This window comes from Limnobaculum parvum (assembly GCF_003096015.2).
In the GTDB taxonomy this organism is placed as follows: domain Bacteria; phylum Pseudomonadota; class Gammaproteobacteria; order Enterobacterales; family Enterobacteriaceae; genus Limnobaculum; species Limnobaculum parvum.
The window spans coordinates 115,344-230,686 of sequence record NZ_CP029185.2; the positions used below are offsets into that span (position 1 = coordinate 115,344).

General features: G+C 46.9%; 80 protein-coding genes (1 of these 80 only partly in view). 33 read left to right on the forward strand and 47 right to left on the reverse strand.

The features are described from left to right. Positions 1 to 158 precede the first annotated feature (158 nt). On the forward strand, positions 159 to 1,361 hold the full coding sequence (locus HYN51_RS00140; protein ID WP_108900989.1) for an Ig-like domain-containing protein: 1,203 nt from the start codon (positions 159 to 161) through the stop codon (positions 1,359 to 1,361). Between the two features lie 348 nt (positions 1,362 to 1,709). Then, positions 1,710 to 10,028: an Ig-like domain-containing protein gene (locus tag HYN51_RS00145; protein ID WP_108900990.1), complete on the forward strand. Its 8,319-nt coding sequence runs from the start codon at positions 1,710 to 1,712 to the stop codon at positions 10,026 to 10,028. A gap of 266 nt (positions 10,029 to 10,294) precedes the next feature. On the opposite strand, the gene maeB is transcribed toward HYN51_RS00145, so the two are convergent. After that, on the reverse strand, positions 10,295 to 12,574 hold the full coding sequence (gene maeB, locus HYN51_RS00150; protein ID WP_108900991.1) for an NADP-dependent oxaloacetate-decarboxylating malate dehydrogenase: 2,280 nt from the start codon (positions 12,572 to 12,574) through the stop codon (positions 10,295 to 10,297). A 521-nt stretch (positions 12,575 to 13,095) separates the two neighbouring features. Between maeB and HYN51_RS00155 the strand changes: the two genes are divergently transcribed. Next, positions 13,096 to 13,437 carry a YegP family protein gene (locus tag HYN51_RS00155; RefSeq protein ID WP_108900992.1) on the forward strand — a complete coding sequence of 114 codons (342 nt, stop codon included), beginning with the start codon at positions 13,096 to 13,098 and terminating at the stop codon, positions 13,435 to 13,437. A gap of 122 nt (positions 13,438 to 13,559) precedes the next feature. Here HYN51_RS00155 and HYN51_RS00160 read toward each other — a convergent pair whose 3' ends face one another. Next, on the reverse strand, positions 13,560 to 14,105 hold the full coding sequence (locus tag HYN51_RS00160; protein ID WP_108900993.1) for a GNAT family N-acetyltransferase: 546 nt from the start codon (positions 14,103 to 14,105) through the stop codon (positions 13,560 to 13,562). Positions 14,106 to 14,132: 27 nt separating this feature from the next. After that, positions 14,133 to 15,575: an MFS transporter gene (locus tag HYN51_RS00165; protein ID WP_108902105.1), complete on the reverse strand. Its 1,443-nt coding sequence runs from the start codon at positions 15,573 to 15,575 to the stop codon at positions 14,133 to 14,135. 265 nt (positions 15,576 to 15,840) lie between these two features. Between HYN51_RS00165 and HYN51_RS00170 the strand changes: the two genes are divergently transcribed. Further along, the gene (locus tag HYN51_RS00170) at positions 15,841 to 17,526 is read left to right on the forward strand and encodes a molecular chaperone HscC (RefSeq protein WP_108900994.1); all 1,686 of its coding nucleotides are present in this window, start codon (positions 15,841 to 15,843) and stop codon (positions 17,524 to 17,526) included. Positions 17,527 to 17,823: 297 nt separating this feature from the next. Here the strand turns inward: HYN51_RS00170 and HYN51_RS00175 are convergent, their stop codons facing one another. The 3 genes from HYN51_RS00175 to HYN51_RS00185 all read right to left on the reverse strand — a co-directional run bounded on the left by HYN51_RS00175 (position 17,824) and on the right by HYN51_RS00185 (position 22,863). Beyond that, positions 17,824 to 19,275 carry an NAD-dependent succinate-semialdehyde dehydrogenase gene (locus HYN51_RS00175; protein WP_108900995.1) on the reverse strand — a complete coding sequence of 484 codons (1,452 nt, stop codon included), beginning with the start codon at positions 19,273 to 19,275 and terminating at the stop codon, positions 17,824 to 17,826. A 178-nt stretch (positions 19,276 to 19,453) separates the two neighbouring features. Then, positions 19,454 to 22,153 (reverse strand): J domain-containing protein, encoded by a 2,700-nt coding sequence (locus tag HYN51_RS00180; RefSeq protein ID WP_108900996.1) that lies wholly within the window; start codon positions 22,151 to 22,153, stop codon positions 19,454 to 19,456. After that, on the reverse strand, positions 22,150 to 22,863 hold the full coding sequence (locus HYN51_RS00185; protein ID WP_108900997.1) for a DUF1266 domain-containing protein: 714 nt from the start codon (positions 22,861 to 22,863) through the stop codon (positions 22,150 to 22,152). The genes HYN51_RS00180 and HYN51_RS00185 overlap by 4 nt, the downstream gene beginning before the upstream one ends. 352 nt (positions 22,864 to 23,215) lie before the next feature. On the opposite strand from HYN51_RS00185, the gene HYN51_RS00190 reads away from it, so the two are divergent. Then, positions 23,216 to 24,388, forward strand: coding sequence for an MFS transporter (locus HYN51_RS00190; protein ID WP_407936361.1), 1,173 nt, complete (start codon positions 23,216 to 23,218; stop codon positions 24,386 to 24,388). Between the two features lie 140 nt (positions 24,389 to 24,528). On the opposite strand, the gene dctP is transcribed toward HYN51_RS00190, so the two are convergent. After that, the gene (gene dctP / locus HYN51_RS00195; protein ID WP_108900999.1) at positions 24,529 to 25,575 is read right to left on the reverse strand and encodes a TRAP transporter substrate-binding protein DctP; all 1,047 of its coding nucleotides are present in this window, start codon (positions 25,573 to 25,575) and stop codon (positions 24,529 to 24,531) included. Positions 25,576 to 26,069: 494 nt separating this feature from the next. On the opposite strand from dctP, the gene HYN51_RS00200 reads away from it, so the two are divergent. From HYN51_RS00200 to HYN51_RS00235, 8 genes are all read left to right on the forward strand, one after another. Further along, a complete protein-coding gene (locus tag HYN51_RS00200; RefSeq protein WP_108901000.1) occupies positions 26,070 to 26,768 on the forward strand; it encodes a FadR/GntR family transcriptional regulator in 699 nt (232 codons plus the stop codon). Then, positions 26,765 to 27,670 carry a 2-dehydro-3-deoxygalactonokinase gene (locus HYN51_RS00205; protein WP_108901001.1) on the forward strand — a complete coding sequence of 302 codons (906 nt, stop codon included), beginning with the start codon at positions 26,765 to 26,767 and terminating at the stop codon, positions 27,668 to 27,670. Before HYN51_RS00200 ends, HYN51_RS00205 begins: the two co-directional genes overlap by 4 nt. Continuing rightward, positions 27,654 to 28,271 carry a 2-dehydro-3-deoxy-6-phosphogalactonate aldolase gene (locus HYN51_RS00210; RefSeq protein WP_108901002.1) on the forward strand — a complete coding sequence of 206 codons (618 nt, stop codon included), beginning with the start codon at positions 27,654 to 27,656 and terminating at the stop codon, positions 28,269 to 28,271. The genes HYN51_RS00205 and HYN51_RS00210 overlap by 17 nt, the downstream gene beginning before the upstream one ends. Further along, the gene (gene dgoD / locus HYN51_RS00215) at positions 28,268 to 29,416 is read left to right on the forward strand and encodes a galactonate dehydratase (protein ID WP_108901003.1); all 1,149 of its coding nucleotides are present in this window, start codon (positions 28,268 to 28,270) and stop codon (positions 29,414 to 29,416) included. The genes HYN51_RS00210 and dgoD overlap by 4 nt, the downstream gene beginning before the upstream one ends. A gap of 210 nt (positions 29,417 to 29,626) precedes the next feature. Further along, entirely contained in the window at positions 29,627 to 30,928 is a 1,302-nt protein-coding gene (locus HYN51_RS00220) for an MFS transporter (RefSeq protein WP_108901004.1), read from the forward strand. Positions 30,929 to 31,271: 343 nt separating this feature from the next. Beyond that, a complete protein-coding gene (locus HYN51_RS00225) occupies positions 31,272 to 32,561 on the forward strand; it encodes a DUF3748 domain-containing protein (protein WP_108901005.1) in 1,290 nt (429 codons plus the stop codon). Between the two features lie 134 nt (positions 32,562 to 32,695). Beyond that, positions 32,696 to 33,142, forward strand: a complete 447-nt coding sequence (gene lysM / locus HYN51_RS00230) for a peptidoglycan-binding protein LysM (RefSeq protein WP_108901006.1) — start codon at positions 32,696 to 32,698, stop codon at positions 33,140 to 33,142. 469 nt (positions 33,143 to 33,611) lie between these two features. After that, on the forward strand, positions 33,612 to 34,334 hold the full coding sequence (locus tag HYN51_RS00235) for a carbonic anhydrase (protein ID WP_230513996.1): 723 nt from the start codon (positions 33,612 to 33,614) through the stop codon (positions 34,332 to 34,334). Between the two features lie 294 nt (positions 34,335 to 34,628). Here HYN51_RS00235 and HYN51_RS00240 read toward each other — a convergent pair whose 3' ends face one another. Then, entirely contained in the window at positions 34,629 to 35,006 is a 378-nt protein-coding gene (locus HYN51_RS00240) for a YceK/YidQ family lipoprotein (RefSeq protein WP_108901008.1), read from the reverse strand. Between the two features lie 301 nt (positions 35,007 to 35,307). On the opposite strand from HYN51_RS00240, the gene ibpA reads away from it, so the two are divergent. Further along, entirely contained in the window at positions 35,308 to 35,721 is a 414-nt protein-coding gene (ibpA, locus tag HYN51_RS00245) for a small heat shock chaperone IbpA (RefSeq protein ID WP_108901009.1), read from the forward strand. 88 nt (positions 35,722 to 35,809) lie between these two features. Then, positions 35,810 to 36,238 carry a small heat shock chaperone IbpB gene (gene ibpB, locus HYN51_RS00250; protein WP_108901010.1) on the forward strand — a complete coding sequence of 143 codons (429 nt, stop codon included), beginning with the start codon at positions 35,810 to 35,812 and terminating at the stop codon, positions 36,236 to 36,238. Between the two features lie 343 nt (positions 36,239 to 36,581). On the opposite strand, the gene HYN51_RS00255 is transcribed toward ibpB, so the two are convergent. From HYN51_RS00255 to HYN51_RS00285, 7 genes are all read right to left on the reverse strand, one after another. Next, positions 36,582 to 37,862, reverse strand: coding sequence for a valine--pyruvate transaminase (locus HYN51_RS00255; protein WP_108901011.1), 1,281 nt, complete (start codon positions 37,860 to 37,862; stop codon positions 36,582 to 36,584). A 288-nt stretch (positions 37,863 to 38,150) separates the two neighbouring features. Beyond that, positions 38,151 to 39,125, reverse strand: a complete 975-nt coding sequence (gene ghrB, locus HYN51_RS00260) for a glyoxylate/hydroxypyruvate reductase GhrB (protein ID WP_108901012.1) — start codon at positions 39,123 to 39,125, stop codon at positions 38,151 to 38,153. Positions 39,126 to 39,205: 80 nt separating this feature from the next. Then, positions 39,206 to 40,195, reverse strand: coding sequence for a GlxA family transcriptional regulator (locus HYN51_RS00265; protein WP_108901013.1), 990 nt, complete (start codon positions 40,193 to 40,195; stop codon positions 39,206 to 39,208). A 180-nt stretch (positions 40,196 to 40,375) separates the two neighbouring features. Further along, complete coding sequence (locus tag HYN51_RS00270) at positions 40,376 to 41,035, reverse strand: OmpA family lipoprotein (protein WP_108901014.1); 660 nt, start codon at positions 41,033 to 41,035, stop codon at positions 40,376 to 40,378. A 19-nt stretch (positions 41,036 to 41,054) separates the two neighbouring features. After that, positions 41,055 to 41,324, reverse strand: a complete 270-nt coding sequence (locus tag HYN51_RS00275; protein WP_108901015.1) for a YMGG-like glycine zipper-containing protein — start codon at positions 41,322 to 41,324, stop codon at positions 41,055 to 41,057. 287 nt (positions 41,325 to 41,611) lie between these two features. Beyond that, on the reverse strand, positions 41,612 to 42,055 hold the full coding sequence (locus HYN51_RS00280; protein WP_108901016.1) for an N-acetyltransferase: 444 nt from the start codon (positions 42,053 to 42,055) through the stop codon (positions 41,612 to 41,614). Beyond that, entirely contained in the window at positions 42,052 to 42,621 is a 570-nt protein-coding gene (locus HYN51_RS00285; protein ID WP_108901017.1) for a DNA-3-methyladenine glycosylase I, read from the reverse strand. The genes HYN51_RS00280 and HYN51_RS00285 overlap by 4 nt, the downstream gene beginning before the upstream one ends. Positions 42,622 to 42,745: 124 nt before the next feature. Between HYN51_RS00285 and glyQ the strand changes: the two genes are divergently transcribed. The 3 genes from glyQ to HYN51_RS00300 all read left to right on the forward strand — a co-directional run bounded on the left by glyQ (position 42,746) and on the right by HYN51_RS00300 (position 47,552). After that, positions 42,746 to 43,660 (forward strand): glycine--tRNA ligase subunit alpha, encoded by a 915-nt coding sequence (glyQ, locus tag HYN51_RS00290; protein ID WP_108901018.1) that lies wholly within the window; start codon positions 42,746 to 42,748, stop codon positions 43,658 to 43,660. 9 nt (positions 43,661 to 43,669) lie between these two features. Continuing rightward, entirely contained in the window at positions 43,670 to 45,742 is a 2,073-nt protein-coding gene (gene glyS / locus HYN51_RS00295) for a glycine--tRNA ligase subunit beta (RefSeq protein WP_108901019.1), read from the forward strand. 337 nt (positions 45,743 to 46,079) lie between these two features. Next, positions 46,080 to 47,552 (forward strand): DASS family sodium-coupled anion symporter, encoded by a 1,473-nt coding sequence (locus HYN51_RS00300; protein WP_108901020.1) that lies wholly within the window; start codon positions 46,080 to 46,082, stop codon positions 47,550 to 47,552. 88 nt (positions 47,553 to 47,640) lie between these two features. Here the strand turns inward: HYN51_RS00300 and HYN51_RS00305 are convergent, their stop codons facing one another. Further along, positions 47,641 to 48,549, reverse strand: coding sequence for an acyltransferase (locus HYN51_RS00305; protein WP_108901021.1), 909 nt, complete (start codon positions 48,547 to 48,549; stop codon positions 47,641 to 47,643). Between the two features lie 703 nt (positions 48,550 to 49,252). On the opposite strand from HYN51_RS00305, the gene polA reads away from it, so the two are divergent. After that, a complete protein-coding gene (gene polA, locus HYN51_RS00310; protein ID WP_108901022.1) occupies positions 49,253 to 52,048 on the forward strand; it encodes a DNA polymerase I in 2,796 nt (931 codons plus the stop codon). Between the two features lie 852 nt (positions 52,049 to 52,900). Here the strand turns inward: polA and yihA are convergent. Beyond that, positions 52,901 to 53,551 carry a ribosome biogenesis GTP-binding protein YihA/YsxC gene (gene yihA / locus HYN51_RS00315; protein WP_108901023.1) on the reverse strand — a complete coding sequence of 217 codons (651 nt, stop codon included), beginning with the start codon at positions 53,549 to 53,551 and terminating at the stop codon, positions 52,901 to 52,903. A gap of 696 nt (positions 53,552 to 54,247) precedes the next feature. Between yihA and yihI the strand changes: the two genes are divergently transcribed. Next, positions 54,248 to 54,796 (forward strand): Der GTPase-activating protein YihI, encoded by a 549-nt coding sequence (gene yihI / locus HYN51_RS00320; protein WP_108901024.1) that lies wholly within the window; start codon positions 54,248 to 54,250, stop codon positions 54,794 to 54,796. A 203-nt stretch (positions 54,797 to 54,999) separates the two neighbouring features. Then, on the forward strand, positions 55,000 to 56,373 hold the full coding sequence (hemN, locus tag HYN51_RS00330; protein WP_108901026.1) for an oxygen-independent coproporphyrinogen III oxidase: 1,374 nt from the start codon (positions 55,000 to 55,002) through the stop codon (positions 56,371 to 56,373). 200 nt (positions 56,374 to 56,573) lie between these two features. Here hemN and HYN51_RS00335 read toward each other — a convergent pair whose 3' ends face one another. The 5 genes from HYN51_RS00335 to glnA form a co-directional block, all read right to left on the reverse strand. Beyond that, on the reverse strand, positions 56,574 to 57,008 hold the full coding sequence (locus tag HYN51_RS00335; RefSeq protein WP_108901027.1) for a GFA family protein: 435 nt from the start codon (positions 57,006 to 57,008) through the stop codon (positions 56,574 to 56,576). A 51-nt stretch (positions 57,009 to 57,059) separates the two neighbouring features. Further along, a complete protein-coding gene (locus HYN51_RS16215; RefSeq protein WP_329958623.1) occupies positions 57,060 to 57,188 on the reverse strand; it encodes a YshB family small membrane protein in 129 nt (42 codons plus the stop codon). Between the two features lie 197 nt (positions 57,189 to 57,385). Beyond that, positions 57,386 to 58,810, reverse strand: a complete 1,425-nt coding sequence (gene glnG, locus HYN51_RS00340) for a nitrogen regulation protein NR(I) (protein ID WP_108901028.1) — start codon at positions 58,808 to 58,810, stop codon at positions 57,386 to 57,388. Positions 58,811 to 58,817: 7 nt separating this feature from the next. Continuing rightward, the gene (gene glnL / locus HYN51_RS00345; protein ID WP_108901029.1) at positions 58,818 to 59,867 is read right to left on the reverse strand and encodes a nitrogen regulation protein NR(II); all 1,050 of its coding nucleotides are present in this window, start codon (positions 59,865 to 59,867) and stop codon (positions 58,818 to 58,820) included. Positions 59,868 to 60,029: 162 nt separating this feature from the next. Then, on the reverse strand, positions 60,030 to 61,439 hold the full coding sequence (gene glnA / locus HYN51_RS00350; RefSeq protein WP_108901030.1) for a glutamate--ammonia ligase: 1,410 nt from the start codon (positions 61,437 to 61,439) through the stop codon (positions 60,030 to 60,032). A 365-nt stretch (positions 61,440 to 61,804) separates the two neighbouring features. On the opposite strand from glnA, the gene typA reads away from it, so the two are divergent. After that, entirely contained in the window at positions 61,805 to 63,631 is a 1,827-nt protein-coding gene (gene typA, locus HYN51_RS00355) for a ribosome-dependent GTPase TypA (RefSeq protein ID WP_108901031.1), read from the forward strand. A gap of 285 nt (positions 63,632 to 63,916) precedes the next feature. Continuing rightward, positions 63,917 to 65,068 carry an L-threonine dehydrogenase gene (yiaY, locus tag HYN51_RS00360; protein WP_108901032.1) on the forward strand — a complete coding sequence of 384 codons (1,152 nt, stop codon included), beginning with the start codon at positions 63,917 to 63,919 and terminating at the stop codon, positions 65,066 to 65,068. A gap of 61 nt (positions 65,069 to 65,129) precedes the next feature. Here the strand turns inward: yiaY and HYN51_RS00365 are convergent, their stop codons facing one another. Continuing rightward, a complete protein-coding gene (locus tag HYN51_RS00365; RefSeq protein WP_108901033.1) occupies positions 65,130 to 65,534 on the reverse strand; it encodes a YidB family protein in 405 nt (134 codons plus the stop codon). Between the two features lie 325 nt (positions 65,535 to 65,859). Between HYN51_RS00365 and yihX the strand changes: the two genes are divergently transcribed. The 4 genes from yihX (at position 65,860) to fabY (ending at position 68,878) form a co-directional block, all read left to right on the forward strand. Continuing rightward, complete coding sequence (gene yihX, locus HYN51_RS00370; protein WP_108901034.1) at positions 65,860 to 66,453, forward strand: glucose-1-phosphatase; 594 nt, start codon at positions 65,860 to 65,862, stop codon at positions 66,451 to 66,453. A gap of 121 nt (positions 66,454 to 66,574) precedes the next feature. Continuing rightward, positions 66,575 to 67,474: a virulence factor BrkB family protein gene (locus HYN51_RS00375; RefSeq protein ID WP_108901035.1), complete on the forward strand. Its 900-nt coding sequence runs from the start codon at positions 66,575 to 66,577 to the stop codon at positions 67,472 to 67,474. Further along, complete coding sequence (gene dtd, locus HYN51_RS00380; RefSeq protein ID WP_108901036.1) at positions 67,471 to 67,905, forward strand: D-aminoacyl-tRNA deacylase; 435 nt, start codon at positions 67,471 to 67,473, stop codon at positions 67,903 to 67,905. Before HYN51_RS00375 ends, dtd begins: the two co-directional genes overlap by 4 nt. Before the next feature lie 64 nt (positions 67,906 to 67,969). Then, on the forward strand, positions 67,970 to 68,878 hold the full coding sequence (gene fabY, locus HYN51_RS00385) for a fatty acid biosynthesis protein FabY (RefSeq protein ID WP_108901037.1): 909 nt from the start codon (positions 67,970 to 67,972) through the stop codon (positions 68,876 to 68,878). Positions 68,879 to 68,961: 83 nt separating this feature from the next. On the opposite strand, the gene HYN51_RS00390 is transcribed toward fabY, so the two are convergent. From HYN51_RS00390 to gmk, 7 genes are all read right to left on the reverse strand, one after another. Continuing rightward, positions 68,962 to 70,737, reverse strand: a complete 1,776-nt coding sequence (locus HYN51_RS00390) for an AsmA family protein (protein WP_108901038.1) — start codon at positions 70,735 to 70,737, stop codon at positions 68,962 to 68,964. A 168-nt stretch (positions 70,738 to 70,905) separates the two neighbouring features. Continuing rightward, complete coding sequence (locus HYN51_RS00395) at positions 70,906 to 72,315, reverse strand: uracil-xanthine permease family protein (RefSeq protein ID WP_108901039.1); 1,410 nt, start codon at positions 72,313 to 72,315, stop codon at positions 70,906 to 70,908. 170 nt (positions 72,316 to 72,485) lie between these two features. Continuing rightward, entirely contained in the window at positions 72,486 to 74,567 is a 2,082-nt protein-coding gene (gene recG / locus HYN51_RS00400; protein WP_108901040.1) for an ATP-dependent DNA helicase RecG, read from the reverse strand. A gap of 1 nt (position 74,568) precedes the next feature. Further along, positions 74,569 to 75,276: a tRNA (guanosine(18)-2'-O)-methyltransferase TrmH gene (gene trmH / locus HYN51_RS00405; RefSeq protein WP_108901041.1), complete on the reverse strand. Its 708-nt coding sequence runs from the start codon at positions 75,274 to 75,276 to the stop codon at positions 74,569 to 74,571. A 5-nt stretch (positions 75,277 to 75,281) separates the two neighbouring features. Next, positions 75,282 to 77,393, reverse strand: a complete 2,112-nt coding sequence (spoT, locus tag HYN51_RS00410) for a bifunctional GTP diphosphokinase/guanosine-3',5'-bis pyrophosphate 3'-pyrophosphohydrolase (protein WP_108901042.1) — start codon at positions 77,391 to 77,393, stop codon at positions 75,282 to 75,284. Between the two features lie 15 nt (positions 77,394 to 77,408). After that, on the reverse strand, positions 77,409 to 77,684 hold the full coding sequence (rpoZ, locus tag HYN51_RS00415) for a DNA-directed RNA polymerase subunit omega (RefSeq protein ID WP_108901043.1): 276 nt from the start codon (positions 77,682 to 77,684) through the stop codon (positions 77,409 to 77,411). Positions 77,685 to 77,738: 54 nt separating this feature from the next. Further along, positions 77,739 to 78,362, reverse strand: a complete 624-nt coding sequence (gmk, locus tag HYN51_RS00420; protein ID WP_108901044.1) for a guanylate kinase — start codon at positions 78,360 to 78,362, stop codon at positions 77,739 to 77,741. A 284-nt stretch (positions 78,363 to 78,646) separates the two neighbouring features. Between gmk and ligB the strand changes: the two genes are divergently transcribed. After that, the gene (gene ligB / locus HYN51_RS00425; protein WP_108901045.1) at positions 78,647 to 80,353 is read left to right on the forward strand and encodes an NAD-dependent DNA ligase LigB; all 1,707 of its coding nucleotides are present in this window, start codon (positions 78,647 to 78,649) and stop codon (positions 80,351 to 80,353) included. Here ligB and HYN51_RS00430 read toward each other — a convergent pair. Together HYN51_RS00430 and acrD are read right to left on the reverse strand one after the other, a co-directional pair. After that, positions 80,350 to 80,877 carry a GNAT family N-acetyltransferase gene (locus tag HYN51_RS00430; protein WP_230513997.1) on the reverse strand — a complete coding sequence of 176 codons (528 nt, stop codon included), beginning with the start codon at positions 80,875 to 80,877 and terminating at the stop codon, positions 80,350 to 80,352. The genes ligB and HYN51_RS00430 overlap by 4 nt on opposite strands. A 138-nt stretch (positions 80,878 to 81,015) precedes the next feature. Next, on the reverse strand, positions 81,016 to 84,144 hold the full coding sequence (acrD, locus tag HYN51_RS00435) for a multidrug efflux RND transporter permease AcrD (RefSeq protein WP_108901046.1): 3,129 nt from the start codon (positions 84,142 to 84,144) through the stop codon (positions 81,016 to 81,018). A 245-nt stretch (positions 84,145 to 84,389) separates the two neighbouring features. Here acrD and HYN51_RS00440 point away from each other — a divergent pair, with 245 nt between their 5' ends. Further along, positions 84,390 to 85,415 carry a LacI family DNA-binding transcriptional regulator gene (locus HYN51_RS00440; RefSeq protein ID WP_108901047.1) on the forward strand — a complete coding sequence of 342 codons (1,026 nt, stop codon included), beginning with the start codon at positions 84,390 to 84,392 and terminating at the stop codon, positions 85,413 to 85,415. Positions 85,416 to 85,473: 58 nt separating this feature from the next. Here the strand turns inward: HYN51_RS00440 and HYN51_RS00445 are convergent, their stop codons facing one another. From HYN51_RS00445 to HYN51_RS00505, 13 genes are all read right to left on the reverse strand, one after another. Beyond that, positions 85,474 to 86,469, reverse strand: a complete 996-nt coding sequence (locus HYN51_RS00445) for an OmpG family monomeric porin (RefSeq protein WP_108901048.1) — start codon at positions 86,467 to 86,469, stop codon at positions 85,474 to 85,476. A gap of 133 nt (positions 86,470 to 86,602) precedes the next feature. Further along, the gene (locus HYN51_RS00450; protein WP_108901049.1) at positions 86,603 to 87,688 is read right to left on the reverse strand and encodes an ABC transporter ATP-binding protein; all 1,086 of its coding nucleotides are present in this window, start codon (positions 87,686 to 87,688) and stop codon (positions 86,603 to 86,605) included. Positions 87,689 to 87,699: 11 nt separating this feature from the next. Further along, positions 87,700 to 88,383 carry a beta-phosphoglucomutase gene (gene pgmB, locus HYN51_RS00455; RefSeq protein WP_108901050.1) on the reverse strand — a complete coding sequence of 228 codons (684 nt, stop codon included), beginning with the start codon at positions 88,381 to 88,383 and terminating at the stop codon, positions 87,700 to 87,702. Next, on the reverse strand, positions 88,383 to 89,513 hold the full coding sequence (locus HYN51_RS00460) for a glycerate kinase (RefSeq protein WP_108901051.1): 1,131 nt from the start codon (positions 89,511 to 89,513) through the stop codon (positions 88,383 to 88,385). The genes pgmB and HYN51_RS00460 overlap by 1 nt, the downstream gene beginning before the upstream one ends. Continuing rightward, a complete protein-coding gene (locus HYN51_RS00465; RefSeq protein WP_108901052.1) occupies positions 89,491 to 91,749 on the reverse strand; it encodes a glycoside hydrolase family 65 protein in 2,259 nt (752 codons plus the stop codon). Before HYN51_RS00465 ends, HYN51_RS00460 begins: the two co-directional genes overlap by 23 nt. Continuing rightward, positions 91,746 to 92,786 (reverse strand): Gfo/Idh/MocA family protein, encoded by a 1,041-nt coding sequence (locus HYN51_RS00470; RefSeq protein WP_108901053.1) that lies wholly within the window; start codon positions 92,784 to 92,786, stop codon positions 91,746 to 91,748. The genes HYN51_RS00465 and HYN51_RS00470 overlap by 4 nt, the downstream gene beginning before the upstream one ends. 33 nt (positions 92,787 to 92,819) lie before the next feature. Beyond that, positions 92,820 to 93,608: a sugar phosphate isomerase/epimerase family protein gene (locus HYN51_RS00475; protein WP_108901054.1), complete on the reverse strand. Its 789-nt coding sequence runs from the start codon at positions 93,606 to 93,608 to the stop codon at positions 92,820 to 92,822. Between the two features lie 37 nt (positions 93,609 to 93,645). Further along, on the reverse strand, positions 93,646 to 94,698 hold the full coding sequence (locus HYN51_RS00480; RefSeq protein ID WP_108901055.1) for a zinc-dependent alcohol dehydrogenase: 1,053 nt from the start codon (positions 94,696 to 94,698) through the stop codon (positions 93,646 to 93,648). Between the two features lie 32 nt (positions 94,699 to 94,730). Further along, positions 94,731 to 95,573, reverse strand: a complete 843-nt coding sequence (locus tag HYN51_RS00485; RefSeq protein ID WP_108901056.1) for a carbohydrate ABC transporter permease — start codon at positions 95,571 to 95,573, stop codon at positions 94,731 to 94,733. After that, a complete protein-coding gene (locus tag HYN51_RS00490; protein ID WP_108901057.1) occupies positions 95,563 to 96,441 on the reverse strand; it encodes a carbohydrate ABC transporter permease in 879 nt (292 codons plus the stop codon). Before HYN51_RS00490 ends, HYN51_RS00485 begins: the two co-directional genes overlap by 11 nt. A 27-nt stretch (positions 96,442 to 96,468) precedes the next feature. Next, a complete protein-coding gene (locus tag HYN51_RS00495) occupies positions 96,469 to 97,761 on the reverse strand; it encodes an ABC transporter substrate-binding protein (RefSeq protein ID WP_108901058.1) in 1,293 nt (430 codons plus the stop codon). 15 nt (positions 97,762 to 97,776) lie between these two features. Beyond that, on the reverse strand, positions 97,777 to 99,459 hold the full coding sequence (locus HYN51_RS00500; protein WP_108901059.1) for an alpha-amylase family glycosyl hydrolase: 1,683 nt from the start codon (positions 99,457 to 99,459) through the stop codon (positions 97,777 to 97,779). A 615-nt stretch (positions 99,460 to 100,074) separates the two neighbouring features. Further along, on the reverse strand, positions 100,075 to 103,311 hold the full coding sequence (locus tag HYN51_RS00505) for an autotransporter outer membrane beta-barrel domain-containing protein (RefSeq protein WP_157952940.1): 3,237 nt from the start codon (positions 103,309 to 103,311) through the stop codon (positions 100,075 to 100,077). Positions 103,312 to 103,920: 609 nt separating this feature from the next. Here HYN51_RS00505 and HYN51_RS00510 point away from each other — a divergent pair. Further along, positions 103,921 to 107,346 (forward strand): FKBP-type peptidyl-prolyl cis-trans isomerase N-terminal domain-containing protein, encoded by a 3,426-nt coding sequence (locus HYN51_RS00510; protein WP_108901061.1) that lies wholly within the window; start codon positions 103,921 to 103,923, stop codon positions 107,344 to 107,346. 110 nt (positions 107,347 to 107,456) lie between these two features. Here the strand turns inward: HYN51_RS00510 and HYN51_RS00515 are convergent, their stop codons facing one another. Together HYN51_RS00515 and HYN51_RS00520 are read right to left on the reverse strand one after the other, a co-directional pair. Further along, positions 107,457 to 107,924: a hypothetical protein gene (locus tag HYN51_RS00515; RefSeq protein WP_108901062.1), complete on the reverse strand. Its 468-nt coding sequence runs from the start codon at positions 107,922 to 107,924 to the stop codon at positions 107,457 to 107,459. Next, positions 107,914 to 108,723, reverse strand: coding sequence for a winged helix-turn-helix domain-containing protein (locus HYN51_RS00520; RefSeq protein ID WP_108901063.1), 810 nt, complete (start codon positions 108,721 to 108,723; stop codon positions 107,914 to 107,916). Before HYN51_RS00520 ends, HYN51_RS00515 begins: the two co-directional genes overlap by 11 nt. A gap of 701 nt (positions 108,724 to 109,424) precedes the next feature. On the opposite strand from HYN51_RS00520, the gene HYN51_RS00525 reads away from it, so the two are divergent. The 3 genes from HYN51_RS00525 to HYN51_RS00535 form a co-directional block, all read left to right on the forward strand. Continuing rightward, positions 109,425 to 109,835, forward strand: a complete 411-nt coding sequence (locus HYN51_RS00525) for a winged helix-turn-helix domain-containing protein (RefSeq protein ID WP_230513998.1) — start codon at positions 109,425 to 109,427, stop codon at positions 109,833 to 109,835. Between the two features lie 261 nt (positions 109,836 to 110,096). Continuing rightward, the gene (locus HYN51_RS00530; RefSeq protein WP_157952941.1) at positions 110,097 to 110,855 is read left to right on the forward strand and encodes a hypothetical protein; all 759 of its coding nucleotides are present in this window, start codon (positions 110,097 to 110,099) and stop codon (positions 110,853 to 110,855) included. 36 nt (positions 110,856 to 110,891) lie between these two features. Then, on the forward strand, positions 110,892 to 115,343 hold the 5' portion of the coding sequence (locus tag HYN51_RS00535; protein ID WP_108901065.1) for a YadA-like family protein. It continues 1,710 nt past the right edge of the window; only the first 4,452 of its 6,162 coding nucleotides appear in the window; it begins with the start codon at positions 110,892 to 110,894; the stop codon falls past the right edge of the window.

Here is a 115,343-nt window from a genome sequence, read left to right on the forward strand (position 1 = left end):
AAAAGTTAGCCTGTTTTATTCAGGTTGTTTTTACTGTTTAGAGCGAGGAAATAGTGCTGGTAGGGCATTTGTTTGTCGCTATCAAAATGCTTAGTTAAGCATTACGTCTTTAGTGGAATGCCTATTTCCCCACATGGAATATAAGGAATTGTTTTAGAATGAATATTAATTTTATTGATAACAGCTATGATTCTACCCCTGCTTTTTCTGGTGAGGGTGTACCAGGCAGCATGATTACGCTATTTGATAATGGTAGAATGATCGGTGAAACTCTGGTGGGTGAAGATGGATTGTGGAACCTGTCTGCCAATGCTCTGCCAGAAGGTATACACAATCTTTCTATTCATGGAATGGATAGTTTTGGTAACAATAACTTTATGTTTGGATCAACAGTTATTGAAGTAGGCACAACTTCACAGCCTCAGCCTGAAGTACAGCCGCAACCGCAACCTCAACCGCACCCACAGCCACAACCGGAGCCAAGCCGCGCTTTGGTAACGCCAATCATTACTGGCGTGTATGACCATATGGGTGCTGATGTGGGTAACGTTGCCTCTGGCGCTAGTACTGATGATGCTCGCCCGGTTATTAGCGGTACAGGTACTGCGGGTGACGTGGTTATTGTGTACACCAACGATAGCAATGGTAAGCACGAAATTGGTCAGGCAGTCGTTGATGCCGAAGGTAACTGGAACGTGCGTCCTTATGGGTTTGCAGCGCTGGAAGTGGGTGAAAACCAACTGACTGTTGTCGCGGTAGATCCTGCCGTAGGCGTGCTGAGCGAAGCCAGTGCACCGTATACCTTGGTTCTTGAAGCGTTTAATCCAGCACCGGTACATGGTGAAGTGATGCAGGGTACTGCTGGTGATGACCTTTTTGCCCATGTGGGTGAAGGGGATCAGGTACTGGCTGGTGCGGGTAATGATGTGATCAATCTGCAGTCATTGGACTTTGCTCTGGTAGACGGTGGTGAAGGTACTGATACTGTGGCTCTGTCAACTCAGTATGCCAACTTATACCTGAGCGCAGTACAGGAAAAATTAACATCAGTAGAAATCTTCGATCTGGGTGCTGGTCATAACACCATTACCGTATCTATGCATGATGTTCTGCGTATGGGTTCTGAAGAGCTGTCAGTTCACGGTGATAAGAAGGCGCTGGTTATCAATGGCGAAGACGGTTCTACCGTAGCGATCGAAAATGTTCGCGAACAGTGGCAACAGTCCGGTGGTCAGGACAGTCAGTGGACAGTGTCACAACATGATTATCAGTATGCGGGTAATACCTATAACGTCTGGACTATTGGCAACTCAAGCGTTGAATTACTGGTCGAGAATACGGTTAACACCATCATTATGTAATTAAACAGAAAACAGCCACCGTTAGGTGGCTGTTTTTACATCTAAATTGTACTGCAATAAAAAATAAGGAGGAAAATACAGGTCATCTACTCAGGCATAAAGGAAGAGCAGCAGGATGATAAAGGGTGGCTTAACGGAAGAAAACCCACTTACGATCTTTGCGCTAATCTCTGAGCAGATGCATTAAGTTGAATAACGAATGGTAAGGATTACTTTGTTAGATATATCAGCTAATAACAATAAAAGGGAAGTCCAGTTTCAGAACATGAAATTGAGTAGCGTTCTGTTAAGAGCGAAGTTCTCAACTGGCGATAAAAAATGAGTAATGGATAAGGAGTCTATTCTCGTATGAGTAAAAATATTAGTTTACTGGTTAATTCTGGGGGTTCTAGCTCTCAGGTTATAACTCTTGATTCAAACAACCCCGCTAAGATTAAAATCCAAGATGGGCACAAGTACATCTTAAAAAATCAAGATAACAACCATTCCCCTGAGCATGTGACGTTAAAACGACATGGTAACGATTTGCACGTTATTTTAGAAGACGATACAAATCCTGCCATTGTTATTGATGATTACTATGTTTCGGGTAATCAGCAACCATTACTGGGCATCGCTGAAGATGGGCAGCTATATTCTTACATTACTACTGATGCCTTGAGTGACGGTTATGCATTGGCTAACGAAGGCTCTACTTCGGCAGCGTTGGGTGGCTCTTCACTGGGTGATAGTAGCTACTTGTTTGATAGCGTCGAATATAGCGATGGCCTAATGTCGTCATGGCCATGGTTTTTAGGTGCGGCGGTGATTGGTGGAATGGGCTATGCCATTTACGATAATAATGAAGATAATGAGGATGATGATAGTTCCTTTTCTTCATCACCATTGCAGCTAGCCATTCAGCCTGAATCTCAACCGGTTCCGCAATCAGAACAGGTCTCTCAAACAGGATCTGAACCAGTCTCTCAATCAGAACCTGAGCCGGTACCTTTGCCGACCCCAACAGAAGTTACCGATGCTGCTAATGACACTACTGCTCCAGCTCAGCCAGTAGCCAGTAGTCTTGTGGTTGATAGCCAGTCAGGTTCTATTCTGACAGGAACAAAGCTTGCCAGTAGTTTGCCGACGTTCTCTGGAGAAGGTGAGCCGGGTAGTGTTATTACCTTTATGGATGACACTACGGTAAGTCAACAAATCGTTATGAGTAAAAGCGGCAAGCATTTACTTATGGCCGATAATGCTACAGCGATGTCCGACGGTAGTCATGTCATTGGACAAGTCGTGGTCGGAGCAGACGGTAAGTGGAGTTTCACGCCGGATCAACCTTTAGCCGAAGGCCAGCATCATATCACTATGGTTGCTGTTGATAAGCTTGGTAATCAAAGTGCTGTAGCAGAGTTGATGGTGTTTGAAGTGGATATCACAGCACCAGAAACGCCAATAATTAATGCCGTACTGGGTTCTGTTAGCGACTTGAACAGTGAGATCTTGCTGGGCGGTAATACTAATGATGCCAAACCGACACTCAACGGTCAGAGTGAGCCAGGAAGCACCGTTACTATCACCGATCATGGTGAAGTTATAGGTCGCGTGATTGCGGATCAATCCGGTCACTGGACATTTACACCTGAAGTGGCATTGAGCGAAGGCGAGCATAGTATTTGCGTTGCCGCAGTAGATGAGGCCGGTAACGGCAGTCAACTGTCTAATATTTTTGTGTTTAAGGTAGATACCATCGCACCTGAACAGCCGACTATTAGCGGTATCACTGACAGTCAAAATCCATCTTTTCTGGGTGAAGGTGAACCGAATAGCACGGTAACTATTTTTGATAATGGTGTGCTGATTGGTCAGGTACCTGTTAGTGATGAAGGTCATTGGGTATTCACACCGAGTGAATCTTTGGGTAACGGTGCTCATAGTATTACGGTGAGTGTAACTGACTTTGCTGGTAATGTGAGTGAGTTGTCAAATTCATTTATGTTCACTATTGATATAGCTGGTGAGCCAGTAACACCAGACGAGCCGATTTTACTTGTACCCGCTATTGAATCCGTTGTTGCGGACTTCCGTGGCGAACTGAATAACGGTACGGCGGTTAATAACCCTACACCAACGCTGAAAGGCGCGGCAGAGCAGGGCAGTGTGGTGACCATTTTCGATAATGGCATCCTGTTAGGCTCAACGGTAGCGGACAGCGACGGTAAGTGGAGCTTTACCCCGGCAGCAGAGTTGCCAGCCGGTGAGCACGTCTTTACGGCGGCAGGCAATGCTGGCATTCCGTCAACCGCGTTTACGGTTATCGTGGATCCTGAGCTGCATATCCATCCACCAATGCCGGAAGAGCCGGTTGTACCCGCTATTGAATCCGTTGTTGCGGACTTCCGTGGCGAGCTGAATAACGGTACGGCGGTTAATAACCCTACACCAACGCTGAAGGGCGCGGCAGAGCAGGGCAGTGTGGTGACCATTTTCGATAATGGCATCCTGTTGGGTTCAACGGTAGCGGACAGCGACGGTAAGTGGAGCTTTACCCCGGCAGCAGAGTTGCCAGCCGGTGAACACGTCTTTACGGCGGCAGGCAATGTTGGCATTCCATCAACCGCGTTTACGGTTATCGTGGATCCTGAGCTGCATATCCATCCACCAATGCCGGAAGAGCCGGTTGTACCAACCATTGAATCCGTATCAGATGATGTGGGTTCAGTGCAGGGTATCCTGAGCAATGGCAGCCTCACTGATGACTCCACTCCAACGCTGACCGGTAAATCCGATTCAGGCAGTGTGGTGAGAGTGTATGGAAATGACGTATTACTGGGTTCAGTAGTCACTGACAGTAGTGGTCATTGGAGCTTTACGCCAACGTCAGCGCTGCAAGATGGTCAATATGCATTCACCATTAAGGCAACGGATATTGCTGGTAACGTCAATGAGTCACTAGAAGCATTCAATATCACTATTGATACTATGCCTATTATCTTAGTATCGATTAATCAACTGATTGATAACGTTGGCTATATCATGGGTGCCATCGTGCCATACGGTGTAACGGATGATGCTCGTCCGGAAATCGTTGGTACGGCTAAAGCCGGTAGTACGGTTAAGGTTTACGATGGTGCTGTATTGCTGGGTTCAACCATCGCGGGTTCTGATGGTCAGTGGGATTTCAGACCGGTCATGGAGTTAGCCGATGGTACGCACCGCATTACTGCAATAGCGACCGATTCAAACGGCAATATCAGTCAACCAACCTCAGAGTATGAGTTTACTGTTGATACTGTTCCTCCATCTGCACCAACCATTGAATCCGTACTGGATGATGTGGGTTCAGTGCAGGGTATCCTGAGCAGCGGTGACTTCACTGATGATTCCACTCCGACTCTGACCGGTAAATCCGATTCAGGCAGTGTGGTGGAAGTGTATGGAAATGGCGTATTACTGGGTTCAGTAGTCACTGACAGTAGTGGTCAGTGGAACTTTACGCCAACTGCACCACTAACCGATGGCGAGCATCAGTTCCATGTTGTGTCAATCGATGCTGCCGGTAACTTAAGTGTGCCGTCGGGTGATTTTGTATTGACAGTGGATACGATTGCGCCGGAAAAACCTCTGCTTAGTATTAATGTTCGCGTTTATGTAGATGGATTCAATGTAGAAGATGGGCCGCGTAGTCTGGATGATGAGGACTATAATCCGTGGTTCTTCGGTACAGGCGAGTCAGGAAGTACCATTACCATTATTGATAACGGTAAGGTAATCGGTCAGACGGTTGCTGATGCGTCAGGAAAGTGGGAATTTATTCCACAACCAGTATTGAGTAATGGTGACCATGATGTTTATGCCACTTCGATGGACAAAGCGGGTAATATCAGCCAACCATCCGAGATTGTAACATTCCAACTGATGCTCAATGGCTCTGATCCTGTTGTACCCGCTATTGAATCCGTTGTTGCGGACTTCCGTGGTGAACTGAATAACGGTACGGCGGTTAATAACCCTACACCAACGCTGAAAGGTGCGGCAGAGCATGGCAGTGTGGTGACCATTTTCGATAATGGCATCCTGTTGGGCTCAACGGTAGCGGACAGCGACGGTAAGTGGAGCTTTACCCCGGCAGCAGAGTTGCCAACTGGTGAGCACGTCTTTACGGCGGCAGGCAATGCTGGCATTCCATCAACCGCGTTTACGGTTATCGTGGATCCTGAGCTGCATATCCATCCACCAATGCCGGAAGAGCCGGTTGTACCCGCTATTGAATCCGTTGTTGCGGACTTCCGTGGTGAACTGAATAACGGTACGGCGGTTAATAACCCTACACCAACGCTGAAAGGCGCGGCAGAGCATGGCAGTGTGGTGACCATTTTCGATAATGGCATCCTGTTAGGCTCAACGGTAGCGGACAGCGACGGTAAGTGGAGCTTTACCCCGGCAGCAGAGTTGCCAGCTGGTGAGCACGTCTTTACGGCGGCAGGCAATGTTGGCATTCCATCAACCGCGTTTACGGTTATCGTGGATCCTGAGCTGCATATCCATCCACCAATGCCGGAAGAGCCGGTTGTACCAACCATCGAATCCGTATTGGATGATGTGGGTTCAGTGCCGCGTATTCTGGGCAACGGTAGCATTACCCTTGACGCTACACCAACCCTGACAGGCAAAGCCGAAAAAGCCAGCATAGTAAAAATCTATGCCGAAGCTAATCTCTATGGCTCAGTCGTTGCTGACGCTGAAACGGGCGAATGGAGCTTTACTTTCGATTATTCGTTACCTGATGGAGTGTATCATTTTACAGTTACTTCAACCGATGCGGCCGGTAATGTTAGCCTGCCATCAACAGCGTTTGATTTGATTGTAGATATTCCTGCTCCTGGCCCTGGAGTTATAACGATTCTTGGCGTAGAAGATCAGGTAGGAGCCGTTACTGGTAATGTAAAATCAGGTGATAACTCTGATGATTCTCGTCCAATTATTAGTGGTATTGCAGGTTCAGCGGGTAGCATCATTGTTCTTTACACCAAAGACCATTCTGGTAACTATGAGATTGGCAGTACAACCGTGAATACCGATGGTACATGGAGCCTACAGCCAGCGACACCGCTACTGCCTGGTAGTAATGAACTGACGATAGTAGCAGTTGATGCAGGTGGTAATTCTTCAATTCCAAGCGCTGCGTACCTAATTTATATTGTAGGTGGCGGAATAAGGCCACCAGTAATTGACATGGTGCTGGACGATGTTGGGATGATCACCGGATCTTTATCTAAAGGTGATGTAATTGATGATAATTTACCAACCATCACTGGTTCAGCATTTGTTGATGGTGTGGTTACTATCTACGACCATGATGTGGTAATCGGTTCTGCTATTATTGGTGTTGATGGTAAGTGGTCATTCACTCCGACTACGGCATTGGCTGACGGAGAGCATAATATCTCGGTAACGGTTACCAGCACCATTGGTCAGATCACCTCGAGTAGCAATAGCTTCAACTTCGTGATAGATACTACCGCACCTGTATTAGTTAATCTGGTGATTACCGATCATACAGGCGCAGTGACCGGTCCGTTGACAAATGGTGATACTACTGATGATAACAAGCCAATCTTTAGCGGTAAGGCGGAAGCCAGCAGTATAGTGACGATCTACAACGGTATTGAGATTATTGGTAGCACAACGGTGGATAGCGATGGTAACTGGATATTTATTCCGGCCACAGGTCTGCCTGAAGGTGAATATCAGTTCAATGTTACTGCTACTGATAAGGCTGGGAATATCTCAGGGGCCAGCGAAACGGTTAATCTGGATATTGGCGGCTGCTGTACTGGGATGGTCAGTATTACCCGCTTAATTGATAATGCCGGAGAGTTTACTGGTAACATCGTACCTAATGGTGTCACTGATGAGACCCGTCCGGAAATGATGGGTTTTGCTAGACCGGCTGCTCTTGTTAAAGTTTATGACTATGGCTACCTGTTAGGCTCAACACAGGCGGACTCTAATGGTAATTGGAGCTTTACGCCAGCTAGAGGTATGACTCAGGGCGAACACAACATCACTGCAGTGTCGATCGATTTGAGCGGTAATGTCAGCGCGCCTACCTCAGTATATGCTTTTGTTATTGATACTACCCCACCAGTCGCACCAACCATCGAATCAGTCTCTGCAGATTTCCGCAGCGATCTGAGTAGCGGCACTGCTACTAATGACGTTACACCAACGCTAAATGGTGTAGCCGAGAAGGGCAGTACCGTGGCTATTTTCGATCGTGACGTCATCTTGGGTTCTGCTGTGGCAGATAGCACCACGGGCAAATGGAGTTTCACACCATCATTTGAACTGGGTTTTGGCGATCATGCTTTTACCGCGGTATCTAATGATAAAGCAGGTAACGAAAGTAGCCCATCATCTGAGTTTGTTGTGATAATTGATGCTGATATTTGCATTATGCCACCGCCAGTGGAGCCACCAGTTCTGCCAACTATCGAATTCGCCCGGAATAGTACGGGAGTGAATATAGGGTCGGTGGATAATGGTGGTGCACTTGATAACAACACTCCACCAACCTTGATGGGTAAAGCTGCTCAAGGCAGTGTTGTGGCTATCTATGATGGTGGCATTTTGTTAGGTTCAACCCTGACAGACAGTAGCGGCGAGTGGAGCTTTACGCCATCAGCGTCATTACCTGACGGTCAGCATACCTTTACAATAACTGCTACCGATGTGAGTGGATATGTCAGAGAGTCGTCAAACGATTTTGTTCTGAATCTGCTATTTGTCTGTATTATGCCACCGCCTCCGGAACTGCCGGAAGAAACAGATATTGTAGGCTCTACGATACCAAATTCTGTCGTTGATATGACTATCACGGCTAAATATGGTGATTACGGGGATCTCCGTGAGTATTCAGACAAACCTATTTTTATGGATGAATACAATTCATTGGTGTTTAAGGGTAAAGCTGAAGCTGGCAGTATCGTCACCGTGTATGATGGTGCAACGAAGCTGGGTGATACTAAAGTCGGTGTTGATGGAAGCTGGATATTTGTTCCATCAGAAGCGCCAACGGCGGGCTCTCATCAGTTCACCACGACGGTAACGGATAGCGCAGGTAATACTAGCGTAACGAGTGATGCGGCGGTTCTGGATCTGAGTGTTATTAACTATATTGAGCCGGACCTTGTTGGTTGGAAGTTCAATATTGTTGCTGTCAACGATATCAATAGCGAGCTTCTGTCATCTGATTATTTAGTGAATGATGCGCGTCCGACATTCTTTGGTATTACGTCTTTCTCTAGCAATGTTATTACTATTTATGATGGTGAAACGTTGTTGGGTGAGGCCTATGTACAATCTAGTGGTAAATGGAACTTCACGCCAGATTTTGATCTTGGCGAGGGTGTTCATAGCATAGTGGCTTACCTAAAAGACCCTGTGCATAATGTAGAGATAAAGAGTTCGGTATTTGAGTTCGTAGTGGATACCGTTACGCCTGTTACTCCAACTATTGAGTTTGCACTGGATGATGTTGGCTTAGTTCAAAATGCACTAACCAGCGGTAGCTCTACTGATGATTCAACGCCAACCCTAACCGGTAAGGCTGAGAAAAGCAGTACGGTTAAAGTTTACGATGGCGGTGAATTACTGGGTCTTGCTACTGCTGATGCAGAAACCGGCCAATGGAGCTTTACACCACGTCTGCATAATGAGAGCCATCAGTTTACTGTGGTTTCAGTCGATAAAGCAGGCAATATCAGTGCCCCATCAGAGGCTTTTGTCCTGATGACTGATTTCCCTTCTTCTTACGTCAATAATTTGGTCATCACTAGTGTGGATGACCAGAAAGGTGACGTTACTGGCCGTGTTATTAATGGTGATACTTCTGACGACAGTCGCCCAATGATTAGCGGTACGGGGACGGCGGGAGATAATGTCATTGTCTACTCTAATGACGGAACGGGTAATCATGAGATTGGTCGTACGGCAGTAGAAGCAGATGGTACATGGAGCCTGCAATCTGCACAGTTGATGGATGGTAAAAATCAGCTTACGGCTGTTGCGGTTGATTCTACAGGTTATGTCTCAGCACCAAGCGCACCATACACTATCGTGTTGGATACTGACTTTGATTACACATACAGAGTGGGTAGTCCGAGTGACGATGTTTTCCTCTATGTTGGCCCAGGCGATCAAGTTATTGCTGGTGCAGGTAACGATGTTATTAACCTGCTGTCAGCGAAATTTGGCTATATTTCTGGTGGCGAGGGGATTGATACGTTAGTTGTAGGTGGCCATAACAATCTGTTGGATTTGGGAGCGTTAGATACGAAACTGAGTTCAGTAGAGATCTTCGATCTGAGGGATGGCGGTCATAACACCATGGTCGTTCATTGGGAAGATGTCTTACGTCTGGGGTCTGAAGAGTTATCAATCACTGGTGGAAACAAGGCGATTGTTGTTAACGGCGATGATAGTAGTACGTTGGATCTTGGTGTAAGAGGTCAGTGGACTGCTTATGACGATGCGGGAGATTCGATAGAAAAATCAGACGAACCTTGGGTTATGTCACAAAGCGAACATCAGTACGCTGGCAATACCTATAACGTCTGGACTAACTCTGCTTCAAACGTTGAAATCTTGGTAGAAAACACCGTGCATGTCATGATGTAATGCACTAACCAAACAGAACGATTGCTATTTAGGGTCGTTCTAATAATCAAACCGGTCTGTTGTTTAGACCGGTTTTTTTATGGATTACCCTTAACCATCCGCTCATCTCACCTTGGTAGAAATAAGACAACGGTAAAAGAAGTGATAAGTGTAGTAATGGTCGATAAGGTCAAGTGATGAGACGAATCAGTAACAGTCCGAAAATAAGACTATTTTCGGACTTTCAGTTTAAGGTAAATGCAGTCAGAACAACCACATTATATTGGCTACAGTAGCTGAGTCTGTGCCTCAGCCGCCGCCAGCGCCACCATATTTACGATACGTCTGACGGAGGCGATCGGCGTCAGAATATGTACCGGCTTGGAAATCCCCATCAGCACCGGACCCACGGTCACCCCTTCCGAAGAGGAAACCCGCAGCAGGTTATAGCTGATACGAGCCGATTCCATATTGGGCATAATCAGAATATTTGCTGCACCTTTCAATGGGCTGTCGGGCATCACGTCGTTGCGGATGCTTTCTACCAGAGCAGCATCACCGTGCATTTCACCATCAATTTCCAGCTCCGGCGCGGCCAGTTTCACCAGCTCCAGTACCCGGCGCATTTTACGGGCACTTGGGCTGTCAGAGGTGCCAAAACTGGAGTGCGACAGTAGTGCGACTTTAGGCTCGATACCAAAGCGGCGCACGGTTTCCGCAGCCATTAGCGTGATTTCTGCCAACTGCTCCGGCGTTGGGTCATCGTTAACATAGGTATCGGCAATAAAGGTATTTCCGCTTGGCAGAATAATGGCGTTCATAGCACAAGCGGTATTCACCCCATCACGATAGCCAAACACCCCTTTAAGCACCTCATAATGTTCATGATAGCTGCCGATGGTGCCGCAAATGAGCCCATCAGCCTCACCGCGTTGGACCATAATGGTGCCAATCAGGGTTGGATTGCCAATAACCGTGCGCTGAGCCTGTTCGCGAGAAACGCCTTTGCGCTTCATCAACTGATAGTACTCATTCCAGTACTCATTGAAGCGCGGGTCGGATTCATTGTTCACAATCTCAAAATCTTTACCCGCAACGATTTGCAGACCCAATTTTTTGACGCGCATTTCAATCACGCTTGGGCGACCAATTAGAATTGGGTATGCGAGCCCCTGAGAAACAATGTCCTGCGTGGCATGCAGTACGCGCTCCTCTTCTCCTTCAGCCATCACAATCCGCTTCAGTGTTTTCTTTGCCTGAGAGAAGATTGGCTTCATAAATAGATTGGTTTTATAAATAAACTGAGTCAGATGTTCAACATAGGCATCCATATCGGCAATTGGACGCTCAGCCACCCCAGAATCCATCGCCGCTTGCGCCACCGCGGGCGCAATTTTTACAATCAGACGCGGGTCGAAGGGCTTTGGTATCAGGTATTCCGGCCCAAAAGAGAGTTCCTGATCGCCATAGGCAGAAGAAACCACATCGCTCTGTTCTGCCAGTGCCAGATCGGCAATAGCCCGTACCGCAGCCAGCTTCATCTCTTCATTGATTACGGTAGCCCCCACATCCAGCGCACCCCGGAACAGGAATGGGAAACACAGAACGTTGTTTACCTGATTCGGATAATCCGAACGACCAGTACAGACGATAGCATCAGGACGTACTGCTTTAGCCAACGGCGGCAGAATTTCTGGTTCCGGGTTAGCTAGGGCCAGAATCAATGGATTCTTCGCCATGCCTTTCACCATGTCTTGCGTTAACACGCCAGGACCTGAACAGCCAAGGAAGATATCCGCACCGTCAATCACGTCAGCCAAACTGCGTTTACCGCTATCGACCACTGCGTAAAGCGCTTTATTTTCTTCCATATTCTCATCGCGGCCTTGATAGATAACACCGCGTGAGTCACAAACCGTGATGTTCTCTTTGGTCATGCCCAATGCAACCAGCAGGTTCAAACAGGCGATAGCCGCCGCTCCGGCACCGGACACTACCAGCGTGACATCGCTGATTTTTTTTTCTACCACCCGCAGACCGTTTAAGACCGCCGAGGCACAGATAATGGCCGTGCCGTGCTGGTCGTCATGAAACACCGGAATTTTCATGCGCTTGCGCAGTTCTTTTTCGATATGGAAACACTCCGGTGCCTTAATATCTTCCAGATTGATACCGCCAAAGGTTGGCTCCAGAGACGCGATAATATCAATCAGCTTATCCGGATCAGATTCATCAACTTCGATATCGAATACGTCGATACCGGCGAACTTTTTGAACAGTACGCCTTTGCCTTCCATGACGGGTTTTCCAGCCAGAGCCCCAATATTACCCAAGCCCAGTACGGCGGTGCCGTTAGAAATTACCGCGACTAAATTGCCGCGGGCAGTATATTTGTAAGATGCCTGAGGGTCGGCGGCAATTTCTAAGCATGGTGCAGCAACGCCTGGGGAATAGGCCAGCGCTAAATCACGCTGGGTAGCGAGTGGTTTGGTTGGCGTTATTTTAATTTTTCCTGGTACAGGAAACTGATGAAAATCAAGAGCGCTTTGTTTGAATTGTTCGTCCATTATCGTGTCCTTTTCTGGGGGTACAGGGTGAGGCCGTGATACCCCGGAATAGATAGAGGGTAATTATTAAAGACTGATGAGATGCAGCATCGTTATGATTTGTCTTTTACTATAACTGTTTCTTTACCTATTTATTCATTATAAAGCACAGTTAGACACCAATCTTAACATTAATTTAATAATTGACCATGCAAACATCCGTGGTGTTGCTGCGTATTGTGACGAGGAATAGTGATTGAGCTTTACACCCACACGTTAGCGTTATTTATTCTGTCCTAATCGGCGAAATTGTCATCATCGATTTATAATTTTATATAAATATTAATTAGTTAAAAAAATTAATTATTTTTCTTTTCGTATTGCCCACCAGAGCTAATACCATCAACTATGCTTACTGTGTATCGGTTAGAAAAAGCGTTTTTTCAGTTTGTGTTTGCTCTTTCTAAGGAACTTATCCGATCGCAGCATGAGGGTATGTAGTCGCTATCAATAAGATGGATTAATTAAAAGGTGAGTCGACAATGAGTGCAAAATTTGAAATTTTTCTGAGTAAGAACAACGAATTCTATTTCCGCTTAAAAGCAGGTAATGGACAGATCATTCTGGGTAGTGAAGGCTATACCGCCAAAGCTAACTGCCAGAATGGTATCAAGTCGGTGAAAACCCACTCTCAGGACAGTAAATACTTTGAGAAGAAAGTGACGTCTAATGACAAGTTCTCTTTCAATTTAAAAGCCTCTAATGGTCAGGTGATCGGTACCAGTCAGACTTATACGTCTGAACAGTCACGGGATGCTGGCATTGTTTCTGTCGTTAATAATGCACCAGATGCAACCGTAGTTGATTTAACTGTAGAAGCATAATTGCATGTACCCGCAGGATTTTTACACCCTGTAGCGCTTCGTCCGTTAGTGCCTGACATGGCTAACGGATTTTTTTCTTTATTGCGCTGGCCTCAACGATCCGTTGATCGCCAGCGTCATGTTTATGGTTTTGATGCTATCCGATACAGGCAGTGTTTCCGTAGCGGGTGGCCTTCAGCGAGTGCCGGGTGTTCGAAATCGTCGGGTGTTCGTGTCATTCCCAGCTTTTCCATCACCGCTCTGGAACGCTGATTGGCTATGGTCGTGAAAGCGACAATCTCTGGTAGTTCAAGTTGTTCAAAACCGACTTGTAGTACGTGTTTTGCCGCTTCCGTGGCGTATCCTTGTCCCCAAAAAGCGTTTGCCAGCCGCCAGCTAATTTCCACACAGGGAGAAAAGGGAAGCTCATTCGTTGGAATGTTTAGCCCGACAAAGCCAATAAATTGCCCGTCAGATTTCAGCTCAACGGCCCATAGCCCCCACCCTCGCTCAGCAATTAACGACTGACAGCGATCGGCCATCGCATCGCTGGTGGCCCGGTCTAAAGTAGTGGGAAAATATTTCATCACTTCTGGATCGGCGTTCAGTTCGGCAAAAGGGGCGCGATCCTTAGGCTGCCATTGACGCAGCCGCAGGCGTTGAGTGTCGAGTTCGATCGGTTTGGGCATGGTGTTTCTCATTTATCAGTCAATTAGTTATACCCGCGAGTAGGCTTTTTCCAGCCCATCAGCGTTGTCGCCCTGATTTTGCTTATCTTCCTGTTCATGATGCTCGCGAATGATAGTCACAGGAGGGTCGACATTCTTATCAATAACAGAGACGCTCTTTGTTGACTCGCCGTCAGAACCGTCAGCCTCTTGCAGGCTAATAATTTCCGGTGCTGGCATGCTGTCCTGAATCATCTGTTCATCAAAACTGGGGTTCAGGGCGGGTGACAACGGAGAACTCATCAGACTGTCCGGCATGGCAATATGGGGTAATGGGGCATCTTCCACATAGTGCACTTCCTGTTTTTTTGCCGTACGGCTAAGCAACACCAACACTAAACTACAGAGTGCAAAGAAAGCATACAGAATATTACCCCCTAGCGGTTGCATCAAGGCGCCGACAATGAGAGGGCCGATACTGGCACCTACACCAAATGACATCAGTAAACAGGCCGCCAGCGAGACCCGGCGTTCTGACTCAATCAGGTCATTCGCCAGCGCCACCACCAGAGGATAGAGCGTAAATTGTAGCGTACCTACTACAAATCCAATCCCCAGTAGAAGCGCAAAAGAGATATGGGGCAATATGGCTAATGGTAATGCGGCTAATGCTAGCAACAGGGCAATAATCCGTAATAAGACTAGCCGGTTATAACGATCGGAAAGCCAGCTAAAAGGCAGTTGGGCAATCAGACCGGCACAAATAGAGACCGACATAAACATCCCTGTCTGTTCAGTAGAAAGGGATTGCTGGCTGGTGTAAACCGGTGCCAAGCCATAAAAGGAACCCACCACCATGCCGATCACCACAATAGAGGCCAGCACCTTGGGAATCGAGCCAATAAAATAACGCAGCTCCATGGGGGCCGGTGAAATCTGCTGTACGTGGCTGCGGGTGGTCAGGGCAATAGGAACCAGACAAAGTGAGAAACACAGGGCGATAATCAGCAGGGTTTGAATGCCTAAGTCTGGTTGCAGGATTAAAACAATCTGCCCCAGTGCCGTTCCTAAATAAGAGGCTGCCATATAAAATCCAAATACGACCCCCCGTTGATTAGGTTCCGCCTGATCGTTAAACCAGCTTTCCAACACCATATACTGACACATCAGGCACAGGCCAATAATCAGCCGCAGAACCGCCCATGTCATCAGAATTTCGGTGATACCGTACATTAACACCGCGGCTGTAACTATACCGGCACAGGAAACGTAGGTACGGATATGCCCTACTCGGATAATCAATGAATAGCCGATCTTCCCCCCAATCACCAGACCAATATAGTTGGCGGCAATAATGGCGCCAATAAAGGCACCGCTGACGCTGGTTGATGCGAGCCGTAGAGAGATATAGGTCGTCAGCAGTCCGGAGCCTAGTAGCATGATCATGGTCGTGGTATACAGGGGGAAAAAGACGCTAAGGGCTTTTCGCACGGATCCTCCGGTGGAGTTTTTTAACCAACGTTCAGATGGTAACAACATCTATCCAGAAGAAATAGTGACGGACGGTTTTAGTGTTACCCGAATCATACAAACATTACAAACATTACAAACATTACAAACATTACAAACATTACAAACATTACAAATAACAAAAATAACATAAACAACACAAAGCCTTATCTACATTATTTGAATTTGATTGATCGCTTGTCCCCCGATATGATGCTGTACTAAGAAATTAAACAAGGTGAGAGTCATGAACGGAGAGCAGGCATTAATACCGGCAATCGGTATTGATTTAGGGACAACCAATAGTCTTATTAGCGTTTGGCAAGATGGCAAAGCCCATCTGATCCCTAACGCGCTGGGGGAATACCTAACCCCTTCCGCCGTCAGTGTTGATGAGGATGACTCTATCCTGATTGGCCGGGCGGCATTGTCTCGTCTGACAACTCACCCGACTAAAACAGCATCGTTGTTTAAACGCTATATGGGAAGCAATCGCCAGTACAAACTAGGGGATAAGACTTTCACTGCACCTGAACTTTCAGCGCTAGTACTAAAATCGCTTAAAGCTGATGCCGAGGCTTGGTTAGGTCAACTGATTACCGATGTCGTGATTTCGGTTCCTGCCTATTTTAGCGATGAACAGCGCAAACAAACGCGGTTTGCTGCTGAACTGGCTGGGCTAAATGCGGTTCGTCTAATCAACGAGCCGACCGCTGCCGCAATGGCCTATGGCCTACACACCCAAGAGTTTGGGCGCACGCTGGTGTTTGATCTGGGTGGTGGAACTTTTGATGTTACCGTACTGGAATACGCACTGCCTCTGATTGAAGTCCATTCTTCTGCCGGTGATAACTACCTAGGCGGGGAGGATTTTACTCACGCGCTGGTAAAAGCCTGCCTGAAAGAGTGGAAGCTGGATGAAAGCACCATTACACCGGAAGCGATGGCTCGCCTGAATGACAGTGCCGAAGCGCTCAAATGCGGCCTGAATAATCAGGAAAGCGTACTGAGCTGGCACTGGCAGGATAAGGAATGGAACTATAGCTTTGACGATCAACAGGCTGAAAAACTGTGGTTACCGCTGCTGAATCGCCTCCGAGCCCCCATTGAACAAGCCTTGAATGATGCTCGCCTACAGCCGAGCCAATTGGATAATCTGGTGCTGGTCGGTGGCGCTTCTCGCCTGAACCTCGTCCAGCGCATGGTGGTGCGTTTATTTGGCAAAATGCCCCATCAGCATCTGGATGCCAGTACCATTGTTGCGTTAGGGGCAGCAGTACAAGCCGCCAGCCGCCTACGTAATGAAGATATTGACGAAGTTATTCTGACGGATGTCTGTCCTTATTCGCTGGGTATTGCAACCAGTAACGATAAAACCTCGGGTATCTTCTCACCGATTATTGAACGTAATACCGTGGTACCCACCTCCCGGGTGGAAACCTTTTATACCAACCACCCTGAACAACAATTCATTCGCGTGGCGGTTTATCAGGGAGAAAGCCCTCGGGTAGATAACAATATTCTGGTGGAATCGTTTGAAGTTCCGGTAGAACCCAATGGTCGTATTCAATCATTGGATATCCGCTTTAGCTACGATATCAACGGACTGCTGGAGGTGGATGTCAACATGCTGGAAACCGGCAGCAGCTACTCTAAAGTCATCGACCACAGCCCGATAGGTTTAAGCGACAGCCAAAAGCAGGCCAGTCATGACCGACTCAAAGCGCTGAAAATTCACCAACGAGAAGCCATCCCAAACCGTGTGCTACTGGCCCGCCTAGAGCGCGCTTGGTCTCAGTCACTCGGCGAACAGCGTATTCAAATTGGCATCTGGCTACAAGAATTCGACCAAACTCTGGTCGAACACAAAGAAGAACAGATCACCCAAGTACGAGACAGACTCATCGGCTACCTGAACTCGATGAAGTTGTAATATATATTTAGTTTTATTCGTTAAAGATATATTGAGTTGATGACTTTGTTCTCGTTAACAAAGCCAATCTTCGCGAGGGGCGGGCGTGGGGGCGGCTTGGCGCAAGCGCTGGCCCGAAGGATGAAGACACCTTAAGGTGTTTCATCACTGCCCGTCGCCCGGCTAGGCGCAATGCACTCCAGACTCAAGTACAGATGGTCTCCCGGCCGAGCACAATATAAATATAAGCACCTTATAATTACAGCCGACATTACAGCCGGAGTTACCTCAAATTCCAATTTAAAAATCTCAACAGAGCTATAATCCCCCTTGGCACATATACTTCAACTCCAAATAATCATCAATCCCATACTCGGAGCCTTCGCGGCCCAAGCCCGATTGTTTTACACCGCCAAACGGTGCCACTTCGTTAGACAGCAAACCGGTATTAATGCCGACCATACCGTATTCCAGAGCTTCGCTAACGCGCCAGATACGGGCAGCGTCTTTACTGTAGAAGTAGGCTGCCAGCCCATAAATAGTGTTATTAGCCAAATGAATCACTTGTTTTTCATCATCAAAAATCACCAACGGGGCAACTGGACCAAAGATCTCTTCATCCAATAGCTTTGCCCCCTCAGGAACATTACCCAATACCATCGGATTAACGAAGTTGCCGCCTAGTGGATGGGCCTTATCACCGGTTAACATTTTGGCCCCGTGGGAAAGCGCGTCATCCACCAATGATTGTACTTTTTCCACCGCTTTCTGATTAATCATCGGGCCGATATTCACCCCTTCATCCAGCCCGTTTCCCACTTTCAGCGCACTCACCCGACGAGTGAACTGTTCAGCAAAGGGAGAATAGACATCACGGTGGATATAGAAGCGGTTAGCACAAACGCAAGTTTGCCCGGCATTACGGTATTTGGCTGCAATCGCCCCCTCAACGGCGGCGGGAATATCCGCATCATCAAACACGATAAAAGGCGCATTGCCGCCCAATTCCAGTGATACTTTCTTAATGGTCTCGGCACTCTGCCGCATCAACAGACGACCCACTTCGGTCGAACCGGTGAAGGTGAGTTTGCGGACGTCAGGATGGGCGGTGAGTACGCCACCAATCGGGCCGGAGCGCCCTGTTATTACATTAAATACGCCGGGAGGAATACCCGCCCGTTGGGCTAATTCTGCCATAGCGAAAGCGGAATAAGGTGTTTCACTGGCGGGTCTTAATACCATAGTGCAGCCCGCAGCCAGTGCTGGCGCTGCTTTACGCGCGATCATTGCGGCCGGAAAATTCCACGGCGTAATCGCAGCGCAAACGCCGATGGGTTGTTTTATCACCATCAGGCGTTTGTCCGCTGTAGGTGATGGGATCACGTCACCATTGGTCCGTTTACACTGCTCGGCAAACCATTCGATAAAGGAAGCGGCGTAACGAATTTCACCTTCGGCTTCTGCCAGCGGTTTGCCCTGTTCGCGGGTCATGATCATCGCTAAGTCTTTGCGGTTCTCAATCATTAAATCGAACCATTTACGCAGCAGTATTGAACGTTGCTGTGCAGGTAACGCTTTCCAGCCGCTCAGTGCTAAACGAGCGGACTCCACGGCAACCAGCGTATCGTTTTCATTCATATCGGGCACCAAGCCCAAGCGTTCACCGGTGGCGGGGTCGAACACCTCAAGGTGGTTTTTACTGCTGGCATCCAGCCAGATACCGTTGATAAATGCCTGCTGTTTAAACAACGTTGGATCGTTAAGTTTCATCAGATTGACCTCCAGAAATAAGTTTCAGGGTAGCTGATTAAGAATAGATCATCGAATGTGGACAATGAGTGGCGGGCTATCGGCATCCGGTTAAGGAAAGATGCCGATAAAATATAACTATCAGATTTAATTAAAGTAATTTAGAGTTCACTTTATTGCTGCCGAAGGACAACCGTGATCATAGGTTAAACCACTTTGTTGATGGTGGGCCGTTTTCAGTTGTTTTCGGTGTACTCTGAGTGACAAGTAAAATAATGAGTACTACAGGAATAAATGAAATCAAAGCGACGCCTATAGTGGAAAATAAATTGAGTCCCAGATCGTTTCCTCGTCGCATTGAAGCACTGAATAGGTTGAGGCCAAGTAGTGCAATGAAGAATAGATTGTCAGTGGCGACAATAAATGTGTGGGAGGTTACGTCAAAAAGCCTAAACGCCATTATAGTGCCAAATAGCAACTGCGCTATATATCCAGAGGCATTAAGACGCGTGTTGAGACGCCAGAATTGCCAAAATTTACTGGGATTTTTTGCATATTTGCCCAGGTTTTTGGCGCGATAGCGAGATTCCTGCTGCAATAATTTAGCCGCCAAACGCAGCGTCATATCTTCATTGGTGTTTTGCTGGCAGTCCAGTAACATTTTTTGATTGTTTTCAGAGAGCGAGTGGTTAGGATTACGGCGCATATTCAGCATTTCGCTAATCAGCGCTTTCAGTCGCAGGTTACTTATTTCATTGATTTTATTATAAGGCTTTGCGTTGAGCAATGCGCTTTGTAATGCCTGTTCTGCCTCATTGCTGAGTTGCATTTCCTCAATCAGCGTGATGAAACGTTTTTCCCGACTATTGATACCGAACCAGCCACAGGTGGCATAGAATACCATTTGATTGATATTTGAGGATGTCTCAATAAGCTTTCGCCATTCTGGGTTGCTGATATAAAAATGGTCGATAGAGTAGGTTCGAGTGGTCTGCGGATTTTCCAGATAATTTTCTGGTGTAATTGGCAGTCGGGTCCATGAGTGATGTTGGAGAATATGGCTCAACGTCAGCTTATCCCGATATTGATCGACGATATCATCCTGCTGTGGATCGAGGTCGTTAATTAACTGACAGAATTCATAAAGCGGATGTCGCTCCTCTGGTGCTATATTTTTTGCCTGTATCAGCATAGGTAGTGATTCTGCCGGTTTTTCCAATAGCAGAACCAGCGCATAGCACTCACGACACCATTGCCAGTAATCCTGATTATTGTCAGGCTCCGGCAGTGATGCGCTGTTATTCAGGGCAATAAAGCTAATCCAGTCAGTGATGGTTTCTAGGTTGTTGCCAAAAGTTTCACTGTTGGTCAAACGTTCTAACTGTTCATTGGGCATCCATCGCCGTTGCAACAACCAATGCAGACACTGTAAATGAGCCTCGGAATCGCGCTGTGCCAGTTCTGCCGGTAGCGCCTCTGGCTGAGGGGCATATAGCCAATGCGTGAATGCCTGAATGACCGTGGATGTTTTCAACCAGGCTAAACGTTGCTGGGCTTGGTGCTTGAATCGGCTCAGAATCAGGTCATCTAACAAATCGCCACTTTCCGGTTCATCGATGATTTGCTGTAACAGGGTTTCATTGCCTAACCTGAGCATGCTGGCATGGCGATAGAGATGTACCACCGGATCGCTGCCATCATCCAGAATCAGATGGCGAATCATGGTGATTGACGTCTCTTTATGTAGCCGCCAGTTAGTGTAATCCAGGGCTATCTGCGGCATAGGGCTTTGTAACACGTCTCCCCAGCGCAGCAAGGTTTTAGTGGTTTGGGTCGGGGTGATATAACGCTGTTCCGGTGCGTCAATGGCGACACCATCGGCTGGGAGATATTGGGCATTGTCCAGCGCCTGAATCAGTAGCGGGGTACGCTCAGGTGCATGATTAACGCACCAGGTTAATATCCAGGCCTCGGCTGTGGCATGGCGTTCGGCGTTATACAAGCGGATCCAAAACGGCAGCGCTATATCATCATGGCCGGACAGGGAACATTGGGAAGCATACAAATAAAGCCAGTCACTATTATCCGGATCTTTGGTCAACTGTTGCAGGCAATAGTCGCTGAGCTGCTCAGAACCTATACTGGCAACGGTGTACCAACGGCAACGTAGCTCCATGACCTCCGGGGAATCAGGCCAGTAGATGACCATCGGTTGCAGCAGGTAGTCTCGCAACATCCAGGCTGGCCTTTCCCAAAACAGGAAATTAATCGAGTTGATATATTCTACGCTGGCATTTTGTACCGCTAGCGGCAAATCAGAAAGCAGCGTCATATCAAAGATATCGCCTTTGGCAATATAGTCGAGATAATCGTCCAGATGTTCGGTGTTTTCGCCTCTTAGCTCCGTAATCCGCTGTTTCCAGCGCATACGTTCCGCCAGAATTTGAACGCAGTCTCTGGAGACATAGCTGGTGTTGTACAACATCATCAGCAATTGCCAGCGTAGCTGATTAGCCACCTCGATAGAGTGGCTATCAATTTTCTGAATGTATTGATGCCATGCATCCGATTGATAGCGCTGATTAGGATCGTTTAGTAGCGCTTCGAGATCCGTAATCAGTCGATTAATGGCCTGCTGCTCAGGGTGTGGTTCCGGTGTTTCTCGTTCTTGCGCCGTCTCAGCCATTGGCTGGGTTGGGGTATCATTCAGGGCCGAGATAGGAATGAAGTCTGACAGAGTCCCTTTTTTGGCCTGTTCATAAGCCTGACGCAGGTTTTGGAAACCCTGAGGATCGCTCTCCGGATGATATTCAGGTAATTTTTTACGGTAAGCGTTACGGATGATTTCCTGATCGTCCGTGGGCTCTATGCCTAATATATCCCAACAGCTTTGATTCATGACCAGTCAACCTTCTGTAGCGACTGAGGCTTTTCCATTTCCAACTCTGCAGGATCCATGTCCCATATGAGATGCTGATAGGGGCTATTTGGCTCAGTAAACAGATATCGTACCATAGTCATATTTGAGTCCAGCGCACCTTTACTGTGCAGAGCGTAATGTTGGAGTTCTGGCTGCTCTTCACTGATGGATAGCCAGAAAGTTCTGCCAATCAAAAAACCAGAAGCATACTCTTGCCAATTGGCGTAATAGTGGCGAGCACGCTGGGCGATACGGCAGTGAAACCACAGGCTCTCTTGTTCGGTTATCCACTGATTTAACACACCAATACGGCACAGAAAGCTCATTCGGCACAGATCCCAAGCTCGGATCCCGCCTGAGCTGCACATTAGCGCGGTATCGGCTACAAACATCAATAATACCTGACGTGACGCTTCCTGTTGGGATGCATATTCCCGCCAACGATTTGGTGTTAGCTGGTGCCATAAATAGTAAGGATAGGACAGTTCTTCAGCATGACCGTGGTCGATCATGTGGGTAATGGTATCGAATAATGTTTCTCTGGAATCGATACCCCAGCTTTCTTTTAAATCCAGAGAAGAATCGTTTGGATAGAAGTTTGGCGCAATGTAAGACGCCCCGTGCTCAATGTTGAGTGCGACCATCGGGGCCGACAGGGCGAATAACCAGTGTTGATATTGTTGGTCCATCAATAAGCTCAACGGAAATAAAAACAGTTGCGAAGGATACTACTACAGAACGAAATTACCTTCAAAGATGGAAAATGGGTGGTTAGATAGCTCAGATGTTGTCATCACTTTTTTTATTTCTAGAAAACTGTAACGGCACAATGTGATATACCAAAAGGGATATCCGGAGGTGTGCCTTTGTTTATCAATCTGCGGATTGATAAAAATTGTTCTATGCTCAATCCGCGCCGATATTTTCTGCCTGTCAGAACAGGTGTTGAAACTCTACTTTATGAGGATAACTCAGGTGTCACAAGCGACGACTTCACAAAAGACGCGGGTTCAAAAAAACGTGTCTAAACATAAGCTGTTGATGATTGCCGGTCTGGGGTGGATGTTTGATGCATTGGACGTCGGGCTGTTGTCATTTTTGTTGGCAGCGCTGAAACAAGACTGGGGGCTAACGGCTCAACAAATGGGCTGGATTGGCAGTATTAACTCTATCGGTATGGCGGTAGGGGCGTTTGTATTTGGCGTTATGGCGGATCGTACCGGGCGCAAATCTGCATTTATTGTCACACTGCTGCTGTTTAGCATCGGCAGTGGGCTAACGGCTTTGGTATCGACGCTGGCCGCTTTGTTGGTGCTGCGTTTTATTATTGGTATGGGGTTGGGTGGGGAACTGCCGGTCGCCTCGACATTGGTATCAGAGAGCGTTGAATCACACGAGCGCGGGCGCATTGTGGTTCTGCTGGAAAGCTTCTGGGCGTTTGGCTGGTTGGCGGCGGCGCTGATCGCTTACTTTATCATTCCAAACTATGGCTGGCGTGTTGCGATGCTAATCAGCGCGCTACCTGCCTTCTATGCCATCTATTTGCGCTGGAATTTGCCGGACTCACCGCGTTTTAAACGGGCAGAAACCGGAGAGGCTAAACCTTCAATTATCAGTAATATTACCGCTGTTTGGTCCCGTGACTATCGTAAAGCAACGCTGATGTTGTGGGTTCTGTGGTTCTGCGTGGTGTTTTCTTATTATGGCATGTTCCTTTGGTTACCCAGTGTTGTGATGCTGAAGGGCTTTAGTCTGGTGAAAAGTTTCCAGTACGTGTTGATCATGACGCTGGCGCAACTTCCGGGTTATTTCACCGCCGCATGGTTGATTGATCGTTACGGGCGTAAGTTTGTGCTGGCGACTTATCTGACGGGAACTGCGGCTTCAGCCTATTTCTTTGGCGTTTCCGATACCGTTGCTCAACTGTTGATTTTTGGCATGCTGTTGTCATTCTTCAATCTGGGCGCATGGGGGGCGTTATACGTCTATACCCCGGAGCAATACCCAACCGCGATTCGCGGTACGGGTGCGGGGATGGCTGCTTCTATTGGTCGTATTGGCGGTATTTTAGGGCCGCTAATGGTGGGGTATTTGGTGGCAATGAATAGCTCGATAACGCTGATTTTTAGTCTGTTTTGCGTATCGATTATGGTGGCGGTAGTCGCGGTGATCGGGTTGGGGGGAGAGACTAAGCGGATGGATTTGATACCGTGATAGTGATTAAGTCAGATGTTAGTTTCGGTTATCGACTTTCATTTTGGTCCACGTACCAGCACCTTTACTCTCGATAAGCATAGGCAGGGCGCGCCCTGCCTGCTTCTTTTTCTTGCGTTGCAGCCTTCTTCAAGCAGCCTCTATTTTATAAAATCATCCATAATCACGCTGACGCTTTTTAATATGGGGCCGATATTTTTGATTCCTGTACTTTCACGTTCCGTTACCCAAGTGGCCTGTACTTCTTGGTATTTGGTCGCATTTTCCCATTGCTTCAGCTCCATGGGTTCCAGAATCCGGACGTTCACGCCGTTTTTTTTCATCTCATCTACCAACGTGTTGAAACTGTTGTTCATCACCGCCCCTAAGGTCTGGTATGCGATTTCAGCGGCGCGATGAATGGCGTCCTTATCCTGTTTTTCCAGCTTATCCCAAGTGTTCTTATTCATAACCAGAAGATAGAGGTGCCCCAACCATAGGTCAGTAGACACTAATACATTGGATGCGACATTTTGTGCGCCAATTTGATAGCCGCTGTCCACATTAACCATTAGCCCGTCTAGCGTTTTGGCTTTCAGGGCGCTGGCGATCTGATCTCCCCACGGCATTGAAACTGGGATCGCGCCAGCGTTTCGCAGAAAGTCCTGATGCCAGAAGCTGGCGGTCCGCCACTTGCTACCCTTAATATCTTCCAGAGTATTCAGCTTGTTGGTACTGAAGAAGGCCACGGGAAATCCTGTGCCGAAAAGGATATTAACGACATTCTTATTCTTCAGCTCTGCTGGAAAAGCCGGAATTTCTGCGTACACGCGGCGGTAGAACTCAAGTTGCTTATCTCCGCTGGGGCCAATGGGAAAGCTTTTGAAAATCTGGTGTAGGGGTAAATCGTTGGATGCATACTCGGGTACAACGATGGCCATATCCGCCGTACTACCTTCTCCTGCCACACGTAATGCATCATAGCCGCTGGCAAGTTCGCCTCCCCAATGCGCCTCTATTTTCAAACGACCGTTTGATTCCTTTTCAATAGCGGAGAAAAAAGCTTCCTTGATGAACCGGGTACGCATTCCTCCCAACGGTTCGTGATCGGTATATTTAAGCGTTTGTGTCGCTAATGCCGCCGTGGGCAAGAGCAACATCGCCAGTAGTATTAGCAGAAGTTTCTTGGCTAGATGTCGGGGTTGCATGGCGTTTCCTTTGCACTTTGGAGATAAATAGGGATGTATCAGAAAGAGGTTAACAGTTTATCTTGTTTGATTTATTGCTAGTTTTTTGCCTGAAGGCCTATCGTTGATGCATAACAGGCTAAGCGTTCGGAAAGGGTAAGGCTATGCATTCTTTGAAGAAAAGTCTATAGGATGGCTCTTTGCAATCTCATTCCCGTTTTGCTTTGCTTTTGTTTCAAACATGATCTGCCGTTTTTTCCAGCGCTGAATACCGTCTACTGGCTATGCATATAATCCCCTTTCAATATCAAATTGTACGTTTTGCGATCCAGATCGTAGTACAATTTAATTGGATTGAATTACAATTCACACATCACAGTAGAGATGCTCGCTATTTTTAACATCGTGTACAAGACAGGTGAGAGTCAGACAGATAAAGTTGGTAAAACTGAAACTGATGCCGCAATCGCACAGTTCCCAGTACAACAATGACACTTATAACTTCGGAGTTATTGATGCCACAGTCTGAAATGAGCAAAACCGACCGTTTAATTATCGAACTGGGTAAGCAGATCGTACACGGTAAATATATTCCCGGCTCCGCACTACCTGCGGAAACCGACCTTTGTGAAGAATTTAATACCTCGCGCAATATTATTCGTGAGGTGCTGCGTGCGTTGGCGGCGAAGCGTTTAGTGGAAGTTCAGCGTTACCGGGGGGCATTTGTCACTTTCCGCAATCAGTGGAGCTATCTCGACAGTGATGTTTTGCAGTGGATTCTTGAGTATGACTATGACCCTCGGTTAATCGCCTCAATGAATGAGGTGCGCCATTTAGTTGAGCCGAGCATGGCTCGTTGGGCGGCAGAGCGCGCAACCCCAACAGAACTGGTGCAGATTGAACGTGCGCTGAATGACATGGTCATTCACAGTCAGGATCGCGAGGCGTTTAATCAGGCGGATATTCGTTTTCACCAAGCTATTCTGGTCGCAACCCATAATCCGATATTGCAGCAACTCGGGGTTGCGATTAGTTCGTTACAACATGCGGTGTTTGAACGTACTTATATGCCAGATGAAGACAATATGCCGCGTACACTGCGGGAGCATAAAGACTTATATGATGCAGTTCGCCATCAAGATATCTCTGCTGCAGAGAAGGCCGCTCTGGCGATGATTGCCAGTTCCACCCAGCGTTTAAAGGAGTCTATATGATCGAGCAATTTATCGGCGTTGATTGGGGTTCAACTAATCTGAGAGCATGGCTATTTGACGGCGATCTTTGCGTTGATTCGCTGCGTTCAGAGCAAGGGGTAACCCGCTTTAACGGACAGCAGCCGGAAGCTATTTTTCATCAACTGTTTGATAACTGGCTGGCTCAGTACCCTGACGGAATCCCTGTGGTTATGGCAGGTATGATCGGCAGCAACGCCGGGTGGATCCCTACCCCGTATCAAATGTGTCCTGCTAATGTAAGCCAGATCTCCCGCCATCTCATGCCGGTGACTCAGTTGGCCCCAATGCGTGCCTTGATTGTGCCAGGAATTGCCATTAATCATGATGGTAACTGCAACGTCATGCGGGGTGAAGAGACCCAGTTAGTGGGTGCTCATGCACAAAAGCCAGCGGCTTATTACGTGATGCCCGGCACCCATTGCAAGTGGGTACAAATGGATGGTGATACGGTGGCGGATTTCCGCACGGTCATGACTGGCGAATTGCATCATTTATTGATTAATCATTCTTTGGTGGGCGCAGGTATTGGTGTGCAGCGGGAGTCGCAGCAGGCATTTAGGCAGGGAATGGAAGTCGGTTTTAATGAAACCCATATTATTCGTCGTCTGTTTGAAACTCGGGCGTCTCATGTTCTTGGTCAGTTAGATCCTTCAGTGGTTCAGGAGTGGCTGTCTGGGCTGCTTATTGGTAATGAAGTGGCGCAAATGCAGCAGCAATATGCAGGTGTGAATCAGCGTGGCGTGACAATTATCGGTAACCAGAGCTTGACGGCTCGCTATCGTGAGGCGTTGACTTTAGCTGGTATACCACATCAGGCCATTGATGGAGATGATGCCTTTAAATCCGGTATAAGGAGTCTGGTTTATGATCTGGAAAACTAATTTTCCGCTAATTGCTATTTTGCGTGGTATCAAGCCTCAGGAGGTGGAATCTCACGTTTCTGCCCTGATTGAGACAGGTTTTGACGCCATTGAAATTCCACTGAATTCCCCGCAGTGGGAACTCAGTATTCCCAAGATGGTAGAACAATTTGGCTCTAAGGCGCTGATTGGTGCTGGTACGGTATTAACGGTTGCCAACGTGGAGCATTTAGCCTCAATGGGGTGCCGAATGATCGTAACGCCGAATACCAATCCGGCCGTTATTCGACGCTCTGTGGAGTTTGGGATGACGGTATGTGCGGGCTGTGCTACGGCAACCGAAGCCTTTACCGCGCTGGAGGCGGGTGCTCAAACGCTAAAAATATTCCCTTCCTCATCCTTTGGCCCTGATTACATAAAAGCGCTTAAAGCGGTTTTACCGCCAGAAATTCCAGTATTTGCCGTGGGTGGCGTGACGCCAGAAAACCTCCACCAGTATATGCGGGCGGGCTGTGTTGGTGCCGGGCTGGGAAGCGACCTGTATCGTGCAGGTCAGCCACCGGAACAGACGCGTCAACAAGCGCAACGTTTTGTTAAAGCCTATAAGGAAGTGCAGTTATGAAAATTACTAAGCTCACCACTTACCGTTTAGCTCCACGCTGGATGTTTCTTAAAGTAGAAACCGATGAAGGTGTAACTGGCTGGGGAGAACCGGTGATAGAAGGCCGTGCTCGCAGCGTTGAAGCAGCAGTACATGAATTGTCCGAGATGATCATTGGTCAAGATCCGGCCCGTATTAACGATATCTGGCAAACTCTGTATCGCGGTGGGTTTTATCGAGGTGGTCCTATTCTGATGAGTGCTATTTCCGGCATCGATCAGGCTCTGTGGGATATCAAAGGCAAAGTATTAGGGGTTCCGGTTTACCAACTGTTGGGTGGACTGGTGCGCGATAAAATTAAAGCCTATAGCTGGGTAGGGGGCGATCGCCCATCTGATGTAATTTCTGGCATTAAGACACTGAAAAATATTGGTTTCGATACTTTCAAGCTTAATGGCTGTGAAGAGATGGGGATCATCGACAACTCACGTAAAGTGGATGAAGCCGTAGCCGTAGTGGCAGAAATTCGTGAAGCATTTGGCAATAGCATCGAGTTTGGTCTGGATTTCCACGGACGTGTTGATGCACCAATGGCAAAAATTCTGATTAAAGAGCTGGAACCTTATCGTCCACTGTTTATTGAGGAACCCGTGTTGGCGGAGCAGGCGGAATATTATGTTCGTCTGGCAGCGCAGACCCATATCCCTATTGCAGCCGGTGAACGTATGTTCTCCCGTTTTGAGTTTAAACGCGTGTTGGCGGATGGCGGTTTGGGCATCGTTCAACCCGATCTTTCCCATGCGGGTGGTATAACCGAGTGCTATAAGATTGCAGCGATGGCAGAGTCTTATGATGTCGCGTTTGCACCGCATTGCCCACTGGGGCCGATTGCGCTGGCTTCTTGTCTGCATATTGATTTTGTGGCGCGTAATGCGGTACTTCAGGAGCAGAGCATGGGTATTCACTATAATCAGGGCGCGGAGCTACTGGATTATGTGTTGAATAAAGAAGACTTCGCTATGGACGATGGATATTTCTATCCACCAACTAAACCAGGGTTAGGGGTAGAAGTGAATGAAGAGTTAGTGATTGAACGCAGCAAGCACGCACCCGACTGGCGTAACCCGATTTGGCGTTATCCCGATGGCGCTGTTGCCGAGTGGTAATAATGACATGGTGAAAGCATAGCGTTTATTTAAAACGCCATTAATCAGTCAATTAAATTATTAAAGTAATAAACCGGCGTAAATGCTCGTCTAGGGTTCCCTTACGCCTAAACTTGATCTAATGAGTTTTATTACATTGATAAATATGACTATATTTTGGTTTGTATTATTTTCCGGAAGTATAAAAACAATTAAACAGGATACTCTACAATGGATAAAACAATCGATTCGGCAGAGGTAATAAAGCCTACCAAGCGTCGCTATATTACCTTATTGATGATTTTTATTACGGTGGTGATTTGCTATGTCGACAGGGCAAATCTGGCCGTGGCATCCGCTAAAATTCAACAGGAGTTTGGCATTACGAAAACGGAAATGGGGTATATTTTTTCCGCCTTCGCTTGGACTTATACCGCCTGTCAAATCCCGGGAGGTTGGTTTTTAGATCGGGTTGGTTCCAAACTTACCTACTTTATCGCCATCATGGGCTGGTCAGTCGCCACGCTATGTCAGGGCTTTGCCGGCAGCTTAGCTTCTCTGATTGGTTTGCGTGCAGTGACCGGTTTGTTTGAAGCGCCAGCTTTCCCGGTTAATAACCGGGTTGTCACCAGTTGGTTCCCTGAGCAGGAACGTGCGGGTGCGGTTGGTTTTTATACTTCAGGGCAGTTTGTTGGTCTGGCATTTTTAACGCCAATGCTGATTTGGGTTCAGGAAATCCTGAGCTGGCATTGGGTGTTCTTTATGACCGGTGCTATCGGTATTGTCTGGGCGCTGATTTGGCATTTTAATTATCAAAACCCGAGAAAAAGCAAAAAGATAAATCGTGCTGAGCTTGAGTATATCGAGCAAGGTGGCGGTATGGTTGATGGTGATGCGCTTATTGAGAAAAAAGAGAAAGTGCCATTTACCCGTGCGGATTGGAAACTCATTTTCCATCGTAAGCTGGTTGGGGTTTATTTAGGCCAGTTTGCTATTGCTTCTATGCTATGGTTCTTCCTGACTTGGTTCCCTAACTATTTGACACAGGAAAAAGGAATTGCCGCGTTAACCGCTGGTTTTATGACGACAGTGCCTTTTCTAGCGGCTTTTTTAGGGGTTCTGCTTTCTGGCCAACTGGCCGATAAGTTAACCCGCAGTGGTAAGTCCATTGGTTTTGCCCGTAAAACGCCGATTATCTGTGGCTTGTTGCTTTCTTCTTGCATTATGGGAGCCAACTACACTAACGATCCGATTTGGATCATGGTGCTGATGGCGGTAGCGTTTTTTGGTAATGGCTTTGCCTCGATTACTTGGTCGCTGGTCTCTTCACTGGCCCCGGTTCGTCTGATTGGTTTAACCGGTGGCGTATTTAATTTTATCGGTGGTTTGGGTGGCATCACGGTGCCGTTAGTGGTGGGTTATCTGGCTCAAAATTACGGTTTTGCTCCTTCTCTTATTTATATCTCTGTTGTGGCGGTGATTGGAGCGCTGTCGTATATTTTGTTAGTTGGGGAAGTGAAGCGGATAGCCTAGCTTGCCAAGGGCTATGACCGATCGGCCATAGCCCTTGAGTTTTGTGTAAATTATTTTTATTAGCCATTGTGTATATTCCGGTCGTAAAGGGGATGTGCTCATATCACCTTCGTGCTCGGCCGAAAGAGCATTTGTATCTAGTATCGACGCGTGTTTTATATCATATCTCCTTGCCGTAACCCCGATTCCCGCCTATATCTATTTAACATCATTATGTTATTCATTTTCTTAACGAGTGAGGAAATAGCCATAGCGGTGGAATTTTTTATAACCTTTCAGTGACAGTTGAAAATTTATCTTGCAACATAAAGATTCGTACAGGCGACAAGGTAGGAGCACATCGATGCGTGAAACAGAAAAACAAATTACCTATACGCCCTGCAACCACCAGTTAACTAACGTTAACGTATGGACACCGGACAGTCAGTGGTTGGTTTATGATGTCCGGCCCAATGGTTCGTCGTTTACCGGCGAGACTATCGAACGGGTGAATATTGATAGCTGCGAAGTTGAAATTGTTTATCAGGCGGAACCGCAAAGCTATGTTGGCGTGGTCACCGCTAGCCCGGTTGAACCAGTACGCTATGTCTTTATCCACAGCCCGGAAAAACCGGATGAACAGTGGCACTATGACTTTCATCACCGTCGCGGTGTGATTGTGAGTGAACCAGATAGAAAACACGCCGTTACGCTAGATGCATTCGATATTACTCCCCCGTTTACCCGCGGTGCATTACGCGGCGGTTCCCATGTCCATGTTTTTAGCCCGGACGGAAGTCGGCTGAGTTTTACCTATAATGATCATGTCATGCATGAGAAAGGTTCACAGTTCGATCAGCGTAATATTGGTGTCGCGGTGCCATTACATGCGGTTCAGGTGGACAAGCAACATGTTCGAGAATATGACGGCAGCCATTTCTGTGTTCTGGTGAGTTCAACGGTATTGGTTCCGGAAGCTGGCAGTGATGAAATCAGCCGGGCTTATGAAGAGGGATGGGTGGGTAATGAAGGCTATATTACCGCACAGGGAGCGACCCAGCGTTGGGCGCTGGCATTTATTGGCGATACTCGAGCAGAAGATGGCAGTAAGCTTTCGGAAGTTTTTATTGTTGATCTACCTGAATATTTGGATGATTACGCCAAGCCCGGTGAGTACCCACTCACTGGAACAGCGGAGCAGATGCCGGCACCACCGGCTGGCGTGAGCCAGCGCCGTTTGACAGATACCGGCGATCGTCGTTTTCCAGGGGTAGTCTCTTCACCACGTCACTGGATTCGTGGTTCACCAGACGGCAGTAAAATTGCATTCCTGATGAAAGATGATTTTGATGTGGTTCAGGTTTGGCTGGTTTCTCCACTGGGTGGTGAATTAAAGCAAGTGACTGACGGAGGCTATGGTGTGGATTCTGCATTTAGCTGGAGCCCTGATGGTCGCAGTTTAGCTTTCGTAATGGACAGTAGTATTGTGTTGTGTGATGTTAACAGTGGGGTAGTCAAACGATTAACCGAGAAGAGTGTAAACCACCTTTGTGCGGATGCGGTGGTGTTTTCACCAAATGGGCAATATATTGCTTACATGCGAAAAGTAGACGGTTTCTCTCAATTGTTTATTACCGCCACTGAACTGGATTAACACAAAATTAGTGTGTGAGCAGTTCGTGGGATATACTATGAAGAGCGCTTATCTCTCACTGACGGGGTGGTTCACCACGGTTTTAGTCAGAAATAAGTGGTGTTTAAACATTTTAACTGTTGTTGGAGAATATAATGGGAATGTTATTCAATTTTGTTAAGGAAGCAGGCGAAAAGCTTTGGGATAGTGTCTCTAGCAAACCAGAAGATAAAGCAGCAAAACTGAAGGCGCACTTAGATAAAATGGGTCTGCCAGGTTCAGATAAAGTTGATATTAAAGTAGAAAACGACACCGTTATCGTTGGTGGCGAAGCTGCAGATCAGGAATTGAAAGAGAAGCTGATGGTTATTCTGGGTAACGTTGCATCTATCGGTAACGTTCAGGATCAAGTTTCTGTTATTCAGCCGTCAGAAGAAGGTAACTTCTATACCGTTCAGAAAGGCGATACTCTGGGTGCGATTGCTAAGTCTCAGTATGGTGATTCCAACAAATACCAGAAGATTTTTGAAGCTAACAAACCAATGTTAAGTCATCCGGATAAAATCTATCCAGGACAAGTTCTGCGTATTCCAAAATTATAATCAGTTATTAATTAATTGATTTTAAAAGCCTCCGAATTTTAATGAGTTCGGAGGCTTTTTTATTTCTATTTTTCTGCCCTGCGCATTTTTATATTTATTATTGCAATTAATTCTTATTTGTTTTTGGTACGAAATAGAATAAATAGGCTCCATTTTAGATTCATATTTCATTTTCCTTTGCTTTATTGAGCATTCATAACAGCTATTTGAGAAGGTTATATTATTTTTCATTGGGTTACCAAAATGGTACCTGTGTGTTATTTAAGCCATATCAATAAGTTACATATTATTACACTTTGCATCAGGTTAATTACAGCTCCGTTGATTCCTGCCGTTTTAATCGAATATATAATCAATGAACACAGGAATTAATTTTCCACTGTATCCAGGGATGATAGCAATATTGAATTCGATTGATGCCTGCCATCTCCCTCTAATATTGTTCCGGCTAATTTTGAAAGGAAATAATGTGAAAACGTTTATCGCTGTTTGTGGTCTGGCATTGTCTTTTAGTGCGCTTGCATCTCCTCATTGGGAATACAGCGGTGAAGCCGGGCCAGAGCATTGGGCTGAATTAGCACCAGAATTTGCAGCCTGCCACGCTCAAAACCAGTCGCCGGTTAACCTGACCGGTACTGTTAAATCCGATCTGAAACCTTTCCATATTACTTACGCCGCAGGCGCTGAAAATATGGTGAACAATGGTCATACATTACAGGTTAATTATGCACCGGGTAGCAAAGTTGAGGTTGATGGTATTTCATTTGAACTGAAACAGTTCCATTTCCATACCCCAAGTGAGAACCAAATTGATGGTAAAACTTTCCCAATGGAAATTCACTTTGTTCATGCCAATAGTAAGGGTGAACTGACCGTGTTGGCCGTTATGGTGAAAGAAGGCAAAGCGAATCCAACATTGGCTAAACTGTGGAAAGAGATGCCTAAGACCGGTGAAACAGTGACCTATGATCAAAAGATCAATGCTAAAGGTTTATTACCAACTAACCTGCATTACTATCGTTTTAGCGGTTCTTTGACCACGCCTCCTTGTACTGAAGGCGTCCGTTGGTTAGTGCTGAAGAATCAAATCACTGCTAGCCATGAACAAATTCAGGCGTTTACCGCGCTGATGGGCCATCCAAATAACCGCCCTATTCAGCCAATCAATGCCCGTGAAGTTCTGAAAGACTAAGTAAACTGCGTCCTGCCGGCGTTAATAATGTTTGATTAACGCTGGCTGGATTATTTCGTTTTCCCCCGCCAACTCGCTCATAACATTATCTATTTTCAATTCAGTTGATGATCTCTTTTATTATCGGATCCAGACGTCTGGTGGAATGATATGGCTACATTCCTAGCATATCTGGTCGATGAGGCAGGATGAGGAAGACGCTAATGAATCCAGCCAGTGAAATGATGCGAAAGAAGAACAATGGTTTCACTGATAGCCAGCGTTGTGTCGCTAATGCAGAACCGATTGCCCGTATTACTTCTTATCGCCAGCTTTTTCCCTTGGGGGAGGCGTATAGCCGGAACCTTTCATCAGCCCCTTATTTTGCTTTTCTTTATCTGAATCTGAAATAGTTTTTCGTGGGGAAGATCGACCTTCGGTATCGCTGGCACGATAGAGGTCATAAGGTAGCAAGACGGTATCTAACATCGCAGAGAAGGGCAAATCGATAATCAGCAGGCTACGCATCAGCCACCCATGATTGTCGTCACCGATCATATCAATATCATTAGCCGTGCCGGGATAATACCTTTCATAAGGTGCCACGTGAGCCATCAGGCTGGAGCAACCAGAAAGTGCAAACATTGTTGTACTGACACAAATAGGCAGTAAAAAACGTTTAACCGTAGTCATGATTGTTTGCTATCCACAAAACGCATAATACGCTCTGACAGTTAATAATATTGAGTTGAAGAGCAACGTTATAGCACTCAACTCCCTAAATTTGAACAGGGAACTCCAGATAATCGCGTGTCGATATAAAATTTAGCTTAGAAATAGATTTTTGCCGTTGAAAAATGAATTTATGCCTCCATTTTATTAAGTGCGATCGATAAAGCAATGCCAATAGGGTTGCTGATCGCAGAAAGTTCATCTGTCCTGTAAGGAAGGTGATGTTGTTTAACCTCGCTGATTTATTTAGGAGGCGTTTTATATGCGTAATTTTGATCTTTCCCCACTGTATCGTTCAGCCATTGGTTTTGACCGGATGCTGAATACCCTTGAGTCAGGCCAGAGTCAGAGCAATGGCGGCTACCCTCCCTATAACGTTGAGCTGGTTGATGAACACCACTACCGTATTGCTATCGCGGTTGCCGGGTTTGCTGAAACTGAACTGGAGATTACCTCTCAGCCAAATCTGTTAGTGGTACGTGGTGCCAAACAGAGTCAGGAATCGGCAAAAACCTACCTTTATCAAGGTATTGCCGAGCGTAATTTTGAACGCAAATTCCAACTGGCTGAACATATTCAGGTTGAAGGCGCTCATTTAGAAAACGGTTTGCTGTATATCGAGTTGGCTCGGGTTATTCCTGAGGCATCAAAGCCACGCCGTATCGAAATCAAGTAATAAAATGTCGAGGCGCTAAGCGCTAGAACAGTTAGTTGCCTGCCGTAATGGGGGCGGACCTCGCTCGCTTCAAAGAAGGAGTTATATTATGCGTAATTATGATTTATCACCGTTATTTCGTCAGTGGATCGGATTCGACAAACTGGCCAGTAGCATGCAGGGGAATACGGATTCTGGTTTCCCTCCTTACAATATCGAAAAAAGTGACGATAACCACTATCGCATCACATTAGCCTTAGCCGGGTTTAAACAGGAAAATCTGGAAATCGAATCAGAAGGCCAGCGCCTGACGGTAAAAGGCAATCCAACCCAACTAGAAAAAGAGGTGCAGTATTTGCACCAGGGCTTGTCCTGTAAGGCGTTTGAGCTGAGTTTTACGCTTGCTGACCATATGGTGGTCACCGAAGCCAAATTCGAGCTGGGACTGCTGCATATTGATATTGAACGCAGAGTGCCGGAGGCGCTGCAGGTGCAGCGGATTACGATTGGTAAGCAAGGTGTGATTGAGCATCAGTAGTCAGTAATGGTTGTGGATAGTGGATGAGCAAGTTTCGTCCACTGTGAATAAGAGCAAAGGGCAGCACTTTAATGGGTGTTGCCCTTGACCTTTTTGAGTACTGGAATTCAGCTGACGGCTGAGGGGGCCAGCACGAGCAGCATGGACGCTGCTAGAGGCACAGTGACGCCGGGAGCGGCTCTGTGCCGGTGCGTTAAGGTCGAATGAAGGCGGAAGGTAGTCGCCGTAGGCGACCTGGATTCGTGTGCGAAGGTGCGGGATTGTTAAGGGCGCGCGCGACCCCCCTTAACTCGGCCACAGGCAATGAAATTAATTTAAACACAGGGCTATTAGTGGACGAAATTTACACAAATCTTGATTGGTTTTTTCCAATACAATTCTCTCTATGTGCTTTCTCAATTTCTTCCGCCAAAACAATAATTCCCTTTTCTATTAACTCTGGCTCCGGTACATAGTTCATCCGCATACATTGTTGGGTGTGAGGCCACGCCTGTTCCAGTCCGGGGAAGAAATAATGCCCTGGCACCATCAGTACGCCACGGGCTTTCAGGCGTAGATACAGGGTTTGGCTGCTGATGGGTAAATCTTTGAACCACAACCACAGGAAGATGGCACCTTCAGGCTTGTGGATCAGACAGCGTTCTGCCGGAATGTAGCGGCGAATAATCGCCAGTGTTTGTGCCACGCGCTGTTGATAGAAGGGGCGGATCACCTGCTCTGACAGACGAAGTAAATCGCCGCGCTCAATCATCTCTAAAGCCAGTGCCGGGCCAATACTGCCGGGAGCCAGACTGATGATGCCATTCATATTGCTTATCGCCTGAATCGTCTCTTCATTGGCGATGACAATTCCACAGCGAGTACCCGGTAAACCTAATTTAGACAGACTCATGCACAAAATGGTATTGAAATTCCATAGTGGTGTGGCCTGACTAAAGATAATACCGGGGAAGGGAACACCGTAGGCGTTATCGATAATCAGCGGGATCCCTTTCTGGTGGGCAATGGCATCCAGACGCATTACCTCTTCATCGGTCAATACGTTGCCCGTTGGGTTGGTTGGACGGGAGACACAGATCGCGCCAATATCATCGCCAATATTTAGGTGGTCAAAGTCGATGTGATATTTAAACATGCCTTCAGGCAACAGCTCGATGGTTGGTTTATAAGAGATCAAAAGATCTTCTTCCAGACCGACATCAGCGTAGCCGATATATTCTGGTGCCAGTGGAAACAGAATTTTCTTCACCTGACCATTCGGCTGATGACCGGCGAACAGATTAAACAGATAGAAAAATGCACTTTGGCTGCCGTTGGTTAGGGCGATATTTTTCGCTTCAATCGGCCAGCCTAGCTCTTTGCTCAACATCTCTGCCAGCGCCGTCAGAAAGGTATTTTTCCCCTGAGGGCCATCATAGTTACAGATTGATTCGGTGAGCTTGCCTTCTGCCAGCAGATCGGTACAAAGCTGAGTAAAGTAGTCTTGCATCTCCGGGATTTTTGCAGGATTACCGCCTCCCAGCATAATGGCGCCAGGAGTGCGTAAACCCTCATTCAAATCACTCATTAACTGGGTGATGCCGGAGAAACGAGTAAATTTTTTACCAAAAGATGAAAATACCATGTTAACTCATTGATGTTATAGGCTGAGGAGGATAACTATTCACCATACCGACAGACCTCAGCGGGTGCAACGGGTGAATATACGGTCAGTTTTTATCTGAAGCTCTGTGATTTTCATCATATCTGGTTAAATGTGTTGTTTTTTGAGCTTTCAAATAAGGCATTCGATAGGTTTATCTCACCAATTACGAGGGATTGTGCTGGTAAATAAAATGCATTTTTACCGTGGCTACATCAAAAATATGTGTGATTTGATACAGACACGGTAAAAGAAGGACTCATTTTTGTATTAGCGGATAACCTGAGGGTTAACGCAGTTGCCTTCAATACTGTCCGTCATGGCGGCAATCAAGTTATCAACGGCGCTAGCGGCCATGGCGTAGCGTGCCTCAAAGGTCGCAGAACCAATATGCGGTATGGCAACCACATTAGGCATCGACAACAGCGGGGAGTCTGCTGGCAATGGCTCTTTTTCAAATACGTCCAGGCCAGCACCTGCAATGGTGCCTTGCTGTAGTGCTTCGATTAATGCCGCTTCATCCACTACCGGACCGCGCCCGGCATTAATAAAGAAAGCTGATGGTTTCATTAGTGCTAATCGTCCTGCATTAATCAGATGGCGAGTTTGTGGATTTAACGGCAAAATCAGGCAGACATAATCGGCGACGGACAGCAGTTTATCCAATTCCATATGAATAGCATTGAAGCGGTTTTCTGCCTCTGGATTACGGTTGCGAGTGTTATAGACAATTTTCATATCGAAACCAAAATGTGCCCGTTGGGCCAGTGCGGTACCAATACGGCCCATCCCAATGATCCCCATAGTTTTATGGTGAACATCGGTGCCAAACCAACTTTCGCCAACGTTTCCCTTCCACTCACCGGCTTTTACCCGTTCAGCCACGTTAACAATGCGGCGACCACAGGCCAGCACCAACGCCATAATGGTATCTGCCACCGTATCCGTCAGGGCTCCCGGCGTATGCATCAAAGGAATTTTTCTTTCGGTCAGGGCATCAACATCAAAGTTGTCATAACCGGCTGAAATGGTGGAAACGGCTCTGAGTATCGGAGCTTGCTCTAAAAGCTTACGGTCAATATTTTCACTGGCACCGATAATGCCTTCGGCTTGACCAAGGGCGTTAATAAAGTTGGCACGATTTTCATGGGTAATGGAATCAAAAGCGGTAACGGAAAAGCGTTGTTCAAGTTTGGCCTGTAAATCTGCGGGCAGTTTCTTATAGGAGACGATAGATGGCTTCATGTCCTGTCCTCTGCGATAGAATAGATTGTCAGAGACAAAACATTACCATAACTGATGAATAACCATGACCGGTTTTTGGTTTATTTACTGGGTGATTGGTCTGCCTTTATTTTGAACTGTTTTCGGTAGGATGAAGGGGAAATATTCAATGCTTTGGTAAAGTGCTGACGCAGTGACGCCACTGTATTAAAACCGGATTCTGTTGCAATCTTCTCCATCGAATGATGACCGGATTCCAGCATGCGCTGTGCCTTGGCAATGCGTTGATTCAACAGCCATTGCATGACTGTCGTGCCGGTGGTTTGTCGCACATGTCGGGTAAAGGTACGGCGGCTTAATGCCCCTTTTTGCGCCAGTGAATCGATAGAGTGCGGTAGTTCAGGATGTTGAGCTGCCCAGTTAAGCACTTGGGATATACGGTCATCCTGTCGTGATACCGGCAGTGGAATTTCAATAAATTGTGCCTGCCCTCCCTGACGATGAGGTGCAACAACCATTTGACGGGCAACCTGATTGGCGATTTCTGCCCCGCAAATTTGCCGTAGCATATGTAAGCAGCAATCAATCGCTGCGGCCATACCGGCGGAGGTCAGAATATTCCCTTCATCAATATAGAGTTCCGCTGCGCGCAGTTCTACTTCCGGATAACGCAGGCTAAAAGCATTGGCCCATTTCCAGTGGGTAGTTGCGGCCTTACCATTTAATAGCCCGGCTTTAGCCAGTACAAAAGCTCCCAGACATAAGCCGACAATTTTTACACCCTGTCGGTTAGCCTGTTTCAGCACATCAATAAACTCTTCGGGAGGGGCAATATCAATGCGGTGCCAGGATGGTACCATGATGATATCTGCCTGCTGGAAGCCTTCAATACCGTATTGGGTGGTGATGCTAAATCCCATAGCGCTTTCTATCTGGTTTTCTTCCAGAGCACAGGTAATTACCCGAAAACGGGGAGAACCATTCTGATTCAGCACATTACTGAATACCGTATGGGGAATAGAGAGATGAAACGGGTTAATGCCCTGATAAGCGGCAACGGCAATGGTGATCGGGTTGGTCAGCGGTTCCATGCATATTCCCTAGGCTTCAGGCAAAGATAATTGGCCTGATTCTATCGATATCTGTCATTCAGGTCACTATCTGATAAATGCGGAATGCCGAAAAATAACCGAAGTGTTAACTGAATTATCAGCAATAAAAAACCGGCGCAATTTATAGCGCCGGTTTCCTACAACACACTTAAACATTCATCACAAAGGACTTAGCGTAATCGTCACACGACGGTTCTGAGCTTTGCCTTCTTCTGTACTGTTAGAAGCGATAGGTTGGTCTGGACCCACACCCTGAGTGTGAATGCGGTTAGCGGCCACGCCCTGAGTAATTAACGCGCTGGCTACGCTGTCAGCGCGTTGCTGAGACAGGTTCATGTTTAACTGACGCGAACCCGTGCTGTCAGTATGACCTAGAATGTTTACAGCCGTTTTGTTGTACTCTTTTAATACCATCGCAACACCGGTCAGGGTGTTAGCACCCGCAGGCTTCAGCGTACTGCTGCTGGTATCAAAAGTAACATTGTTTGGCATATTCAGAATAATCTGATCGCCCGATCGGGTAACGCTCACGCCAGTACCTGCCATTTTTTCACGCAGTTTAGCTTCTTGAACGTCCATATAGTAACCCACGCTACCACCAAGAGCCGCACCGGCAGCAGCACCAATCAGGACACCTTTACCACGGTCTTTCTTGGACGATGACAGTGCACCTACACCCGCGCCAACAACAGCACCAATACCTGCACCAATGCCAGAATCGCCAACTTGTGATTCACCGGTATAAGGGTTAGTGGTACAACCCGAAACGGCTAATGTTCCGCTAAGTGCAATAACCGTGGCAATCATAAATTTTTTCATACATATACCTTAAACAGAATTACTGACCTGAGCTATTGCCCAGAATGGCCCCGGAAGCAGCACCAACCGCAGCGCCTGCGGCAGCACCAATCAGGGCTCCCTTAGAATTATCTTTGTGCGAGGAAGATAACGCACCGATGCCAGCTCCGACAACGGCCCCAACGCCAGCACCAACACCTACGTTTGCTGCTTGGTTGTTATTGGGATTACTTCCACCATATGGATTTGCACAACCTGCCAATGACAGCATAGATGTAACCACGACAACTGCTGTAATAAATTTTTTCATGATTTGTACCTCGTTGAATCAACATCCTGATACAGGAGATTAAAGCCTAATTTTTGTGGAAAGGAAGCTTCTTTACGCAAATTTTTCAATTGCAGGACACTTCTTTAACAACCGTAAAAGGCCGTTATACGGCATCATGGCGTCATCTTTATCACTGGCATCAGGATTGTACCTTTATGATTATAGCAGGCTGATAATAGGTGAAAGGGTAATTAAGTGCGGTCGCTAGGACGCGTAATAACGCTTGCGGTGGTAGCGTTGACCTCGGGTGAGATTAAAGGGTGTTATCAGGTAGTGATTAGCGGGGCTTGCCATTGCATGATTAAGGTTATCTGTTCTGTTTCTGGATGGGGTTGTTCACTGACAATATGAAAACCCATCGCCAGATAAAATTGAAGTGCGTGGGTGTTTTCCCGATAGACCTCAAGTAGCAGCCTAGGATAATGAATTTTAACTTGCTCAATCAGCGCCTTGCCAATTCCTTTTCTCTGTTGGTTAACATCAACAAATAGTGCCCCGATAAACTGCTGCTCCATCACACTGATAAAACCGATGATTTTATCGTTTTCACAACAGACCCAAGTGGTGGCATCAGGAAGATAGACATCGCGAACTAATGGTTCACTTTCTTGCCAATATGATTGCTCAATAAAGGGGTGCGCATGGATTGTGGTGGTTAGCCACAAGGCCATTAGCATATCCAGATCCTGTGCCTGATAGCGACGAATCACGACGGGTTATCCGGATGGCAGAAGCACTCAATCATATGATCGTTAACCAGCCCCATGGATTGCATAAAGGCATAGCAAGTCGTGGTGCCGAAAAATTTAAAACCACGTTTTTTCAGCGCCTTTGCCATGGCATCAGAAATTGGGGTGGACGCGAGAAATTCCGCAGGTTTTTTCATCGAAAGATGATTGAGGATCGGCTGATTTCCCACAAATGACCAGATAAAGGTAGCGAAATCTTCTCCAGCAGCCTGCATCGCCAGATAAGCTTTAGCATTATGCACGATGGCTTCTAGCTTGCCACGATGGCGAATTAGTCCTGCATTTTCCATCAGTTTATCGATGTCTTTTTCCGTCATGGCGGCGATCTTTACCGGATCAAAGTGGTGGAAACATTGACGATACGTTTCACGTTTTTTCAATACGGTAATCCATGAAAGTCCGGCTTGTTGTCCTTCCAGACAAATTTTCTCGAACAATTTTTGATTGTCGTGAACGGGTTTACCCCACTCGTTATCATGATACTCAATGTAAAGCGGATCCTGATTAACCCAACTACAACGTTGCATATATTTCTCCTGATTTTTGACAAAATCCTGTGTCTGGTATGGATTAGAGCTGCACATCTGGTCGTCTATAGGTATACTTATCAGCTACATTAATTAAATCTACTCTATCGCGCGCGGATCCAACATGCAGAAGTTCGATAATAAAACCTTTCAGGGATTAATCCTAACATTACAGGATTATTGGTCGCGTCAGGGCTGCACCATTGTCCAACCATTGGATATGGAAGTCGGTGCTGGTACGTCGCATCCAATAACCTGCCTGCGGGCTTTAGGGCCTGAGCCAATAGCCGCTGCTTATGTGCAGCCTTCCCGTCGTCCGACGGATGGTCGCTATGGTGAAAACCCTAACCGCTTACAGCACTACTACCAGTTTCAGGTCATTATCAAACCCTCTCCGGATAATATTCAGGAGCTGTATCTTGGCTCACTGAAAGAGCTGGGCTTGGATCCGACTGTGCACGATATCCGTTTTGTTGAAGATAACTGGGAAAACCCAACGCTGGGTGCCTGGGGTCTTGGCTGGGAAATTTGGTTAAACGGGATGGAAGTGACTCAGTTTACCTATTTCCAACAGGTAGGTGGTCTGGAGTGTAAGCCAGTAACAGGCGAAATTACTTACGGGCTTGAGCGTCTGGCCATGTATATTCAGGGCGTGGACAGCGTTTACGATTTAGTCTGGAGTGACGGTCCTTTCGGTAAGACGACTTATGGTGATATCTATCATCAAAACGAAGTGGAGCAGTCTACCTATAACTTTGAATATGCCGATACTGACTTCCTGTTCAGCTGCTTTGAGCAGTATGAAAAAGAAGCACAGAAGTTACTGGCACTAGAAACGCCGCTGCCGTTACCGGCTTACGAGCGTATTCTAAAAGCGGCCCATAGCTTTAACCTGCTGGATGCCCGCAAAGCGATCTCCGTGACCGAGCGCCAACGCTATATTCTGCGTATTCGTACGCTGACCAAAGCGGTTGCTGAGGCTTATTATGCTTCTCGCGAGGCATTAGGTTTCCCTATGTGTGATAAGAAAAAGGTTTAAGAGAACGCCATGACTCAACAAACTTTCCTTGTGGAAATCGGCACGGAAGAGTTGCCACCAAAGGCGCTTCGCTCTCTTGCTGAATCTTTTGCTGCAAATTTTAAAGCGGAACTGGACAACGCTAATTTGTCCTACAGTGCGGTTGAGTGGTTCGCTGCTCCGCGTCGTCTGGCGCTGAAAGTCACTGAATTGCAAGGCTCACAGCCCGATCGTGAAGTTGAAAAGCGCGGTCCGGCAATTGCTCAGGCGTTTGATGCTGAAGGTAAACCAAGCAAAGCCGCAGACGGTTGGGCGCGTGGTTGCGGTATCACCGTTGAGCAGGCTGAACGTCTGGCGACGGACAAAGGCGAATGGCTGATGTATCGCGCTCAGGTTAAAGGCCAACCGGTGCAGGCGCTGTTGTCGGATCTGGTCGCTCAGTCATTGGCTAAATTGCCAATCCCTAAGCCAATGCGCTGGGGTGATAAAGAGACTCAGTTTATCCGCCCGGTTCACACCGTAACGATGCTGTACGGCAGCGAACTGATTGACGGAACGATTTTGGGCATTCAATCCGATCGCATTATTCGCGGCCACCGCTTTATGGGCGAACCTGAGTTCACCATCGGTAGCGCCGATCAGTATCCGAAAATTCTGATCGAACGCGGCAAAGTAATCGCCGATTATGATACCCGTAAGCTGCTGATTAAGCGTGATGCGGAAGCCGCTGCTAATAAATTAGGTGGTGTTGCTGATATCAGTGAAAGCCTGCTGGAAGAGGTGACCTCGCTGGTGGAATGGCCGGTAGTGTTAACCGCTAAATTTGAAGAGAAGTTCTTGGCCGTTCCGTCTGAAGCCTTAGTGCACACCATGAAGGGCGACCAAAAGTACTTCCCTGTGTACGACCCTCAGGGTCGATTAATGCCGAACTTTATCTTCGTTACCAATATTGAATCTAAAGATCCGCAACAGATTATTTCCGGTAATGAGAAAGTGGTTCGCCCACGTCTGGCGGATGCGGAGTTCTTCTTTAATACTGACCGTAAGCACCGTCTAGAAGATCGCCTGCCACGTCTGGAAACCGTTCTGTTCCAGCAACAGCTCGGTACTGTACGTGATAAATCCGATCGCATTCAGGCACTATCCGGGTGGATTGCCAGCCAGATTGGCGCTGACGTTAACAAAGCGGCCCGTGCAGGCTTACTGTCGAAATGCGACCTGATGACCAATATGGTGTTTGAATTTACCGACACGCAGGGCGTGATGGGAATGCACTATGCGCGTTTTGATGGTGAAGACGAGGAAGTCGCCGTTGCGTTGAATGAGCAGTATATGCCTCGCTTCGCCGGTGACAATCTGCCTAATTCGCTGGTGGCCTGTGCAGTCGCGATTGCCGATAAGATGGATACTTTAGCGGGTATTTTTGGTATCGGTCAAAACCCAAAAGGGGATAAAGACCCCTTTGCACTGCGTCGCGCAGCGTTGGGCGTATTGCGTATTATCGTTGAGAAGAATTTACCGTTAGATCTGGCTATGTTAACCGAAGAAGCCGTGCGTTTGTACGGGGATAAGTTAACTAACACTAACGTTACTGATGATGTAGTTGAGTTTATGCTGGGCCGCTTCCGTGCCTGGTATCTGGACGTTGGCTACAGCATTGACGTGATTCTGGCGGTATTGGCTCGTCGCCCAACTAAACCGGCCGATTTTGATGCACGGGTTAAAGCGGTGTCACATTTCCGTTCGTTGGATGCTGCGGTTTCATTGGCGGAAGCCAACAAACGGGTATCGAATATTCTGTCCAAGGCAACGGATACGCTGCATGACAGAACCAACGTGGCAATACTCAAAGAGCCGGAAGAGATTCATCTGGCAACGCATCTTGCCGTATTGCGCGATAAGCTGGAACCACTGTTTGAAGAAGGACGCTATCAGGAAGCGTTGGTCGAACTGGCGGATCTGCGTGAATATGTCGATGCTTTCTTTGATAAAGTGATGGTGATGGTTGATGATGACGCTATCCGAGTTAACCGACTGACATTACTGAGTAAATTACGCGAGCAGTTCCTGAAAGTCGCGGATATCTCTCTGTTACACAGTTAGTTTGCCCTACCGATGACCAATAGGCTGTTTCGGCTGATATTGCTGAAACAGCCTGCTGGAAAATCAAATATCCTGCCGTTGTTAAAATTTTGTAGCCACCCGACTTTTTTAAACAATATGTCTGTTCTGGCTGTATAAAACCAGTATGATGAGTTTTGTTGAAAATATGTGAAATGAAATGATTTTATATGACAAGGGGCCGCGCGTTTTTATCAAACATGCGCGATTCCTCTATCCCGAAATCAATTTGTTTATGGTGTAACAAAGGCGCTATTTAGCCTGAATTTATCTCTGTTTTTCTGAGATCCCTATTCTGTTTGGATAAGTGGACAATATTATGGACAAAATGACTCCGCTAAGACCTGTTCCTTCTCTTATCGCCATCGCGATTACGCTGCTCGTCTGGTTCGTTATTCCAGTTCCTCAGGGGGTAACACCGAATGCTTGGCATCTGCTGGCGCTGTTTGTAGGAACCATTGCCGCCATTATCGGCAAGGCGATGCCTATTGGCGCCATCTCGATAGTGGCCATTGCGCTGGTAGCGCTGACGGGTGTTACTAACCCCGGTAAGCCCGGTGCTGCGCTAAATGATGCGTTAAGTGGTTTTTCTAATCAGCTTATTTGGCTGATTGGTATTTCCATTATGGTTTCGCAAAGTTTGAATAAAACGGGTTTGGGCGCACGTATTGGTTATTACTTTATTTCTCTGTTTGGTAAAAAAACGCTCGGTATCGCCTACGCTCTGGCAATCGCTGAAACCACCTTGGCACCCGTTACGCCAAGTAATACAGCCCGGGGTGGCGGCATCATTCACCCGATTATGCGCTCTATTGCCGACAGCTTTAACTCTAAACCAGAAGCCGGTTCGACAGAGAAGATAGGTCGTTACCTTGCTCTGGTGAACTACAATATTAACCCTATTACCTCGGCGATGTTTATTACGGCAACGGCACCTAACCCGCTGATTGTCGCGCTGATTATTAAGGGAACAGACCCCAGTATTGAATTCACTTGGGGGATGTGGGCCATTGCAGCACTGATTCCGGCCATTGTTTCATTGATTGTTGTTCCGTTGGTGATTTACTGGCTATATCCACCAGAAATTAAGAGCACGCCGGATGCGCCACTGTTTGCTAAGGCAAAACTGCGGGAATTGGGCGCGGTATCGCTGTCTGAGAAGATAACCTTGGCGGTATTTGGGTTACTGTTGGTGATGTGGGCGGGGATTCCGGCATTCTTTCTGGGAGAGGGCTGGGCAGTAAATCCTACCACCGTGGCGTTTATTGGCCTTTCTATCTTGCTGATGACCGGCGTTTTGAGCTGGGAAGATCTGCTAAAAAATAAAGGTGCTTGGGATACGGTGGTATGGTTCTCCGCGCTGGTGATGATGGCGACCTTCCTTGGTAAGTTGGGCCTAATTGACTGGCTTTCGCAGACGGTAGGTGGTGCCATTGATAATCTGGGTATTGGCTGGATTGGCGGTACCATTTTGTTGACGCTGGTTTACGTCTATTCCCATTACTTCTTTGCCAGCACAACGGCCCACATTACTGCGATGTTTGCCGCTTTCTTCGCCGCCGGTTTGGCGCTTGGCGCACCTCCGGCACTGCTGGGCTTAATTCTTGCCTTTGCATCTTCATTGATGATGTCGCTGACCCATTACGGTACAGGTACAGCCCCCATTATCTTTGGCTCCGGCTATGTGACGTTAACCGAATGGTGGAAAACGGGGTTTATTCTGAGTGTGGTCAACCTGATCATATGGATAACCGTCGGTGGCGCATGGTGGAAGTGGTTAGGATATTGGTAATTATCAGCTCTTCTTAACGGAGACTGAAAGATAAAGGCCTGCAAAAATGCAGGCCTTTATGATTTTTAATCATTGATTAAAAGATAGGTTATTGCTGCGGCTTACTAAACTGTTCTTTTAACTGGCTAAGCAGCAAATCTTTTCTCTGCCAAACCTCATGCAGCCATTGCTGGAACTGGCGTTTAAACGCCTTATCATTCATATAGTCACCGCGAATACTGTCATCGACCGGCAGGGTTTCGATACGAATCACAATACGCTTCATTTGACCGCTCAGCAGATCAATAAAGGGCTTAGCTTCGTTTTCAGGGTAATAGAGGGTGACGTTGAGAATTCGGTCAAACTGCGCGCCCAGCACGTTGAGTGCCAGTGCAATACCTGCTGATTTTGGTGGCAAAAGGTTTTGATAAGGGGAGTTGAGCTGCTCTCTCTTTTGTTCGGTAAAACGCGAACCTTCCACAAAGTTAACAATGGTGGTGGGATGATTGCGAAACTTTTCACAGGAGTGGCGGGTCGTTTCAATATCTTTACCGCGCTTTTCTGGGTGTTTGATCAGATAAGCTCGTGAGTAGCGGCGCATAAACGGCATGTCCAATGCCCAACAGGCGATACCAATAAAGGGAACCCAAGCTAGCTGCTGCTTGAGAAAGTATTTATTCATTGGAATGCGGTTACGCATAACGACACAAAGGGAGACGATATCGGTCCAGCTTTTATGATTACTAATCAGCAGGTACCAGGTCTGTTTACTGAGATCTTCTGCACCCTCAATATCCCATTCAATGCGATTGGTTATTTTCAAAATCAGGGCCAGAGAAACACACCAGCACCACATCATAAAATTACAGAATGCAGATACGCCACGGCTGACTACTTTAAACGGTAGCAACAGTTTAAATACGCCAGCGATTACCATCGGTACAGAACAAAACATGGTAAAAACGAGGGTTAATATTGTCGTGATGACAAAGATAATTGGGGCAAACAGTTTTGGCATATCTATTTTTCGTTACGGGTCTACTGGCATCCAATACAACGAATACTCATCATTATTCAAATTTTGGCTAATTCTAACAGAAAGCTAAAAACTAAAATAAATTATTGCAATAAGTTAGGGGGAAACAATCGCGTAATGAAGGCTAACATATTAATAAATGGGTCAATGAACAAAATCTGCGAAGAGTTGGAAGGCTCACCCGAAAGTATTGGTGATGGTTCTATTTCAATCTTTTAGCCGGTGGGTGGAATTGACTGCGGAGATATTGCCAGAATGAATGTATTGCTTTAACCGGTTTTATAACGCGATCTTTTGATGTGCCAGATGAACTCTCTTTCATCTCCTTTTTTACTAAAATTATTCGGTTAATTATCAGAAAAGGGAACCATAGCTATTGACAGATATGAATCACTGATAAATCAAATATCCACAGTTGAAGATCGTGCTATATTGAAAGTGTAAACTTGCCTTTTATATATATCTCTTTGATTTGTTGATGTTTATTTTTTGATTTTGGATGTATATCCTATTGTTGTATAGCATGAACTAACTTTTACCCACCGAGTTATCCACAGATTTTATGGGTAAATTCATGGATTTTTTTCCTGCCTGTATCGCTAAAGTTAAATAAGCTATTCGTCTCTTGGCCTCAGCTATGGCATGCTTACCATTATTGATGAATCAAACAGCAAAGAATCATTTTATGGCTAAGATTGCAGAAAACCCACTGGTGCTTGTTGACGGCTCCTCTTACCTTTATCGCGCGTTCCACGCATTTCCACCGCTAACCAACCGTGAAGGGATCCCTACAGGGGCGATGTATGGCGTACTGAACATGTTACGCAGCCTGATAGCCCAATGTCAGCCAAGCCATATTGTGGTGGTATTTGATGCCAAGGGAAAAACCTTTCGTGATGAACTGTTTGCTGAGTATAAATCTCATCGCCCGCCTATGCCGGACGATCTGCGAGCCCAAATAGAGCCATTACATCAAATGGTGAAAGCGATGGGGATCCCGCTATTGGTTATTCCCGGTGTAGAAGCGGATGATGTTATCGGGACTTTAGCACTGAGCGCCGCAGCAAAAGGGCGTGATGTACTCATTAGCACCGGCGATAAAGATATGGCGCAGCTGGTAACGCCACAGGTTACGCTGATTAACACCATGAACAACACCATTCTTGGTCCAGAAGAGGTGTGCGAAAAATATGGCGTTCCCCCTGAGTTGATTATCGATTTCCTCGCATTGATGGGCGATTCTTCCGATAACATTCCTGGTGTTCCCGGCGTAGGAGAAAAAACGGCTCAGGCCCTACTACAAGGGCTGGGTGGATTAGATACCTTATATAGCCAACTGGATAAAATTGCTGATTTGAGTTTTCGTGGTGCGAAAACCATCGCAGCAAAGTTGGAACAGCATAAAGAGGCGGCATATCTCTCTTATAAACTGGCTACCATCAAAACCGATGTGGAGCTGGAAGTTAATGAGCAGGACTTAGCGCTACGCGAACCTGAAGTTGATGAATTACGCGAGCTGTTTGCCCGCTATGAGTTTAAGCGTTGGCTGGCTGAGCTGGAAAGTACCGGCACGCTGAAAGCCGGTAGTAAGAGCAGCGCCGTAGGTAAATCGGCTCCGGTTGCCTATCAGGCCGTCGCTGCCGCACCGGAAGTTTCTGCTACGTTATCTCAGGAAGGTTATGAAGTTATCCTTGACTGGGACAGTTTTAACCGTTGGTTAAAGCAGTTGGAGCAGGCCGAACTGTTCGCTTTTGATACTGAGACTGATGGTTTGGACTATATGAGTTCCAATCTGGTGGGGGTCTCTTTTGCTATTGAGGCAGGTAAGGCAGCCTATGTGCCTTTCGGCCATGACTATATTGGTGCACCGGATCAACTGAATGCTGAAGCGGTGTTGAAAGCCCTGAAGCCGCTGTTAGAAAGCGAAAAAGCGCTGATCGTTGGTCAGAACCTGAAATTTGACCAAAGTATGCTGACGCGTTATGACATTCATTTACGCGGAATAGAGTTTGATACCATGCTGGAGTCCTACGTGCTAGACAGTGTAGCGGGGCGCCACGATATGGATAGCCTAGCAGGCCGCTATCTGAATCATAAAACCATCAGTTTTGATGAACTGGCAGGCAAAGGCAAAAACCAACTGACATTTAATCAGTTAGCCATCGAACAGGCTGGGCCTTATGCCGCAGAAGATGCAGATGTGACATTACAGTTGCATCAGGCGATGTGGCCGAAGTTGCAGCAAGAACAGAACCTAGAGCGCGTTTTTCGTAACATTGAGATGCCGCTGGTTCCGGTTCTGTCACGCATTGAGCGCACTGGCGTACTGATTGACGCTCAGATTTTAAATCAGCACTCGACGGAATTAGCCCAGCGCTTAAAAGAGCTGGAAGATCAGGCCCATGAGCTGGCTGGCGAGCCGTTTAATCTCTCTTCTACCAAGCAGCTACAGGCGATTTTCTATGAAAAACAAAAATTGCCAGTACTGAAAAAAACACCGGGCGGCGCACCGTCGACCAACGAAGAAGTGCTGGCTGAACTGGCGCTGGATTACCCTCTGCCAAAAGTGATTTTAGAACATCGTGGGTTGGCTAAGCTGAAAACCACCTATACGGATAAGCTGCCGCTAATGGTGAATGCGGTTTCTGGTCGAGTTCATACTTCTTACCATCAGGCAGTGACGGCAACCGGTCGCCTCTCTTCCAGCGATCCTAACCTGCAGAATATTCCGGTGCGTAACGACGAAGGGCGTCGTATTCGTCAGGCGTTTATTGCCCCTCAAGGTTACCGGATTATGGCGGCCGACTATTCTCAAATTGAATTGAGAATCATGGCGGACCTGTCTGGAGATAAAGGATTGCTGGATGCTTTCGCTCAGGGCAAAGACATCCACCGAGCAACGGCAGCAGAAGTATTCGGGATGCCGCTTGAGCAGGTTACCGGTGAGCAGCGCCGAAGTGCGAAAGCCATTAACTTTGGTTTGATCTACGGAATGAGTGCATTTGGCCTAGCGCGTCAGTTGGGGATCCAACGCGGTGAAGCCCAGCGCTATATGGACCTCTATTTTGATCGTTACCCGGGCGTACTAGAGTATATGGAACGCACTCGCGTACAGGCTTCTGAGCAAGGCTATGTCGAGACGCTGTTTGGCCGTCGCTTATACCTGCCGGATATTAAAGCCAGCAACGGTATGCGCCGTAAAGGCGCTGAACGGGCAGCAATTAACGCACCTATGCAGGGCACGGCGGCGGATATCATTAAAACCGCCATGATCGCAGTGGATAGCTGGTTGCAACAGCAGGACGCGCCATTAGTGAAAATGATTATGCAGGTACACGATGAACTGGTGTTTGAAGTTCATGAGACGGTGCTGGATGCTTCAGAAAAAACTATCCGCCAACTTATGGAGCAGTGTGTAAAACTCGCAGTGCCAATGAAAGTGGATGTTGGGGTTGGGATGAACTGGGACGAAGCGCACTAAATTATTTCAGATTTAGCTGATTCAGAAGACCCGACGTAATAAACGTTGGGTTTCTTAATACCTGAATATTCATTCTATTAATAACTTACTTTTATTATCAATAGATTCCCATGTAGCTTAATCCGGCAAACAAGAATTCACCGCCCGGTATAAGTAGTACTATTGCCACAATGAATGAAAGAATAAGTTACTTCTTTCTAGGCATATACCTTTCTTCAGGATTAAACCTTCTGCTAAGAATTACTCCAACTTTTTTCGAAGTAACCCACTCTACGATTATGGAAATACCAACATAAAGCCCTAGTAGCACTAGATAACTACCGCCAATAAGTAAAGCGGTATATATAATTTGATATTTATTTTCTGTGGTTGTTATAAAATTTATTATGATGTGATTCCGAACTAGGTAAGGAAGTCGTCAAATTTTATTACTTCTGCTTATGATAGCTGTTTAGATATTTTTTTACGTTTGAATATAAGCAAAAACCACTCAGGTTGTAATAGCCTCATCATTCACATCACCAGCGGCATAATAGTCTGGCGCTGTAGTTTCTATGCCTTCATTGACAATAAGATAGCCTTAATTATCTCTGCCGATAGGTCTGTAATTAAACTACATAAACTGATTTTTTTTGTGATAAAAATCCCAATATGTAACAGACTGGTTTGTAATTTTATTACAAAAATTGCTTTGCCCTGTGGGAGAAATGGGGTAGAGTTAGCGGCGTAGGGTACAGAGGTAAGATGTTCTATTTTTCAACCCTGTAATAGGATTGGCTTTATATTAGCCGCCCCGTTCGTTTGAATGGGGCGTTTTTTTATCTGAAATTCAGGAAAGAAATAGGGCGGGACTTACTCGGCAGGCTGATCGTCAATCTCTTCATCACTATGATTAAAATCCAGATTAAACCATTCATCCAGTTTAAAACGCAGTGTATCAACCCCCAATTTCTTCAGGGATGAGAACATCTCAACCTGAATATCACCCTGAAACGGTAAAATCGCTTCGCGTACCATATTAAGTTGAGCTTTACGGGCACCAGAGGCCAGTTTATCGGCCTTGGTGAGTAAAATCATGACCGGCAGCTCTACGTCCACCGCCCATTGAATCATTTGTTGGTCCAGATCTTTTAGCGGATGACGGATGTCCATCAAAACCACCAGACCTCTGAGGCATTCACGCTTTTGCAGATATTCTCCCAGTGCGCGTTGCCATTTACGTTTCATCTCTTCTGGAACTTCGGCGTAGCCGTATCCCGGTAAATCCACCAGATGAAGATGTTCTTCAACCTTAAACAGGTTAATCAACTGAGTTCGCCCCGGTGTTTTACTGGTGCGGGCTAGGTTCTTTTGGTTGGTTAGCGTATTCAGGGCGCTGGACTTTCCTGCATTAGAGCGGCCCGCAAAGGCGATCTCAATACCAAAATCAGCAGGCAGATGGGTAATGTCCGGAGCGCTGGTGACGAAATGTGTCTTATGATAGTTAAAGTTTTTCAGTGTCAAAACGTTCGTCTCCGCGAATAGCAAATTTGGCTGGCAATTATACTGTCTTCCGTAAGAAAGGGTGAGTTTATTGTCAATTTTCCCTATAGGTAGCAGATATTGTGGTAATAGCCAGCTAACCCTTGTGAGACATTTGCCATAAGAAAGTAGGGCAATGTCCTCTTTTTTTATTATCCCTACGGTTTAACGCGTTTATTATCAGGCGGTTATTTTGTAGGACAGAAAAAACTAGTATTAATACTAGTTAGTGACTTGTTTAGCCGGAGCAGCAGAGTAAAGTACGCATCAAGCAAAGGGATGCACCAGGATAGACATTCACAGGATGTGAATCTCACGGAAACATCAGGATGATGTTTATAGAGTCAGAAGGAAATACCTAAAGGAATTAGGTAGCGTGTTACAGGATGGTAGCACGGATAAGGAAGTCAGGATACGCAGAAGCGTAGTTCAGGAAGAACTAGAGCTAAGGATAGCACCAGGGATGAGCATGTTTCTCTAGGAAGAGATCAAGGGCGATTACCAGGGACTGGAAGTATAACAAAAGGATAGACCGGGACGTTGTTTGTTCACAGGGATGAGATTAGGAAATAATTTTTCCTCTAATGGTTCGAGATTAAGGCGACAGATAACTCTGTCGCCTTTTTTCTTGGTTTCTGCTAGATTCCGACCCAATATCTCCACTTTAGAGAATTCGCTATGAAGCAGCCGCAAAATACCGCTAAAGGCAACAATAAAGTCGCCAAAGTAAAGCGTAAAAGTCGTGAAGAAGTTGATGCCGAAGCCCGGGCGCGTAAGCGTGCGAAAAAACGTCGGGGAAATTCAGCCGGTGCGCGTACTAATGTAGATTCCCAGTCCGGGAAAAACCAGAAATCTACCGGTGCCTTTAAAGATCCGCGTATTGGCAGTAAAACGCCGGTTCCGTTGATTGTAGAAGGTAATCAATCCGTAGTGGCAAAGCCTAAGGCACCGAAACCGCCAAAAGTCGCCAGCATACCGCCAGAGCAAGAATTAGCCCTGTTAGAAAACGACGATCGCCTGAATGAATTGTTGGATGCCGTTGATGATGGCAAGAAATTGTCGGCGGAAGAGCAACGTTACGTGGACAATACCCTCGATCGCATTGATGAATTGATGTCTATTCTGGGCATTGATTTAGGGGATGACGAAGACGACTTGCTGGATAACGAGCAAGAACAGAAAGAAGATATTGTAAAATTACTCAAAAGAAACAGTCCTCAAGAGTAAATAATCGACTATGCAGTTCGTATTCCTGCTACCAGGCCTGATACTGGCATGTTATCTGGTCTGGTTATTAGGTAAACTATTATGGCTGAACCAACTGAAGCTCGGTTGGCGCTCAGCCAAAACCCCCGGTATTAGAACAGGCAGCGCCATAAAAAACGTGAATAGACCATCGGGGAGACAAAAAAATAAGACGGAGTGAGCAAATGTCGACGCAGATGATTGATTGGGATCTGGCCCTTATTCAGAAATATAACTATTCAGGGCCTCGGTATACTTCTTATCCAACGGCGCTTGAGTTTAGCGAGCAGTATGGTGAAAGCGATTTTCTGTCGGCGGTAGCGCGATATCCTGAGCGCCCCCTCTCCCTCTATATTCACATTCCTTTCTGCCACAAGCTCTGCTATTTCTGTGGTTGCAACAAAATAGTCACTCGTCAGGGGCATAAAGTTGAGCAGTATCTTGACGTGTTGGAACAAGAGATCCGTCATCGTGCTCCGCTGTTTACCCATCGTCAGGTCTCACAAATGCACTGGGGCGGCGGGACGCCAACCTACCTGAATAAGCAACAAATCAGCCGATTAGTGGGAATACTGCGCCAGCATTTCAACTTCCAACCGGATGCTGAAATTTCTATTGAAATCGATCCACGAGAGATTGAGTTGGATATTTTGGATCACCTGTATTCAGAAGGTTTTAACCGTATGAGTATGGGGGTGCAAGATTTCAATAAGGAAGTGCAGCGTTTGGTGAACCGCGAGCAGGATGAAGCGTTTATATTCGCCCTGATCAAGCGAGCTAAAGCACTGGGGTTCCGCTCCACGAATATTGATCTGATTTATGGCTTACCAAAGCAGACAGCAGAAAGCTTTGCCTTTACGCTACAGCGCGTGGCTGAACTGAGTCCGGATCGCCTGAGTGTATTTAACTATGCACATTTACCCAGCCGTTTTGCTGCCCAGATTAAAATTAAAGATCATGATTTACCTTCCGCTAATGAAAAGCTGGAAATCTTGCAGGAAACCATCAGTTCATTAACCAATAATGGCTATCAGTTTATTGGAATGGACCACTTTGCTCGTCCAGATGACGAACTGGCCATTGCTCAACGTGAAGGGCATTTGCACCGTAACTTTCAGGGATATACCACCCACGGCGACAGCGATTTGCTGGGTATGGGCGTCTCTTCCATCAGCATGATTGGCGATACTTACGCCCAGAATCAGAAAGATTTAAAGGCTTACTACGCCAGCGTTGAAGAGAAAGGCAATGGGTTGTGGAAAGGGCTGGCGATGACGGAAGATGACTGCATCCGCCGTGACGTGATTAAAACCCTGATTTGTAATTTCCACCTAGACTTTGGCCCTATCGAAAAAGCCCACGGTATCCGTTTTGCCGAATACTTTGCGGAAGACCTGAAACTGCTGGCCCCGCTGGAAAAAGATGGATTAGTCACCATTAATGACAAAGGTATCGATGTAACCGGCAAAGGCCGTCTGCTGATCCGCAACATCTGTATGTGTTTTGACGTTTATTTGCGGCAGCAAGCACGGCGGCAACAGTTCTCGAGGGTTATTTAAGTAGTTAAAGCCTACTTAATTAAGCCGAACGGAGGGAGAGATTTCCGTTGGGGTCGACTTGGCGTAAGCCAACGAAGCGCCCCTAGGGAATCTAGGCCCGACGCACTCTGATGCTAAGTGCAGATGCCCTCCCGGCCGAGCACAAAAATGAGATAAGCAGCATCGTTTTTACGGCCGGAATATCCTCAGAAGCTGACCTGTTATATCTCCCCACTTTCCCGCAACAACCGCATCACGTCCTCCCCCGTTAACCGCTCCGTCTTATTCCCAAAACAATAAAACTTCGGTTGATTATCAACAAAGATCTCGGCGGTCAGTTTTAGCTTATCCAGTTCCGACTCACTCAGTTCCAGAGAAGAGTAAGTGACGTAGGTTTGTTCGCCGTTTGCGGTTTGCCAGAACAGAGAGGTTCCGCAGTGTTCACAAAAACCGCGTTGCCCCCACTCTGAGGATTTATAGTGTTTTAAACCCGATGGATCACGAATAACAAGAGAGTTTTTAACATCAAGAGAGAGAAAAATCCCCCCAGCCCAGCGACGACACATCGAACACTGGCAGGCGGATACCTGATAATCTTCCAGAGAAACTTCAAATTTTACGCTGCCGCACAGGCATGTTCCGTTGACCTTTTCCATTATTTTTATCTGCTGTTAGTCCTGATTACCCTCCAGTATAAAAGGAGAAAATCAGGAGAATAGAACAAACATAATCACACACAAGAGCGCTGCAAAAGCAGTTTGAGGTGACTGGCCTGTCACTGCACCGACTTCGGTGCTGAAGTTAAATAAATGCGCTAAGTATTCCAGCATGAGCATGCTCCGTACTGACTTGGGGAATGATTATTGACGTCATAATACGCAGGTGATGAAATCTGTAAAGTACAAATTTTCACCAGAAGTATCTAACGTTTAGGTTTGATGATTTGCGCCAAGAATATTAACGTTTGATGGGAAAATGCGGGCTGAAGGACATTAGAACTTTTTAATCCGGCATCCATGCCGGTCAGAACCGGTTATTCAATATCCAGCTCTTTCAATTTGCGGGTCAGGGTGTTTCTGCCCCAGCCAAGTAATTGTGCCGCTTCTTGCTTGTGCCCGTGGGTATGACGTAAAGCCACCGATAATAGCACACGTTCCATATCCGGCAGGGCTTCAGACAACAGGTCTTCTTTGCCAGAAGACAGCGCTTGTTCGGCCCATTTTTCCAGCGACAGTGTCCAATGACCGTCGAATGTGGCGGCTGCGGCGTGGGATTCCGGTGTTTGTTCATCATAAACAAACAACTCTTCCGGCAAGTCCTGCGGCAATACCTCTTTGCCAGCCGCCATGACGGTGAGCCAACGACAGGTATTTTCCAATTGGCGAACGTTACCTGACCAGGTCATTTGGCTCAGTGCCAGTTCAGTATCCGGATGTAGGATTTTGGCTTCAACCCCCAGTTCCTGAGCAGTGATCAGCAGGAAGTGGCGTGCTAAACGGGGAATATCCTCCCTGCGTTCACGCAGCGGTGGCAGATGAATACGGATAACATTCAGACGGTGAAACAGATCTTCACGGAACTTGTGATCCTTTACCAGCAGTTCCAGATTCTGGTGGGTCGCAGCAATAATACGCACATCGACTTTGATAGGTTCATAGCCACCTACGCGATAAAACTGGCCGTCCGCCAGAACTCGTAACAGACGGGTCTGAACTTCCAGTGGCATATCGCCAATTTCATCTAAAAATAGTGTGCCGCCATCGGCTTGTTCAAAGCGCCCCTGACGTACCTGACCTGCACCGGTAAACGCGCCTTTCTCATGGCCGAACAGCTCTGATTCAATCAGATCCTTGGGAATCGCCGCCATATTCAGGGCAATAAATTTACCGTTGGCGCGCGGACTATGGCGGTGCAAAGCATGGGCCACCAGCTCTTTACCGGTACCTGACTCGCCGTTGATCAATACACTAATGGATGACAAAGAAAGGCGGCCGATAATGCGATACACATCCTGCATAGCAGGGGCTTCGCCGATAATATCGGTGGTTGGCCGGCTGTTTTGGATTGTCCGTTCCGGTTGGCGAGTCTCCCGATAGTGACTGATTGCTCGCTCGGTTAGAGCAACGGCTTCATCAATATCAAAAGGCTTAGGTAAATAGTCGAAGGCACCAAACTGATAGGCGCTGACAGCCGCGTCTAAATCCGAATGAGCGGTCATAATGATAACCGGTAACAGAGGGTACTTCTGTTTGATGGTTTGCAGCAGCGCCAAGCCATCAATACCCGGCATGCGGATATCGGATATCAATACGTCTGGCGCACGTTTTTCCAGCGCGATTAAAACCTCGTCAGCAGAATCAAAGCTGGTGCACTGCATATTGGCGCCGGTCAGTGCCCGCTCCAATACCCAGCGAATAGCGCTGTCGTCATCAACAATCCAGGCTGTGCCTTGACTCATAGTAACCTCACTGACGAATGGGCAGGAACACCGAAAATTCGGTGTGGCCTGGCCAACTGTTAAACTCAATTTTTCCCCGATGCTGGTCAATCAGACTACGGGCAATGGATAGGCCAAGCCCGGTGCCTCCTTCTCGTCCGCTAACCATAGGATAAAAGAGGGTATCCTGTAGCTGTGGGGGAATTCCGGGGCCGTTATCTTCAATATCAATTCGGGCGCATAAGCGATAACGTATGCCGTGAAGTGTCGTTTGGGAGGCGGTGCGGGTTCTTAATGTAATAGACCCCCCCGATTGCCCCAGCGACTGCATGGCGTTTCTGGCGATATTTAACAGCACTTGTTCAACTTGTTCCGGATCGTGAATTAATTCCGGCATACTTGGGTCATAATCGCGAACGATGGCGACATTATCTGGCTTTTCCAGTACCAGCAACTGGTAAACTCGTTCAGATGCTTGATGAATATTTTGAACTACTCGCTGCCCCGGATGCTGTGGTCCGAGCAACCTGTCTACCAGATTACGCAGCCGGTCAGCTTGTTCAATAATAACTTTGGTATATTCCACCAACGCAGGGTCGGGTAACGCTTTAGCCAGCAGTTGAGCGGCTCCGCGCAGCCCGCCTAACGGGTTTTTGATCTCATGCGCTAATCCACGTACCAGTTCTCTTGCCGCGGTCTGTTGTGAATGTTGCAACTGCTCCTGACTCAAACGCCGATGATTATCCAGCGCCGATAGCTCCATCAGAATGTGCTCATCCGCCAGTAACTGAGCGCTGAGGGTGAGGATATGGAGATGACTATCTACCACCATCGTCACTTCGTTGTCGGTAAATCCTTGGCCTTCGCGCAGGCTAGACCACATCAGATCAATATCCAGAGAAAGATAATCAACCAGATTGGGCAGTGGGGTACCAAATAGCTTACGGGAACTTTGCACCAGCAATTGCTGAGCGGCAGGATTGGCGTACTGAATGGCTAATGAAAAATCCAGAATTAACACACAAGTTATCTGTGAGTTAAGAATTTGCTCGGTATCCGGCAGCGCTGGGTTTTCCATTAGTGGCTCCTTTGCACTAAATTGGGGCGTTGTTTGATAAGGTGCATTAAACCTGTCAAAACAGCCCCGCAATGTGGTCAGGTGAAAAAAGCCCATCAAGTGATGGGCTTAAACCCTAACGTAGATAACACCGATATGATATCTCGGCATTACGCAAAGAGATTACACGCTGTAGTACAGTTCGAATTCCAGCGGGTGCGGAGCCATACGTACGCGGTTCATCTCTTCTTGCTTCAGTTCGATATAAGCGTCGATAGCATCGTTAGTGAACACGCCACCACGGGTTAAGAATTCACGGTCAGCATCCAGAGCATTCAGCGCTTCTTCCAGAGAGCCTGCAACGGTAGGGATGTTTTTCGCTTCTTCTGCCGGTAAGTCATACAGGTTCTTATCCATCGCTTCGCCCGGATGGATTTTGTTGACGATGCCGTCAAGGCCGGCCATCAGCAGCGCAGCAAACGCCAGATACGGGTTAGCCGCAGGGTCTGGGAAACGCACTTCAATGCGGCGCGCTTTCGGGCTGGCAACCACAGGAATACGGATTGATGCAGAACGGTTACGCGCTGAGTAAGCCAGCATAACCGGCGCTTCGAACCCTGGAACCAGACGCTTATAAGAGTTGGTGGTTGGGTTTGACAGTGCGTTAATCGCTTTAGCATGTTTGATAACACCACCGATATAGTACAGCGCCATCTCAGACAGGCCGCCGTACTTGTCGCCAGCAAACAGGTTAGTACCGTTTTTAGCCAGTGACATATGGCAATGCATACCAGAACCGTTGTCGCCCACTAATGGCTTAGGCATAAAGGTGGCCGTTTTACCAAATGCGTGGGCAACGTTGTGTACCACGTATTTGTAGATTTGGGTTTCGTCCGCTTTTTTGGTCATGGTATTGAAGCGAGTAGCCACTTCGTTTTGACCCGCGGTAGCCACTTCGTGGTGGTGAGCTTCAACCACCAGACCCATTTCTTCCATGGTCAGACACATGGCAGAACGCAGATCTTGTGATGAATCAACCGGTGGAACCGGGAAGTAACCGCCTTTAACCATAGGGCGATGGCCTTTGTTGCCACCTTCGTACTTGGTGCCGGTGTTCCATGCTGCTTCGATATCATCGATATGGTAATAAGCACCCGCGATAGAGTTGCCGAAACGAATGTCGTCGAACAGGAAGAATTCTGGTTCTGGCCCGAACAGTACGGTGTCGGCAATACCGGAAGAACGCAGGTAATCTTCAGCACGTTTAGAGATGGAACGCGGGTCACGCTCGTAGCCTTGCATAGTACCAGGCTCAAGAACGTCACAGCGGATAATCAGCGTTGTATCGTCAAAGAATGGGTCGATAAGCGCGGTGCTTGGGTCGGGCATTAACACCATGTCAGATTCGTTGATGCCTTTCCAGCCGCCAATGGATGAACCATCGAACATTTTTCCATCTTCGAAAAAGTCTGCATCAACCTGATGAGCCGGGATAGTAATATGTTGCTCTTTACCTTTAGTATCGGTAAAACGCAAATCGACAAACTTCACTTCGTGCTCATTAAGCATCGTCAAAACATGTTCTGTAGACATTGGTGTTCTCCCGCTGGCGGTTATTATCGAGTCATAATTTGGCATCGGTGCCATGAGCTAAAGTTATGCTATAATCGTGCCAGTTTTTATTCCGGTCCATTAAATAGCAGTCTGTAGCGGCTATGACTTCAGAGTATGAACGAAAAACATTTTTTTGCACCAAATTACGCACTAAATTAGTGCGTAACTTAGGGTCAATGACTTAATTTGGTGCAAATCGCTTTTTAAATAGACATTTTCTACCGTGAATGAGATCACAAACTGTCCAGCCGTTGGTTGTTTTTGACAGATCTTTGTGATCTTGTTTAGTAGTTCGTCTAAAGTGTGTACAATAACGCGCTATTTCTAATGCCTGAGGCAAATCTGTGATTGAGAATCTACGTAACATCGCTATTATCGCGCATGTAGACCACGGTAAAACGACCCTGGTTGATAAGCTACTACAAATGTCAGGAACTTTAGGGGAACAACGTAACGAAGCGACTGAGCGCGTTATGGACTCCGGTGACCTCGAAAAAGAACGCGGGATTACTATTCTGGCTAAAAACACCGCCATTACCTGGAACGGTTATCGCATTAATATCGTTGACACTCCGGGACACGCCGACTTCGGTGGCGAAGTAGAGCGCGTAATGTCAATGGTTGACTCGGTGTTGCTGGTTGTCGATGCAATGGACGGCCCAATGCCGCAAACACGTTTCGTGACCAAAAAAGCGTTTGCTAACGGTCTGAAACCTATCGTGGTAATTAACAAAGTTGACCGTCCTGGTGCGCGTCCTGACTGGGTTGTTGATCAGGTGTTTGACCTGTTCGTTAACCTTGATGCTACCGACGAACAACTCGATTTCCCAATTATTTATGCTTCTGCATTATTGGGTATCGCGGGTAACGACCATAACGAAATGACTGACAACATGGATCCCCTGTTTGAAGCTATCGTTAAGCATGTTGCTCCACCAGATGTCGATAGTGACGGTTCGTTCCAGATGCAAATCTCCCAATTAGACTACAACAACTATGTTGGCGTTATTGGCATCGGCCGTATCAAGCGCGGTAAGGTTAAACCTAACCAGCAAGTGACTGTTATCGACAGTGAAGGTAAAACGCGTAACGGTAAAATCGGCAAAGTATTGGGCCATATGGGCTTGGAACGTATCGAAGCGCAAGTTGCTGAAGCGGGCGATATTGTTGCCATTACCGGTCTGGGTGAACTGAATATCTCTGATACCGTTTGTGATATACAAAGCGTTGAAGCTTTACCCGCACTCTCTGTTGATGAACCAACGGTAACCATGTACTTCTGTGTAAACACCTCTCCGTTCTGTGGTAAAGAAGGTAAATACGTGACTTCACGTCAAATCCTCGACCGCCTGAACAAAGAGTTGGTGCACAACGTAGCGCTGCGCGTTGAAGAAACTGAAGATGCCGATGCTTTCCGTGTATCAGGCCGTGGTGAACTTCACCTGTCTGTTCTGATCGAAAACATGCGTCGTGAAGGTTTCGAAATTGCCGTTTCTCGTCCTAAAGTTATCAACAAGGTAATTGATGGTCGTAAACAAGAGCCGTTTGAAAACGTGACGCTGGATATTGAAGAACAGCATCAGGGTTCAGTCATGCAAGCCATGGGTGAGCGTAAAGGCGATGTGAAGGACATGATCCCGGACGGCAAAGGTCGTATTCGTCTGGATTACCTGATCCCAGCTCGTGGTCTGATCGGTTTCCGTACTGAATTCATGACCATGACTTCTGGTACCGGTTTACTGTACTCAACCTTCAGCCATTATGATGATGTGCGTCCGGGTGAAATCGGCCAGCGTCAGAACGGCGTATTGATCTCTAACGGTCAGGGCAAAGCGGTCGCATTCGCACTGTTCAGCCTGCAAGATCGCGGTAAGTTATTCCTAGGTCACGGCGCAGAAGTGTATGAAGGCCAGATTATTGGTATTCACTCACGTTCTAACGACCTGACAGTGAACTGCTTAACCGGTAAGAAACTGACTAACATGCGAGCGTCCGGTACTGACGAAGCGACAACACTGGTGCCTGCTATCAAGATGTCTTTGGAGCAAGCGCTGGAATTCATCGATGATGACGAATTGGTTGAAGTAACGCCGGTCTCTGTACGTATTCGTAAACGTCATTTGACTGAGAATGACCGTAAACGTGCTAACCGTGGCCCGAAAGAAGCCTAATTAGTTACCAAAAGTGGCAATGAAAATTGCCCAGCGTACTGAATCTGAAAGGGCAATGTTTATTGCCCTTTTCTTTTTTATTTTTCTGCAAACATCTCTTACGTCTGATGTTTGGGCACCGAGCGTCACATCTGGCTAAGCGTGCAAAGGATTAATAGCTTTTCTGTAATAATTCTCCCTGATTTTTATATTAGTGACAGTCAGTTACCCTGATATGATAACTCTAATTGGTTATTTCAATCTTTATCATTTATTTCTTATCTACTACCTATCAGGGAGTTTTCTATGTCGGTTTCTACTTTTTTTATTCCATCGGTCAATATGATTGGTTCAGGTTGTCTGAACGATGCGGTTAAGGCAATGCAAAGCTATGGCTATCAGCGAGCACTGGTTGTGACAGATGCTGTGCTGAATAAGATTGGCCTAGTAGATCAAGTCCGATCGCTACTAAATGAAGTCGGTATTCAGAGCGTGGTATATCAAGGAACAAATCCTAATCCCACCACTATCAATGTGGCTGAAGGGCTGGCGATTCTGCACCAAAATGGTTGTGACTGTGTTATTTCTCTGGGAGGCGGTTCGCCCCACGATTGTGCTAAAGGTATTGCACTGGTGGCGACGAATGGGGGGGATATCAGAGATTATGAAGGCGTCGATCGTTCAGCTAAGCCACAGTTGCCATTAATTGCCATTAATACCACGGCGGGTACCGCTTCTGAAATGACTCGCTTTTGTATCATTACTGATGTTGAGCGCCATATTAAGATGGCGATTGTGGATAAACACGTCACACCAATTCTGTCAGTTAATGATTCACAACTGATGGCCGGAATGCCAAAAAGCCTGACGGCTGCAACGGGAATGGATGCGTTAACCCATGCCATTGAAGCCTATGTATCAACCGCAGCAAACCCAATTACCGATGCTTGTGCATTGAAAGCCATTACCATGATTTCCCACTCTTTGCTCACTGCCGTTGAGCAGGGGGACAATCTTGAAGCCAGAGAAACCATGGCTTACGCTCAATTTTTAGCCGGCATGGCATTTAATAACGCCTCTCTGGGCTATGTTCATGCTATGGCGCATCAGTTGGGGGGATTTTACGATTTGCCTCATGGCGTCTGTAACGCGGTGCTGTTACCTCACGTAACGGCTTTTAATGCCAGCGTGTGTGCGGGTCGTTTAAAAGATATCGCGCATGCTATGGGCGTTGACGTGAAAGGGATGACAGACCGTGAGGGTGCTGATGCCTGTATTGCCAGTATTCGCGCATTATCAAAAGCGGTGGGAATTCCATCTGGGTTGAGCGTGCTGAAGGTAGAAGAGAAAGATTTTCCGATATTAGCCACGAATGCTCTCAATGATGCATGCGGTCTGACTAATCCCGTTCAGGCAACGCATAGTGAGATTATGGCAATTTTTGAGGTAGCGATGTAACGAGAGAATTTCGTTGCGGCAAGTATCAACCTATGCCGCAACGTTATTCAGTTCAGTGCAATTAACCGAATAGTTTGCCTTTTAGCAGGCTCATACCCAGAGACATTAAGTCTGGGTTAGCCGGCACTTCGCCTTTTGGAGACAGCTTATCAACGATATCAGGTAAGAATTGAGCAATAATGCCGGAAGTTTCCTGGCTGCCCATACCTAATTTAGAGGATAACTGCTGCAAAGCGACTTTGCTGATAATATTCTGAACTTGCTCTCCAGAGATAGGCAGGTTAGCGCCAGTGCCAATCCATGACTGAACGACTTCAGACAGGCCGCCCTGACGGAATTTGTCTAACAGGCCGGTGATGCCACCTTGCTGCTCAACCCACTGAAAAATTGCCATGTAATCAACAGAACCGCTATTGTTGTTACTGTTACCGCCCAGCATACCGCCTAATTGATCTAACAAACCCATAACCTTTTCACTCCTGAATTATATGAAACCGTGGGTATAAAACGACAAGAGTTATACCCTAATCATCCTTAATTTGTCTACGTGATGCCCTTGTTGCACTCAAATTAACCAATCTTGAGCCACTACGCAGAGTAGGTGTGAATTATATCCTAACCGGCCTGTCAGCATTAATTTTTATCGCTAAATAATTAAGCTAGATGGTTTACCCACTGATAATTAACCAACTAACATAAAAGAGAAGCTTACTGATTTTATGATGCTCAGGTGAGGATAACTGTGGTAGCGTAGTGTTGTGACAAACCATCAAATCATGCAGGTGCACATCATGTTGTATATCTTTGATTTAGGGAATGTGATTGTCGATATAGATTTTAAACGCGTATTGGGCGTTTGGAGTAACTTAAGCGGGGTGCCTTTAGCCACATTAAGTGAGCGTTTCACGATGGGAAAACCGTTTGAGTTGCACGAGCGTGGTGAAATCAGTGATGAAGAGTTTGCATCACAACTGTGCGAAGAGATGGGCGTAACGCTGAGCTTCGAACAGTTTACGGCGGGTTGGCAGGCCATCTTTATTGGTCAGCGTGATGACGTACTGGAGATCATGCGCCGTTTGCGTAAAGAGGGTAACCGGGTCGTCATCTTATCGAATACTAATGTATTGCATTGCAGCTACTGGCCGCAGCAGTATCCGCAGGTTATTGAGTCTGCCGATCGCATCTATTTATCTCAAGAACTGGGAATGCGTAAACCTGAGGTCGGTATTTATCATCATGTTTTACAGCAGGAAGGCGTTACTGCTCAGCGTGCTATTTTCTTTGATGATAATTACGACAATATTATTGCTGCTGAAGCGCTGGGAATTAATGCGGTGCATGTGGTTGATAATAAAGTTATCCCAGATTATTTTGGTGCAAATTAAGTTAATTTTTGCATGCTAAACGGGCCGGTTTCTTTGCCTTATGGGTGAAGTAAGCTGGTCTGTATCGTTATTATCCGACTATCTTAAAGGAAAAGGCGATTCGAGAGAAAGCGAGTATCTTATGTCACATCTATCCCATGTCCGGGGACCCAAGAGAATTAAACCGATAGTTGCTTATGCGCAGCTCCTTTGGGCTAGGGCAAACGAAGATCGTCTGCAAACGATGGCGGGTAATTTGGCTTATGTTTCCCTGTTGTCTCTGGTGCCACTGATTACCGTGGTGTTTTCTTTATTTGCCCTGTTTCCGATGTTTGCTGAAGTGAGTGTCCAGCTAAAAGCTTTTATATTTAATAACTTTGTTCCCGCCGCCAGTGAGATAATCCAAGCCTATCTTGAACGATTTGTGGCTAATTCCAATAAAATGACGGCGATTGGTATTTGTGGACTCATTGTCACCTCGCTGTTATTGATTGGTTCGGTGGATACGGCACTCAATACGATTTGGCACAGCGAACGCCAACGGCCAATGATCTACTCTTTCGCCGTATACTGGATGGTGCTTACCCTCGGGCCTCTCATGGCGGGCGCCAGTATGGCTATCAGCTCCTATTTCCTCTCCCTGAGCTGGTTTCATGACGGTGATATGGGCAGCATTATCGATCGGATATTGCGTATTTTTCCGCTGATCCTCTCTTTTGTTTCATTCTGGATACTGTACTGCATTGTGCCGACTGAAAGGGTTCCCACTAGGGATGCTGCCATTGGTGCATTGGTGGCAGCGTTACTGTTTGAGCTGGGAAAGAAAGGGTTTGGTATGTACGTCACGATGTTCCCCGCTTACCAGTTGATTTATGGCGTGTTGGCCGTGATTCCGATTTTATTTGTCTGGGTATATCTTAGTTGGTGTATTGTACTTTTTGGCGCAGAAGTGACAGTCACGTTAGGGGTATACCGCAAGCTGCGTGAAGAGTATGAAGCTAATAACAACACTAACAATGATTCAGGAACAACAGAGCAATGATTGCATTAATTCAACGGGTAGCGCGTGCTGACGTGGTCGTCGGTGGTGAGAGGGTGGGTGCAATAAATCGAGGACTGCTGATATTGCTGGGCGTAGAAAAAGACGATACCAATGAAAAAGCAGAGCGTCTGTGCGAACGCGTATTGGGCTATCGTATTTTTAGTGACGATCAGGGCAAAATGAACCTTAACGTACAGCAGGCTGGTGGTAGCGTACTGGTTGTTTCTCAGTTTACATTGGTGGCAGATACCCAAAAGGGAATGCGGCCCAGCTTCTCCCGAGGCGCGACGCCACAGGATGCTGAGCGGTTATATCATTACTTTTCCGACTGCTGCCGTCGAACCATCACCACCGAAACCGGTATTTTCGCCGCAGACATGCAGGTATCGTTAGTGAATGATGGCCCGGTCACCTTCAGCCTTCAGGTTTAGCACCAACAGTTGTTGATGAAATAAAGCGTTTCACGATAAAACAGATAAAACTAAGAGAGCTTTTATGTACCACCTGCGAGTACCGCTAACGGAACAGGAACTAAACGACTACTATCAGTTTCGCTGGGAGATGCTACGTAAACCCTTGAATCAACCGGCCGGCTCTGAAAAAGACGGCTACGATATGATGGCACACCATCAGATGGTGGTAGATACTCAGGGCAACGTGGTTGCCGTTGGGCGGTTATATATTAATGCCGATAATGAAGGCTCTATTCGCTTTCTCGCCGTGTCGGCCAATGTACGCGGTAAAGGGCTGGGTACCCTGATTGCGATGACACTGGAGTCTATCGCGCGTCAGGAAGGGGTAAAACGGATCGTCTGTAGCGCCCGGGAAGAAACCGTGGCCTTCTTTGATAAGCTGGGTTTTACCAACCAAGGTGAGATAACCACACCGCAAACCACTCCCGTGCGCCATTTCCTGATGAGAAAACCTATCGTAACGCTGGATGACATCCTTCATCGTCCTGACTGGTGCGCTCAACTGCAAAATGCTTGGTATCAAAATATCCCCCTGAGCGAAAAGATGGGGGTACGTATCAGCCAATATACCGGTCAGCGATTTATTACGACCATGCCGGAAGGGGTGAACACCAATCCTCACCATACAATTTTTGCCGGTAGTCAGTTCTCTTTAGCCACGTTAACCGGCTGGGGATTAATTTGGCTGTTGCTGCAAGAGCGCCAGTTGGGTGGTTCTATCGTGTTGGTAGATGCCCATATTCGCTATCAAAAACCGGTAACCGGGCGACCAACTGCGGTAGCCAGTCTGGACTCAATGAAAGGCGATTTAGATCGCTTGGCCCGGGGCCGTAAAGCACGGGTTCAGTTAGAGGTTACCGTTGCCGGTGAGCAGGATGTGGGGTGCGTGTTTGAAGGGACGTATATGGTTTTACCGGAAGGCCAGGAGTAATTTTAGTTTTTTGCCCTTCAAATACGCGCACTGAAATTCAATCAACAACTGAATTCCAGCGCTTTTGTAAAAAGGGCAAAAAATTACCCGAACGGCGACGCTTCCGGCGCGTTCTGTTCTGGCGCTACCGGCGGCTCAGTAACCGGTGCTGGTGTTATAGCTGGTTCCTCAGGAACATCCTTCTGTCCCGCTGGATACTGGGTGAGCTGCTGTCCAGTATCACTGGTTATTTTCAGGCTGCCTTTTAGCTCGGGTTTTCCGCTCTGGTTATCAATCAAATTGCCATTTAGCTGTAGCGCAATAGTGCCGTTGCCCTGTAGTGGAATGGTTTGCCATCCCCAGCTTTGCAGAATATCAACCGGTACGGAACGACCATTAAGCGTCAGGTTAAGCGATCTTTTCGGTTTCTGGTTTAGCGTGGCACTCGCCTCGATTAACCCTTCCTTAGTGAAAGCGCTTACGTCACTGATAGTAATGGTTTCTGGCGTCGCATTAAGGTTGAAGGATGGGTGGCGCAGGTCAATTTTATTCAATGTCGCATCGGAGGCGTTAAAACTTAATGTGCCTCCCCATAGTCCAACCTGACGGTTCTTCACCAGATACAGATCGCTACCATTACTGTCGATAGAGGTGAACTGGAATGGGAAGTCAGGGGTAATATCAATCAGAATATTGCGGTTTGCTGCCAGCTTGGTGACGTGCAACTCTTGCAACCATTCAGGTTGAAGCTGCTTTAACTGAGACAGCCACTCTTTAGGTAAGGTATAAAGCAATGCCGTGAATGCCACTTCATCCAGCGTAAGGGTTTGGGTGTCCCGCTGCCAGTTACCGGTAGCCCGCACTAAGCCATCCTGCCAGCGGCTACTGAACTGTTTGATGATGACGCTGTTATTCTCCAAATCTAAGCTAAGTACTGGGCTAACCAGATGATTGTCGTTATAAACCATATCATAAGCGTTCATTAGAACGCTGCCGGATGTAGCCTGCCAGCGACCTTTAATAAACGCCACGTCTTTCATCGACAGTGTGAAATCACTGAATGCCCATTCCGGCCCCTGAATATTAGTATTAATCAGATCCAAACGGTTCAACGTAATATCGGTGTTACTGATGCGTTGACCAAGCTGGTCCAGCAATTGATCCAGCGCTAGATGGCTTTGATATTTCACTTCGCTAAGGCGCAAATTCTCTATTTGCCATTTGCCGTCTGCGGTACGTTGACCATTGCCGGTGAGCTGTCCATTGGCTAGGTCTGCGCCCACATTGTTAAAGATAATCTGACGGTCTTTAACTTCGCCCTGAATCAGCGCTTTATGGGTATCAATACCGTTGACCACCAGCTTATTGGCACTGAATTCAAAGCGATTATCCTTCTCTGGCAGAAAGCTATTGGTCAATGTCCAGGGAATAATGCCGCCGTTTACCTTCTCCCCTTGTAGGGTGAGATCCGGGCCTTCTACATTTAACGTCATATTTCGTAGCTGGAAGCGGTCACTGCCTGGAGCCAGTTCGATGGTATTTTTGGCCGATAAATTAAGGGTGCCATCCTCTAATTCCAGCGCGGAAAAATACATTGGCGTTTGCCAAAATGAAGAGGTCAGTTCCAGCGTGACTTTTTTTGCTTTTAGCAGTGGCGACTGCTTTTGCTGGCTGAATTCAACGTCATTTAGCACCAGTTGATAGGGGGAGGTAATACTGTAATCCAGATGATCCAGCGAGAGTTGGTAAGGCGTATTGTCGGTCACCCACTGGCTCACCCATCTGGCTGCGTAAGAGGTCTGGGCAATAAAATAGACAGCAATTGCCAGCACCAGAATCAGGGCCAGTAGTGTATACAGTGATTTCCGAATAAATCTCATGGTCTGGATCCATATGACAAAGTTAAGCGAGGTCTCTTTATGCCGTATTTACTCTACAATCTCAATGAAAATAGTGAGAAATATGGGTTAAGACATATTATGAATCATGCGGCTAAATAAGCAAAAAGCTCACCGCAGAGGTGAGCTTAGCACAACACAGACTGTCGGTTATTTCTCGTTAGGAAACACCAGATTCAGCACAATCGCAGTGATACCACCCGCAGCGATACCGGAAGAGAGCAGCGTTTTCAGCCACTCAGGTGCAAATTGTAGGATCTGCGGCTGCTGAGAAACACCAAGACCAACAGCCAGAGAAAGCGCCATAATCATAACCGCTCGGCGGTTCAGCGTTTCGCGGGAAACAATACGTACCCCTGAAGCAGCAATGGTGCCAAACATCACAATGGTGGCTCCGCCTAAAACCGGCTCTGGAATACTCAGTACAAAGCTACTGACAATGGGGAACAGGCCTAACAGCACCAGCATCAGGGAAACCACATAACCCACATAGCGGCTGGCAACGCCAGTCAACTGAATAACGCCGTTATTCTGACCAAAACAGGAATTAGGAAAGGTATTAAACACCGCGGACAGCATAGAGTTCAGACCATTAGCCAGCACACCGCCCTTTAGGCGCTTCATATATACAGGTCCTGCCACCGGTTGCTCTGAAACGTCAGAGGTTGCGGTAATATCGCCAATGGTTTCCAGCGAAGTGATCATAAACACTAGCATCAGAGGAATGAGCAGCGTCCAGTCAATGCCAAGACCATAGTAAAGTGGGGTTGGCACCATAATCGTGTCATTTTCTACACTGACGCGTTCTGGCAACATACCCATAGACCAAGCCAACAGATAGCCAATCGCCATCGCAATCACTAGCGAAGAAACACGCAGATAGGGGTTCCGCTGGCGGTTAAGTAAAATAATTGTGGCTAATACCACGCCAGCTAACAGCAAGTTGCTGGGGGAGCCGAAAGTATTATTGGTTTCTGACATAGCACTGTAGCCACCACCGATAGAGATCAGGCCTACCTGAATCAGCGACAGACCAATAATCATCACCACAATACCGGAAACCAGTGGTGTAATGACACGTTGAGCCAAATGAAGAATCCGCGACAGGAAAATCTCGGTGCAAGAGGCAAGCATCAGAGTACCAAACAGCGTCGCCATCATGGTCGGTACATCGGCACCGCCATTTTTCAATGCAGTTCCGCCCATAATTAATGGGGCAACGAAGTTAAAGCTGGTGCCCTGAATGGACAATAGACCTGATCCCACCGGTCCCCAAGTGCGAATTTGCAATAAAGACGCCAAACCCGAAGCAAACAGTGACATGCTAATAATGTGCTGAGTATCTTTTGCGGGTAAGCCAAGGGCCTGACAAATCAACATCGCCGGTGTAATAACGGCAACGAACATCGCCAGCAAGTGCTGAAGTGCGGCAAACAGCGTTTGCGGCAATGGTGGGCAATCTTCAAGATGATAAATCAGTTCACTATTGGCAGCCGGTGCTGGCGTACTGATATTTTCGATATTACTGACAGCGTCGTGTGCGGGATGTAGGCTGGTCATGATAAAAGTGAAGAACCTCTGAAGCTGCAAAGTGCGCATTTTAATGATTTTGAAAATTATAGCAACCGTTTGCGCTATCGTTTGCCTGAAATTATTTAATCGTGCGTATACCTGACTGTGCGGTGCAGATTTGCTGACGTTTGGTTAGCGATGGTTTGTCTGATGGATAATCAGGCGTGAGTGTATCTTGAACTTTCTGGTAGCCAGCGCTCAATCAGTGCCTGAGCGTGCTGTGGGTGTTTCTGATGGATATAGCGTGCGGTGCGCTGTACTTCTGGGATCATGCTTTGATCTCGCATCAGGTCAGCCACTTTAAACTCGGTGATACCGGTCTGGCGGGTGCCTAATAGCTCGCCAGGACCGCGGATCTCTAAGTCTTTTTGGGCAATAACGAACCCATCATTGCTGTCGCGCAACACCTGAAGACGCTTCTGAGCAGTTTTACTGAGCGGGGCTTTATACAACAGTACGCAATGAGAGGCGACGGCACCACGGCCAACGCGACCTCGCAGTTGGTGAAGCTGGGCTAAACCTAAACGTTCAGGGTTTTCAACGATCATCAGGCTGGCGTTTGGTACATCAACTCCAACTTCAATAACCGTGGTGGCAACCAGCAGTTGAACTTCACCGCGTTTGAAGGCGTCCATCATATCCTGCTTTTCTTGCGCTTTCATACGGCCATGAACTAGACCAATATTCAGCTCCGGCAGTGCTATTTTTAGCTCTTCCGTTGTCGCTTCTGCGGCCTGAGCCTCCAGCACTTCGGATTCTTCAATTAGTGTACAAACCCAGTAAGCCTGACGGCCTTCCTGCTTACAGGCATCCCTCACTCGGCTGATAATATCTTCTCGTCGGGAGTCAGGAATGGCGACGGTGGTGACTGGTGTACGACCCGGTGGTAGTTCATCAATGACTGAAGTATCCATATCGGCATAGGCCGTCATTGCCAGCGTGCGGGGAATAGGGGTAGCGGTCATGACAAGCTGATGAGGGTGAAACCCTTGTTCCTCACCTTTCTCCCACAGAGCCAGCCGTTGATGTACGCCAAAGCGGTGTTGCTCATCAATAATCACCAGTGCCAGACTGGAGAATTTCACCTGTTCTTGGAAAATTGCGTGCGTACCGACAACCATGGATACGTCACCGGCAGCGATGGCAGTCATCTGCTGTTGACGAGCCCTACCCTTTTGCTTACCGGCCAACCAGCCCACGTTAATACCCAGCGGTTCAAACCACTGGCGGAAATTATTGGCATGTTGCTCTGCCAGCAATTCGGTTGGTGCCATCAGGGCAACCTGCTTGCCGTTTTCAATGGCAATCAGCGCAGCCAGTGCGGCAACCAGCGTTTTACCTGAACCGACATCGCCTTGTACCAGACGCATCATTGGCACCGGTTTTGCCATATCCTGTTCAATATCAGTGACTACTCGGCTTTGAGCACCGGTAGGTTTAAACGGCAGGGAAGCCAGCATTTTTGATTTTAAGCTGCCATTGTTGGTTAGTGGCCAAGCGCTATAGCTTTGGGCTCCAGCTCGTGCGGCCAACATACTCAAATTATGCGCCAGTAGTTCTTCCATAATCAGACGGCGCTGGGCAGGGTGGCGCCCTTGCTCCAGATCGGTAAGCTGAGTGTCTGGTGGTGGACGATGCAGTACGCTTAACGCATCCGGCAGGCTCATCAGATTACCACTCAGTTCCGAAGGAAGCAGTTCGCTGATAGCGCAGGTTTCCAGCAGCTTCAGTGCCTGATCCGTCAGCTTACGCAACGTTGCCTGACGTACACCTTCGGTGGTGGAGTAGACTGGTGTTAGCGTCTCTTCCAGTTGAATCGCGCCGAAATCGCCTTGAATGCTATACTCCGGGTGGATTATCTCAGCGTTATGGCTACCGCGTTTCACCTCGCCATAGGCTTTTACCCGTTTGCCGGCAGACAGGCTATTTTTCATCGCCGCATTAAAGTTAAAGAATCGCAGGGTTAGCACGCCCGTGCCATCGGTAATTTGGCAGGTTAGCATCCGGCGGCGACCAAAGGCGATATCGCTACGGATCACTTCCCCTTCTACGGTAACGTGTAAACCGGGAAGTAAGTCACCGATAGGATAGAGTTTGGTGCGATCTTCATAGCGAAGAGGAAGATGGAACAGCAGATCTTGAATGGTAAACAGACCAATTTTGGCCAGTTTTGCAGCCTGACTGGCACCAACCCCCGAAAGGGTATTCAGCGGTACAGCATCCAACAGGCGGCCTTTCATATCAGGCCTCTTGGGCTTTAGGTTTCAACGCTTGCATAGCGGTCCACCAGGCTTCATCGGCAACGATTTCACCATTGTCATCAATATGCGGGCGAGGCAGGTTTTTACGTTTGGCAACGTTAGCCAACACCGGGTAACCACCTTCAAACAGGAAACGCTGCTGTTCATGATAGCTTAGCGGACTGCCTTCTCGTTGATACATACCGGCCGCTTGGCGTTGACGTTGCGCTTCATACAAAATCAGCGCGGAGGCGACAGAAACGTTCAGCGACTGAACCATACCGATCATCGGAATAATAATATCGCTATCGGCGAGTGCCAGCGCTTCGGCGGTAATGCCGGTTTTTTCCTGACCCAACAGAATACAGGTTGGCAGGGTATAGTCGATTTCGCGGAAGTCCACCGCCTTTTCTGACAGATTAGTGGCCAGAATCTGCATCCCTTGTTGCTTCAGATGGCTGACGGCGGAATGAATATCGCGATGGGTTTTGACTTGTACCCAACTGTTGCTGCCAGCGGCGCTGGCAACCTGAGTTTTCATTCGCTCATGGGGCCAGACGGCGTGGACTTCATGCACACCAACGGCATCCGCAGTGCGGATAATGGCGGAGACATTATGAGGTTTGTGTACTTGCTCAAGACAGACGGTTAAATCAATCTGCCTGGTAGCAAGCATATGGCGGATCCGGGCGTAACGTTCGGGCGACATAGCAATTAATTTCGGTTGCGGGTGACTTTAATCACATCCGGCATGATGCGAATTTTACGCATTATATTTGCCAGATGAACGCGGTTGTGAGTGGTTAAACGAATGTAAGCGATATAAACTCGACCATCCTTTTCTTCCGTATTCAGGCTTTGAATATTGGATTTTGCCGAGTTAATTTCAGCGGTCAGATTGGCCAGTACGCCTTGATGATTAAACATCTCGACTTTGATCTCAGCAATAAACTCTTGCTCATTATCTTCTGCCCACTCCACCGCCATGAATTTTTCTGGTTCTTTCTGGTAACCGCGAATGTTACGGCAAGATTCATGGTGAATGACCAAGCCTTTACCCGGACTGACGTGGGCGATTATCGGATCACCCGGAATTGGGCGACAACATTTGGCAAAGGTCAGCAGGATACCGTCCGCGCCGCGAATGGCTAGCTTGCGGCCATTAACTGCCGGTTCATCATCGCTGTTTGAACCATCATTCAGCAGATTTTTGGCGATCATGACGCTCATCACGTTGCCTAAGCCCACTTCGGCCAGTAGATCGTCAAGGGTTGCCAGTTTCAGGCGCTTTAGTTCTCGGCTCAGGTTCTTCGGATCGATATCGGTCACTTTCCGCCCCTGACCCAGCGCATGGTTCAGCAATCTGCGCCCCAGCCCGATAGAGTCATCGCGCTTCAGGTTTTTTAGCATTTGACGGATTTTGGTGCGTGCCTTAGAGCTGACGACAAAATTTAGCCAGGCTGCATTTGGGCGCGCGCCCGGTGCAGTAATAATTTCGACGGTTTGACCGTTATGCAGCTCTTGCGACAGAGGATAAGGTTGGCGATCGACGCGAGCGCCAACGCAGGCATGGCCGATATCGGTATGTACCGCATAAGCGAAGTCGACGGGCGTCGCTCCCGCCTGAAGTTCTACAATGCGGCCTTTTGGCGTAAACACGTAGATTTCATCCGGGAACAAATCGGACTTCACGCTTTCGATAAATTCAAATGAGCTACCGGCGCTTTGTTGTAGCTCTAGCAGGCTTTGCATCCAGCGCTGAGCGCGGATTTGTGCAGCAGTGCCAGACTCACCTTGCTCTTTATATGCCCAGTGAGCCGCCACCCCCATTTCTGCCATTTGGTCCATGTCTTCAGTGCGAATTTGCACTTCAACCGGCACACCGTGTGGCCCAATCAGGGAGGTGTGTAGTGATTGGTAACCGTTGGCTTTTGGAATAGCGATATAGTCTTTTACTCTGCCTGCGCGTGGTTTATACAGGCTGTGAGCCTGACCCAGTGCTCTATAGCAGGTATCGACTTCATTGACGATAATACGAAACGCGTAGATATCCATAATCGAGTGAAAACGCTGCTCTTTATGGTGCATTTTCCGATAGATGGAATAGAGGTGTTTTTCCCGACCGCTAACGCGACAGGGAATACCTGCCTCTTTCAGACGACCATCGATTTCCGACAGAATCTTTTGAATCATCTCCTTACGGTTACCGCGAGCGGCTTTCACCACCTCTTTGAGTACACGATAACGGTTAGGGTAGAGTGCTTCAAAACCAAGCTCTTCCAGCTCGATTTTTAAGTGATGAATCCCGAGACGATGGGCCAGAGGGCTATAGATCTCGAGCGTTTCACGGGCAATGCGCCGGCGCTTGTCTGGACGCAGAGAACCAAGGGTACGCATATTATGGGTACGGTCGGCCAGTTTGATCAAAATGACGCGGATGTCTTGTACCATCGCCATGATCATTTTGCGAAAGTTTTCTGCCTGGGCTTCTTTCTTGTCGCGAAACTTCAGCTTATCCAGTTTGGATACGCCATCCACCAGTTCAGCAACGCTTTTTCCAAAGCGTTGCTCCACGTCCTGATAAGTCACGGACGTGTCTTCGATAACATCGTGTAGCAGCGCAGCTATCAGCGTTTCGTAATCCAGCCGCATGCCAACCAGAATACAGGCCACAGCAACAGGATGAGTGATGTAAGGTTCACCACTGGAACGTGATTGCCCTTCATGGGCATCGCGAGCAACAACGTATGCCTGTTTGAGGCACTCAATTTGCTCATCCGGCAAGTATTGTTTAGCCAGTATGTTAAGGCTTTCAAACAGGTACAAAATAGGTAGCCCTGATTAACGACGGCCTTCAGCAATCGCGGTGACAGCGTGCATTTCTGCGGCATCTTGCTCTTGCTGTTCTTGACGAGCGTGAGAATCCAGAATCTGAGCATTGATCAGACCTTCTTCGATTTCACGCAGTGCGATAACGGTATATTTGTCGTTTTCTTCTGGAACCAGAGAGTCTTTACCCTGAGTCTGAAGTTGACGAGCCCGACGAGCCGCGACCAAAACTAGGTCAAAGCGGTTACCAATTTTTTCAACAGCGTCTTGTACGGTTACGCGTGCCATAAGTGTGTAGCTCCACAGATAAAGAAAGGACTGGGCATAATACTGAAACCTGCTTCAGTCTGCCAATAATTTGCTGATTAATGCTTCATTTCGCATTTTTTGGCGGTCTAAACGCAAACGTTCAGTACGAATGATTGCTTTTAAGTCGTGTAATGCCAAATCAAAGTCATCATTAACGATCAGATAATCATATTCATCATAGTGAGAAATTTCTTGTACTGCTTTATTCATGCGGTTAGCAATAATTTCATCACTATCTTGTCCACGCCCCTGAAGGCGACGAACTAATTCATCTTTCGATGGTGGTAAGATAAAAATGCTGCGGCTTTGCGGCATTTTTTCCCGAATCTGGCGTGCTCCTTGCCAGTCAATATCGAGAAAAACGTCAATTCCCTGAGAGAGAACGCGTTCAATCATTGGTCGGGATGTACCGTAATAGTTACCAAAAACTTCGGCGTACTCTAAAAAAGCCTCTTCTGCGATTAAACGTTGAAACTCATCAACAGAGACGTAATAGTAGTGCTCACCTTCCGCTTCACTAGGGCGTTTATCTCTGGTGGTATGAGAGATAGACACTTGCATATCGTAAGTCGGTTGTGTTTTTAACAGTGCCTGAATAAGGCTGGATTTTCCTGCACCGCTGGGTGCCGAAATAATATAAAGCGTACCTTTAGCCATTATGATGTCTGTTTGCTGTTGTTGAATTATCAGAAAAGAAGAGTGCAAAATCCTTGTTAGTATACACCCCTGCCGTCTGGCTTACATCCTTGTCACACCATAACGGATCAATTTTATTTATTGTTGGGCTGATTCAATGTATTTCGAGCCTTCTCACAAAATAATTATCCGTTGCAGCAAAAATAAATCCTTTTCTCGCGTCTGCTTCCAGAGTGCGCGTTTTGCGCTGTTTTTGACTTCCGTTTCCCATTGAAATAAGGCCTCTTGCATAAAGGGAGAACGAGATGCTTTTTCTTATCAAACTGGTAGTGGGTTGGCTGTTGCTCTATCTGAGTGGCGGTGTAGCCTGGGGGCAAAATTTAGCAGAATGCCCAAAATGGAATAAGGCTCAGGCAGTACGTGAAATTAAAGCATTAGATGCTGAATTACAGCGATGGGATGAGTCGTACTATTTTCAGGGGGTCTCATTGGTTGATGATGATATTTATGACCAGCTATTGTATCAACGACGTCAGTGGGCCAACTGTTTTCCTGAGTTCGTTGCAGAGAAAAGTGTATTTGGTGAAGAGCGTAAAAACTTGCCTCTGCTCCATCCCATCGTACAAACCGGGCTGATAAAATTGGATGACAAGCAGGCGGTTATGGGCTGGATGCAATCTCGCTCCAACCTATGGATACAGCCAAAAATTGATGGCGTCGCGGTTACGCTGGTGTATCAAAATGGTCATTTGGTGTCTGCCATTAGTCGGGGGGATGGTATTAAAGGGGAAGACTGGACCGCCCACGCCCTGAATATCAACGGCATTCCCCGCCGGATTAGCACGGATCTATCTCGAGTCGTGGTGCAAGGCGAGTTGTTCTGGTATCTGGAAAATCATATTCAACATCGCGATGGTGGCTTGAATGCCAGAGCCAAAGTGGCTGGAGCGATGATGGCAAACGCGTTGTCGGCACAGGCGGTGGCGAATATTGTTTTTTGGGCTTGGGACTGGCCAGAGGGGCCGGAGGATATGACATTCCGTCTGCAACAGCTAAAAAGAATGGGGTTTGAGTATGGTCCAGACGATACCCATCCGGTGGCGAATGTTGATGAGGTGCAAAGTTGGTATCAATACTGGTTTGATAATCCTTTGCCGTTTGCCCGGGATGGCGTGGTGATTCGGCAGGGGACACGTCCATCCGGTGCCAACTGGCGTGCTCAACCGCCTCTTTGGGCCGCTGCATGGAAATACCCGACAGAAAAGGTGATTGCCGAGGTTCAGGCCATCCATTTCAACACTGGGCGCACTGGCCGAATTTCAGCGGTGGTGCAGCTAAAGCCGGTCAGAATTGATGACAAAACGGTACGCCGAATCTCTTTGGGATCGATAGCCCGCTGGAAAGCCTGGAATATCGTTCCCGGCGATCGAGTCGCAGTGACATTAGCAGGTCAGGGGATCCCGAAACTGACAGAGGTTGTGTGGCGCGTAGCCGAGAGAACGATGCCCGAGATTCCGGATAAAGCGCAGCATCATCCTTTAAGCTGTTGGAATGCTGAAGGGGAATGTGAGCCGCAGTTTTTAGCCCGACTAGTTTGGCTTGGCGGCAAAAAAGGGCTAAATCTGAAAGGGATAAGCCAGAAAACGTGGCAACGATTATTGATTGCCGGAAAGGTCACGGATTTAGCATCGTGGCTCTGGTTGTCAGAAGCCGATCTTCTGACACTATCAGGTTTTGGTAAGATAAGTTCTCAACGAATGTTACAGCAGATTGCTTTTGCCCGTCAGCGAGATGCAGCCCAGTGGCTGGCAGGGCTGGGGATGACGTTTATCTCTCCAGAAATGATGAGAAAAGTCGGTTGGGATAACTTATTGAGCTGGACAGAAGTCGACTGGCAGCAGCATGGCGGATTGGGAGATAAAGGTGCTAAGCGGGCGGTAGAATTTGTTCACTATCCGCCGTTGTTGGCTTTGATTGAGAGGCTTAAAGCTGCTGGCGTTCAGGGATTTTAGCGTAAGGTATCATTGATGAGGTTATTAACTTCTTGATGCATGTAGCAGGCATTTTCGCCATAAGCGACAAGCTTTTCGCTGAGTTGCGGAGTTTGATCAACGGGTAGATAGCCCTGACTGCGCCAGTAGCTATTTGCTTGAGCCAGAGATACTAGGCTGGTGTGTTGAAAGCCTTGCTCTAGAGCATTTCCCTTCGCGGAGGTAAACAGTGTCTTACCCACTCCCAACCCCTGAGCCTCCGGAGAAATAGCGCAGTCATGCACAAACCAACTGTCGGCTTCCACAGGCAAGCTATTGAGCATGCCATCAAGGGATGGTGGAAAAGTCCGGATCCACGGATAAGAAACTAGATAGCCCAATAAGCGGTTTGGCATGGCGGCAACCCAGCAGGTTTCTGCGGACAGTTCTAGACGATTTTCAAAAAACTCGGGACTTTCCAGAATATCGGATGGATAGACTGAGGCCTGAATATCAAGAATGGCGTCCAAATCAGACGGATTCATACTGCGAATATGGTAAAACACGAAAAAGCCTTTATAAATTAATTTGATGGGTAATTGCGCAGGCCAGTATACCTGATTATGGCGGCAGTTTGGACTGGGTGAGCAACATTTCTCTTTTTTAATAACCATAAAGCGAAACCAAATGATTTCGCTTTATGGTTACTTTTCAGTGGATTTAGCCATTGGCCCGCTTCCCGGAAATCTTTTTCGCACCAACGCAAAGAACACGGGTACAAAGAAGATTGCTAGGAAGGTCGCGGTTACCATGCCGCCCAGTACGCCGGTACCAACGGCGTGTTGACTGCCGGAACCTGCCCCATTGCCAATAGCCATTGGCAGAACTCCGAACATAAAGGCCAGTGAAGTCATAAGAATAGGGCGCAGTCGATAGCGGCAGGCTTCGAGAGTGGCGGTGATAAGATCTTTACCACTACGATTCAGGTCATTGGCAAATTCTACAATCAGGATGGCGTTCTTCGCCGATAGCCCAATGATGGTCAGAATCCCTACCTGAAAGTAGACATCGTTTTCCAGCCCACGTAGCAAGGTGGCACAAATAGCGCCAAAAACCCCCAGTGGAACTACGAGCATAACGGAGAATGGAATCGACCAACTCTCATACAGAGCCGCCAGACAGAGAAATACCACTAACAGAGAAATCGCATATAACGCGGGTGCCTGAGAGCCAGATAAACGTTCCTGATAGGACATGCCGGTCCATTCAAGGCCAAAGCCCTCAGGCAACTGAGCTACCAGCTTATCCATGGTGTCCATCGCCGTACCGGTACTGATACCTGGCGATGCCTCACCCACAATTTCTACTGCGGAGCTGCCGTTATAGCGTTCTAGTCGCGGTGAGCCATAAGTCCACTTAACGGAAGCAAACGCCGAGAAGGGAACCATTGCGCCACTGCTGTTATTCACGTACCAGTGGTTGATATCTCCCGGTTGCATACGATAGGGCGCATCACTCTGAACGTAAACTTTTTTCACCCGACCACGGTCAATAAAATCATTAACGTAAGTGGAACCCCAAGCGGTTTTCAAGGTGCTGTTAATATCATCAATGTTAACCCCCAGTGCCTGAGCTTTTCGCTGATCGATATTAACCTGTAATTGCGGGCTGTCATCCAGACCATTATGACGAACCCGTGTCAGACTGGGTTCTTTAGCTGCTAATTGCAGCAGGGTGTCACGGGCCTTTATCAGAGCGTCATGGCCTAATCCAGCATGGTCTTCTAACTCCACATCAAAACCGGATGAGCTACCTAAGCCAGAGATGGCAGGAGGGCTACTGGCGAAAACTCTGGCTTCAGTAATTTGGCTAAATGCTTTAGTGGCTCGTTCAATAATGGCAAAAGAGCTGTCTTTTGAGGCGGTACGCTCTTTCCAGTCCTGTAATCGAACAAACATTCGTGCGACGTTTTGTCCATTACCACCAGGACCGGCACCGACGATGGAAAACACAGAGCGAACGTTTTTCTTCTCGTCTTCCATCAGGTATTTTTCAACTTTCTCTACCACTTTTAGCGTTTGCTGCTGGGTGGATCCCACCGGTAGCTGAATTTGCGTCATGAATACGCCGCGATCTTCCAGCGGCAAGAACGAGGTCGGGAGCTTCATAAATAGCCAAGCCATACCGCTAATAATCAGGATATAAACCAGAATAGTACGGCTGCTGTGTCGAATAACTTGGGCTACGCCTCGCTCATATTTGCTGGCGTTGCGTTCAAAAGAGCGGTTAAACCAGCCGAAGAAACCGCGTTTAGCATGGAGGTGGCCCTGAGGGATAGGTTTTAGCATGGTGGCACAAAGTGCCGGTGTTAGAACCAATGCCACTAAAACCGACAGCACCATGGCGGAAACGATGGTGATAGAGAATTGCCGGTAAATCGCACCGGTGGTACCGCCCATAAAGGCCATCGGAACGAAAACGGCAGACAGAACCAGCGCGATCCCTACCAGCGCACTCTGAATTTGTCCCATTGATTTTCGGGTTGCTTCTCGGGGAGGTAGCCCTTCAATCGCCATTACCCGCTCTACGTTTTCCACCACGACGATGGCGTCATCCACCAGCAATCCAATTGCCAGCACCATGGCAAACATGGTTAAGGTGTTTACGCTAAAGCCAAAGGCATACAGGATGGCAAAAGTACCCAACAACACCACCGGTACGGCGATAGTTGGAATCAGTGTGGCACGGAAATTCTGTAAAAACAGATACATCACCAGAAACACCAGTAAAATAGCTTCCAGTAACGTTTTGACGACGTCTTTTATTGATGCCTGAACAAACGGCGTAGTTTCATAGGCATATTCGGCTTTGAGTCCGTGGGGGAAGTAAGGGGAGAGTTCCTCTATTTTCTGTTTTACCAGTTTATCGGTTTCTAATTCGTTGGCTCCGGAAGCCAGTTTTATTCCCATACCAAAAGCAGGCATACCGTTATAACGGCTTAAGTAATCATAATTTTCTGCTCCCAGCGCTACGGTAGCGACATCTGCTAGGGTAACGACAGAACCATCCTGATTAACTCTTAGAGTAATAGCGCGAAACTGTTCGGGGGTTTCTAGCTGCGCTTGAGCATTCATGGTGGCATTTAATGCCTGTCCGGGTACGGATGGCGTACCGCCAACCTGACCTACGGCTATTTGCTGGTTTTGGGAAGAGATGGCATCAACCACATTTTTGGTGGTCAGGCTGTAGTTAACCAGTTTGTTGGGGTCAAGCCAGATGCGCATAGCGTATTGTGAACCGTAGGCATCGACGCCACCGACACCATTAATTCGGCTCAGTGGGTCTTGCAGATTACTGGCGACATAGTCGGAAATATCCTGCCGATCCATGCTGTGGTCCGTTGAGACAAACGCCACGGTCATTAGGCTGCTGTCGCCAGATTTTGATACGGTAACCCCCTGTTGTTGCACGTCTTGAGGGAGCTTTCGGGTGGCGCTCTCTAACTTATTTTGCACCTGCTGCATGGCTTCATTGGGGTCAGTTCCTGCCGTAAAGGTCAATGTCACCGAGGCGCTACCGGTACTGCTGCTTTGGGATGACATATACAGCAGATTGTCCAGACCGGTCATACTCTGTTCGATAATTTGCGTAACTGAGTTTTCCAAGGTTTGAGCTGAAGCGCCGGGGTAACTGGCAGAGATTCTAACTGTCGGTGGCGCGAGGTTAGGGTATTGTTCTACTGGCAGAGAATTGAGGGCGAGCAGACCTGATAGGCTGAGAATAATCGCAATAACCCAGGCAAAAATTGGGCGATCGATAAAAAAGTTAGCCATGAACAGCGCCTCTCATACGTTAACTCTCTGTTTTTTGAAGTTTGGTGAACCGTGGAGAAAAGGACGGCAATATTAACGTATCTTAACCTGTTAATGAGAGGGAAAGGTGGAGAAAAGATGGAGATACTGTAAAGAAGTGTTGTATATCCCGATACTGAGTCTAGTATTGCAAAATGTTAAATAGACAGCTCTGAGAATTAAGGTCTATAGTTGTCATTGTTTCTGATTAGCGGAGTTGTTTATTAGTGGCTTCTACTATTTATGATATAGCCAGACTGGCAAATGTCTCAAAATCGACGGTATCCCGCGTATTAAACAAGCAAACTAACATTTCAGATGAAGCGAGAGATCGCGTGTTGAAAGCCATCGAACAGGTGAATTATCAACCGAATAAGCTGGCGCGAGGTCTCACTTCTTCAGGTTTTGACGCTATTATGGTGATTTCAACACGTTCAACGAAAACCACTTCAGGTAATCCTTTTTTCTCTGAAATTTTGCATGCAATTGCATCACGTTCAGAAGAGGAGGGTTTTGACGTTATTTTGCAAACCACTAAAAATAGTCAGGAAGATCTGGAAAAGTGCATCAGTAAAATCAGACAGAAAATGATAAAAGGTATCATTATGCTGAGTTCCCCTGCCGATGAATCTTTTTTCCGTGAATTGGACAGTTATGATGTCCCAGTGGTGGTGATCGGTAATGTGGAAGGTCAGTACCGCAATGTTTACTCGGTAGACACTGATAATTTTCAGGACAGCTATCGCCTGACCGAATGTTTGATTAAGCAGGGACATCGGAAAATTGCCTGTTTGCATGCCTCACTGGATTATCATGTTTCTATAGACCGTCTGGCGGGATATAAAGCCTGTTTGCAGGCGCATAATTTACCGCTTAATTCTCACTGGATTCAGGACGGCGGCTATACTACAGAGAGTGCTTATACTGCGGCGATGAAACTTATTTCTCAAGAAGATGCGCCTACTGCGGTATTTGCCACTGACGGCCTAAAAGTGATGAGTATTTATCGGGCGGTTTATGACAGGGGCCAAATCATTCCTAATGATATTTCCGTGATTGGTTACAGCAATGACAATATCTCAATGTTGTTGTCACCACCATTAAGCGGAATTGAAGTACCTACCCGTGAATTAGGCTGGACGGGCAGCGATATTTTGTTTGATAAAATCTCAGGTAAAGAGCACATTGCGGCTAAAACGTTAGTACCAACCCATCTGGCACTGGCTCGCTCTGTGCTGGCGCAGAAAGAGTAATGGGTTCCTGCCAATAGCTAGTTATTGGCAGGAGAGGGTCGTTTATCTATCTGTGGCATTAAAAACTATAACTAATCCCTACGCCAGTATAATGATATTTAGTTTTCCCCGCCGCATCATCCGCAATGTGGTCGTGCAATTGCAACTCATAGGCATATTCCAACGATACGGCAAAACCATGAGGTAATTCCTGATTCAGCAGTAAGCCAAATCTGGTGTCGGTTTCCTTTTCCCGTACACCGCGATCTTCATTGTAGTGGTAGGTATCCAGCGTGCGACGAGCATAAGGGACAACTTCTGTGGCTCCCGCTGACCAAGTGTTAAAGGTTAATGGAACATAAGCCCGCACTTCCTGTTGGGCATATTCACCGCGTTGGCTATCACCCAAGTTCCATCCGCGTTTCAGGTAGTAATTTACCTGTAGGGCGACGGTATCGTTAAAGGCGTATTTCAGGCCAGTTTCTCCCTCAAGCTCTTTATCTAGATAGCCATTACCTTCGGTATGATTGTAATAGTTAAATAATGCTGCCCAGCCGTTATAGCTCAGTTTTGGCGTAATCGTGACGCGCCAGTCCGGCTGAATAGTATAACGTTGCGTATTTCCCGGTGAATTTTTCCCATCTTCTTCATAATGCCAAACATAGTTACGGAATCCGAGCATTAAACCCAGCGCGTAATCTTGATCATCAATAAATTGATAATGACCATCCAACTCATATTGATCGAACCAATCGGTACGGTTCTGGCTGCTGTAATCAACCCCCTGATCTTCCTGGTAAAAAGACCCGTAGATATCCCATTTACCATAAGACATATTCAAATAGACTGTTGGCTCAAAGGCACCATCTTTGTCACCCTGACCTTCTACGTTTTCAGTTTCAATCATGGCACCGATTTTTTTGCGCCACTGATTTTTGTCATTGTTTTCGCTAGAGTCCAAAGCAGCATCAGTGGATAAGGTCGTATCTTGATGAGGTTCCAGTGCCGCCGTTTCTACCGCTTGAACAGAGGAAAGTGGTAACAAAAGCCCAAGTAATAAACCCGTTTTTTTCATTATAAATCCCTGTAATATATTAATATGATTTTTTAAAACTTATTCAGTGCACAATAATCCCCAGCCGGATTTTGGCTGTAAACAGGCACTTTCCTTAATTAATTCTGATTGTGTGTTGTATTGTCAGAGTGCTTTATTGGTGAATGACCTCCTCACTGTCAGGATCGAAGAAATGGCATTTATCCATGTCAAAATTCAGACTGATATGTTGCCCGGCGTGACGGTCATTTTTAGCATCGGCGCGAACCACTAATTCGTGGCCACCGACGGTGCAATACAACATGAACTCTGCACCGGTTAATTCAGCAACTGAAATGGTGGCGGCAATGCCCTGCTCGGATTGTTCTGAGTTGAATATATCTTCAGGCCTGATACCCAAAATTACGCCACGGCGCTGGTAATTTTTAGCCGTCAATACGCTGTATTTATCCTCAGGGATGGCTATACGTAAGCTTTCTGTAACGAAGTAATGACCATCAATGGCACCGCGCAGGAAGTTCATTGAGGGGGAACCGATAAAACCGGCGACAAACATATTACAGGGGTGGTTATAGACAGATTTAGGGGCGCCCACCTGTTGAATTATGCCGTCTTTCATAATCACAATGCGTGTAGCCATGGTCATGGCTTCGGTTTGGTCGTGTGTGACGTAAATCATGGTGGTATCCAGCTTGCTGTGCAGTTTGCAGATTTCTGCCCGCATCTGTACTCGCAGTTTTGCATCAAGATTGGATAGCGGCTCATCCATCAAGAACACTTTAGCGTCGCGTACAATCGCCCGGCCTAAAGCAACCCGCTGGCGCTGACCGCCAGAAAGTGCGCTGGGACGACGTTTGAGATACTCTTTCAGCCCTAGAATTTGTGCGGCATAAGCAACCCGACGATCGATTTCATCGCGTGCGACTTTCTTCATTTTCAGGCCAAATGCCATGTTGTCGTACACTGACATGTGGGGGTAGAGCGCATAGTTTTGAAACACCATCGCGATACCGCGATCTTTGGCTGGGATGTCATTCATTCGAACGTCATCAATCAGTAAATCACCGCCGGAGATATCTTCTAGACCGGCAATCATACGTAATGTTGTGGACTTACCACAGCCGGATGGCCCAACAAAAACGATGAATTCTTTGTCTTCAATTTCCAGATTGAAGTCTTTTACAACATGGACCTTGTTGTCATAAATTTTCTGCAGATGTTTTAATGAAATATGGGACATAGAGCAGTTCCTTAGGTACGAGTAGACAGCGATGCAGCATGACGATCCCACAGGGTTTGCAGCGCGTTCATATTCAAATATTGGGTAGAAGGAATTAACCAGTCGGCGTGTGTAAGCGCTTGCCCAACGCCGATAGCTAACATACCGCTGGCTTTTATGGCTTCAATACCGGCTTGGGCATCCTCAATGCCGATAGCGCGAGACGGGTCGATTCCCAATCCGGCACAAGCGGTGAGGAAGATTTCCGGGTCAGGCTTTGAGTGTTGAATCTTGTTGGCATCAGCACAGAAATCAAATTGACTGGTCAGGTGCAGCGCCGCCAGAACCTGCGGCGCGTTACGCGAGACGGAAGCCAGCCCGATACGAATTTGCTGTTGGCGCAGCTCTTTCAATAAGTCGCTGATACCGGGAAGAATAGCCGCAGGAGAGAGTTGATCCAGCAGGGCAACATAGATCTGGTTTTTACGTTCGGCTAATTGATTTATCTGTTCTGTGGAAAAGTCGAAGCGTTTGCCGCCGTGAACCAAAATACGGTGTAAAGAATCCAGTCGACTAATTCCTTTAAGCTGTTCGTTAAACTGCTCGTCGATATCAATACCAATTTCACCGGCAATTTTCTGCCAGGCAATAAAATGGAAATGGGCAGTATCGGTGATGACACCATCCAGATCGAAAATTACGGCTTCAAGTTTCATTATTTTTTTCCTGCCAGCAAGGCTGCAACGTTACGGGCTGTTTGCTCCACATTGTGGTAAGCGTTGGCAAATAGCGTTTCGGATGGGAGCAGTGCGGGAATGGTGGGGAATATGGCATCAAAACCATGCTGATACAGCGGAGCCAGATCGCTGCCTACGCTACCGCAAATAGCAATGGTGCGGGTTTTAGCGGTTGCGTAACGCAATATTCCAGAAGGGCCTTTACCGGACAGCGTTTGTCCATCCATTCTTCCTTCGCCGGTGATCAGAATATCGGCATCGGCACAGGCGGTTTTTAAGCCGATGGATTCAAAGATCAGTTCTGCGCCGCTTCTTAGTTGCGCTCCGGTAAACAGCATCAGGGCTGCACCCATGCCTCCTGCAGCACCGGCTCCGGGAATGTCTTTTACACTACGGCCCAGCGTACTTTCTGCGATGCGATAAAAATGGGCCATGTTGCGATCGGCTTTTTGGCACAGCGAAGGGTCTAATCCTTTTTGTGGACCAAACACATAGCTACAGCCAGACTCCCCCAACAGCGGGTTATTCACATCGGCAGCGACGGTAATCGTGATCAGCGATAGTCGGGGATCGCGGTTTTGACTGTCGATGGTATGAACCTGCGCTAGAGCATTTCCATCCGGTCGTAGTAGCGCTCCGCTGGCGTTATAAAAGCGATAGCCCAGGGCACTGGCCATGCCGATACCGCCGTCATTAGTGGCACTACCGCCGATACCAATGACGATATTTTTGACGTTCATATCAAGGGCTGCACGAATTAGCTCCCCCAGCCCTTGGCTGGTGGCCTGCCAGGGATCGCGTTCTTTGACCGGAACTAAATGCAGGCCGCAGGCTTCTGCCATTTCAATAAAAGCCGTATTCCCGTATGGCGTCACGGCCATATTGGCGTTAACTTGCTCAAAGCGAGGTCCACAAACTCGCTGGGTGGTAAATATGGCATTGGTCTGCCGCCCCAATATTTTCAGGGTTCCTTCTCCACCATCAGCGATAGGTAGCAGGCAATATTCGGCGTGAGGCAAGATGCTGTGAAAACCGGTATGAATGGCGGAGGCAACTTGTTCTGCTGTCAGACTCTCTTTATAAGAATCAGGTGCAATGACAATTTTCATTGTTTTCATTCCGGTTTATGGTGGATGGCTGGGTGATGGTATGGGCCTGACCGGCGATATAAATCGTCAAGGGCTGAGATAAAACACCATCAATTTGTATTTGGTCATGCGTCAGGGTGAAGTGCAGTTGCTGTCCACGCCAGTTAAGTGGAAAACGTAAGTGCTGCCACTGCGTTGGCAATTGGGGGTTAAGATGTAATTCACCTTGCTGGTAATGCAGTCCGGCAAAGCCGAAGAGTACGCCCAGCCAGATAGCACCAAGGGCTGCGGCATGAATACCCTCGTCAGAGCTATGGGGAACCGGGCCTAAATCTATCAGGCAAGCCTGTTGATAGAATTGATAAGCCAATTCAGACTGTTGCCCTTGGCTGGCAATAATGGCGTGAATCGCTTTACTCAATGACGAATCATGAATGGTACGCGGTTCGTAATAGTTAAAGTTGGCGGCTTTGACTTGAGCATCAAACAGTTCCGGCAATAAGTGCAGCAGCATAATCACGTCCGCCTGCTTGAGAATTTGCATCTCATTAACTTCAGCGCGCGAGTAATCCAGCAAAATGGATTGGGAGCCCTGACGTGCTTTATAGCGGTTCAGATCGATAGTAGGTTTGCTGAAGAAGCTGTCATCCTGTGGGATCACGAGATGGTCATTAGGTTTCGGTAGGTAGAGGCGATGAAGAAAATCGTTAGCCTGCTTTTCAAATGCCGTATCGATTTTTCCATATTGCTGCATAAAGGCCAAAGCCTGCTGCACATTGTAGTGAGCCATGTAGTTGGTATAGGCGTTGTTATCAATGTGCTCGGTATACTCATCGGGGCCGATAACATCGAGAATTTCCCAGCGGTCATTCACTTCGGTCGCGCGACTGAGCCAGAATTCTGCGGTTTTTTGCAGCAGGGTCACCCCCTCTTGCTGCATAAATTCATGATCGTGGGTTGCCTGATAGTAACCCACAGTAGCATAGGCAATATCTGCAACAATATGGTGTTCCGCAATGGCCGAGGCTACGCGTTGGCGCAGACCGGTACGAATATTGATAGCGGCGAATTCAGGTGTTTCTTCCTCTCCACTAAAGGCGCTCTCCCAAGGGAATAGCGCGCCGTGATAGCCGTTGCGACGGGCTTTTTCTTCTGCTTGTTGTAGATGTAGATAGCGATAGCGCAGTAACTGGCGGGCAATTTGTGGCTGAGTTAACAGATGGAACGGCAGCAGGAAAATTTCCGTATCCCAAAACACATGGCCTTTATAGCCTTCACCGGTTAAACCTTTTGCGGCAATACTGCATAGTTCGCTGTGTGTCGGGGTCATGCCGGCTAAGTGATAGAGCGCGAAGTCCAATGCCTGCTGATCCTGCGGCTGGTCGCTGGCTAATTCAACGCGGGTTTTCTGCCAGTAGGTTTGCCAGCATTGTTCTGAGCGAGAAGCGATGGAGCTATAGCCATGTTGAAGCTGTTGTTTCAGATGATTCAGACAATCGGCAGCGAAGGTTTCAGCGCAATAGTCATTGTCCAGTGAGCTGGCAACCCAGCTAATTTTGCTCATCTGAAAAGTGCAGTTACTCTCCAGATTCACATCAATATGCTGCATCAGCCGACGATTTTTAGCCGAAAAACTGCTGTGGATGTTATCCGGTAGCTGGCAATAGCTGGTGATGACTACTTCTTGCTGGTTATCGGTGGTGCGGTAGCACCCTTGTAGATACTGTTGCTCAAACACCCGAACCTGCGTTTCGTTCAGATGCTGTCGACCAAAGTTAGTCTGTGTGGCGTCAATGCCGGTCATAATTTGTAGGTGACATGGCATATCAAGGGCGGTGATTTCAAGCTGAGCGATCACTAATTGCAACGGTGTGGCTGCAATCTGGCGTCGGCTAATAATGCGATAACGTCCGCCGAATGGGGATTGCCACACTAAATCTCGCAGTAGTTCGCCGTTTTTCATCTTCAGTTCACGGCGGTATTCAACAATGGTTCCGGCTAATAGTGAGAAAATTTCACCGTTTAGCTCAATGCGCATGCCAATAATATCCGGCAGATTGACCAGTTCATTAATTTCATCAACTGTTGCGCGATGATAAATACCCGCCAGATACATTCCCCGTACCTGCTCAGTATAATCTTCCTCATGGCTGGCCCGGATACCCAGATAGCCATTTCCTCCCGCCATTAAACTGGCGTACTTATTCAAAAAGTGAGGATCAAATCCGTGTTCCGTTAAGGTGCCGGGATAACTCATAGATAGATACTCTTACGCTGTTCTGCCGCTTGATAAATAGCATCAACCAGCTTTTGGATAATGTAGCCTTGTTCACCGTCGGCAATATTGGCCGGGTTACCAAGCACTCGTTCAACAAAGGCCTCCATACTTTTGTGGTGGCGTAAATCGTCAGCTTTTTCACGTTGATACAACGTTAATAGCTGACCGCCATCATCGGTATAGATATGGGCAGGAAACAGGGTGGCTCCGGCACGATCGCCACAAAACTCAACGTTCATCACCGATTGCGGTTGAATATTGAGAGCAAAGGAGGTTTCAAGACGCAGAATGCTGCCGCTGGTAAATTCCAGAGTGGCAAACAGCGCATCTTCCACGGTAAAGCGAGAAGGATCCCATTGACCAAACTGACCGTTGTTTTTCACCGTGCCAATCTTTTGATACATATGGGCATCCACTTTATATACCTGCGGAAAACCCAACACGAACATTGCTGCATCCAGCATATGAATACCAATATCGATCAGCGGGCCGCCGCCCTGCTGGGTTTTATCGGTAAATACGCCCCAGCCGGGAACGCCGCAGCGGCGTAGCGCTTTGGCGTTAGTGACATAGACTTCACCCAATTCACCGCTAGCGACGCTACCGCGTAGCAAGCGTGCATCATCAGCAAAGCGATGGTGAAAATCATAGGCGAGTACTTTTTGCGTCTGTGTTGAGGCCTGCCACATTTGGTAGGCCTGATCGGGAGTCATGGCCGGTGGTTTCTCACACATGACGTGGCAGCCGTGATGCAATGCCTGTAGTACGTGCTCACAGTGCATTTTGTTTGGTGTACAGACGCTAACCAAATCGGGCTTTTCCGCCTGATACATGGCTTCGCTATCGGTGTAATAACGTGCAATGCCGTTACGCTCAGCAAACTCTTTTGCGCGTTCAGTCTGGCTGTCAACTACAGCCACCAGTTCAAGTTCTGGCCGCGAGGCGTAGTAGGCGACATGGACTTTTTCTGCCACTTGCCCGCCGCCAATCAGCGCGACTTTTAGTTTTTTGCTCACCCGGTTTCGCTCCTGTTTTACGTATTGGTAAAATTACAGCGTGCGTAAATGCTTCAGGGATTGCTGATAGGCGGCTGCCGGATCTTCAGCACGAATACGGCACTCATAGACGATATAGCCGTCGTAACCGTCACGACGCAGCTGGTCAAAATGAGTTTTAAAATCGATGCTGCCGCTACCCGGTTGATAGCGATGGTTGTCAGCGATATGCACGTGGCCGAGGAGGTCGCGATGCTGGTGAAATGCTGCGCTCAGATCGTCTTCTTCAATATTCATATGGTAAAAATCGCCAATGATTTTGACGTGCTTGAGCTGATTTTCTTCGATATAGCGACGAGCATCCGCCAGCGTATTGATCATATGATCTTGATAACGATTGAGCGGTTCCAAATAGACGGTAGTTCCGGTACGGGCTGCGACTTTATCTAAATAGCATAGGGAATCGCTGATGGCTTTGCTGTCACCTTCTTTACTGCGAGGAGAGGTCATTGGTGGTAGACGGTAAGTAAACATTCCCCAGGCTGCGGGTACAATAATGCCTTTACCGCCAACGGCTGATAGCGCTTCCAGAATTTTTTCAATTTGTGCCAAACCATTGAGGCGACGCTCTTCAATAAAGTCGCCGATCCAGCCATCATAACCACCGCAGGCGGTGATAACTGGTAATCCCGTTTCTGCGATAGCCTGTTTCACTTCCTCCAGATGATTGACTAACAGTTTGCCGTCAATTTCAAACCCATCGAAGCCCATATTCTTAATGAAGGCGAATTTTTCTTTAATATTTTCAGGGAAAAAAGCCTGATTTTGTGTACCGATTTTCATAGTAAAGACCTTGATTAATATTTGATTAGTCAGTGAGTTAGAATTCAATACCCATCTTGATACTCAGATCTGGGTGCCGATCGACAAACTTCATATAGCTGTCCGGGCTATCGCTGAAGCTGACAACCGGATCGATCAGATCTTCACAGTTCAGATAACCATTCATTAGCAATTGCCAGCAGGTTTCTTCGATACGTTTACGGCTCCAGCGAGGATAGTCTGGGTTAGGTTCGCTACTGGCGCGGGAGAAAATGATTTTGGCATTATTGAAGTGGGCTTCTCGGCCGAGGTTAAAACCATCGGGGAAAGGTTTGGCAAAGGCGACATAAGAAATAGTGCCGCCGTAGGCGATACCGCGTAGGGCAGCCTGAAGCGCCTCTGAGTTACCGCTGGTTTCGATAATGACATCGGCACCCAGTTTGCCGGTCAGCTTTTTAATCTCCAGCCCGATATCGGTACCGATAGGGTTGAAGCAATAGTCTGCGCCATGTTTACGGGCAATTGTGCAGCGGTGCTCCAGTGGATCGACGCCAATGACGACGGATGCCCCCGCTTTTTTCGCTAATTGCAATGCGATTTGGCCGATAGCACCCAAACCAACCACCACCACAAAATCACCAACGCGTACGTTCGCATCGCGCACACCGCTCATGGCGAACTGTGCCGGGTCATAACACACCGCGTTTTTCCAACTTGCCCCTGCTGGCATTTTGCGTAGCTTATAGTTATTGACGCCATTGACGATCACCGTCTCTTGTAGTGGACCATAACTGCATACTCGATCGCCCATTTGGTATTCGGTAACTTCGTTGCCCATTTCAACAATGGTGCCAACCACCATATTGCCAAGCTGGAATTTGCCAAATTCAATGCCGCGTGGCGCATCTGCTGGGCGGGGTACAAACATGTTCCACTCGCTGGAAAACTCTTCATCAATAAATGGGCTCACGCCGCGAAAATCCACCGCTTCGGTACCATGTTTTGGCGAACCAAACTCAACGCGGATTTTGACTTCATTGCTGGCTACCGGACGATCCTGATATTCCACTAAGGCAGCTACGCGAGGTTCAGTTGCAATTAACTTTTTCATTCAATAACTCCATTAACTATGTGATGACCGGATTAGCCTTTCACGCCACCGGCAGTCAAATTACCTTTAATAAATCGTTCTGAGAGGGCATACATCACCACCACCGGTAGAGCGGTAGCCAGCGAGGCGGCCATCATGCGGCCCCAGATATAGTCAGGGGTACTGAATAGGGTGTTTAAGCCAACGGGCAACGTGAAATTGGCCGAACTGGACAGGAAAATTGAGGCGAACAGATAGTCGTTCCACGCCACCATAAAGCAGTAGACGAACACGGAAATAATCCCAGAAATCGCCAGTGGTACCGTAATATAGAAGATGATCTGCAGTCGGTTGAGTCCGTCCATCATCGCTGCTTCTTCTATTTCATCCGGTATCGTGTCGAAATAGCTTTTCAGCATAAATACCGCAGTAGGCAGCGTTTGCACCACCATGGTAATGATCAGTGCGGTTTCGGTGTCATAAAGCCCTAAGCTGGAGATGATTTTGAACAGCGGAACCACCAGCAGGATGCCGGAGAACATATAGACGGTATAAAAGCTGGCGTTGATGGTTAGCCGCCCTTTAAAACGTAGTTTTGATAGGGCATAAGCGCCAAGGATGCCAATGAAAACCGCGATGCAGGCTGACGTCATGGAAACCAGAAAACTGTTTTTAAAATAGGTCAGAAACGGGAAGATATCCGGGTTGAAGATATCGATATAGTGCTTCAGCGTCCAATCCTGCGGTAGTAGCGTAGGGTGACGCGCAATCGCCTCTTTAGTGCCTTTGAACGAGGTCATCAGCATAATAAAGAATGGAAATAGCATGGCGGCTAAAAACGCAATCATGCTGATATAGAAGCCCGTTCGCCGTAAGGTATGACGTTTAGTTGCCATTGATGTTTACTCGTTTTCTGGCGATCAGAATGACTAGGAAAATAATGGCAAATAGCACAACTGAAATTGCCGCTGCTTTACCCAGATCATTGAACGCAAAGGCCGTTTTATACAGGTAGACGCCGAGGATATTGACTTTGTTGGTTAACAAATAAACATCGGCAAACATATAGAACATCCAGATAGCGCGCAGAGTAATGACCGTTGCCAGAACCGGCATAATGGCCGGTAGTGTAACGATACGAAAACGTTGCCAGACGTTAGCCCCGTCCATTTCTGCTGCCTCATATAGCGATTTATCAATGGTTTGCAAAATGGCCAGAAAGGAGATAAAGGCATAAGGGAAGTAGCGCCAGATGGCAAAAATCACCACGAGAAAAAAGCTACTGACCGGATTGTCAAACCATAGCGGTGCCTGATCAAAGAGATTGAATACATCGCTGCCCAGATAGTTAACGATGCCATAGCCATTGTTAAACATATATTTCCAGGCAAAAACCAAAGAAATAGAGGGCGTAACATAAGAGAGAATCACCAGCGAACGGGCCGTTCTGCGAAAGCGGAACTCGCGGTTAAAGAACATAGCAACCGCCAGTCCAAGTCCGGTACTGCCCAACACGACTAGCGTGGTATAACCGAACGTTACCCACAGGGAGTGGTAGAAGTCCGGATCGGATAAAATACTGATGTAATTGCTTAATCCGACAAAGCGTTCGCTAATGCGTGGATTAAGAGGAACCTGCAGAAAACTTATCTGCACGTTGGATAACATCGGATATATCACTAAAAGCCCGAGCAGTACCAGACTCGGGGCTAGCAGTAATATGGCAAAAGGCGTATCCGATTGGCTAAAAAAACGCTTCTTCATAGCAATACCTTGGGTGGCTGCGACCAATTAAGGTCGCTGTTGCATCATGGCTTCAATACGCAGTTGAGCTTGAGTCAGGGTGGTATCGACATTTTTCTTACCAACAGTCACGTTATTCACCATCTCGCCAATCACAGCAGAGCCGGTAATGTCACCCATACGGATAAAATTCTTCTCACCGACCGAACCGAATACCTGTACGTTCTTGAATTCATTCACTAGGTCATTGGGGAGTGTGCCGAAAGCTTTAATGACTGGGTTGTTGATATAAGTGGTGTTAGAGGTCACCAGTTTTGTGACCGGCAAAGCGGCTCCCGGTGACATCAGTACCCAGTCGGTGGCGTTATCCGATTGTTCAATAAACTCAACAAACTTTTTGGCTGCTTCAACATTGTTTGATTCAAGACCAGCAGAGATGGTCAGAGACGTGATAGTGCCGTAAACCGCAGGCGTTTTTTCTGTTGGTACGGCAAAGCCGAGGTCTTGTGGGTCGCCATCGGTATATACCGCCGGAAGAATGTAGGTGGAGTAGATTGCCATCGGTACGGTACCGTTCATAAAGGCATCTTTAATTTCCATTACATCGTTAGAGCCTGGCATGGTGTTGTGAGCCAGCTGTTTATAGTAATCCAGAGCCTGACGCATTTGGTTGGTATCAACAGTGATCTTACCGTCAGCATCAAAAATGTTAGCGCTATTGGAAAGTGCGAACTGAGAGAAAGCCTGTTCAGTCATGACGCTTTCTGCGGTAGGCAGGGCAATACCGTACTTTTTCTTTGCCGGTTGAGTAAATTTAGCCGCGATCGCCATCAGCTGTTGCCAGTTTTGCGGCTCAGAAAAGCCCGCCTGTTCCAGCGCTTTCTTGTGATACCAAATTCCCTGAATCCAGCCGCTAACCGGAATACCGGTATAGCCTGAACCATCTTCTGTACGCACGATGCGTAGCACACCATCATAGAAGTTCTCAGGTTTCACTTGGTCAATAACTTCAGAAATGGCTTTGCGATCGATCAGCAGCTCTTTGTCCATCACTTTGGCGTAATCATGGCTAACCTCAATGACTTCAGGGAGTTTCCCTGTACGGGCAAGAGTGATGACTTTGGTGTTATAGGCATCTTCTTCCACCGGAACCTGTTTCACCTTGATGGTTGGATTTGCCTGTTCAAAGCGGGTAATCAGCTTAGAGATGACCGCCTGACGTTCCTGTTCTACCGATGAGTGCATAAATTCGATGGTGACATTCTCTTGTTTTTCAGATTCACAGGCGCCAAGCACCAAACTGCAAAGCAACACCGGAGCAATGAGCAATTTTTTATTCATGTCAAAGATTCCTGATTAATAGTTAAGCCAGAGGAATTGATAAGGCTGCATAACGTAAGGGGATGTCGTGCTCAGCGTTTCGGCAGTGAGCAAATTGGTGTATTCAGCGGCCGGTAAATCTACCGGACACGCTGCGGAGCTGAGATTAAACAGAGCCATCACACGTTGGCCATTTGGCGCTTCGCGGCTAAAAGCCAGAACCTCTTGCGGTGAGTGATGGATAACCAGTGGGCAGTTAGGATGAAACGCCGAATGGCTTTTTCTAACTTCAATTAGTCGTGAAAGCTGATGAAATATTTGATGGCGTAGGTAGTTTTTGCCCGCAATAGCCTGATTAATATCATCTAGTGAATATTTCTGGCGGTTGATGGCGCGATTATGCCCGGCGCTTTTCACGCCGTCATAATCATTGCGCGAGCCTAAAATGCTTTGGATGTAGACTGCCGGTACGCCAGGGAACGCCAGCAAGATGGCGTGTGCCAGTAGAAAACGGGCAATCCGCTCGTCGTCCTGGCTGTCCTGACGATTTAACGCATCCATGTAGGTCACATTGATTTCATAAGGGCTGCGGCTGCCGTCGGGATTATTCTTGTAAGAAACCAAGGCCCCTTCGCGCTGTAAATCTTCTACCAGCGCTAGAATTTCTTCTTCCGGGAGCAAACCCCGCAATGGGTTAAGCCCGATGCCATCATGGGAAGCAAGGAAGTTGAAGAAGGTGGTATCTGTCGTATTCAGATCCAAACTGGCTGCCCACTGGCCCAGTGTACGTGCGCTACCGGTATGAATGGCATGCAGAACTAAAGGGGGCAACGGGAACTGATAAACCATTTGCGCTTCATCGTGACCGTTACCGAAGTAGGCAATATTGTCCTGATGCGGAACGTTGGTTTCAGTAATGATAACGCTGCCCGGTGCCACAATGTCTGTGACTGCACGGAACAGTTTGACCAACAGGTGGGTCTTTTCAAGGTGGATACAGCGAGTTCCCGGCGTTTTCCACATGAAGCCAACGGCATCCAGACGAATATAGTCCGCACCCTGCTTCAAATACTCCAACAGTACATCCAACATGGCGACCAGCACCTTTGGATTAGCAAAATTTAGATCTATTTGATCGGCGCTGAAGGTGGTCCAGATATGGCGAGTGCTGCCATCTTTCAGGGGGAACGGTGTCAGTAATGGTGATGTACGAGGGCGGGTTACTGCGCTGAGGTCAATGTTAGGGTCCATACTGACAAAGAAATTGTCATATTCCGGCTGTTGAGCTAGATAGCCACGAAACCACTCGCTCTGGGCGGACATATGGTTACAGACATAATCGAACATCAGGCGGGTGGAATGATGAAGTTTGGCGATATCCTGCCAGTCACCCGCAATTGGATTCACCTGATAGTAATCAATAACCGAAAAACCATCATCGGATGAATAGGGATAAAACGGCAGCAGATGGACAATATTAAATACCGCAGAGAGTCCGGCATTATAGAAATCTGTCAGACATGTTAAGGTCTTTTTTTCAGGTTGATAAAATTGGTCCGCATAGGTAATTAATACCACGTCCTTTTCATCCCAGCGCTGTTTTCTGGTGTGACTAATATGGCTTTTTGCTTCAGTTATTCTTTGATGAATTTGCCCGATTATCACGTTGTCTATTGAATCTTTATATATCGAACTAAGCAGCGAATTAATCACATTCATTCCTTTTCGTTTTTCATGGTACCGCTCCCATGAAAAAGAAGGCTACTCTTGAAAAATAAGAGTGTCAACGAGGTGATAATCAGTGAGTTTATAAAAAATGCAGTAAAATTATGTATCTGTGAGCTATGTCAAATTTAATGATGGTGGTAAACTAATTCGTCTTGATCATTTCCTATATTGGTGTTTATGAAATTAATAGACATCTAAAATAGCGTATTTTAAAAGATATGAATAATAAAATCGTCATGTCACTGCTTATTTCATCAACCGGTTTTTAATTGATAAATCGGCAGGTTATTAAAAACAATATCGGGATGAATTTTTATTTAATAGCTATGAAAAATGAGATGCTAGTAACTAATTAGCGATGGTAATTATATTTTCCAGAAAATTATTATGCTCTCTGATAGAGATAGAAACGAGAATAGGGTTATTTAATTACCCGGGGATTAGCACAGTTAGCGATGACTTTTTTGGTAAAATTGTTAATCAGGCAGAAAAGAATCAAGTTGCTGTGTCTGACGAAGTATAAAAATCGCTCCTGTGTAACATAAAAAATCAGCCCACCGGGTTTAAGCGATGGGCTGGGTAATGTATCTATAGGGTACTTTCTTGCTACCAGTTATAGCGCAGGCCAGCGGTGCCGGTTAAGTGGGTATCGGTTCCGGTATCGCCTGTTTTAGAACCATAGTTAGCGGTGACATAAGCGCCGAAGTTCCGCTTGATTGTATACTCCAACCCTGTCCCGACTTTTCCGCCAGAGCCATCAATATTATTGCTGATGGTATAGTTGTTGACGTCGATAGTATTGTTGTCCTTAAACTCTTGCTGATAAGCGACTTTTACATAGGGGCGTAGGGTTTGCTCCATAGAATCGCCTAATGCGAAGGTTTTACCGATGTCTACGCCTAGCTCACCCTGTAACGATTTGTACTGATTGTTGGTGACGCGAAGACCGTTATCCAGCGAGTAGCTTTTGTCTGCGATATTGAGCATTGAAGCGCGGACATAAGGCTCAATAAACGCGGTATTCGGTAGAACGTAGTGATATCCCCCTTTCAGCGATGCGCCAAATCCATGCGTATCCAGACTGCCATCGGAATGTTCATCATCCAGTGAGACGGTCGTGATTTTACTATTGATGACAGAGTAGGAAACCAGCCCATCAAGGAAGAATCCCAACGGATTACTGTAAGAGGTGTAAGCCTGCATATTTACGTCATGGCTGTTGCCGTAACTGCTGTTTATCATGTGGTCAATATTGGAAATACCGCGGCTGACTGCCACACCGAGTAGATAAGAGCCTAAATCAGTATTAAGGCGTTTATCGACACCGAGGCTGAAACCATTAACGCTTTGGCTGGCCTTTTCCCCGTTAGACAATTGAGTGCTGGTATGCGCTCCCAGATAGCTTCCCCAAGCGGAACCTTGGTCGTTATCTCGTCGGGAGACGGTCATGCGCTGATGAACTGAGTCAGTTTCGGCATTCCAACTGGTTAACGATGCTTGACTTAAACTGGCTACGGCACGAGCCGAAGAGGAAAGATCATGTTTTCTTTCCTGTAAATACCAGCTATTGCCCTGCTGTACTAAATCGTAACGGAAGATACCAAGGTCATAGCCATCACCATCATCAAAAATGGCCCCGCCACCGTTGGTGGTGATCATTTCTCGCCCATCATACTGACCAATAGAACCAATGCTGGCAATGGTCGTATTGTAGGTACCGGTTGCGCTGTTAGCGGTTAGATGGCCGTCTACGTTGATACGTATTCTGGCATTACTGACACTGAGTGCCTGTGGCGTTATTTGGCTGCTGGCTTCACCGCCTCCGGTACTCAATGACTCGGTGGTCACCTGACCATTACCGATAGCCAAATTACCGTTATTAAGCTGAATACTTTTAGCCGTAACGTCTGATGTTCTTAACATCAGTAGGGTAGCGTTGTTGGTTAAGGTCACATCATTGGTGGTGAGATGGCTACCGGAATCCATGGTGAATAAGCTGCTATCCAATGCGATATTTCCTGTAGAACTCAAGGTAGAAGCATTAAGGCTCAGACGACTGTTCGCTGCCATAGCAAGATCGGCAATACTCAGTGTGCTGCCAGATTGTGCACTTAATCCGCTGTTATTCAGGTTAAGGTTCCCTTGAGTATTCAGGACAGAACCGGTTAAATTCAGCTTACTATTTTCTGCTAATGCTAAATCGGCAATATTCAGTGTGCTGCCAGATTGTGCACTTAATCCGCTGTTATTTAGGTTAAGGTTCCCTTGAGTATTCAGGACAGAACCGGTTAAATTCAGCTTACTATTTTCTGCTAATGCCAGTGCCATAGTATTTAGCGTACTGCCTGAAGTGGCGGTGAACGCTGAGTTATTTAGCGAAGTGCTTCCGCTGGTTTCCAGGGTTGCGCCGGTAAGGTTCAGGTTACTGTTTGCCGCTAATGCTACATCCGAAGTGTTGAGGGAATTACCCGATAGTACGTTTAATGTACCGCTGTTTAAGGTAATACCTCCAGAAGAGGTCAGTGTAGATTGGCTGTTCAGCGTTAGGTTACTTCCGTTAATGATATTTAACGTGTTCGAAGCGATCTTGCTGCCAGCACCGGTAGTCAATGTGGCGTTATCTAACGTTATATACCCGTTAACATTCAATAGACTGTTATCTGCCATTGTAACTTGAGATGTCACGAAATCCGTATCGCTATTAACGGTAAGGGTGCCTGCATTGCCAAGATTAATCTTACTATTGTTTGTTTTGAGAATATTGGCGATGAGTGTAGAACTACCAATGTTAACTTGGCTGTCATCAATATGAAGTCGGTTACCGACAGATTTTTCCCCGGTTAAATTCCAGATACTATTGCTGCTCAAACCAATCGTTGAGGTTTGATCGGCTTCGGCCATAATGGCACCGGTCAATGTACTATTGCTGGCAATAAAGGCGTTTCCTCCTTGTGGGGTTAAATCAAGGAAGATATAACCATTTCCAGTATTGATGGTGGAATTAGTCACATTATTATGTGCGCTACTCGCCCCAGAGACAACGATCAGTGCGGAATCATTAGCGGTAACTGGATTATCATCGTGAAATGTACTGTTGATGATATTGAACGTATTGTTACTACCTGATTTATTAAAATAAAGGACATCAAAACTGGATTCATTTGAGGTATTCAAAATCGTGTTTGATAGGGTTGCTGTATTGTTATTGTTTTCTAATGAATTCCCACCGAGGACTATCAGGGTTTTGGGTATTCTATCTGAGGAAATAAGATTATCGAAGTTATAGGTATTATTATTGCCATTGAGAGAAATGTTAAACAGTATCTCACTGTTTTTGAAATTTAATGTGTTGTTTTCTCCGAATAATGAAAGGCCGGATAGAATTTTTGTGTCTTCAATGTTTATTTTAGAATTTGATCCTTCTAAATCAATCAAAAATGCTTTATTGAAGTTTTTTATATTAATGGTGTTATTGCTATTATTGATATTTCCCAAACGAATCGCACTATCATTACCATTAGACTCAACATTGGTTAAGTTAATCGTCGAGCCGGTCACTAACTCGAGGAATTCCAATGAATCTATGGTGCTGTCAGTCATGCTGAAGTTTATATTGGAATAGCTTTGCTTCATATTAATATTGTCAGCAAAACTTGATTTATCAATGGTGATGCTCCCTCCAGTCATTGGGCCAACAACCGTTAGTGAGCCTTCACTTCCGGTATGTAGAAGCGATGATGAGTTTATACCTAAGGAGTCATTATCGCGTAAAGGTGTCCAGTAGAGAGGTTCATTGAGGGTAATGTTGTTATAAGTGATATTGGCGAAAGCGGGAAGACTCATTGTACTTAAAATAGATATTGATAAAGCTGTAAGCCGTCTGTTATTTATTTTTTTTAACATTTGTGCCACCTCGAAATTTATTCAGTACTGATTCAGTCAACCAGATTAAGTAGGTATATAAAATATTTAAGATAACTATATGATAGATATCTATAAGATATTTTCTGAATGTAGGATAGAGTCATAGACTAAGCGTAGTGTGAGTAATTCGTGTGTCAATAATGTCATTTGGTATATTTTTGATTATTTTGATTTAACTTTTACTGCTTCATTCAAGGCGTTGTTATTGATTGATATTATTTTTATTTGACACGGTTATATAAAAATAAATTTGAATATCAATAAAACATGGCTATTTGTTACTTATACTATTTAATTGAAATTAGAATAATTTTTTATAACTTGTTGAGATTAAAGGTATATGAGTTGTAAATTAAATCGGTTATTTACCGCTCACTTAAATGGTGAGATCGCGCTAATTTTTATCAAGTATACTTGGGTTGGTTTTCCAGTTTTATTTTAAGGTATACATCTGTTAATCAACCGATTTTTTACTTATTATACGACGATTATATATGTTGGTGTCTCTGATATGGGTATGTTGAGGGAATGATGAAATGCAATAATAAGCGTCGTTACAGATTTTTTTTCGCTCTAATTTTACCTTTGGCTCTACCTGCGAATGCGGCTTCACTGGATGAAGGCATCATTGGTGTAAGGGTTCGGGGTGAGCCTTCTCAGAGCCAAGCATCCAAGCCTTCTTCTGAGACAGAATCTCTGAATAACAGATCTAATCTGGAGCAGAGAGCTACATCTCCGGAGGTTTCCACCAAGGCATCCTCCAAAAGCCAAAATGAGTTACCGCGTTTGAGGCAGCAGCAGGCGGAATCGGTTAAACAGATTGCTGAACTTGAACGGAAAATCTCAACGCTTGAGTCAGCGTTAAAATTATCTAAAGCCAAACAGTCCGCATCTGCATCTAATGTGGAAAGTGTTGTTCCGCAAGACAATAAGCTTAACCAGCAGTTAGTCACGCTGAGATCACAATTATCTGATGCAGAATCTCGCCTGCAAGTATTACAAAAAACGGCAGATGCAGAAAAAAAACAGCGGGAACAAAAACAAACCCAGATTGATACGCTAACCAAACAGCTGACAGGCGATGAGCAGCAGAAAGCCTCATTGGAAAAACAACTGGCAGAATTGAAAGCTCAGCACGAAAAATTACAGAGCAATAAAACGGAAGAACAGAAGAAGCAGCTATCTGTTTCGGGCGCACAGATAACTCAAATTGCTGCGCTTGAGAAGCAACTGGCCGAATCGAAAGCCCGGTATGAAAAGCAGCAGGGCAGCAATACTGAAGAACTGAAAAAGCAGCAAACGGCCTTCGCCACTCAGGTGAATCAAATTGCCGCGCTGGAAAAACAGTTGGCGGAGTCGAAAGCGCAGCGTGACAAACAGCAGGACAGCAGCGCCGAAGAGCTGAAAAAGCAGCAAACGGCTTCAGCGGCTCAGGCGAAGCAAATTGCCGCGCTGGAAAAACAGCTGGCGGAGTCGAAAGCACAGCATGACAAACAGCAGGGCAGCAGCGCCGAAGAGCTGAAAAAGCAGCAAACGGCCTTCGCCACTCAGGTGAATCAAATTGCCACGCTGGAAAAACAGTTGGCGGAGTCGAAAGTGCTGCGTGACAAACAGCAGGGCAGCAGCGCCGAAGAGCTGAAAAAGCAGCAAACGGCCTTCGCCACTCAGGTGAATCAAATTGCCACGCTGGAAAAACAGTTGGCGGAGTCGAAAGCGCTGCGTGACAAACAGCAGGGCAGCAGCGCCGAAGAGCTGAAAAAGCAGCAAACGGCTTCAGCGGCTCAGGCAAAGCAAATTGCCGCGCTGGAAAAACAGCTGGCGGAGTCGAAAGCACAGCATGACAAACAGCAGGGCAGCAGCGCCGAAGAGCTGAAAAAGCAACAAACGGCTTCAGCGGCTCAGGCGAAGCAAATTGCCGCGCTGGAAAAACAGTTGGCGGAGTCGAAAGCACAGCATGACAAACAGCAGGGCAGCAGCGCCGAAGAGCTGAAAAAACAGCAAACGGCTTCAGCGGCTCAGGCGAAGCAAATTACCGCGCTGGAAAAACAGTTGGCGGAGTCGAAAGCACAGCATGACAAACAGCAGGGCAGCAGCGCCGAAGAGCTGAAAAAGCAACAAACGGCTTCAGCGGCTCAGGCGAAGCAAATTGCCGAACTGGAAAAACAGCTGGCGGAGTCGAAAGCACAGCATGACAAACAGCAGGGCAGCAGCGCCGAAGAGCTGAAAAAGCAACAAACGGCTTCAGCGGCTCAGGCGAAGCAAATTGCCGCGCTGGAAAAACAGCTGGCGGAGTCGAAAGCACAGCATGACAAACAGCAGGGCAGCAGCGCCGAAGAGCTGAAAAAGCAGCAAACGGCTTCAGCGGCTCAGGCGAAGCAAATTGCCGAACTGGAAAAGCAATTGACCGAGTCTAAAACTCAGCGAGATAAGTTACAAAACAGCAGTACTGAAGAGCAGAAGAAACAGCTGGCCGCTTCTGTTGCTCAAGTGGCACAAATTGCTGCATTAGAAAAGCAACTGGCGGGAGAAAAAGCCCAGCGAGAGATACTGCAAGGCAATAGCAGTGAAGAACAGAAGAAACAGCAGATGGCATTCGCAGGGCAACTGAAGCAAATCACTGACCTGGAAAAACAACTGACTGAAGAGAAAGCCCAGCACGAGAAGTTACAAACCAGCGGTACTGCAGAACAGAAACAGCAGCAGGTGGTGCTTACAGGGCAACTAAAACAAATCGCTGATTTAGAAAAGCAGTTGGCAGAAGAGAAAGCCCAGCACGAGAAGTTACAAACCAGCGGTACTGCAGAACAGAAACAGCAGCAGGTGGCGCTTACAGGGCAACTAAAACAAATCGCTGATTTAGAAAAGCAGTTGGCAGAAGAGAAAACGCAGCGCGAAAAATTACAAAACAGTGCCGGAGAGTTAGTCAAACAGCAAGCATTAGCCGCTGAACAACAGCAAAAGGTCGCTACTCTGGAAAAACAGTTGGCGGAAGCGAAGGCTACGCCAGCGTTAAATACTGAAGCGCAGTCTAAGCAGCAACTGGCAGCAACCTCGTCCCTTAAGGAAATTGAAGCATTAAAAGCTCAGTTGTCTGAAGAGAAGTTGCAGCATGAACAGCAGAAAAACCGCGCGGATACGTTGGTTAAGCAGCAAATCGCCGGACAAGAATTGTTGGCGATGTTTAATAAACAAGTTATTGCTCAGCAGGGATTGATCAGCACCGCAGCAAATAAATCGGGTGAACTCGCTAATAAGCCGGTCACCGATTTAGAAAATGAATCAAAAGTAAAAACAGCAGTAGCAGCAACGGGCGATAAGCCAACCATTCCTAAAAGTGAAGATGAATTGGTTGCCTATGCGCTGGGTATGCAACTGGGGGATAAGGTTCAGGATTCATTGGCGGAAAATGCTGAGTTAGGGTTGAGTGTTAACACTAATTGGGCGCTGCTTGGTCTAGTCGATACAGTGAAGCAGCAGCTACAGGTAGATCGTGGTGCACTGCTTGAGAGTCTGAATAAAGTCAGCGATACCATTCGCCGTAATATGCGGGATAAAAAGCAAGAGGCGGAAAAAAGTGGTAAGCAATATCAAAAAGAGTTTGCAGCAAAACCTCAGGTAAATAAGGACCCAACAGGTTTTCATTATCGTATTGAATACGGTGGAGATAATAAGATACCTGAGAACGCCAATATCATGATTTCAGTAAAAGAGAGCTTGGTTGACGGCACGATTATCGAAGATATGGATGTCCAGCGCCGCTATGTGACTCAGCCGCTGAATAAATATCCTCCGGTATTCAGAGCTGCACTGGCTCGGTTACGCGATCATGGCAGTATGACGCTGGTGGTGCCTCCTGAATTAGCCTATGGCGATCGAGGTTTGGCTCCGTTGATTCCACCGGGTTCAACCATCCTATATAGCATCCGAATTGTCGGTGTCACTACGCCGAAGTAATACAGAAAAGCCAGCTATAGCGTGAAGCGCAAAATGGGGTGGAGAGTGATTTCCACCCCATTTTTCATGGTTACTTTTCACTGAGCGCTGTTTAGGGCGATGTGCTGAGATTAAGTTTGTGCACAATAAAACAGCGGCATATCATCCTGCATAAACATATAATAGCTGGATAAATTCTGATGAAACAGGTGAATGCTTATTCCACGTCCTTGAATGCGGAAGAAATCAGGGATCAGATAGTTTAATTTATCTAGACGATTAGGGTTTGTATCGGTCTGTTCTGAAATCATCATGATGTCTTGCTTGTCCAGTACATACCGAAAACGCATTTCATGATTGTTTTTTTTGACCGGTTGACCGGTTACCTGTAAATCTCCGACGCTTGAATACCATCCTTCCCCCCCGCTAAAGGTAAAGAGCATGATCGTGTCATAGCTGCCTTTATTACTAACTACGGTAAGTTCACTTTCACAGGCAAAATGGTTATTTTTCCAAGAGAGATAACCCGCCCAAAATAAAGGACTACAGGCAAGAATAAATATCAGAGCAATTTTGATAACTGCTTTTTTATTGTTCATTATTTGCCTCAATATAGACATAAGATTCACAGCGTACGTTACTGCTATCAATTAATTTATCGCATACCACAAGGGATGATTTCTCATATACGCGATTAACATTCATATAGACAGCGCTTCCTGGGGTGCAACTAAATGGTTTTCTCTTCATCAGATCGGCAAATATGAGGGCGCTTTTTTGTGCGTCGTTATATGAAGAAAACAGATTGCATCCATTTACCTCTCCTGCGGGGTGATACGCCTCAAATATATTGTTACTGTGATATTGGGTTAGATATACCCATCCAGATGAACAAATGAAAATGATTGCAGCGAGGAGGTAAATCCATCTGAACGGGTTTGGTTTGCCCGACAAATTGCCTGCCGCGATGGTTGTTTCTTTTTCTATTAGGTTATCGGATGTGGTGTTTTGTGTTTTGCTATCAACAGGAATGACTGATGGTGATGGAAATATTGAAGCATTCTGAATTTCTCTTACGTCAGCGATGCACTTAACACCCGCTTTGGGCAGAGTTTTAATGACATCTTCAGCCAACCCAACGGACTTTATGGCTTTTCTTATTAATGCAATGTTTTGGTAAAGGGTGTTAGAAGAGACATAAACTCCGTTTTTCTCCCAAACCTGCTCAAACAGAAATTGCTGGCTAAGTGTCTGTCCGTTATGCAACAGCAATTGATGTAGGCACTGGCTGGCAGGTATGTGAAGGTTCACTTCCAATCCAGATTGCCCATAAACCGACAACGTATGCTTCTCAGGATCAAAGCAAACAGTTTCATTAATAATATAGATTTTGTTCATTTTTCAGTAAATTATGATGTGGCTTTCTGTAAGTATAGACGATGATTTCCTATATAATTATTTTGCAGTTAAGGCGCAAAATAAATCTTAATTAGATTTATTTTTATTATAAATCAATGCAATATGTTTTTTATGGTTGTTTTGATGCTTTTTTTATAATAAATTCAATAAAAACAAATGGATGAATATAAATAAATATAAATCAGATAAGATCACTCCCTTTTCTAAATATAAAACGCTATGGTCTATCACACGAATTCATTGTGTTGTTGTTCTAATTGAAGTTTCAAACATTTTAATTTAATTAACTTGTTTAAAATCAATTGTTTAATTTATTTTTTGTGTTGGAAATGACCTTCTCGAATGATTTATTTTTATTTGTTTAATATAAAACAATGAGTTAATTTTATTTGCAGTATAATGTACTTATTATATTCGATATAAAAGTATATTAATTTGAGTTTTCCAACATAACGAATGTCAGTGAAAAATGATAACTAACGAGATTGGCTGGATTTTTGTATCGAAAACATCGCTTTTGCCAATCATATATATTATTTTTTGTTAAATTATCTCTTTATCTAAATGTCAGCGATTATATTGAATTAGTGCGAAAGCCTTATATAATCGGCACACACAAAGAATGTGTATTTTAGAATAGATATTTACAGGAATGTAAGCTACAGATATGGATGGCATGGATGGATAGAGGAGATATGGATTATCAACTTTATGGTTTTTTAATTGGTAAAGATGTTCATTTCGAAATAGGAAGTGGGCAACTTTATCGACTTTCTTCAAACGGAACAGAAAAACACCTAATTTTTGGTGCTTTGTTTTTTAGTGACACAATGTTACAGCTATTTCTTTATATGTTGAAACACGGTCGCGATAACCGAGTAACGAAAGAAGAACTGCTGAAGAAAATCTGGGAAGACAACAAATTGAGCCCATCGCCCCAGCGGTTATGGCAGGTTTTAACAGGGCTTAACAAGAAGTTGCAAACGTTAGGACTACCTGATGAGTTCATTAAAACTATAAAAGGAAGTGGATACACGATAGGTTTTAAAGAAATCATTCCTCTCTATTATAGATCCAGTGAAATATTATGAATAATTTACACATATATTTACATTATTTAAAATTGAGATTTATTCTAAATTAATAATAAATTTATCTACGCAATAATAAATGATCTTTTAATGGTGAATATATTACCTGAATATGGATTTAAGTTATTTTAAATTGTAAGTAATTATATTTTTATTGCTTTTTTTTGTAAAATTTTGTGATGAAATTTATTTATAACCAACAGGATAAGTTAATTGCCTTCAGTAATGACTTTGGTTCTATTTAAGCTGAGTATCTGTGATATGAAGAAGATAATTTTATGGGTTAATCCATCAGCATTTTTGCGTATTTCGTTGAAAACACTGATAACAGGATTGTTAATCATAGCAACGGGTACAGCTTGTGCTGCTACTGAACAACCCAATGCGACACAACAATCCCTTGCACAAAAAAGCCCGGCCGATCGCGAGTTGATGTTTCAGCAGGCTATCGTGAGTGATTTAGCCGGACGCCATATTGAAGCTCGCAAAATATATGACGCTCTGAAAGGTACCGATTTGGATGAACAAATTGCGGTACCGTCGGCTATTAATTTGGCAGCGATTGAGCAATTCAAGGCTTCCTTAAACGAATTTGACAGATTAGCGCTAAGTCGTGATGCACGCGTAAGTGAGTATGCTCATTTATGGCAGCTCTGGCTTACTGCTCGTATGTATACCGGTGAGACAGCGCCTCTTAAGGCGAAACTCAATAGCATGGCCTCTGGCATGAAAATGAGTTCCCCAAGTCAGCAAGCACTTGTCCGCCTGTATTCCGGTGATGGCGACATGAATGCCACCATCTCCGCGATATCTGCCATACCCTGTACTGATGAACTTCAATGCCGCGATGCTAAAACTGTCGCTACCTTCTTTATTGGAGGGTATCTGCAGTATGTTGAACATGATGGTAAAGCTGCGTTGCAATGGTACGAACATAAACAAAATGAGCTTAACAATACCTCTTTAGAAACCCCGTTAATTATTAAGACCCTCACTTCTCTTAAGGCAGTGAAACACTAACTTTTTACCCCGGCATGGAGCTGGGAAAGGATATTTATGAACAAGGTTTATCGTTTAATATGGAGTTCAGCTCAGCGCGCCTGGGTTGTCGTTGGTGAATTATCCTCTGCTCAAGGAAAGGGAAAAACTCGCGCTTTAACTTCCGCCGTTTGCCGTAGTGGCGCGGCAATTGGCGTTTTAGCTGCGGCGATGTTATCCGCTCCGGCAGAAGCATGGACTGTTGATACGAGTATGGTGCGCAATGGCGGCACTGCGGCAAATGATAATGCGATTACTACCAATACAGCAATCGGTAGTGGGGCGCAAACGACGACAGATGCAGCGGGTCAGTCTACCGCTATTGGTAACACCGCACAGGCAACAGCGCAAGGCGCGACTGCCGTTGGGTCTGGTACTAAGGCAACTGCATTGAATGCTTTGGCCGCGGGTTACAAATCTGTTGCGTCTGGCGAGGAAACGATTGCTATTGGTCCGAATGCGTCGGCAGGTTATACCTACACGGACGCAAGTAATCAGACTTATACCGCTCTAAGATCAATGGCGATTGGTTCCAAAAGCCAATCTACAGCTAGTGATACCATCGCGATCGGTACAAACTCTGTTGCTGGTGGCCGAATGACCGGGGGATTAGCCAATAATGCAATTGCCATTGGTAATACTAGCCGCGCGACATCAACGGATTCTATTGCTATCGGTACCAACAGTTATGCTCATTCAGGTACGGGTTCTATTTCTATTGGTGCAAATTCAGATGCAAGCGGAGTCTCAAGTACCGTTTTCGGTAATGGCGCTAAAGCATTAAGCGTAAGCGGCATTGCCGTGGGTAATAATGCTAATGCAACGGGTTCAACAACGGTCGCTATGGGCCTAGGCGCAACCGCCAATAGTTATAAAGGTATGGCGATTGGTGCTGGCGCTCTGAGCGGCGCTTCAGGAAATAGCGGTATAGCAATTGGTACCAATGCAACCGTGGGTGACTCGCTCAATTTTAGTACTGCCATAGGTTATAATGCCAAGGTATTGGCGAGTGGCGCTCTAGCGGTAGGTAATGGTACACAAGCATCAGGCACGAATGGTTTGGCTATGGGTAGTGCAGCACAGGCCAATGGAACCAATTCTATCAGCATCGGTACCGGAAACATTGTTAACGGGAATAACTCAGCCGCTATCGGTGACCCAAGTACCATTAACGGTACAGGAAGTTACTCGGTAGGTAATAATAATACCGTCAATTCTGATGATGTCTTTGTATTGGGTAGCAATGTTAAAGTTAATGCTGGCCTGAACGGTTCAGTGGTTTTAGGTAATAATTCTACCGTGGAAGCGCCAATTGGCACAGCCAGTGCCACCATTGATGGTGCAACCTATATTTTCGCAGGTAGTGCACCAACCGCCGCAGTCAGCGTAGGTGCAACGGGTGCTGAGCGCACAATCACTCATCTGGCAGCAGGACGCGTGAGTGCGACCAGTACTGATGCAATCAATGGTTCACAGCTGTTTGGTACTAATTCAGCGATTAATCGCTTGAGCGATCGTTCGGTAAAATACGATGCCGATGCGAGCGGAGTGGTGAATTATAATAGCATCTCGTTAGGTGGCAATGCTTACGATAACAGCACCCACACCGGCGGCACCAAAATCACTAACGTAGCCGATGGTACAGCGCCAAGCGATGCGGTGAACTTCTCACAGTTGAACAATATCTATGAGAACGGTACCAAGTACTTCCATGCGAACTCTACCGGTACTGACTCTTCTGCAACCGGTACGGATGCAGTAGCGATTGGTATGGGTGCTGTTGCTAATGAAGCACGCAGCGTAGCGTTGGGTGACGGTGCGAAGACGGATGCCGTGGTTGCCACCACCGGCGTTAAGCTGCTGGACAAAGACTATGATTTTGCTGGCATAGCACCAGTAGGCACTGTGAGCATTGGTAAAGCGGGCGAAGAGCGTACGCTGACCAATATGGCCGCCGGCCGCCTGAGTGCTGACAGTACCGATGGCGTGAACGGTTCACAACTGTTTGCTACCAATACGGCATTAAATTCTCTTTCTACAGACTTGTCTGACCTTGATGATCGTGCAGTGCAATACGATGTGAACAGTGACGGTACGGTTAACTACAACAATATTACTCTGGGTGGTGATGCTTACGATAACAGCACCCACACCGGCGGTACTAAGATCACTAACGTAGCCGATGGTACAGCGCCAAGCGATGCGGTGAACTTCTCACAGTTGAACAATATCTATGAGAACGGCACCAAGTACTTCCATGCGAACTCTACCGGTACTGACTCTTCTGCAACCGGCACGGATGCAGTCGCGATTGGTATGGGTGCTGTTGCTAATGAAGCGCGCAGCGTGGCGTTGGGTGACGGTGCGAAGACGGATGCCGTGGTTGCCACCACCGGCGTTAAGCTGCTGGACAAAGACTATGATTTTGCTGGCATAGCACCGGTAGGCACGGTGAGCATTGGTAAAGCGGGCGAAGAGCGTACGCTGACCAATATGGCCGCCGGTCGCCTGAGTGCTGACAGTACCGATGGCGTGAACGGTTCACAACTGTTTGCTACCAATACGGCATTAAGTTCTCTTTCTACAGACTTGTCTGACCTTGATGATCGTGCAGTGCAATACGATGTGAACAGTGACGGTACGGTTAACTACAACAATATTACTCTGGGTGGTGATGCTTACGATAACAGCACCCACACCGGCGGCACCAAAATCACTAACGTAGCGGATGGTACAGCGCCAAGCGATGCGGTGAACTTCTCACAGTTGAACAATATCTATGAGAACGGCACCAAGTACTTCCATGCGAACTCTACCGGTACTGACTCTTCTGCAACCGGCACGGATGCAGTCGCGATTGGTATGGGTGCCGTTGCTAATGAAGCGCGCAGCGTAGCGTTGGGTGACGGTGCGAAGACGGATGCTGTGGTTGCCACCACCGGCGTTAAGCTGCTGGACAAAGACTATGATTTTGCTGGCATAGCACCAGTAGGCACCGTGAGTATTGGTAAAGTGGGCGAAGAGCGTACGCTGACCAATATGGCAGCAGGCCGCCTGAGTGCCGACAGTACCGATGGCGTGAACGGTTCACAACTGTTTGCCACCAATACCGCATTAAACACCATTGCTACGGACGTGTCCGATCTTGATGATCGTGCAGTGCAATACGATGTGAACAGTGACGGTACGGTTAACTACAACAATATTACTCTGGGTGGTGATGCTTACGATAACAGCACCCACACCGGCGGCACCAAAATCACTAACGTAGCCGATGGTACAGCGCCAAGCGATGCGGTGAACTTCTCACAGTTGAACAATATCTATGAGAACGGTACCAAGTACTTCCATGCGAACTCTACCGGTACTGACTCTTCTGCAACCGGTACGGATGCAGTCGCGATTGGTATGGGTGCCGTTGCTAATGAAGCACGCAGCGTGGCGTTGGGTGACGGTGCGAAGACGGATGCCGTGGTTGCCACCACCGGCGTTAAGCTGCTGGACAAAGACTATGATTTTGCTGGCATAGCACCAGTAGGCACTGTGAGCATTGGTAAAGCGGGCGAAGAGCGTACGCTGACCAATATGGCAGCAGGCCGCCTGAGTGCCGACAGTACCGATGGCGTGAACGGTTCACAACTGTTTGCTACCAATACGGCATTAAGTTCTCTTTCTACAGACTTGTCTGACCTTGATGATCGTGCAGTGCAATACGATGTAAACAGTGATGGTACGGTTAACTACAACAATATTACTCTGGGTGGTGATGCTTACGATAACAGCACCCACACCGGCGGCACCAAAATCACTAACGTAGCCGATGGTACAGCGCCAAGCGATGCGGTGAACTTCTCACAGTTGAACAATATCTATGAGAACGGTACCAAGTACTTCCATGCGAACTCTACCGGTACTGACTCTTCTGCAACCGGCACGGATGCAGTCGCGATTGGTATGGGTGCCGTTGCTAATGAAGCACGCAGCGTAGCGTTGGGTGACGGTGCGAAGACGGATGCCGTGGTTGCCACCACCGGCGTTAAGCTGCTGGACAAAGACTATGATTTTGCTGGCATAGCACCAGTAGGCACCGTGAGCATTGGTAAAGTGGGTGAAGAGCGTACGCTGACCAATATGGCAGCCGGCCGCCTGAGTGCCGACAGTACCGATGGCGTGAACGGTTCACAACTGTTTGCCACCAATACCGCATTAAACACCATTGCTACCGACGTGTCCGATCTTGATGATCGTGCAGTGCAATACGATGTGAACAGTGACGGTACGGTTAACTACAACAATATCTCGTTGGGTGGTGATGCTTACGATAACAGCACCCACACCGGCGGCACCAAAATCACTAACGTAGCGGATGGTACAGCGCCAAGCGATGCGGTGAACTTCTCACAGTTGAACAATATCTATGAGAACGGTACCAAGTACTTCCATGCGAACTCCACGGGTACTGACTCTTCT

What these genes read in the sequence shown, in the direction of transcription:
- HYN51_RS00140 (WP_108900989.1), top strand. Translation starts at nt 159, where the DNA reads ATGAATATTAATTTTATTGATAACAGCTATGATTCTACCCCTGCTTTT.
- HYN51_RS00145 (WP_108900990.1), top strand. Translation starts at nt 1,710, where the DNA reads ATGAGTAAAAATATTAGTTTACTGGTTAATTCTGGGGGTTCTAGCTCT.
- maeB (WP_108900991.1), bottom strand. Translation starts at nt 12,574, where the DNA reads ATGGACGAACAATTCAAACAAAGCGCTCTTGATTTTCATCAGTTTCCT.
- HYN51_RS00155 (WP_108900992.1), top strand. Translation starts at nt 13,096, where the DNA reads ATGAGTGCAAAATTTGAAATTTTTCTGAGTAAGAACAACGAATTCTAT.
- HYN51_RS00160 (WP_108900993.1), bottom strand. Translation starts at nt 14,105, where the DNA reads ATGCCCAAACCGATCGAACTCGACACTCAACGCCTGCGGCTGCGTCAA.
- HYN51_RS00170 (WP_108900994.1), top strand. Translation starts at nt 15,841, where the DNA reads ATGAACGGAGAGCAGGCATTAATACCGGCAATCGGTATTGATTTAGGG.
- HYN51_RS00175 (WP_108900995.1), bottom strand. Translation starts at nt 19,275, where the DNA reads ATGAAACTTAACGATCCAACGTTGTTTAAACAGCAGGCATTTATCAAC.
- HYN51_RS00180 (WP_108900996.1), bottom strand. Translation starts at nt 22,153, where the DNA reads ATGAATCAAAGCTGTTGGGATATATTAGGCATAGAGCCCACGGACGAT.
- HYN51_RS00185 (WP_108900997.1), bottom strand. Translation starts at nt 22,863, where the DNA reads ATGGACCAACAATATCAACACTGGTTATTCGCCCTGTCGGCCCCGATG.
- HYN51_RS00190 (WP_407936361.1), top strand. Translation starts at nt 23,216, where the DNA reads ATGATTGCCGGTCTGGGGTGGATGTTTGATGCATTGGACGTCGGGCTG.
- dctP (WP_108900999.1), bottom strand. Translation starts at nt 25,575, where the DNA reads ATGCAACCCCGACATCTAGCCAAGAAACTTCTGCTAATACTACTGGCG.
- HYN51_RS00200 (WP_108901000.1), top strand. Translation starts at nt 26,070, where the DNA reads ATGCCACAGTCTGAAATGAGCAAAACCGACCGTTTAATTATCGAACTG.
- HYN51_RS00205 (WP_108901001.1), top strand. Translation starts at nt 26,765, where the DNA reads ATGATCGAGCAATTTATCGGCGTTGATTGGGGTTCAACTAATCTGAGA.
- HYN51_RS00210 (WP_108901002.1), top strand. Translation starts at nt 27,654, where the DNA reads ATGATCTGGAAAACTAATTTTCCGCTAATTGCTATTTTGCGTGGTATC.
- dgoD (WP_108901003.1), top strand. Translation starts at nt 28,268, where the DNA reads ATGAAAATTACTAAGCTCACCACTTACCGTTTAGCTCCACGCTGGATG.
- HYN51_RS00220 (WP_108901004.1), top strand. Translation starts at nt 29,627, where the DNA reads ATGGATAAAACAATCGATTCGGCAGAGGTAATAAAGCCTACCAAGCGT.
- HYN51_RS00225 (WP_108901005.1), top strand. Translation starts at nt 31,272, where the DNA reads ATGCGTGAAACAGAAAAACAAATTACCTATACGCCCTGCAACCACCAG.
- lysM (WP_108901006.1), top strand. Translation starts at nt 32,696, where the DNA reads ATGGGAATGTTATTCAATTTTGTTAAGGAAGCAGGCGAAAAGCTTTGG.
- HYN51_RS00240 (WP_108901008.1), bottom strand. Translation starts at nt 35,006, where the DNA reads ATGACTACGGTTAAACGTTTTTTACTGCCTATTTGTGTCAGTACAACA.
- ibpA (WP_108901009.1), top strand. Translation starts at nt 35,308, where the DNA reads ATGCGTAATTTTGATCTTTCCCCACTGTATCGTTCAGCCATTGGTTTT.
- ibpB (WP_108901010.1), top strand. Translation starts at nt 35,810, where the DNA reads ATGCGTAATTATGATTTATCACCGTTATTTCGTCAGTGGATCGGATTC.
- HYN51_RS00255 (WP_108901011.1), bottom strand. Translation starts at nt 37,862, where the DNA reads ATGGTATTTTCATCTTTTGGTAAAAAATTTACTCGTTTCTCCGGCATC.
- ghrB (WP_108901012.1), bottom strand. Translation starts at nt 39,125, where the DNA reads ATGAAGCCATCTATCGTCTCCTATAAGAAACTGCCCGCAGATTTACAG.
- HYN51_RS00265 (WP_108901013.1), bottom strand. Translation starts at nt 40,195, where the DNA reads ATGGAACCGCTGACCAACCCGATCACCATTGCCGTTGCCGCTTATCAG.
- HYN51_RS00270 (WP_108901014.1), bottom strand. Translation starts at nt 41,035, where the DNA reads ATGAAAAAATTTATGATTGCCACGGTTATTGCACTTAGCGGAACATTA.
- HYN51_RS00275 (WP_108901015.1), bottom strand. Translation starts at nt 41,324, where the DNA reads ATGAAAAAATTTATTACAGCAGTTGTCGTGGTTACATCTATGCTGTCA.
- HYN51_RS00285 (WP_108901017.1), bottom strand. Translation starts at nt 42,621, where the DNA reads ATGCAACGTTGTAGTTGGGTTAATCAGGATCCGCTTTACATTGAGTAT.
- glyQ (WP_108901018.1), top strand. Translation starts at nt 42,746, where the DNA reads ATGCAGAAGTTCGATAATAAAACCTTTCAGGGATTAATCCTAACATTA.
- glyS (WP_108901019.1), top strand. Translation starts at nt 43,670, where the DNA reads ATGACTCAACAAACTTTCCTTGTGGAAATCGGCACGGAAGAGTTGCCA.
- HYN51_RS00300 (WP_108901020.1), top strand. Translation starts at nt 46,080, where the DNA reads ATGGACAAAATGACTCCGCTAAGACCTGTTCCTTCTCTTATCGCCATC.
- HYN51_RS00305 (WP_108901021.1), bottom strand. Translation starts at nt 48,549, where the DNA reads ATGCCAAAACTGTTTGCCCCAATTATCTTTGTCATCACGACAATATTA.
- polA (WP_108901022.1), top strand. Translation starts at nt 49,253, where the DNA reads ATGGCTAAGATTGCAGAAAACCCACTGGTGCTTGTTGACGGCTCCTCT.
- yihI (WP_108901024.1), top strand. Translation starts at nt 54,248, where the DNA reads ATGAAGCAGCCGCAAAATACCGCTAAAGGCAACAATAAAGTCGCCAAA.
- hemN (WP_108901026.1), top strand. Translation starts at nt 55,000, where the DNA reads ATGTCGACGCAGATGATTGATTGGGATCTGGCCCTTATTCAGAAATAT.
- HYN51_RS00335 (WP_108901027.1), bottom strand. Translation starts at nt 57,008, where the DNA reads ATGGAAAAGGTCAACGGAACATGCCTGTGCGGCAGCGTAAAATTTGAA.
- HYN51_RS16215 (WP_329958623.1), bottom strand. Translation starts at nt 57,188, where the DNA reads ATGCTCATGCTGGAATACTTAGCGCATTTATTTAACTTCAGCACCGAA.
- glnG (WP_108901028.1), bottom strand. Translation starts at nt 58,810, where the DNA reads ATGAGTCAAGGCACAGCCTGGATTGTTGATGACGACAGCGCTATTCGC.
- glnL (WP_108901029.1), bottom strand. Translation starts at nt 59,867, where the DNA reads ATGGAAAACCCAGCGCTGCCGGATACCGAGCAAATTCTTAACTCACAG.
- glnA (WP_108901030.1), bottom strand. Translation starts at nt 61,439, where the DNA reads ATGTCTACAGAACATGTTTTGACGATGCTTAATGAGCACGAAGTGAAG.
- yiaY (WP_108901032.1), top strand. Translation starts at nt 63,917, where the DNA reads ATGTCGGTTTCTACTTTTTTTATTCCATCGGTCAATATGATTGGTTCA.
- HYN51_RS00365 (WP_108901033.1), bottom strand. Translation starts at nt 65,534, where the DNA reads ATGGGTTTGTTAGATCAATTAGGCGGTATGCTGGGCGGTAACAGTAAC.
- yihX (WP_108901034.1), top strand. Translation starts at nt 65,860, where the DNA reads ATGTTGTATATCTTTGATTTAGGGAATGTGATTGTCGATATAGATTTT.
- HYN51_RS00375 (WP_108901035.1), top strand. Translation starts at nt 66,575, where the DNA reads ATGTCACATCTATCCCATGTCCGGGGACCCAAGAGAATTAAACCGATA.
- dtd (WP_108901036.1), top strand. Translation starts at nt 67,471, where the DNA reads ATGATTGCATTAATTCAACGGGTAGCGCGTGCTGACGTGGTCGTCGGT.
- fabY (WP_108901037.1), top strand. Translation starts at nt 67,970, where the DNA reads ATGTACCACCTGCGAGTACCGCTAACGGAACAGGAACTAAACGACTAC.
- HYN51_RS00390 (WP_108901038.1), bottom strand. Translation starts at nt 70,737, where the DNA reads ATGAGATTTATTCGGAAATCACTGTATACACTACTGGCCCTGATTCTG.
- HYN51_RS00395 (WP_108901039.1), bottom strand. Translation starts at nt 72,315, where the DNA reads ATGACCAGCCTACATCCCGCACACGACGCTGTCAGTAATATCGAAAAT.
- recG (WP_108901040.1), bottom strand. Translation starts at nt 74,567, where the DNA reads ATGAAAGGCCGCCTGTTGGATGCTGTACCGCTGAATACCCTTTCGGGG.
- trmH (WP_108901041.1), bottom strand. Translation starts at nt 75,276, where the DNA reads ATGTCGCCCGAACGTTACGCCCGGATCCGCCATATGCTTGCTACCAGG.
- rpoZ (WP_108901043.1), bottom strand. Translation starts at nt 77,684, where the DNA reads ATGGCACGCGTAACCGTACAAGACGCTGTTGAAAAAATTGGTAACCGC.
- gmk (WP_108901044.1), bottom strand. Translation starts at nt 78,362, where the DNA reads ATGGCTAAAGGTACGCTTTATATTATTTCGGCACCCAGCGGTGCAGGA.
- ligB (WP_108901045.1), top strand. Translation starts at nt 78,647, where the DNA reads ATGCTTTTTCTTATCAAACTGGTAGTGGGTTGGCTGTTGCTCTATCTG.
- acrD (WP_108901046.1), bottom strand. Translation starts at nt 84,144, where the DNA reads ATGGCTAACTTTTTTATCGATCGCCCAATTTTTGCCTGGGTTATTGCG.
- HYN51_RS00445 (WP_108901048.1), bottom strand. Translation starts at nt 86,469, where the DNA reads ATGAAAAAAACGGGTTTATTACTTGGGCTTTTGTTACCACTTTCCTCT.
- HYN51_RS00450 (WP_108901049.1), bottom strand. Translation starts at nt 87,688, where the DNA reads ATGTCCCATATTTCATTAAAACATCTGCAGAAAATTTATGACAACAAG.
- pgmB (WP_108901050.1), bottom strand. Translation starts at nt 88,383, where the DNA reads ATGAAACTTGAAGCCGTAATTTTCGATCTGGATGGTGTCATCACCGAT.
- HYN51_RS00460 (WP_108901051.1), bottom strand. Translation starts at nt 89,513, where the DNA reads ATGAAAATTGTCATTGCACCTGATTCTTATAAAGAGAGTCTGACAGCA.
- HYN51_RS00465 (WP_108901052.1), bottom strand. Translation starts at nt 91,749, where the DNA reads ATGAGTTATCCCGGCACCTTAACGGAACACGGATTTGATCCTCACTTT.
- HYN51_RS00475 (WP_108901054.1), bottom strand. Translation starts at nt 93,608, where the DNA reads ATGAAAATCGGTACACAAAATCAGGCTTTTTTCCCTGAAAATATTAAA.
- HYN51_RS00480 (WP_108901055.1), bottom strand. Translation starts at nt 94,698, where the DNA reads ATGAAAAAGTTAATTGCAACTGAACCTCGCGTAGCTGCCTTAGTGGAA.
- HYN51_RS00485 (WP_108901056.1), bottom strand. Translation starts at nt 95,573, where the DNA reads ATGGCAACTAAACGTCATACCTTACGGCGAACGGGCTTCTATATCAGC.
- HYN51_RS00490 (WP_108901057.1), bottom strand. Translation starts at nt 96,441, where the DNA reads ATGAAGAAGCGTTTTTTTAGCCAATCGGATACGCCTTTTGCCATATTA.
- HYN51_RS00495 (WP_108901058.1), bottom strand. Translation starts at nt 97,761, where the DNA reads ATGAATAAAAAATTGCTCATTGCTCCGGTGTTGCTTTGCAGTTTGGTG.
- HYN51_RS00500 (WP_108901059.1), bottom strand. Translation starts at nt 99,459, where the DNA reads ATGAATGTGATTAATTCGCTGCTTAGTTCGATATATAAAGATTCAATA.
- HYN51_RS00505 (WP_157952940.1), bottom strand. Translation starts at nt 103,311, where the DNA reads ATGAGTCTTCCCGCTTTCGCCAATATCACTTATAACAACATTACCCTC.
- HYN51_RS00510 (WP_108901061.1), top strand. Translation starts at nt 103,921, where the DNA reads ATGATGAAATGCAATAATAAGCGTCGTTACAGATTTTTTTTCGCTCTA.
- HYN51_RS00515 (WP_108901062.1), bottom strand. Translation starts at nt 107,924, where the DNA reads ATGAACAATAAAAAAGCAGTTATCAAAATTGCTCTGATATTTATTCTT.
- HYN51_RS00520 (WP_108901063.1), bottom strand. Translation starts at nt 108,723, where the DNA reads ATGAACAAAATCTATATTATTAATGAAACTGTTTGCTTTGATCCTGAG.
- HYN51_RS00525 (WP_230513998.1), top strand. Translation starts at nt 109,425, where the DNA reads ATGGATAGAGGAGATATGGATTATCAACTTTATGGTTTTTTAATTGGT.
- HYN51_RS00530 (WP_157952941.1), top strand. Translation starts at nt 110,097, where the DNA reads ATGAAGAAGATAATTTTATGGGTTAATCCATCAGCATTTTTGCGTATT.